Genomic DNA, 115,343 nt, shown 5'->3' with positions numbered 1-115,343 from the left:
ACTACTACCGGCTGCATCGTCGCCAGACCGAACCGGCCATCGCGGAACTGCTGGATTCCGGTGAGCTGGAAGAGGTTCGGGTCGACGGCTGGGATCGCCCGGCGTATCTGCGTGGCGGTGCGCGGGTGCCGCGGCAGATCACCGGGGCCGCGCTGCTGTGCCCGTTCGATCCGCTGATCTTCTTCCGTCCGCGCACCGAGCGGATCTTCGATTTCCACTACCGGATCGAGATCTACACCCCCGAACACAAACGCGTGCACGGGTACTACGTGTTCGCGTTCCTGCTGGACGGTGAGTTGGTGGCGCGGGTGGATCTGCGGGCCGAGCGAGCGTCCGGGCGGCTGCTGGTGCCCGGTGCGTTCGCCGAGCCGGATCGCGACACCCCGCGCGTCGCGGCCGAACTCGCGCGATCGCTGCGGGAGATGGCCGAGTGGCTCGAACTGGACACCATCGAAGTCGGCGAGCGCGGGGATCTGGCGGCGCTGTTGGCGGCGGTGCTGACACCGGTCGGGCGAACCCGATCATGACCGCGCCTGCCCGGTGCTACCGTCGATTGATGTCGTGGAATCGGGCGCGGCGCAATCGAATTCTGCGGGGCGGTGCGATTCTCGCCGTCGCGTTACTGGTCCTGAGCGGGTGTGGCGGATCGGCGAGCGGGCCCTCGGGCGGGGAGTCCGCATCCGGTGCCTGGCCGCCGTCGCAGGGGCGCGGGAAGTGCGCGGTGAGCAAACAGGAGAACGTGCCCGCGACCATGCGCGACGGCGTCGTCCTGAAGGCCGACGTGTATCGCCCGAAGACCGGCGATCGGGTCCCGGTGATCCTGATGCGCACCCAGTACGGCAAGGCCGAGGCGCAGGTGAAGCCGTATCGCTACCAGACGCCCGAGTGGTTCGCCTCGCACTGCTATCTCGTTGTGGTGCAGGATATTCGGGGGCAGGGCGCGTCCGGCGGCACGTTCACCGAATTCGGCAACGACCGCGACGACGGGTACGACTCGGTCGAATGGGCGGCGGGGCTGCCCGGCTCGAACGGCAAGGTCGGCATGTACGGCTCCTCGTATGTGGGTGCTACACAATGGCTTTCGGCGGTCACCGCGCCGCCGCACCTGGTCACCATCGTGCCCTCGAACACGTCGTCGGACTATTACGACGGCTGGACCTACGAGGGCGGGGAGTTCCGGCTCGCCTTCGTCGAACCCTGGGCGATGGGCACGATCGCCGAGACCGCCGCGCGGAATCGCGGCGATACCGCGACCGCGAAACAGTTGCTCGCCGACGAGGCGCAGTACACGCGGTGGCTGGGATACCGTCCGTACCAGCAGTTTCCGCCGATGCGTCCGGGTGATCCGAATGTCGCGCCGTGGTTCTTCGACTGGATCCGGCATGCCGCGCGCGACGACTACTGGAAGCAGTGGAGCATTCGCGAGCACTATCCGGACGTCAAGATTCCGGTGCTCGACTTCGAGGGCTGGTACGACGCGTTCCTGGCCGGTGGCACCGAGAACTTCAGCGGCATGGTGCGCGACGGTGGTACCGCGCAGGCTCGCGCGAATCAGCGGCTGGTCATCGGACCGTGGGATCACGTGGGGTGGGGACGTCCGGGGAGCGGTGTTTCCGCGCCGATGCTCGCCGCCGTCGGACCCGCCGGGGACAGTCCCGTCAACGATCTGATGCTGGGCTGGTTCGACCACTTCCTGAAAGGCCAGGACAACAAGGTCGCCGGGCAGCCCACTGTCGACTACTTCCTGATGGGTGCGAACAAATGGAAGTCCGCGACCGCGTGGCCGCTGCCGAACACCCGCTGGACCACGTACTACCTGTCCGGTAGTGGCGCGAACGGCCTGACCGGGCGGTTGGGTGCGTTGACGACCGCGCCGCCGAAGGACCCGCAGCAGCCCGACACCTACGATTACGATCCGCTGAATCCGGTGCCCAGTGCCGGTGGGCACTCCTGCTGCGGCGCGTCCTCGGGACCGCAGGGGCCCTACGACCAGTACGTCGTCGAGCAGCGTTCGGATGTGCTGACCTACACGACCGCGCCGATGTCCGCGGATACCGAGCTGACCGGGCCGACCACCGTGAAACTGTGGGCGGCGTCAACCGCGCCGGATACCGATTTCACCGCGAAACTGGTCGCCGTCGCGCCGGATGGGTCCACGGTGAATCTGAACAACGGGATCATCCGGACCCCGTTCCGCGATTCGCTGGAGCATCCGACTCCGACCGTTCCCGGACAGCCGTACCAGTACACGATCCAGATCTGGCCGACCAGCTATCTGGTGCGGGCCGGTTCGCGGATTCGTCTGGAGATCTCCAGCAGCGACTATCCGCAGTTCGCCCCGAATCCCAACACCGGTCAGCCGTTCGGGGCGAGTGCCGATACGCAGATCGCGACCCAGACCATCCTGCACGACGCGGCCCACCCGTCCTCGGTGGTGCTCCCGGTCATTCCGGCCGGTGGTGCCGCATCGAGCCGATTCCCCATGGCCGCAATGAAATAGCGGCGTTCAGGCGGCCTCGGTGGTGACCGCGTCCTGCTGGGCGGCATCCGCGGCGGCTGCCTCGGCCCGGCGTTCCCAGCGTCCGGCCAGCCACGCGCAGACGAAGAGCTGGATCTGGTGGAAGATCATCAGCGGCAGCACGATCAGGCCGATCGCGTGCCCGGCGAACAGGACCGTGGCCATCGGCAGCCCGCTGGCCAGGCTCTTCTTCGAACCGCAGAAGATCATCACGATGCGATCGCCGCGATCGAAGCCGAGCAGTTTGCTGGCCAGCGTGGTCAACGACAGCACCACCGTGAGCACCGCGATACACACCACGACCACGGCCAGCAGCGACAGCGGGGAGATACCGCCCCAGATGTGTTCGACCATGCTGTCGCTGAACGCGGCGTAGACGACCAGGTAGACCGATCCGCGATCGACCACCTTGGTGACGGTGGCGTGCCGCATCAGCACCTGCAATTGGTTCCGCAGCAGCTGTCCGGCCAGGAACGGCAGCAGCAGCTGCAACACGATCGCCACGATCGACCCCACCGACACCGTCGCCTGACCGGTGGTGTCCATCAGCAACATGACCAGCAGCGGCGTCGCGAACACGCCGATCAGATTGGACAGCGACGCGCTCACCACCGCGCCGGCCACATTGCCCTTGGCGATCGAGGTGAAGGCGATCGAGGACTGCACGGTCGAGGGCAGCAGACACAGGTAGAGCACGCCGGTGTACAGGTCGTCGGTGAGCACCGAGGGCACCAGCAGTCGCAGTGCCAGGCCGATCAGTGGGAAGACGATGAAGGTCACCGCGAGCACGCTCGAGTGCAGCCGCCAGTGCTTGAGCCCGTCCAGCGCCTCGCGCGGCTTCAGGCGCGCGCCGTAGAGCAGGAACAGGATCCCGATCGCGATCTTGGTGGCCCAGCTCAATACGTCGGCGGCCTCGCCGCGCGCGGGCAGGACCGCGCCGACCAGAACGGCGGCGAGTAGTCCGAGCATGAAGGCGTCGATGCGGAATTTGGCGAGAAGCTGCACAGATGAACGATACGTTCCGGGGGAATGATCGCGAAAGTCGTTCGATACGATATCTCTGAACGTATATCGTGATGAGTATGTTCGATCCGGAGCAGTTGCGCACCTTTCTCGCCGTCGAGCGGGCCGGTGGCTTCACCGCGGCGGGCCGCATTCTCGGACTGCGGCAGTCCACCGTCAGTGGTCATATCGCCAAACTCGAGCAGGCGGCCGGGCGGGCGCTGTTCCGCCGTGACACCCGCAATCTGGCGCTCACCGCCGACGGCGCGGCGATGGTCGGATTCGCGCGCAGCATCCTGGACGCCCAGGCGCACGCGGAACGCTATTTTTCCGAGTCGCGGCTGACCGGGTTGATCAGGCTCGGGGCCTCGGACGACCTGATGGCCCGGGAACTGCCCGATGTGCTGCTGGAATTCCAGCGCAGCCATCCGGGGGTGGATCTGGAGTTGACCGTCGGGCTCAGCGAGACGTTGCGGACCCGCCTCGAGGCCGGGGAGTTGGACCTCATGGTCGCCAAGCGACGTCCGGGGGAGCAGCACGGCGAGTTGCTGTGGCGCGACCGGCTGGTGTGGGCGGCGCGTTCGGGCGCAACGGGTTTCGACGATCCGGTGCCGCTGGTGACCTACCCGCCGCCGAGTATGACCCGGCAAGCCGCGCTGCAGGCGCTCGAGCGGGAGGGGCGCACCTGGCGGATCGCGTGTGTGAGCGACAGTCAGCTGGGGCTGCGCGCGGCGGTGCTGGCCGGGCTGGGCGTCATCGTACATGCGGAAAGTCTGCTTCCCGCAGGGCTTTTCGCCGTCGCGGACGATCGGCTGCCGACTCTCGGCGATCTGGAGTTCGTGCTACTGCGGCGGCGGAGTCGACTGTCCGAGCCCGAACGTGCGCTGTGCGATGCGATCGAGGCGGGGGCCAAGCGCGAGCACGCGTCCCTGCCGCGTCGGTCCGGATGAGTGGGCGCGATCGGTTGTCGGTGCTCGTCGCTAATCTGGTCGCGTGGCAGATCCAGCGACGTACCGGCCCGCGCCGGGCACCATCCCCGTAGATCCCGGCGTGTACAAGTTCCGGGATTCCTTCGGGCAGGTCATCTACGTCGGCAAGGCCAAGAGCCTGCGCAGTCGGTTGAATTCGTACTTCGCCGATATCGCCGCGCTGCATCCGCGCACCCGCCAGATGGTGACCACCGCCGCGAGCGTGGAGTGGACCGTGGTGTCCACGGAGGTGGAAGCCCTTCAGCTGGAATACAACTGGATCAAGGAGTTCGATCCGCGGTTCAACGTCCGCTACCGCGACGACAAGACCTACCCCATGCTCGCGGTGAGCATGAACGAGGAGTATCCGCGGGTCTTCGTCTATCGCGGCGCGCGCAAGAAGGGGGTGCGGTACTTCGGCCCGTACGCGCACGCCTGGGCGATCCGCGAGACGGTGGATCTGCTGCTGCGGGTGTTCCCGATGCGCACCTGCTCGGCGGGAGTCTTCAAGCGGCACAGTCAGATCGGCCGCCCCTGCCTGCTCGGCTACATCGACAAGTGCTCCGCCCCCTGCATCGACCGGGTCAGCGCCGAGGAGCATCGCCGCATCGCCGAGGGCTTCTGCGACTTCCTGGCCGGTAAGACCGACCGCATGGTGCGCGAGCTCGAACGCCGAATGCAAGCCGCCGCAGCGGAATTGGACTTCGAGACCGCCGCCCGCCTGCGCGACGACGTCCAGGCCCTGCGTCGCGCCTTGGAGAAGCAGGCCGTCGTCCTGGGCACCGGCACCGACGCCGATGTGGTCGCCTTCGCCACCGACGACCTCGAGGCCGCGGTCCAGATCTTCCATGTCCGCGACGGCCGCGTCCGCGGTCAGCGCGGCTGGGTGGTCGACAAGTCCGGCGACGCGGTCGACCTGGTCCAGCCGGGTTCCGCGCAACTCGGTGCGGGTCCCGGCGACGACGAGATCTCGACGGCCTCGAGCGCCGCACCTTCCGTGAGTTCCGGGCATCCGGCCGAGATCGAGCGCCCCGGTGGTGGCGGCGTTGTCGAAGCTGCCGCGAGCACAGGTGATGATCGGATTTCCACGGACCCCGGCGAGCGTGTGGAGTCCATTGACGGGGAGGCCGGTCGGGTTTCCGCGCGTTCCGGTGACGGTCGGGCCGGCGAGGGTTCCGACGACGATGTGGCGCTTACGGGCTCCGGTGCCGTCCGGCCTCCTGTGAGTGCCGCCGACCAGTTTTCAGTGCAGGCTTCGGCGAGTCATGATGACGATCGAGATTCCTTGGGGCGCAGTATTGTTGGAGATGCTGCCGGTAGTGGCGACGAGGCGGACGCCAGTGACGCGCGGGAGTCCGCGGAGTCCGGTGAAGACGCCGCGGACATCGAGCCGGGCGATACGGAATCGGCGGAGTCCAGTGGTGAGCTGGCGGCGCTGGTCGAGCAGTTCCTGATGCAGTTCTACGGGGAGCAGGCCGCGTTCGCGGAGCAGAGCGGTGGGGAATCCTCGGGGACGGTGGTGCCGCGCGAGGTGCTGGTGCCCGCGTTGCCCGGGGATGCCGAGCAGGTGCAGGGGTGGCTTTCGGGGTTGCGAGGGTCGGCGGTGCAGTTGCGGGTGCCGCGGCGGGGGGACAAGAAGGCGTTGATGGAGACCGTGCAGCGCAACGCGGCCGAGGCGCTGGCACAGCACAAGCTCAAACGGGCGGGCGATCTGACCGCGAGATCGGCTGCGCTGCAAGGTATTCAGGAGGCGCTGGACCTGGACTCCGCGCCGTTGCGGATCGAGTGCGTGGATATCAGCCACGTGCAGGGCACCGATGTGGTCGCCTCCCTCGTCGTCTTCGAGGACGGGCTCGCGCGCAAATCCGAATACCGCCACTACGCGATCAAGGAAGCTGCGGGAGAGGGACGCTCGGACGACGTGGCCAGTATCGCGGAGGTCACCCGCCGCCGGTTCCAGCGCCTGCGCCGCGATCAGGAGGTGCTCGAGGCCGAGGACAATCCGACGCCGGGGATCGACCCGAAGACCGGCAAGCCTCGCAAGTTCTCCTATCCGCCCAATCTGTACGTGGTCGACGGCGGCGCGCCGCAGGTCGCGGCCGCCGCGGAGGTGCTCGAGGATCTCGGTATCACCGACGTCGCGGTGATCGGGCTGGCCAAACGCCTCGAGGAGGTGTGGGTGCCGGGCGAGGTCGATCCGGTGATCATGCCGCGCAACAGCGAGTCGCTCTACCTGCTGCAACGGGTGCGCGACGAGGCGCACCGATTCGCCATCACCTTCCATCGCAGCAAACGTTCGCGGCGGATGACCGCCTCGGCGCTGGACGCGGTCCCGGGGCTCGGCCAGGCGCGGCGGACGGCGCTGGTCACGCATTTCGGGTCCGTCGCCCGGCTCGAGCAGGCTACGGTGGAGGAGATCACACAGGTTCCGGGCATCGGGGTGGCAACAGCGAAGGCGGTGCTCGCGGCTCTGCACGGCGAATAGTCGCCGCCTATCAATCGGATGGCACGGTTAAGTCTCGATGTCGCCCGGCGTGCGTATCGGGCGCTGGATACGGGAAAAAGGCAGGATGATCGCAATGAACGCCAGTAACGGATCCGGTAGGACATGACCAGCGTGGAATCGAACGGTAGTGCGGCGGGCCCGTCGGCGTCCGCGGCCGTGCCCGAGGCGGCGGTGGGCCGGGCGGTCGAGGTCGTCATCGTCACCGGACTGTCCGGTGCGGGCCGGGGTACTGCGGCGCGCGTGCTCGAGGACCTGGGCTGGTATGTCGCGGACAATCTGCCACCCGAGCTGATCGAGCGGATGATCGAGCTGGGCGTCTCGGCCGACCCGCCGATTCGGCGTCTCGCGCTGGTGATGGATGTGCGCAGCCGATTCTTCACCGGCAATCTCTCGGCGGTCACCGAACAGCTGCGCTCGGGCGGCGTGCGCACCCGGGTGCTGTTCCTCGAGGCATCCGACGACGTGCTCATCCGCCGATTCGGTTTCGCGCGGCGCCGGCACCCGTTGCAGAGCGAGAGCGCCGACGGCACGCTGTCCGAGGGCATCGCCGCCGAACGGGCCCGGCTGGCCTCCGCGAAAACCGCCGCCGACGTGGTGATCGATACGACCGCACTGTCGGTGCACCAGCTGCATCGCAAACTCGAGGAGGCGTACGGCGGCGGTGCGCCCAAGGCGTTGCAGGTTACCGTCCAGTCCTTCGGTTTCAAGTACGGTGTGCCGCTGGATGCGGATATGGTGTTCGACTTGCGTTTCCTGCCCAACCCACATTGGGTACCGGAATTACGTGAGCACACCGGACAGGACGCGGTGGTCAGCGAGTACGTGCTGTCCCGTCCGGGTGCGCAGGACTATCTGAACACCTGTCGTCACCTGATCGATCTGACGACCGACGGTTACCGCCAAGAGGGGAAGCGTTACATGACCGTGGCAGTGGGCTGCACGGGCGGCAAGCACCGCAGTGTGGCCGTAGCGGAGGCGCTGGGCGAGGCGCTCGGCGAGGCGAGCGCGGATATCGGCACGAGCGGTCAGGCGCGGAGGCGGCAGCGCAGCGTGACCACGCAGCGCCCCGATCGTGCCGACATGGATATTGTGCGCGTGGTGCATCGAGACCTGGGGCGCGAATGAGTGCCGAGGGGCCGGGCCCGACCCTGGTCGCCATGGGCGGCGGACACGGGCTGTACGCGACGTTGACCGCGGCGCGGCGGCTCACCTCGGATGTCACCGCCGTGGTGACGGTCGCCGACGACGGCGGCTCGTCCGGCCGGTTGCGCGCGGAACTGGGCATGCTGCCGCCGGGCGATCTGCGCATGGCCCTCGCGGCGCTGGCCGAGGAGACCGACGGCGTCTGGGCGCGCACCGTGCAGCACCGCTTCGGCGGAACCGGTGCGCTGGCCGGACATTCGGCCGGAAACCTGATCCTGGCCGCGCTGACCGAGGTACTCGGCGATCCGGTGGCCGCCCTGGACACCGTCGGTTCGCTGCTGCGCTGCACCGGCCGGGTGCTGCCGATGTCGCCCGCCGCGTTGACCATCGAGGCGGATGTGTCCGGACTCGAGGCCGACCCCCGGGTGAGCCGGTGCATCCGCGGACAGGTCGCGGTCGCCACCACACCCGGTAAGGTGCGGCGGGTGCGCCTGATCCCCTCGGACCCGCCGGCGAGTCCCGAGGCGACCTCGGCCATCGAACACGCCGATGTCGTGATCCTCGGTCCCGGATCCTGGTTCACCAGTGTGATTCCGCATGTGCTGGTCCCGGGCCTGCACGAGGCACTGGTGCACACGCGCGCCCGGAAAGTGCTGGTGCTCAACCTCGCTGCCGAGCCCGGGGAGACCGCCGGATTCTCCGCCGAGCGTCATTTGCATGTATTGTCCCAGCACGCACCGGATTTCGCGGTGGACCAGGTGGTGGTGGACTCCGGGTCCGTACCCGAGGGTAGGGAGCGCGAACATGTGGCAAGAGCTGCCGAACAGCTGCGTGCGCGAGTAACCTTCGCTGATGTCGCCGAGGCGGGGACGGACCGGCACCACCCTGGAAAGTTGGCCGCCGCACTGGATCAGGTGATCCGGGCGCCTCGGCCGGAATCAGCAGGGCTTCGAGTCGAAGGACGGCACATGGGCCAGGATGTGCGGTCCGCGTTGGGTGGAAAGGAGCGGGTCTCGTGGCGATGACAGCCGAGGTGAAAGACGAGTTGAGCCGTCTGTCCGTCTCGCAGGTCTCATCTCGCAAGGCCGAATTGTCGGCGCTACTACGGTTCGCCGGCGGGCTGCACATCGTCGGCGGGCGGGTGATCGTCGAGGCGGAGGTGGACATGGGCTCGATCGCCCGCCGCCTGCGTCGCGAGATCTTCGAGTTGTACGGCTACGGCTCGGATGTGCACGTACTGGGCGCCGGGGGGTTGCGCAAGACCTCCCGGTACGTGGTGCGGGTGTCCAAGGAGGGCGAGGCGCTCGCCCGCCAGACCGGTCTGCTGGATGTGCGCGGCCGGCCGGTGCGGGGTTTGCCCGCGCAGGTCGTGGGCGGCAGCATCGCCGATTCGGAGGCGGCGTGGCGGGGCGCGTTCCTCGCCCACGGCTCGCTCACCGAACCCGGCAGATCCTCGGCGCTCGAGGTGAGCTGCCCGGGTCCCGAGGCCGCGTTGGCCCTGGTCGGCGCGGCGCGCCGGATGGGGATCCAGGCCCGTAATCGCGAGATCCGCGGCACCGACCGGGTGGTGGTGCGCGACGGCGAGGCCATCGGCGCGCTGCTGACCCGGATGGGCGCGCAGGACACCCGGTTGACCTGGGAGGAGCGGCGGATGCGCCGCGAGGTCCGGGCGACCGCCAATCGCCTCGCCAACTTCGACGACGCGAATTTGCGTCGCTCGGCGCGGGCCGCGGTGGCCGCGGCCGCGCGGGTCGAACGCGCGCTGGAGATTCTCGGCGACGACGTGCCGGACCATCTGGCCGCGGCCGGGAAGCTGCGCGTGGAGCATAGGCAGGCCTCGCTCGAGGAGTTGGGCCAGCTGGCCGACCCGCCGATGACGAAAGACGCGGTGGCGGGCCGGATTCGGCGATTGCTGTCGATGGCCGACCGTCGCGCGAAGGAACTCGGCATTCCGGACACCGAGTCGGCGGTCACCGCCGAATTGCTCGAAGACGCCTGAGGCGTACGCTCGCCGATAGCCGTCGTGGTGCGAATCATCTTGCACCACGGCGGCTTTCGTCACTTCTGGGTGAATCACCCGAAAACCTGTCGGTGCGGATCGGTATCCTGCTGCGGACGAGCCTCGCAGCGTCGCGAGATCGGGTGATGCCCGGGTTTCTCACCGTGACCAGGGGCGTGTCTGTGACATCACGGCCGGGCATTAGGGTGGATCGACAACGGAGAAGAATCCGCAGAAAGCTGAGGAGCGATAACGTGACTGTCCGGGTAGGCATCAACGGCTTCGGCCGCATCGGGCGTAACTTCTTCCGGGCTGTGGAGGCCCAGAAGGCGCTCGGCACAACGGAGATCGAGGTCGTCGCGGTCAACGACCTCACCGACAACGCCACCCTGGCGACTCTGCTCAAGTACGACTCGATCCTGGGCCGCCTGCCGCAGGATGTCTCGCTCGACGGCGACGACACCATCGTGGTCGGCGATCAGCGCATCAAGGCGCTGGCCATCAAGGAGGGCCCGGCGGCCCTGCCGTGGGGTGAGCTGGGCGTCGACGTGGTCGTGGAGTCGACAGGCATCTTCACCGACGCGACCAAGGCCAAGGGCCACCTCGCGGCCGGCGCCAAGAAGGTCATCATCTCCGCGCCCGCCAAGGGCGAGGACCTGACCGTCGTGATGGGCGTCAACGACGACAAGTACGACGGCAGCCAGAACATCATCTCCAACGCCTCGTGCACCACCAACTGCCTGGGCCCGCTGGCCAAGGTGCTCAACGACAGCTTCGGCATCGAGCGTGGCCTGATGACCACGATCCACGCCTACACCCAGGACCAGAACCTGCAGGACGGCCCGCACAGCGACCTGCGTCGCGCCCGCGCCGCCGCGCTGAACATCGTGCCGACCGGCACCGGTGCGGCCAAGGCCATCGGCCTGGTGCTGCCCGACCTGCTGGGCAAGCTGGACGGTTACGCGCTGCGCGTGCCGGTGCCGACCGGTTCGGTCACCGACCTGACCGCGAACCTGCGCACCAAGGCGTCGCTGGAGGAGATCAACGCGGCGTTCAAGGCCGCCGCGGAGGGCCCGCTGAAGGGCATCCTGAAGTACAACACCGACCCGATCGTGTCCAGCGACATCGTCACCGACCCGCACTCGTCGATCTACGACGCGCCGCTGACCAAGGTCATCGACGATCAGGTGAAGGTCGTGTCCTGGTACGACAACGAGTGGGGCTACTCCAACCGCCTCGCCGACCTCATCGGTCTCGTCGGCAAGTCGCTCTGATCAGATGACGGTCAAGACACTTCAGGATCTCCTGGCCGAGGGTGTCGAGGGTCGGGGCGTGCTCGTGCGCTCCGACCTGAACGTTCCCTTGGACAACGGGGTCATCACCGATCCGGGCCGCATCATCGCCTCGGTTCCCACGATCAAGGCGCTGGTCGAGGCCGGTGCCAAGGTCGTGCTGACCGCGCACCTGGGCCGCCCGAAGGGCGAGCCCGATCCGGCGCTGTCGCTCGCGCCGGTTGCCGAGCGTCTGGCGCAGGAGCTGGGCCGCAACGTCCAACTCGCGGGTGACGTGGTCGGCCAGGACGCGCTCGCGCGTTCGGAGGGCCTGACCGACGGTGATGTGCTGCTGCTGGAGAACATCCGTTTCGATCCGCGCGAGACCAGCAAGGACGACGCCGCGCGCGGCAAGCTGGCCCGTGCGCTGGTCGAATTGGTCGGTGACGACGGCGCTTTCGTCTCCGACGGCTTCGGCGTCGTACACCGCAAGCAGGCGTCGGTCTACGACGTGGCCGAGTTGCTGCCACACTACGCGGGCACACTGGTCGCGGCCGAGGTCGAGGTCCTGCGCAAGCTGACGACCGACACCGAGCGACCGTACGCGGTCGTGCTGGGCGGGTCGAAGGTCTCGGACAAGCTGGCGGTCATCGAGGCGCTGGCCCCGAAGGTCGACACCCTGGTCATCGGCGGCGGTATGTGCTTCACATTCCTTGCCGCACAGGGGCTTCCGGTCGGTACCTCGCTGTTGCAGGAGGAGATGATCGAGACCTGCCGCGGCCTGCTGGACCGGTACGCCGACGTCATCCACCTGCCGCGCGACATCGTGGTGGCCGACGGGTTCGCCGCCGACGCGGAGTCGAAGGTGGTGTCCGCCAACGAGATTCCCGAGGGCTGGATGGGTCTGGACATCGGTCCGGATTCGGCGGACCGCTTCGGTGCGCTGCTGACCGAGGCACGCACGGTGTTCTGGAACGGCCCGATGGGTGTGTTCGAGTTCGAGAAGTTCGCCGACGGCACCCGCAAGGTGGCCGAGTCGATCGTGCGGGCCACCGAGAAGGGTGCTTTCACGGTCGTCGGCGGCGGCGATTCGGCCGCCGCGGTGCGCACTTTGGGCCTGGGCGGGCGGGATGGCAACACAGACGGTTTCTCGCACATCTCCACCGGTGGCGGTGCGTCGCTGGAATATCTGGAGGGCAAGGAACTGCCCGGTATCGCGGTATTGGAGGACTGACCGGTGGCACGGAAACCGCTCATCGCGGGCAACTGGAAGATGAACCTCAATCACCTCGAGGCCATCGCTCTGGTGCAGAAGATCGCATTCGCGTTGCCGGACAAGTACTTCGACAAGGTCGACGTGACGGTGATTCCGCCGTTCGTGGACATCCGGAGTGTGCAGACCCTGGTCGAGGGCGATCGGCTGCTGGTCACCTACGGTGCGCAGGATGTCTCGGTACACGAGTCGGGCGCGTACACCGGTGAGATCAGCGCGCCGATGCTGGCGAAGCTGGGCTGCTCGTTCGTCGTGGTCGGGCATTCCGAGCGGCGGCAGTACCACAACGAGGACGACGCGACGGTGCTGGCCAAGGCCAAGCAGGCGCTCAAGCACGGGATCACCCCGATCGTGTGCATCGGCGAGGGCCTGGGCGTGCGCGAGGTGAGCGAGCATGTCGCCTACAACCTCGAGCAGCTGCGCGGTTCGCTCAAGGGCCTGACGGCCGAGGAGATCGCCAAGGTCGTCATCGCGTACGAGCCGGTCTGGGCCATCGGCACGGGCCGGGTCGCCACCCCCGCGGATGCGCAGGAGGTGTGCGGCGCGATTCGCGGCGAGCTGGCCGAGTTGGCGAATCCGCAAGTGGCAGCGTCGGTTCGGGTGCTGTACGGCGGTTCGGTGAACGCCAAGAACGTCGGCGAACTGGTCTCGCAGACCGATGTCGACGGCGCGCTCGTCGGCGGCGCCTCGCTCAAGGGTGACGAGTTCGCCACCCTCTCGGCAATCGCCGCGGGCGGTCCACTCCCGTGACGGATCGGGTCCGGCCGCGCGCATCGCGGCCGGACCCGAACCAGTTGTGTTGTGTTTCAGGGGATTTCACCGACGCAGGCGAGTGAGCGGGTCTACCCGATCCGTGCGACCGCGCCGAGCATGGAGACGGCCTCGGGGCGGGGGTGGGCGCGCCAGGTTTCCGGACGCCACGTCATCACCGAGCTGACCCCGGGCGGCACGAGTTCCAGGCCGGTGAAGAAGCTTTCGAATTCGGCGGTGGAGCGGAGGCGGAAGGGGATGCCGCTGCGTTCGTTGGCTTCGCGGGTCTCGGTGAGATCCTCCTGGGTGAGGTGGTCGTCGGTGGCGTGTGTCATCACCAGATAACTGCCGGGGGCCAGCGCGTCACAGAGCTGTCGTATCAGCTCGCGGGGCTTCTCGTCGTCGGTGATGAAGTGCATGACCGCCAGCAGCATCAGCGCGACCGGCTGGCTCAGGTCCAGGGTGGACAGCAGGTCGGGCTGGGACAGGATGTTCGCCGGATCGCGCACATCCGCGTCGAGGTAGGCGGTGGCCCCCTCGGGGGCGCTGTCCAGCAGGGTGCGGGCGTGGATCAGCACGATCGGATCGTTGTCCACGTAGACGATGCGCGATTCGGGCGCGATGCCCTGGGCGATCTCGTGCACGTTGCCGACGGTGGGCAGCCCGGCCCCGATGTCGAGGAACTGCCGGATTCCGGCCTCCTCGGTGAGGTAGGTGACCGCGCGCCGCAGGAATTTGCGATTCTCCAGGCAGGCGAAGCGGATCGTGGGGAACGCCTCGGCGACCAGTTCGGCCGATTCCCGATCGGCCTCGAAATTGTTCTTGCCACCCAGCCAGTAGTCGTAGCGGCGGGCCGGATGTGGTGTAGTGACATCGATCCCGGCAGGTGCGAATTCAGACTGCACGACGTCCTCTTTCCTGTCGACTACTGTGAATCATGTCAGCTCGGATAGTGAACCGGTAGCGGCGGTGCCGCACCGTCCGGAAGGCAACCTCATGCAGTTGCAGTACAGCCCATATGATTTCGACGTCCACGAGGATCCGTATCCGTATTACGAACAACTGCGCGAGGATGCGCCGGTGTTCCGTAACGAGACGGATGATTTCTGGGCGTTGTCCCGGCACGCGGACGTCCTCGCGGCCCTGCGGGATTCGGATCGTTTCTCCAGTGCGAACGGTTTGCGGATGGAGCCCGCATTCTGGGGACCGCAGGCCGAGCAGTTCTTCTCCTTCGTGGCGATGGATCCGCCGAAGCACACGCGGATGCGCGGGCTGGTGGTGCGGGCGTTCACTCAGCACCGGGTGCAGTCGCTGGAGCCGCGGTTGCGGGAGATCGCGCGCGGTCTGCTGGAACCACTGCTCGAGCGGGGCAGTTTCGATCTGATGTCCGATTTCGCGGGGCCGTATCCGACCGAGGTGATCTCCGAGCTGGTCGGGGTGCCCGAGGCGGATCGGGCGATGGTCCGCAAGCTGGGCATGGAGATCATGTACACCGAGGAGGAGTCCACCGATCTGCGGCCCGAGGCCATGCAGGCGATCGGGGCGCTGGTCGGCTACTACACCGAGCTGACCATCGAACGGGCCGCGAATCGGGGTGACGACCTGCTCTCGGCCCTGCTCGATGCCGCCGACGGTGACGACCGACTCACCCCCGAGGAGATCGTGGGCGTGGTGATCCTGCTGGTCGGCGCGGGTATCGAAACCGCCATGCTGACGCTGGGCAATCTGTGGCACGCGGCCGCGCGCAATCCCGAGCAGCGCCGTGTCGCGTTGGGCGCGCAATCGGACGCACCGACCGCCCGCATCGCGGACTGGATCGATGAGGCGATGCGATACGACCCGTCGAATCAGGTCATTCTGCGAACCACCACCGAACCGGTGGAACTGCACGGGGTGAAAATTCCCGCCGACGCACGCATTCTGCTGCTCAGCGGTTCGGCCAATCGCGATCCCCGGGTTTTCGCGAATCCGGACAAATTCGACCTGGACCGAGACACCGGCGACGCCGTAGCCTTCGGCAGCGGTCGTCACCATTGTCTGGGTTCGAATCTGGGCCTGCTGGAATTGCGCACCGCATTGCAGGAGATCACCACCCGAATCGCCGACTTCGAGATCGACCCCGCCGGCCTGCGCCGCATCCACTCCTCCAACAATCGCGGCTTCACGGCCCTGCCCACCACCGTCACACCGCGTTGATTCGCCCGGGCCGGTCCGCGACCGATGGACCGGCCCGCGGGCACGCTGGTGCCATGCCGGATTTGCGATTCGTGCGCCGTGCGGACGGACTGACCTACGAATTCGTCCGTGACGGCAACGCACACGGAGCCCCGTCGTACAAGCGTGTCGACCTCGACCTGTGGTGCAGACGCCTGCCTGATTTCGGATGGGTGGTGTGCACGGAATCCGGCCACGTCCACAGCCGCCCGTTCGATGATCCCGGGTGCGGCGATCTCCCGCCCGAGGGCGCTTGGGTGAGCCGCAAGGCCGACCGCTCGTACGTGTACGACCTGATCCGTGTCGCGTGAGCGGGATCGGTAACAGCGCCGTCCGTGCGCCGATTTCGTCCGTGAAGGCTCGAGGCGGGAGTGCTGTGGGTTCCGGATATTCGTGTACCGCTTCGAGCGGTGGTCAGGCGGAAACCAGTGCGACTGCGGCTTTTTCGATGGTTGCCTCGTCGAGCAGTACGTGGGCGGTGGCGGGGCCGAGGGGGACGAAGCTGTCGGCGCTGGTGACCCGGGTGATCGGGCCGGTGAATCCGGCGTCGACGAGGGCCGTGCAGACCGATTCGGAGATGCCGCCGGTGCGGCGGGTTTCGTCGGCTACGAGGACGCGGCCGGTGGCTCGGGCGTGGTGGAGGATGTCGGCGGTGGGGAGTGGGGCCAGCCAGCTGAGGTCGAGGACTCGGGCATGAATTCCCTGCTGGGACAGGCGATGTGCGGCGCGCAGGCTCATGCGGAGGCCGTTGGCGAAGGTGATGATGGTGAGATCCGTTCCGTCGCCGTGGATTCGGGCGCGGCCGATGTCGATCGGGTCCGTGGTGGGGGTGGCGAGCCAGCCGTCGTCGCCGGGGGCGTGCAGGTCGCGGGTGTGGTAGAGGGCTATCGGTTCGAGGAAGAGGCAGACTCGGCCGTCCACGCGGGCCGCGGCTACGCAGGTGCGCAGCATGGCGGCGGCGTCGTCGGGGCGGGCGGGGGAGGCGATCACCAGGCCGGGGATATCGCGCAGGGCCGCAACGGAATTGTCGTTGTGGAAGTGGCCGCCGAAACCCTTCTGGTAGGCGTAGGAGGCGATGCGGACCACCATCGGATTGCGGAACTGTCCGGTGGAGAAGAACTGCTGGGTGGCGGCCTCACCGCGGATCTGGTCGAGTGCATTGTGCAGGTAGGCGAGGTATTGGATCTCCGGAATCGGGACGAAACCGGCGGGGCCCGCGCCGAGGGCGGTGCCCAGGATGCTCTGCTCGTCCAGCAGCGTGTCGAAGACTCGCCGTGCGCCGAATCGGCGTTGCAGACCCTTGGTCACGCCGTAGACGCCGCCCTTACGGCCGACGTCCTCGCCGAAGACGAGCAGGTCGCTGTCGCGTTCCAGCAACTGCGTCAGCGTGTGGTTGATCGATTGTGCGACGGTCATCGCGGGCGCTTGCTCGACTGAATTCCCTGCTGCCGCAGTGCTGTTCGAAGAAGGATCGGGGCTGTTCGGCAAAGAATCGGAGTTGTCGGGATCGGTTTCGGCCGGTGGGTGCGCACGGGTATCGACGACGCGAGCACCCGGCGGCGGCATGGTTTCGGGCAGCGGTCCGGTGCGCACGACATCCGCGCGGACCAGATCGGGATGATGCGGTGCGAGAGGAGCGATCACCGCGGCGGCCGAATCCAGCGTCGCCGCACCGGTGACCTGCTCGGCGACGGCCGCGACCTCGGCGGCGATGGCGTCGTACCGTGCGATGAGTTCCCGCGCGCCGATTCCGCCCGAACCGACCAGCAGACGCGCGGTGGCCGTGATGGGATCGCGCCGCAACTCCGCATCGATATCGCCCGCACGCCGATATGCCGCCTCGACGTCCGACCCCGCGTGCCCCAGCAGCCGGGTGGTACGCAATCGCAGGAAGGCCGGAAGCCGATTCTCCCGCACCCAGTCCACGGCCTCGGCCGAAATCGTCAGCGTCGCAAGCAGATCCGAGCCGTCGACCTCGAAATACCGCAGGCCGGGCCGGGTTCCGTAGGCGCTGCGAATCCAATCCGGCGGAGTGGGCACGCTCAGTCCGATCCCGTTGTCCTCGCACACGAACAGCACCGGCATCGGAATCTGCTGATGCGCGGTGTGCACGGCCGCGTTGATCGCACCGGTCGCGGTGGAATGATTCGCCGACGCGTCGCCGAACGTGCACAGCACCACCGCATCCGACGGCCAGGGCGTGAATCGGCCCAACCGCGTGGCCCGATCCAGCGCGAAGGCCAGCCCGACCGCGCGCGGCAGATGGGAGGCGATGGTCGAGGTCTGCGGCAGGATCGCGGCGGGTGCGCTGCCGAACACCTTGTGCCGCCCACCCGAGATCGGATCCGCGGCCGCGGCCACCACACCGAGCAGCACGTCGCGCACGGGATCGCCGCCACCGGCCCGGCGACAGCGATGCACGAAGAACGCGCCCGAACGATAGTGCAGCAGTGCGGGATCGGTCGGACGCAGCACCTCGGCGAGCGCGACATTGCCCTCGTGTCCCGAGGATCCGATGCTGTAGTACCCGTGCCCGGCGGCAGTGAGCGCGCGCGCCGCCAGATCCAGCTGTCGGCTCGCGGCCTGCGCGTCGAACAGCGCCAGCATCGCCGCGACGGTGTGCGTGATGCCCGGTAGCACGGATTCGGTTGCGGCGCGGGGAGATCCGGGCCGTACGGCCGTCACCGCCGCGCGGAACCGCCGATCGAGTTCAGCTTCCCGTTCGTTGATCACCGTCCCATGCTGCCTTCCGCCGGGGCGCCGGGTGGTGGTTTCACTCCGAGCGCAGGATCAGGCCCGCGCCGTTCGCGCGATTGCGGATGGTCAGGGCGTCGGAGTCGACGGTGGCTTCGGTCGTGCCGTCGAGGGCTTCGAGGACCTGCTGTTCGACCTGCATGACATCCTGCGCGCACATCATCCGAGTGGTGCCGAGGTGGAAGGTGACCTCCGAGCCGGCGATGTCGGCGGCGCCGGTCATCCGGTTGCATCCGGCGCTGCCGGTGACCTGGCCGCTGGGGGAGATGGTGAGGGTGGGGCGCGCGGCGTCCAGGGCCTGCGAGCGGACCTGGCCTTCCTTTCTGAGCAGGGTGGTGACGACCCATGCGGTCCCGGTCAGCGGCAGATCCGGTCGCACCACGCGTTTGTCCCGCAGCGTGACCGTGACATCGTGGCCGGTGAGCGTCAACGTGCTGCCCGACAGCGACCACTTCGGCGCGGATTGCAGCAGGGCGGTCTGCCAGCCGTCCGCCCCCGACTTGTCGCCGACGCAGGCCATCATGGTCGTGGCCAGCTGCGAAACCCGCAGCACCGAGCCGTCCAACGTCACCGCCCCGCTGCTGCTGTTGCACCCCGAGTCCGCCGAAACCCGCCCGTCCTCGAAGGTCAACGTCAACGGTCCGCCGCCCGGAATCGGCGTTCCCTGCACTCCGGTGGAGATGTAGGTGTGCCCCATCGGCGTCGGCGCGGGCCCCGATGACCCACTCGAACACGCCCCCAGCAATCCGCAGACGATCAGCGCCGAACCTCGGAAGATGTTGGCGCTGCGGCCCGTTCGACGGGAGGATTGCGTTCGCGTTGCGGCCGACATGCCGCGATGGTACCGGCGCGGATCGGTGTCGCCCGGCAACCGAACGGGCGTGGCCGGCCGGTGGTCGCTGGTTCTGCCGCTGCTCGAACGGGATCGGTGGGACTGGTCGCGGTCGGTCGAGTGCGGTCCGCGGCGGCGGCGGGCCGGGGCTGCCGGATCAGCGCGCTGATCGTGCGGCGAATCACCTGATGCGGGCGGATCGCGGGGTTGCGCATAAGCTGTCGGGCATGAAGATGTTCCTGGATATCCTCCTGATCATCACCAGTGTGTTGCTGGTGTTGCTGGTGTTGCTGCACCGCGCGAAGGGTGGGGGTCTGTCGAACCTGTTCGGCGGCGGCGTGCAGTCGAGCCTGTCGGGATCCACCGTGGTCGAGAAGAACCTCGACCGCATCACCGTCTTCACCGGTCTGATCTGGCTGATCGCCATTCTGGGCATCGGCCTGGAGATCAAGTTCGCCTGATCAGCAGTGCGGCGGCGGTCGCCACGGCGAGAATCACCGCGGCGATCGCGAAGGCCGTTCCATATCCGTCACCCAGGACCGGCGTCACCGCGAGCGGACCGAGTACCTGGCCCAGGCCGTAGCCCGCGGTGAGTGTGGCCGCGGCGCCGGGGCCGGTGAGTTCGCCGCCCACCTCGATCGCGAGCATGGTGATTCCGGTGAATGTCGCGCCGAACAGCGCCGCGGAGATCAGCGCGGAGACGACGCCGGTGGATATCGCGGGCAGGATCGCCGAGACGCATTGCAGTGCCAGGGCGAGTACGAGTGCGGTCTCGGGGGAGCGGCGGCGGGCGACCAGATCCCACAGCAGCGTCGCGGGTGCGGCGGCGATGCCGACGACGACCCAGGTCAGCGTGCCGAGTGAGTGATGTCCCGGGGATTGCAGCGCGGCCACCAGGAATGTGCCGATGACGATGTACCCCAGGCCCTCGAGGAAGTAGGTGCCCTGCAGCAGTCGCCACGCTCGCACCGATCGTGCGGCGGTCGCGGCGGCGCGGGTCGCGGGGCGGACCTCGAGTCGTAGCGCGGGGGCGAGCAGCAGTGCGGTGAGGGTCGCCGCGCCCAGCCACATCAGCTGCCAGGACACGGACGTTCCCGCGATCAGGGCGAGGATGCCGGTCAGCGCGATCCCGCCACCGATCCCACCGAACGCGATTCCCGCTGCGCGCCTGCGGTTTTCGTGTCCGGCCGCGACACTCGCGCAGCCGATGAACAGCACGGCGCTCGCGACGCCCGCGATCGATCGCAGCGCGGCGGCCACGGCGGCGGGCGCGGGCCAGGCCATGAGTGCCTCGCTGAGCGCCAATGCGGCGGCCGAGGCGTGAAAAGCGATGCGGCCGTTGAGGTCCGGGCGTCTCGCCAGCAGTAGCGCGCCGAGCAGATAGCCCGCGTAGTTGGCGGCCGCGACGGCCGCGCCCGCGCGTGCGTCGAGGCGGCCCGCGCCGATCATCACCGGTAGCAGCGGTGTGAAGGCGAAGCGGCCGACGCCCATGGCCGCCGCGAGTCCGGAGGCGGCGCGCAGTGGGCTCACGGACTGTCGGCTGATCGAAACAGTGGTCACAGCTGTCGACGGTATGGTCTGGCGGGGCCGTTGTGAAATGCTTCCTGTGCGCGATGTATACGCTGAACGTATGGATCTGGAGCTGCGTCATCTGCGGGCCTACCTGGCATTGTGCGAGGAACGGAACTTCACCCGCGCCGCCGCCCGCCTGCACCTCACCCAGCCCTCGCTCACCCGCACGATCCAGCAACTCGAACGCATCCTGGACGTCCGGCTGCTGGAACGCAGCTCCCGGCACTTCGAATTGACCTCGGAGGGAACGGAATTCGCCGATCACGCGCGACGTATCATCGGCGACGTGGATGCGGTGTGCGCCGATCTGCGCATGCGGACGACCGTCGCGGTCGGCTTCGCCTGGCTGCTGCCCGACAGCTGGTTCGCCGCGGCCCGGACCCGCTTCGAGGCGGTCGGCGGGCGATTGGCGATCCATCGCGTGGACGACCCGATCGCCGCCCTGGCCTCGGGAACCATCGATATCGCCCTGTACCGCAAGAACATTCGCCTGCCGTCGACCATGGCCGCGCAGTTGATCGCCACCGAGCGGAGGGTACTGGCGGTGGCGGCCGATTCACCGCTGGTCGACGCCGCGCCACGCTGGCAGGATCTGGCGGATCACCCGCTCGTGGTCAACATCATCTCGGGCACGACCGATGAAAACTCCTGGCCCGCAGGTGATTCCGGTCGCGAGATCGTCACCTGCACGAATTTCGACGAGTGGATCGAACTGATCGCCGCCGGACGCGGCATCGGCGCGGTTCCCGAACTCGCCCGCACCCGCGCACCACATCCGGGAGTGACGTACCTGGACGTCCCGGACGCCCCGCCGTCTCAGGTCTACCTGGTCTGGCGCGCCAAACCGGCCCCGTCACGTTCGGTGCGGCGCTTCATCGAAATCGCTTGATCGCATGCGGGATCGACCTGTCTCGCGTCGCCAATCCGCGGCTCCCGACAGAGGGCCGGCGGGCCGAGTGGCCACCGCGTCTACGCGAACAGTCCGCGCTCACACCGCGAACACCAGGCCACGAATCCGCGTATACGAAATACCGCACCAGCGACACCCGACTCGCAGCCGCCGACACTGCCGGGTCTACGCCGCGCGACCGGCGTAGACCTCGTGCAGTTCGGTCCCCCGCAGCATCGCGTCCTGCCGGGCATGCGGGACCAGTCCGTGCGCGGTCAGCAGTTCGCAGAATCGGGTCAGGCGATCGTCGATGTCGTGGACCTCGGCGACGACGGCGCGGATCCGTGGCCAGTCCGATTCGAGGATGCCGTGCAGGACATCCATTTCCGCGCGTTCGACGTCGACCTTGAGCAGGCCGATCTCGCCGGTGGACGCGTGGTCGGCCAGGATCGCCGATACCGTGTCGACCTGGACGTCGAACCGCTCGCCGGTGTGCAGTCCGGCGGTGATGGTGTCGATCGATGTGTCGTCCAGGCCGCTGTTGTGCAGAAATGTTCGCGTTGCGCGGTCGTCCGCGGCGCGGTCGGCGTACAGACCGGAATTCGCCGACGCCCGCGGATACCAGGTGAATGTCGCGATGCCGGGCGTCTCGCCGACCGCCGTGCGCAGCGCGGTCCCGTGCGGGACGTGCGCGGCCAGATTGAGTTGCAGGCAGTGGAATGTCGTCGGCGCGGGTTCGACGGCGATCACCCGGATCCCGGGACAGGTCCGGGCGAACATCATCGCGGTCAGGCCGATGTTCGCGCCGATGTCCAGGACGGTATCGCGAGGCCGCAACCGGGCCGCGGCGTACTGGTACATGCCGCTCGGCGCGGTGGCCTCGCCCCACAGCATATGTGCCTCGGCGGGACTGGTGCAGGTCACAACCGTGTCGTTCGTTATCTTCAACTGCTGGAATTCGGCAGGCATGGTGGGCCTTTCGCGATCAGCATTCGTGCATGAAGCGTTCCAGGATCGGTCCGACGATCGCCATGGCGGCCGGATGGCTGAGTTCGAGGTGGCGTGCGTCGAGAACCGTGTGGTGGATCTGTCCGGTGACGTAGGGACGCCATTCCCGGACGAGTGCGTCGTGGTCCGCGCGTTCCTTGCCCGCGGTGAAGAAGAGCAGATCGCCGTCGAAGACCTCGGGCAGATGGCGACCGGAGATGTCGGCCGCGGTCTCGAAGCTGGCCATGACCCGATCTATCTGTTCGGCGCTGAACAGCTCGGTCCGGATCAGCTGGTCGCGCACGACGGCCCACGCTTGTTCGGGGGTCCGGGCCTGCACGATGTCGTCGAGATCGAACAGTTCGCGCCAGCCGCCGAGCAGGTCGGTCACGATGTGAGCGGGGACCGCGTCGTCGGTCGTGATCGCCGGGCCGGGGGTCGATTCCGCCTGTCCCACACCGGAATCCAGCAGGGCCACGATGCCGACGGATGCGCCGCCGCGTCGGAGTTTCACGGCCATCGCGTGCGCGATCTGCCCACCCAGCGACCAGCCGAGCAGGTGATAGGGGCCGTGGTGCTGTACTCGGCGGATCTCCGCGACGTAGCGCTCGGCCAGTTCGTCCACGGACTTCGCCTGCGGTTCGCTCGCGACCACGTGCGGGTCCTGCAGGCCGTACACGGGCCGGTCCCGGTCGAGATGCTCCACCACGCCGCCGTAGAACCAGGCCAACCCGCCCGCCGGATGCACCCCGAACACCGCGGGCTCGGACCCGGTGCCGCGCAGCGGGAGCAGCACCTGCGAACCCGAGGTCGCCGCGGTGTCGTCCGCGCGCTGTGCCAGCGCTTTCGGAGTGGCTTCCTCGAACATCCAGGGCAGGGCGATGCGCACCCCGTGCTTTTCGAGTTCGGCCACCACCATCGTGGCGAGCAGCGAATTCCCGCCCAGATCGAAGAAGCCGTCGGTGATGCCCACCTGGTCGACCGCGAGGATCCGCGTGAACGCCTCGGCGATGGCTTTCTCGGAAGGTGTTCGCGGCGCGGCGAATTCGGTGACGGCGGAGAACACGGGCGCGGGCAGCGCGGAGCGATCCAGCTTGCCGTTGACCGTCATGGGCAACTCCGGCAGCACCATCACCGTCGAGGGCACCATGTAGTCGGTGAGGACCTGAGCGGCGGTGTCGCGCACCGCATCCGGATCGATCTGCTGGTCCCCGCTGCCCACCACATAGCCGATCAGCTGATCGACCCCCCGGGTGTGGTGATGGACCGCGGCGGCCGCGTGGCGCACCAGCGGGTGACGCAGCAGCGCGGATTCCACCTCACCCAGTTCGATGCGGTATCCCCGCAGTTGTACCTGTGCGTCCGCGCGGCCCGCGTAGGTCAGCTCGAGTCCGTGCGCGGCGGTGGTCCAGCGGGCGAGATCGCCGGTTCGGTACAGGCGGGTTCCGTTGGCGTCGAAGGGATTCGCCACGAACCGGGTTGCGCTCAGGCCGGGTGCGCGCAGGTACCCGCGGGTCAACTGTTCGCCGGACACGTAGAGCTCGCCGACGACACCGATCGGCGTCGGGCGCAGCCGGTCGTCGAGCACGTAGGTGCGCAGCCCCGGCAGTGGTGTCCCGATCGCGCTGGAGATCGGTTCCTCGATCTCGCGAATGGTCACGTGCACAGTCGTTTCGGTGATTCCGTACATGTTGACCAGCCGGGGTGTTCGTGGCGCGTGCGTCGCGAACCAGGCGGTCAACCGGGACGAATCCAGCGGCTCGCCACCGAAGATGACGTATCGCAGGGCGAGATCACCTGCACGGCAACCGGATTCGCGATACTCCTGCTCGGCATCGGCGAATCCGTAGAACGCCGAAGGAGTTTGGCTCAGGACGGTGACGCGTTCGCGCGCGAGCAGATCGACGAGCGCGGCGGGGGAGCGGGCTGTGTCCTTGTCCACGACGACGACACTTCCGCCGGACAGCAGCGCGCCCCACATCTCCCACACCGCGAAATCGAATGCGTACGAATGGCACATCGTCCACACGTCGTCCGGGCCGATGTCGAAACATTCGGCGGTGTGGGTGAGCAGCGTGACCACATCGCGGTGTGTGACCGCGACTCCCTTGGGGCGGCCGGTCGAGCCGGACGTGTAGATCACGTATGCGATGTCGTCCGGTCGAACGCTCGGCGCTACCGTGTCGGGATCTTCGGCGTCCTGCCCGGGGTCATCGATCAGCAGCAGCGGTGCCGGGTATTCCGGTAGCGCGCAAGCGATTCCGGCGGTGGCCAGCATTACCGCCGGACGTGCGTCATCGAGTACGAACCGCAGGCGCTCGGCCGGGTACGTGACATCCAGCGGCAGATACCCGCCCCCGGCCTTGACCACCGCGAGGATGCCCACGACCAGCTCGACCGAGCGTGGGAGTGCCACCGCGACAAGCGATTCCGGTCCGACCCCCGCCGCGGTCAATCGGGCCGCGAGCTGTGCGGAGCGGCGGTCCAACTCGGCGAAGGTCAGCCGGGCGAAGCCGTCGGCGACGGCAATCGCGTCGGGGCGGGCTTCGACGCGCTCGGCGAACAATCCGGCGAGCGTGGCCTGAGGTACCGGCGCGCCGTCATGCCCTGCGGCGCTGAGCAATTCGCGTCGCTGCGCCGCATCGATGAGATCGATGTCCCCGACCGGCGACCACGGATCCGCCGTGACGGTCTCGAGGATGCGCAGGTACGCCTGCGCGAAGCGGCCCATCGTCGCGTCGGTGAACAGGTCGGCGGCGAAGGTGAGTCGCCCCACCATCCCGTCGGCGCGGCCACCGTCCCCGAATCGCTCGGCGAGTTTCACGTTCAGGTCGGCCTGCGCGACCTCGAAACCGCTGTCCACCGGCTCGATGCTCAGCTCGGGGAGCCGCAGGACCGCCTCGCTCAAGTTCTGCACATCGAGGGTGACCTGGTACAGCGGCAGATGCGCGGTCGAGCGTGGCGGGTTGAGGGTGTCCACGACCTGTTCGAACGGCACGTCGGCATGGGCCAGGGCCGCCAGATCGGTCTCGCGGATCGAGGCGAGCAGTTCGGCGAACGGTTGCTGCGCCGACACCCGCGAGCGCAGGACGAGAGTGTTGACGAACATCCCGATCAGGTCGTCGAGGTCACGCTCGCCGCGTCCGGCCACCGGAGTGCCGATCGCGATGTCCTCGACTCTGGTGAGCCGGGACAGCAATACGGCCAGCGCGGCGTGCAGGACCATGAAAATCGTCGTATTCGTCTGCCGCGCAGTGGCGATGACGCGTGCGTGCAGTTCGTCGGCGACCTCGAATTCGACCACCCGACCGCGCAGGGACGCGACCGCCGGCCGGGGTCGATCGGTGGGTAGTTCGAGCAGTTCGGGCAGCCCGGTGAGAGACTGCTCCCAGAACCGAAGCTGTTGTGACAGCAGCGATTCCGGGTCATCCGCCGAGCCGAGCCGCTCGGCCTGCCACAGCGCGTAGTCGGCGTATTGGACCGGCAGTGGCGTGAACATGGGCGTGGCGCCCTGTCGGCTCGCCTCGTACGCGGTCGCCACGTCCCGGACGAGCGGCAGCATCGACTGCCCGTCGGCGCAGATGTGGTGCACACAGAGCACGAGAACGTGGTCGGTTTCGCCGAGTTCGAACAGTTCGGCCCGCAGCGGGGGCATTCGGGTCACGTCGAAGCCCCGCGAGACCACGGCCATCGCCCGGACCACGAGCTGCGTGTGGTCCACCCGGATCGGGTCGAGCCGCGGTGCGACCTGGTCGGTGGGCAGCACGACCTGCGTGGGCTGCCCGTCGATCATCGGGAACCGGGTCCGCAGCGCTTCGTGGCGCTCGATGACCAGCGCACACGCGGTGCGCAGCGCGTCGATGTCGAGCGTTCCGCGCAGCCGGATCGTCAGCGGGATGTTGTATCCGCCGACCGTGGTGTCGAACTGGTTGAGGAACCACATGCGCTGCTGTGCCGGTGAGAGCGGCAGGCGCTCGGGCCGCGCCCGCGCGGTCAACGGGATTCGCGAATCGTGGTCGAGCACGGCCAGATGCGCCGCCAGGTCCGCGACCACGGGTGCGTCGAAGAGGTCTCGGACGCTCGAGCGCACCTGGAGCGCCGAGTTCAGTTGCGCGGTGACGCGGGTGGCCGACAGCGAATCGCCGCCCAGCTCGAAGAAGCTGTCGGTCGCGCCGACATCGTCGATGCCCAGGACATTGCCGAATGCGGTCGCCACCTGGCGTTCGAGATCGGTACGCGGCGCGATCGATTCGCGTGCGGCGGCGAATTCCGGGGCGGGCAGGGCCGAGCGGTCGAGTTTTCCGTTCGTGTTGAGCGGGAGTTCGGCGAGCATCGAGAACGCCTCGGGCACCATGTGCGCGGGCAGCCGCGATTGTGCCATGGCCCGGATCTGGTCCGGGTCCACGGTCCGGCCGGTGACGAGATAGGCAACGAGTCGTTCGGCCCCCCGATGGTCCGCGCGGTGCAGGACGACGGCGTGGTCGATGCCGGGATGTTCGGCCAGCACGGATTCGATCTCGCCGAGTTCGATGCGCTGGCCGCGGATCTTGACCTGGAAATCGCGGCGGCCGAGGTATTCGAGCACGTGGTCCGGGGTCCAGCGGACCACGTCGCCGGTGCGGTACATGCGAGATCCCGCCGGGCCGAAGGGGTTCGGGACGAACATCGCGGCGGTGGTCGCGGGACGTTCGAGGTAGTCGCGTGCCAACTGGACTCCCGCGAGGTACAGCTCACCGACCACGCCGACCGGTACGGGCGCGAGCCACGGGTCCAGCACGACGGCCTGCACCCCGGACACGGGTCCGCCGATGGTCACCGCCCGGCCGGGTCGCAGGGGTGCGCTGATCGCGGCCAGAATCGTGGTCTCGGTCGGTCCGTATCCGTTCAACAGAGTCCGGCCCGGCGCCCACCGCTCGACCGTCTCCGGTGTGACCGCTTCGCCACCGGCAATGAGTACGCGGAGCGAATCCATGCCGTGCGGGGACATCGTCGCCAGCACGCCGGGTGTCAGGAAGGCGTGCGTGATTCGTTGTGCGCGAACGAGTTCCGTCAGTTCGGTGCCCGCGAACACGGTCTCGGGCGCGGACACCAGCGTGGCGCCGCAGGTGTGGGCGAGCAGGATCTCCAGCACCATCACATCGAAGCCCGGCGAGGCCACCTCCAGGACCCGGGAACTCGGGTCGACCGCGAAGCGATCTCGTTGCACGGCAGCGAAATTCGCCACCGCGCCGTGGGTGATCTCGACTCCCTTCGGCATTCCGGTGGATCCGGAGGTGTAGAGCACGTAGGAGATGTCGGCGACGTGGGGTGTGTGCGCGAGTTCGGTCTCGGTGAGGGGTGCCGTCGGTCGGGCGGCGATCGATGCGTGGGTGTCCGGGTCGTCCAGAACCACGGCGTGTACCGTCGCGGGCAGCAGATGGCGCGCTGCCCGAACCGTTATCGCACTGTGGATCTGGGCGTCGGCCATCATCAGCGCGACGCGCTCGACGGGCATCCTGGTATCGATGGGTACGAAGGCGGCGCCCGTTTTGGTCACCGCCCACAGGCCGACCACGAGTTCGGCGGACCGGGGCAGGACGAGCGCGATCCGGTCGCCGGGGCCCGCGCCCCGTGAGATCAGTTGTCGCGCAATCTGATTGGACCGGGCATCGAGTTGCGCGTAGGACATCGTGTGCGGGCCGTGGACGAGTGCCGTGGCCTGGGGATTCACCGCGACGCCGGTCCGCAGCAGCTGCGATGTCGGGCACGGTGCGGCGGTGCCGCCACCCGAGGCGGGGACGAGTTCGTGCCGCTCGCTCGGACTCAGCAGGTCGATGGCGCCCAGCCTGGTGTTCGGGTCGCGGGCGACGGCGCGCAGGACGGCCGCCAGCCGCGCCGCCAGGCCCGCGGCCATCCGGTCCTCGATCTGGTCCCGCTGGTAGCGCAGCCGCACGTGCAACCGGTCGGTGAGGTGTGCCTGCACGGTGATCGGGTAGTGCGCGGCGTCGCGTCCGGACGCGCCCACCACGCGCATGCCGTCGATGTCCGTATCGCCCACGCCGCTGCTGTCCACCGGATACGACTCGAACACCACGAGAGTGTCGAACAGCGGACCGCCGCCCACGGTCTTCGCGATCTGCGACAGTTCGAGGTAGTGGTGGTCGAGCAGATCGGTGTTGGCGGTTTGCAGCAGTCGCAGGGCCTCCTCGATGGTGTGGGCGCGGCGCACGTCGGCGACGACGGGGATCGTATTGATGAACAGGCCGATCATCGATTCGACGCCGGGTAGTTCGGCGGGGCGGCCGGACACCGTGCTGCCGAAGGCGACCCGTTCGGCGCCGAGCAGGTTGCCCAGCACCACCGACCAGGCGAACTGCACGATCGTCGCCATCGTCACGCCGTGGATGCGCCCGAAGGTCGCCAGTTCCACGGTCGTGATGCTGTCCGATTCGACGGTGAGATCGATCGGGATGTCCGCCGTCGTGGCCGGGTGCGCGGCGACGAGCGTCGGCAGGTCGGTATCGCGCAGCGCGTCGTGCCACGCCCGCAGGCTCGCGTCGCGATCACGGGTGTCCAGCCACGTCAGGTAATCGTGGTAGGCCGATGACGGCGGCAGCAGGTCCGGTTGTGCGCCAACGGAATACAGTCCGATCAGCTCGCGCCACAGCAGTGGCAGCGACCAGCCGTCGAGCAGCAGATGGTGGGCGGTGAGCACGAGCCGGTGCTCGCCCGCGCTGTCGGCGATGAGCAGGAATCGCAGCAGCGGCGGCTCGGCGGGGTCGAAGACGATCCCGCGCTCGGCATCGAGTAGCTCGTCCACTTCGCTTGTGCCGCCGGTGATTTCCACGCGCCGCCAGGGCAGCGTGACCGCTTCCGGGACAGCCTGGACGGCCACGCCCGCCTCGGTCCGGGTGAATCCGGCCCGCAGGTTGGGATTTCGTTCGAGCAGTGCGCGTGCGGCGCGTTCGAGCCGATCCTCGTCGACCAGACCGGCCAAGGTGAGGACCGATTGCGCGGTGTAGACATCGGTTGCGCCCGTTGCCATCTCGGCGTGGAACAGCAGGCCCTCCTGCAGCGGCGCCAGCGACCAGACCGCATCGAGCGGGCCGAACCGGTCGGCGAGGACGTCGAGATTCCGCTGGGTGAGTTCGACCAGCGGAACGTCCGCGCGCGAGAGCGGCCACGGGGTGCCGTCGGTCGCGAGGGCGGCGATCTCGGTGATCGCATCGACCCATCCGGCGACGAGTTCGGCGACGTCGTCGTGGTCGAGCAGGCGTGCGGCGTAACCGACGCGGGCCGAGATTTCCGGTCCGGTGTCGGTGTCCAGGATGTCGAGATCGATCGTGATCGCCGCTGCGGCAGGCATATTCGGGTCGAAGGCGCAGTGGTGGTCGAACGGCTCGCCGGCCGGTATCCACGCGAGGTCCGACAGTTCCGTGAGGTTCACACCGGCGCGGCCGAGGTTGTTGAACGTGATCTGCGGCGGCGCTGCGGTGGCGAGCGTGTCGGCGGTACCGGGGTTCAGATAGCGCAGCAGCCCGTAACCGATGCCCCGGTCAGGGATGTCGTGCAGTTGATCCTTGACCGCGATCACCACCGCGCGCGGATCCGACTCGTCGATTCCGGTCAGATCCACCGCGACCGGGTAGGCGCTGGTGAACCAGCCCACGGTGCGGGACAGATCCGACCCGGACAGCACCTGTTCTTCGCGGCCGTGTCCCTCCAGCAGGACCTTGATTCCCGCGTGGTCGCCACCGCGACGGCGGCGCCAACGGGTAAGTGCCACAGTCAAACCGGCGAGCAGGGCGATGTCGACGCCACCGCGGACCAGGTGCGGCACCGAGTCCAGCAGTGCCGAGGCGACCGTGCCCGAGATGGTCGCGGTGAGCTGGCGCACCGTGGCCTGGGTGTCGCGGACAGGATCGAACGCGACGCTGCCGAGCAGTGGATCGGGTGCGGAGCTCATTCGCTGCCACAACCGCATCTCGTCGTCGCGTTCGGGCGCGGCATCGGTGAGCGCGTGGGCCCACCGCCGCATCGAAGTGCCCGGTGCGGGGAGTTCGATCGTGTCGCCGCGGCCGAGCTGCGCCCACGCGGTGACGAAGTCGGGCATCAGGATTCGCCACGACACGCCGTCGACAGCCAGGTGGTGGATCACGATCAGCGCGCGGGCGTCGGATTCGACGCCGGATTCCGGAAGCAGGCACGCCACCTGCAACATCCGGCCCGCGCCGGGATCGAGACGGTTCGATGCCTCGGACAGGGCCGCCTCCACCACCGCGGTGAAACCGTCCGTGCCCGGAATCTCGTCGGCACCGAAATGCCGGACGAATACCGCCGCGGTCGCGTCGACGGCCTCGGCGGGCGGCACCCGCAGGCTGTGGTCGACCCACGCCGCGCGCAGCATGTCGTGCTGGTCGAGCACCGCCCGCACGGTCGCGGTGACCTCCTCGACGCGGGCGTGCCGGGGCAGCCGGACCAGTATCGATTGTGCGAAACGGTCGGAGGGGCCGGGCCTTTCGGCGAACCAGGACACGATCGGGGTGCGGGGCATCTCACCGACCCCGCCGCCGGGCAGTTCCGCCACGAGCGTCCGTTCCGTCGTGGCCACATGTGCCAGTGCGCGAACGGTCTTGTGCTCGAAGACATCCCGCGCCGTGACGACGACACCGGCGGCCTGCAACCGCGACGTCAGCTGGATCGACGAGATGGAATCGCCGCCGAGTGCGAAGAACGACGTCGTCGCCCCGATCGACGCGACGCCGAGCACGTCGGCGAAGGCGGCGGCGATGGTCCGCTCCAGATCGGTTGCGGCACCCACGTATTCGTCCGCATCAGTGCCGAAGATTGGTTCGGGCAATGCTTTTCGATCCACCTTGCCGGTCGGGGCCAGCGGCATGCTGGTCAGTACCGTGACCGTCGTGGGCACCATGTGAGCGGGCAGCCCGGTGGCGAGATGGTCGAGTATCGCGCGGGGTTCGACGGTCGCGCCGGAGGTCGGCACGAGGTAGGCGGCGAGTGCGGGTTGCCCGCCCGGACCGGGGCGGCTGACCGTGACGGCGGCAGCCACCTGCGGGTGTGCCAGCAGCGCGGCATCGATCTCGCCCAGCTCGATGCGCTGGCCGCGGACCTTGACCTGGAAGTCGATGCGGCCCACGTATTCCAGCGTGGCCCGTGCGGTCCAGCGGACGATATCGCCGGTGCGATACATCCGCGCTCCGGGCTCGCCGAACGGATTCGGGACGAACGCCGCCGCGCTCGCGCCGGGACGATTCAGATAGCCGCGCGCCAGCGCCGCACCCGACAAGTACAACTCGCCCGTCACCCCGACCGGTACCGGGCGCAGCCGGGCATCGAGGACCAGCGCTTCCACGCCGCCGATCGGTCCGCCGACGGTGATCACCTCGCCCGGGCACACGGGTTCGCTGATGGTGACCGCGATGGTCGTCTCGGTCGGGCCGTAGGTGTTGTGCAGGCAGCGTCCCGGTGCCCAGTCCGCGATCAGCTCGGCGGACACCATCTCGCCGCCGACCGCGAGCACCCGGACCGAGGTGAAATCGGCGGGCGACACCGTGGCCAGCACGCTGGGCGTCAGGAACGCGTGCGTGACGTGATGGTTACGGACCAGCGCCGCCAGGTCCGGCCCGGCATACACCTCCGGCGGCGCGACGACCAGGCTCGCGCCGCCCGGGTACGCCATCAGCGCCTCCAGCAGCACCGCGTCGAACGCGGGAGCGGCCACCTGCAGCACCCGGGAGGTGGACTCGACCCGATAGCGGACGCGCTGGTCCGCCGCGAAACCGGCCACACCCGTATGGGTGACGACCACGCCCTTCGGTGTTCCGGTCGAGCCCGAGGTGTACACCACGTACGCGGCATCGGACATCCGCAGTGGCCGTGGGCGATCGGCATCGGTCACGCCCCGTTCGGCGCGGTCGGCGACCTGGGCGGCGGTCTCGGGGTCGTCCAGCGACAGCCATCGGAGATCGTCCGGCAGTGTCGCGCGCGCGGACTCGATCGTGATCCCCAGGGCCGCACCGCAATCGCGTACGAGGTGGGTGATTCGTGCGGCGGGATAGCGCAGATCCACCGGGACGAAGGCGGCACCGGTCTTGGTGATCGCCCACATCGCGATGTGGTAGTCGACCGATCGCGGTACGGCCAGCGCGATGAACGTCCCCGGCCCGGCTCCGTGGGTCAGCAGGTGCGCGGCGAGCCGGTTGGAGCGGCGATCGAGTTCGGCGTAGGTGAGCTCGGTGTGGGTGAGCTCGGTGTGGGTGAGATCGGCGGACGTTCCGATCAGCGCGGTCGCCGTCGGGTGCGCGGTCGCGGTCGCGGCCAGCAGATCGGGGAATGTACACGGCGTCGCGCCGGGACCGCCGCGTACGGGGACGAGACGTCGTGCCTCGGCGGCACCCAGCAGGTCGATGCTGGCCACCGGCCGCGCGGGATCGCGGGTCACCGCCTCGAGCACGCGAATGAGCCTGTCCGCGAACCCTTCCGCCGTGGATTCGGTGAAAAGGTCTGTGGCATAGATGATCTCACCGTCGACCCCGGCGGGCCGATCACCGTCGGAGCGTTCGGTCAGCAGCACGGTGAGGTCGGTTTTCGCCTGGGCCAGACCAGGATCGAGCAGTTCGACGTCCACGCCGGGGAGCTCGAACCGGGCCGCGCGCATGTTCTGGAGGCCGAACATCACCTGGAACAGCGGCGTGTACGCGGCGCTGCGGCCGCGATCCAGGACGTCGACCAGTTTCTCGTAGGGCAGATCCGCGTGGGCGAGGGCGTCCACGTCCACCTCGCGCACCCGCGCCAGGAATTCCTCGAACGACAGGTCGTCCCGGACCCGGGTGCGCAGCACGATCGTGTTGACGAACATGCCGACCAGATCGTCGAGTGCCTGCCCGCCACGCCCGGCGACCGGGGAGCCGATCGAGATGTCGTCACTGTGTGCGGTGCGCGACAGCACGATCGCGAGCGCGGCGTGCAGCACGGTGAACGTGGTGACGCCCGCTTCGTGCGCCACCCGGACCACATCCTCGTGCAGTCGCTGGGACAGTCCGAATCGAACACTCGCACCCGATGTCGACAGGGTGGCCGGGCGCGGCCGGTCCGTCGGCAGCTCGAGCAGTTCGGGGGCGTCGTCGAGGATCGCGGTCCAGTGCGCGATCTGCCGCGCGATCGGCGACTCCGGATCAGTTTCCGCGCCGAGGGCCTCGCGCTGCCGGAGCGCGTGGTCGGCGTACTGGAATTCGATCGGTTTCCATTGCGGCGCTTCGCCTTTCGATCGTGCCGCATACGCACTGAAGATGTCCGCGGCCAGCGGGGCCATCGATGCCCCGTCGGCGGCGATGTGGTGCACGACCAGGACGATCACGTGCTCGTCGTCGCCGGTGCGGTAGAGCCGGGCGCGCAGCGGCGGTGCCTGCGTGACATCGAAACCGGCCTCGACCGTCCGCCGGATCCGGTCGGCGGGATCGCCGTCGACCGGTTCGGGCTCCAGCCTCGTGACCGTGGCCAGATCCGCCACCTCCAGCACGAGTTGGTGCGGCTCACCGTCGGCGTCGGCGGGATACCTCGTGCGGAGCGGCTCGTGCCTGGTCAGGACGTCGAGCAGCGCGGCGCGCAGGGCGGTGGTGTCCAACCGGCCGGTCAGCCGGGCGGCGAGGCAGATGTTGTACGCCGCCGAGGTGGTGTCGAACTGATTGAGGAACCACATCCGGCGTTGCGCGGCGGCCAGCGGGATCGTCGCGGGCCGCGGGCGCGGCTCGAACGGCAGCACGACGGCACTCTCGCCGTCTCGCGTGCCGAGCAGTTCGGACAGTCCGGCGATGGTCGGCTCGTCGAAGATGTCGCGGATGCCGACCTGGACACCGAGCGCCGTGGTGGCGCGGGCGGCGACGCGAGCGGCCGAGAGCGAATCGAGTCCGATCTCGAACAGGTTCGCCGTCACGCCGATCCGGTCGCCGCCGATGATCTCGGCGGCGATCGCCGTCAGCGTCCGTTCGCGGCCGGTTCGGGGTGCCACATGGTCGTCATCGTGGTCGAACACGGGTTCTGGCAGGGCGGCTCGATCGAGTTTGCCGTTCGGCGTCACCGGCAGCTCGTCCAGGACCTGGACGACCGCGGGAACCAGGTACGGCGGCAGCGTGCGGGCGAGCCGGGCGCGCAGGGCGCGGGCGTCGGTGAGCGCGTCCGGCAGGAGCGTCACGTAGCCGACGATGCGGTCGGGCGTCGCGACAACGGCCGCGCGCGCGACATCGGGCAACCTCGACAACGCCGCTTCGATCTCACCCGGCTCGACCCGCTGCCCGCGCACCTTCACCTGGAAATCGTTGCGCCCCAGGTATTCCAGCACGCCGCCCCGGGTCCAGCGGACGAGATCGCCGGTGCGGTACATCCGTTCACCGGGTGCGCCGAACGGATGCGCGACGAAGGCGCCACAGCTCAGCTCGGCGCGCCCGTGATAACCGCGCGCCACCTGCACACCGGAGACGTAGAGGTCGCCGACGACGCCGATCGGCACCGGCCGCAACCGCGAATCCAGCACATAGGCGCGCATACCCGCCACCGGTGCGCCGATGGGAACCATGGTGCGGTCCGCCGCGCCCGGCAGGCAGTGGGCGGCGGTGACGACCTCCGCCTCGGCCGGGCCGTACCAGTTGACGATGTCGGCGTCGGGGAACAGTGCCGCCGCCGCGTCGGCGGTGTGCTGTGCGAGGGCCTCACCGGCGAGGAACACCCGCCGCATCGACGGCAGTGTCGTCGCTCCGGCCGTCTCGAGCAGCACCTCGGCCATCGAGGGCACGAAATGCGCTGTGCCGACCCGGTATTCGGCGATGGTGTCGATGAGGTAGCGGGGGTCGCGATGGCCGCCGGGTGCGGCGATCACGATCCCCGCGCCGGTCTGCAACGGCCAGAACAACTCCCAGACGGCGATGTCGAACGTCACCGGAGTCTTGTGCAGGACGACGTCGGAGCTGCCGTGCGGCCATTGCCGCTGGGCCCACGCGAGCTGGCTCACGGTGGCCGCGTGGGTCAGCGCGACGCCCTTGGGGGTGCCGGTCGAGCCGGAGGTGAACAGGATGTAGGCCACATTGTCCGGGCGTAGCGGGCCGTGGCGTTGGTCGTCGGTGATCGGAGCGTCGGACAGCTCCGACAGATCGAGGCGATCCAGGCAAGTGATCCGGTACCCGTCGGGGAGCGCGTCGCGGTCGGATGTCGTGGTGAGGATCAGCAGCGGTCGGGCCGCGTGCAGGACGTCGGCCGTGCGCGCGCTGGGGTGCTCCGGATCGATCGGCAGGAAGGCGGCACCGGCACCGACCACCGCGTACAGTGCCGTGACGAGTTCGACGGATCGGCGAATGCCCACCGCCACAACGGTTTCCGGCCCTGCGCCCTGCGCGATGAGCCAGCGCGCCAGCCGGTTCACCCGTGCGTCGAACTCCCGGTAACCCACCACCCGGCCGCCCGGAACGATCAGCGCCGGGGCATCCGGTGTGCGAGCCACCTGTGCGGCGAACGCGTCCACCAGCGTGCGGCCCGAGGTCGGGGGAGCGACCGCGTCGTTCCAGCGTTCGAGCACCAGTTGCCGCTGGGTGGGATCCAGCAGTTCGATCGCACCTACCGTCGTCCCGGAATCAGCGGTGGCGGCATCGAGCACCCGCACGAACTGTTCGGCGAATCCGGCGATCGTCTCCCGATCGAACAGGTCGGTGGCATAGGTCAGGCGCAGCGTCATGCCGGTCGGCTCGTTGTGGGGGCCGTGTTCCTCGGCCATCATCAGCAGCAGGTCGTAGCTCGCGGAGCCGTCGTCGGGATCGAGACTCTCCACGGTCAGGCCCGGGAGTTCGACCCGCGCCCGCGCCATGTTCTGATAGGCGAGCATCACCTGGAACAGCGGTGTGTGCGCCGTCGAGCGAGTGGGGGCGAGGGCCTCGACCAGTTGTTCGAACGGCGCTGCCGCATGGTCGAACGCTTCGACCGCGGCGTGGCGCACCTGGTCCAGCAGGCTCTCGAACGTCAGATCCGGTTCGACCCGGCTGCGTATCACGAGAGTGTTGACGAACATCCCGACCAGGTTGTCCAGTGCTCGATGGCCGCGCCCGGCATGCGGGACACCGACGGTGATGTCGTCGCTGCCCGAGAGTCTCGACAGCAGTACCGCCAGCGCGGTGTGCGCCACCATGAACGGGGTCGCGCCGCAACGCCGCGCCAGTGCCGCCACGCGGCCGTGCAATTCGCCGGGAATCGTCGCGCGCACGACCGCGCCACGCATGGTCGGAGCCAGGGGGCGTGGTCGATCGGCGGGCAGGTCGAGCACATCGGGGATACCGGTGAGTCGGCCGCGCCAGTAGGCGATATCGCGGGCGACCGGCGAGGCCGGATCGTCGGCCGCGCCCAGCGTCTCCCGCTGCCACAGCGCGTAGTCGGCGAACTGGACTTCCAGGGGTGCCCAGTGCGGTGGCGTGCCGCTCGAGCGCGCGCGGTAGGCGGTGACGATATCGGCCGCCAGCGGCGCCACCGAGAATCCGTCGCAGCTGATGTGGTGGATCGCCACCGCCACCACCCAGCTCTCATCGCCGAGTCGATGCAGTGCGATCCGCAGCGGCACTTCGCGGGATACGTCGAATCCGGTGGCGAAGAATTCGGCCAGCCGGTCGGGGAGTTCATGTTCGTCGAGCGGTTCCGGTACGAGGACCCGGGCGACCTCGTGGGTATCGAGGACGATCTGAGCGGGTACGCCGTCGACGCCCGGGTACATCGTCCGCAGGATCTCGTGCCGATCGACGACGTCGCTCAGCGCCGCGGTGAGCGTATCGAGGTCGACCGCGCCGACGAGCCGCATCGCAAGGGGCACAATGTATTCGGCCGATCCGGGATCGAGCTGGTTGAGGAACCACATCCGAGTCTGGGCTGGGGACAGCGGGATTCGGTCCGGGCGGGTCCTGGGTGTCGGTGCGGGCACGCTCGGTACAGCCCGCAGTTGCGCGACGCGGACGGCGAGTTCACCGACCGTTGGCGCCTCGAAGATCGTCTGCACCGGCACCGTGACGTCGGCGACCTCGCCGATCCGGCTCAGCGCGCGGGTCGCGACGAGTGAATTGCCGCCGAGTTCGAAGAAGTCGTCGTCCGCGCCGAGGTCCGGACGGTCCAGCAGATCGGCGAACACCCCGGCGACGGCCTCCTCGAGCAGTCCCCGCGGCGCGCGGTGCCGCGAGTCGTGCCCGTTGGACTGCGGTGCGGGCAACGCCCGGTAGTCGATCTTGCCGTTGGCGGTGAGCGGTACGGTGTCGATCCGCACGACCGCCGACGGCACCATGTACGCGGGCAACCGTTGCAGCAGGAATCCGCGCATCTGCCGGACGTCGAATGCCTGGTCGGCGACCACGTGGGCGACCAGACGCGGTCCGTGCCCGTTGGTGTGCGCGTGGACGACCGCCGCGCAGACCTGCTCGTGCGCCAGCAGCGCCGCCTCGATGTCGCCCGGTTCGATCCGCAGGCCGTGCACTTTGAGTTGGGTGTCCGCGCGACCGACGTAGTGCAGGTTCCCGTCCGCGCCCCAGCGGGCCAGATCGCCGGTGCGGTACAGCCGGGCTCCGGGCACCTCACCGCAGGGGTCGGCGACGAAACTCGCCGCGGTCCGGCCGGGATGCCGGTGGTACCCGCGAGCCAGCTGTACGCCGCCCAGGTACAGTTCCCCGAGTACGCCGTCCGGTACCGGATTCAGCCGCGAATCCAGTACGCGCACAATCGTGTTCGCCTCCGGAATGCCGATCGGCACCATCATGTCCGTGTCGAGGTCGTCGATCCGATGAGCGGTGGCACTCACCGCGGCCTCGGTCGGACCGTACAGGTTGTCGATGCGGGCGGTGCCCGACTGCCGGAACCGTCGCACGGTGTCGACCGGCAGCGCCTCGCCGATACACAGCACCCGCCGCAGGGCCGGGAACCGGCCCGCATCGGCCGTGTCGAGGAATACCGACAACAGCGAGGGCACGAAATCCACTGTGGTGACCCGATATTCGGCCAGCAGCACGGCCACGGCGTCGGGATCGGTATGCGCGTGCGAATCCGCGACGACCAGCGACGCGCCGCACGTCAGCGCGGAGAACAACTCCCAGACCGACAGGTCGAAGGTGACGGGGGTGCGCCACAGCATGACGTCCTGTCCGTCGAGCTCGTAATGCTCACGCAGCCAACGTAATTGGTTCACCACGGCGCGGTGCGACACCGCGACTCCCTTGGGCAGGCCGGTCGAACCGGAGGTGTAGACGATGTAGGCCAGGTCGTCGGGGCGCAGCGGCCGGATGCGGTCGGCGTCGGTGAGGGGTGAGGGGTTCGCGTGCTCTGCGCCGAGTTGTTCCAATGGCCATACCGGCACGTCGGCGGGGAGATCCGGCGCGTCGCATCCCCGGGTGAGTACCGCGGCGGGCCGCGCGTCGGCGATGACCGTGCGGACACGTTCGGCCGGATGATCCGGGTCCAGCGGCAGATAGGCCGCGCCCGCCGCGTGAATCGCGTACAGCATGGTCAGCAGGTCGGCACTGCGGCGCATTGCGACGCCGACGACGGTTCCCGGGCCGATGCCGCGGGAGATCAGTACTCGGGCAAGGGGATTCACCCGTGCCGCGAATTCCCGGTAGCTGTATCGGGTGTCCGTTTCGACGTCGATCGTCGCGGTCGCGTCCGGGCTCGCGGCCGCCTGCGCGGTGAACATCGAAGTGAGCGTCGCGGAGGACGGGTCGGTCGGCTCCCCGGTCGAACGGAGTGTGAGCTCGTTTCGCTCCTGGGCGGTCAGCAGTTCGGTATCGCCCACCGCCGCGGTCGGATCGGCCACGATCGTCCGGAGCAGTCGCACGAACCGATCCAGGATGCCGGTCACCGTCGCTTCGTCGAAAAGATCTGTCGCATAGCTCAATTCGACGGCCATCTCCCCGAGGGGCGCGCCGCGCCGGGGTGTGTCGACGAGATTCAGATGCAGGTCGTACTTGGCCACGCCCGGATCGATCATCCGTGCCGCGACCGCGAGCCCCGCCAGCTCCACCGCCGGAATGTCGATGTTCTGGAACGAGAATCCGACCTGTGTCAACGGCGCGTGTGCGGTCGAACGCACCGGATTCAGCACCTCAACCAGCCGTTCGAACGGGATGTCGGCGTTCTCGAAGGCGCTCAGATCGGTGTCCCGGACCTGTGCGAGCAGGTCGGTGAAGGACGTGGCCGGGTCGATGTGCGTGCGCAGGACGAGTGTGTTGACGAACATGCCGATCAGGCCCTCGAGCCCGCGCTCGGCACGGCCCGCGATCGGTGTGCCGACGGCGATGTCATCGGTGCCGGACAGCCGTGCCAGCAGGGCCGCGTAGGCCGCGTGCAGCACCATGAAGATCGTCGCGTCGTGGCGGCGGGCCAGCTCGACCAGCTCGCGGTGCAGGGGCGCGGGCACCGAGCCCGCCACGGTTGCCCCCCGGAAGGTCTGCTTGGCGGGCCGCGGGTGGTCGGTCGGCAGGTCGAGCACCTCGGGCAACGCGGCGAGGGTGGTGCGCCAGTGCTCGATCTGGGTGGCGGCCGTGCTGCCGGGATCCTGATCCGCGCCGAGCAGTATCCGTTGCCACACAGCGTAATCCGCGTACCGGACCGGCAGTGGGGCCCAGTGTGGTGGCCGTTGCGCGAGCCGGGCCTCGTACGCCGTGGCCAGGTCCGCGGCCAGCGGGGTCAGCGACGACCCGTCGAAGCCGATGTGATGCACGACGATGACCAGGGTGTGATCGTCGGATGCGCTGCGCAGCAATACGAATCGGCACGGGACCTCGCGGGTGACGTCGAATCCGATGCCCGCCTGCGTCGCGACACATGTGTCGACCTCGTCCGCCGCGCACGGCACCAGCGGCAGGTCCGGCAACGCCGTGTCCGCGGGTACGACCACCTGATGCGGTCCGCTGTCGCTGTCGGGATAGACCGTGCGCAACGGCTCGTGCCGGTCGACCACGTCGATGATCGCGTCGCGCAGGGCGGCCGGATCGAGTTCGCCCGACATCCGCACGACCATCGGAATGTTGTAGATCGGCGAGCGGGCGTCGAGCCGGGCCAGGAACCACATGCGGGTCTGCGCGGGGGAGAGCGGGATCCGGTCCGGACGCCGCTGCGGGCGCAACGGTTCGTGGCCGGTCGTGCGGGCCGACCGGATGTGGTCGGCCAGCGCGATGACGGTCGGTGCCTCGAACAGTGCCCGCAGCGAGATCTCGGCGCCGAACGCATCGCTCAGCCGCGCCGCGGCCTTGGTCGCGGACAGCGAGTTGCCGCCCAGATCGAAGAAGTCGTCCGCACCGCCGACCCGCTCGACGCCCAGTACGGCGGCGTACACATCGGCGACCAACTGCTCGGCGAGGTCGCGCGGGGCGATGAATTCCGTTGTCGCGGTGGTGAAATCCGGTGTCGGCAACGCGGCACGATCGACCTTGCCGACCGGCGAGAGCGGCAGTGCGTCGAGCACCGTCACCGCGTCCGGAACCATGTGCGCGGGCAGCCGCCGCGCCGCGTGATCGAGTAGCGCGGCGTCGTCCACAGTGCCGCCGACCGGCACGACGTAGGCTGCCAGACGCGACTCGTCACCGCTCGGCACGGCGATCACCACTGCCGCGGCGATATCGGGATGCGCGGCGAGAACGGCCTCGATCTCGCCGAGTTCGATCCGCTGCCCCCGGATCTTGACCTGGAAGTCGGCGCGGCCGAGATATTCGAGCGTGTGCCCGGCCGTCCAGCGCACCATGTCGCCCGTGCGATACATGCGGGTTCCGTTGCCGCCGTAGGGATTCGCGACGAAAGTGCCCGCCGTCGCGGCAGTCCGGTTGTGGTACCCCCGAGCCAACTGGGGGCCGCAGATGTACAGTTCTCCCGGCACTCCGACCGGCACCGGCCGCAGGTCCCCATCCAGAACCATCGCCGCCATACCGCGAATCGGACCCCCGAGAGTGACCGGCTCCCCGGCATGCAACGGATCACTGATCGCGACCATGATCGTCGTCTCGGTCGGCCCGTAACCGTTGTGGAGCCGACGCCCCGGTGCCCATACCTCGACCGTCTCCGGCGACACCGCCTCCCCACCGGCGACCAGCACGCGCAGCGAGTCCAAGCCGTCCGGCCGCATCGTGGACAACACACTAGGCGTGATGAACGCATGCGAAACCTGCTGCGCAGCAATCCAATTCGCCAGCACATCACCCGCGATGACGTCAGGAGGCGTAACGATCAGCGCGGCCCCACACGCGTGCGCCATCAGCAATTCCAACACCACCGCATCGAACCCCGGTGCCGCCAACTGCAATACCCGCGCCGACCCCTCGACCCGATACCGATCACGCTGCTCAGCAGCGAAATTCGCCAACCCCTCGTGCGTAACCGCAACCCCCTTCGGCGTCCCGGTCGAGCCGGAGGTGTACAGCACATAGGCGACATCGGCGGTATGGAGGTGTCGTACCCGCTCGGCATCGGTCATCGCCTCCGCCGCCCGCCCCGCCGCTTCCGGATCGTCGAGTACGAGTCGAGGCAGCGAGGCAGGCAGTAGATCCTGCGACGCGTTGACCGTGATCGCCGCGCACACCTCGGCGTCGGCGAGCATGAGTGCGACTCGTTCGGCGGGGTTGCGCGGATCTACCGGTACGAATGCGGCTCCGGCCTTGGTTACTGCCCAGAGGCCGGCGACGAATTCCATCGATCGGCTCATCGGCAGCGCGACCTGGTCGCCCGGGCCTATGCCCCACGTGATCAGTTGTCGCGCAAGGTGATTCGACCAGCGATCCAATTCTCCGTAGGTCATCGCGCGCTCGGGTGTCACTACCGCTACCGCATCGGGGTCGGTGACGGTGAGCAGTTCCGGCAGTGTCTGTGGCGGTGTGGCGGGACCACTCGTCGCGGGGACCAATGCTGCCTGTTCGGATTCGGTCAGCACATTCAGATCGCCTATCCGCTGTTGCGGGTTCGATGCGACCGCGCTCAGGATCTGGTTCAGGCGCGCGGCCAGCTCGTCGATGGTCCTGCGGTCGAAAAGGTCTGTCGCGTAGTCGATTCGGAGCGTGACGTCACCACCTGCCGCGGCGTTCGCGGCGACGGTGACGATGATGTCCGTCTTCGTCGGCTGTGGGCCCGGGTCCAGCGGTTCGGCCGTGAGTCCGGGCAGTTCCAGGGTGGGCGCGGTCATGTTCTCGAAGGCGAGGTAGACCTGGCACAGGGGGGCGTACGCGGTCGAGCGGGCGGGGACGACCTCGTCGACGACCCGCTCGTACGGCACGTCGCTGTTGGCGAAGGCGTCGACATCGGTGTCCTGGACCCGCGCCAGGAATGCGAGGAACGATTCATCGGTCCGCACCACGGTGCGCAGTGGCACCGTGTTGACGAACATCCCGATCAGCGGTTCCAGCGCGGTCTCGCCGCGGCCCGCGATCGGCGTGCCGAGGGTGATGTCCGCCGACCCTGCCAGTCGGGCCAGTAGGGCCGCCAGCGCGGCATGCACGACCATGAAGGTCGTGACCCGGGCGCTGTGCGCGAGGCGTTCGATTCCGGCGAAGGTCTCGGCCGGGATCACGCTCCGGGCGACATCGCCGTCCAGTGATCGGCGGGCCGGGCGCGGGCGGTCGGTCGGCAGGTCCAGCAACTGCGGCATATCAGCCAGTTGTGTTGTCCAGAAACGTAATTGACGTGCGGCCGTCGACTCCGGATCGTTCTCGTCACCGAGCAGCGCGCGGTGCCAGATGCTGTAGTCGGCGTACTGCACGGTCAGTGGGAACCAGTCGGGGGACCGGCCGGTGCTCCTCGCGGCATAGGCTGCGGCGATATCGGCCGCGAGCGGCGGCAGCGAGGTCCCGTCGCAGCAGATGTGGTGCAGTGCCAGCGCCAGAACGTGCTGATCCCGGTTTCCGCACTCCCACAGGGCGATTCGGATCGGGACGGCCGCGCGGACGTCGAATCCGGGCGCGGCCATCGTGCGGATCCGCTCGGTGAGGTCGTCGGGAGCGATCGGTGTCGGCGACGGGTCGAGTTCGGCGAGGACCTGCGCGGTGGGCAGAACGACCTGCGTCCCTTCACCTTTCACATCGGGGTAGACCGTTCGCAGGGATTCGTGCCGCTCGAAGACATCCGCCAGGGCCGTGCGCAGTGCGGTGATGTCGAGCCGACCGGTCAGCCGCACCACCAACGGGATGTTGTACGCCCCGGAGTCCGGGTCGAGCCGATTGAGCAGCCAGATCCGTTGCTGTGCCGGTGACAGCGGAATCGGATCGACCCGGCGGTGCGCATGGAGCGCGAGGCGTGCGGGGTGGTCGCCGGTCTCGATGTCGGCGGCGAGTTCGGCAACGGTCGGCTTGCCGAACAGATCGCGGACCGACACGGGGGACCGGGTCAGCGCGGCGATGCGCGCGGCCGCACTGGTCGCGGTGAGCGAGTTGCCGCCGCGGTCGAAGAAGTTGTCCAGTACGCCGACCTGTTCCAGACCCAACACCTCGGCGAAGATCTCGGCGATGGCCTCCTCACGGGCCGTGCGCGGCGCGAGATGAGCCGCCGCGGACTCGAAGACCGGCGCGGGCAGGGCACGATGGTCGATTTTGCCGTTGACCGTGAGCGGAATGCCGGGCACCGTGCAGAACACGGCCGGAATCATGTAGTCCGGCAACACTTTCGCGGCGTGCGCGCGCAGGGTGTCGGTGATATCGGCGTCGTCGGATACGACATACGCGACGAGCCGGGCCGCGGCCGTACCCGGCAGATGGACCGTGACCACAGCGGCCGACACCGCGGGGTGACTCAGCAACACATTGCGGATCTCGCCGAGTTCGATCCGGAATCCGCGCAGTTGCACCTGTTGATCGGCGCGACCGCGGTATTCCAACTCTCCCCGGTGATTCCACCGTGCGACATCGCCACTGCGATAGAGCCGCTCGCCCGGCCCGCCGAACGGATCGGCGACGAATCGTCCGGCGGTCAGCGCGGCCCGCCCGAGATAGCCGCGCGCGAGTTGGCTTCCGGCAACATAGATTTCGCCCCAGGCACCGATCGGGGCGGGCCGCAACCGGTCGTCGAGGACATAACCGCGCAACCCCGGCAGCGCCGAACCGATCACGCTCGGCGCGCCCGGTGCCGCGCTGCTCGGCGTCAGGTAGTGGCGGGTGACGAAGACCGTGGTCTCGGTGATGCCGTAGCTGTTCACCACGACCGGCAGCGCCGGATTCTGCTCGTACCACTGCGCCAGCCCCGCCGGGTCGAGACGGTCACCGGACAGGACGACCACGCGCAGCGACAGTGGCCCGTCGGGGGCGCCGGCCTCGCGATATCGCTGCGTCGCCGCACCGAACTGCTGAAAGGCCGAGGGCGTCTGGCTCAGGACCGTGACCCGCTCGCGTGCCGCCAGGCGCACGACCTCGTCGGGCGATCGCGCGGTGTCCCGGTCCACGACGACGAGGCGGCCACCGGTGACCAGCGCGCCGAAGATCTCCCACACCGAATAGTCGAACGCGAACGAGTGGAACAGCGTCCACACATCGCCGGGCCGCACGCCGATCTCGTCGCGGGCGTTCGCCAGGAGGGTCGCCACCGCAGCATGGCTGATGGCCACGCCCTTGGGCCGCCCGGTCGAGCCGGAGGTGTAGATGACGTAGGCGATGTTCGTGAGCCGAAGTGGACGGATCCGGTGGGCGTCGGTGATCGTCGGGGCGACCGCGTCACCGACCAGGTCCGCCATCTCCTCGAACAACACCACTCGCCCCGGATCACCCGGAATACGTTCGCGCACAGCACGAGTGGTCAGCACGGCGATCGGATCGGCGTCACCGAGCACATACTCCAGCCGCTCGGCCGGGTGCGCGAGATCCAGGGGCAGGTACCCCGCACCCGACTTCAGGACGGCCAGCGCGGCCACGACGAGATCGGCGTCGCGCGGCATCGCAATCGCCACCAGGGTGTCCGGGCCTGCGCCCCGAGCGATCAGGTGGTGGGCGAGCCGAGTGGAACGCTCGTCGAGTTCCCGATAGGTGAGGGCGGTCGTGCCCGCGGTGACCGCCAGGGCATCGGGCGTGGCCGTGACCTGCCGCGCCATCAACTCGACCAGCGTCTCGGTGTCGGTTTTGCCGTCGCGACCGGCGAACTCGCCGATGATCCGCGCCTGTTCGGCGGGTGCGAGCAGCGGTACCGCGATCACGGGCGCGTCCAGCGGTGCCGCGGTCAGCCGTTGCAGGAAGTCGACGAACCGCTGGGCATGGGTGTCGATCTCGTCCTGGTCGTAGAGATTCGCGTTGCCGTGCAGTTCGATCAGCAGTGGCGCGTCGGGGCCCGAGCGGTACATGTTGAGCTGTAGATCGTCCAGGACACCCGAGGTCAGCGCGCGATAACGGCCGGTGGCGCGCCCGAGCCGGATCTCCGAATCGAAGAACAGGATATTGACGATCGGGCCGAAGGAGTTCGCGGAGGCGTCCAGCGCGTCGGAGTCCCGGCGCAGATCCTCGAATCGGTAGAGCTGATGGCGCATCGCCAGCACCAGTTCGGAGGTGGCCGCCCGCACCATCTGTTCGACGGTGGTCGTGGCATCCACGGTGAACCGGATCGGCACCATATTGGCCAGCATCGCGGCGGCATTGCGCAGGCGCTTGGTGACCCGGCCTGTCACCGGCAGTGACAGCACCACGTCGTCGCGGCCGGTCATTCGCGCCAGGAAGGCGGCGAAACCCGCGACGATCACCTGTGCCGGGGAGGCGTCCACACCGGCCGCGAACTGCTCGAGCGCCGCGGACACATGTGCCGGAAGCTCCAGTCCGGCAACACGATCGACCTGGCCCAGGCGCGCGGGACGGCCGGACAGGCTCGTCGGCGCTGGAATATCGGCCACCTTGCCGAGCCAGTACGCCTTGTCGTCCTCGAACCGGGAACTGTCCCGATACCTGTGTTCGGCATCGATGATGTCGCGCAGCTTCGCGCCAACCATGGGGGTGGGCGGCCTGCCCTCGAGCAACGCGTTGTAATGCTCGGCCACGCGGGTCAGCGCATTGAAAGCGCCGTAGCCGTCGATGATGAGGTGATGTGCGCGCGCGTACCACAGATGACGATCGTCGGCGATGCGAATCAAACGGGTCGCCGCCAGCCGCTCGCGGCTCGGATCGACGATTTTGGCGTTGTAATCCGCACGCATCCATTCCAATGCCGCGGCGAGCGGATCGGGCGAACCGCTGACGTCCAGCACATCCTCGTCATAGGAGATGCCGTGATCCACGAATTGATAAGGAATGCCGTCGATCTCGACCACTCGCACGATGAGGGATTCGGTTTCGTGACCGGCCCGGTTCACCGCCGTGGTGAAGGCGCCGACGTCTATCGGCCCCTCGACCTCGACGTAGTGCGCGATGTTCATCGCCTGCTCGCCGGGTAGATGATCGGCCAGCCACATGCCGTATTGTGCCCGCGACAGCGGAATCAAGCCTGCCCGATCGGTCGCGTATTCGTCTGAACGCAGATTCACTGAACACCTCGAGTTCGAACTCGAAACACCAGGGGCGCGGCAGCAACGCACGACGAAACCACTGCTGCGCTCGCGAAAATTCCGGGTGTGCCCCTGCCTATTGCGAGGCGCACCCCCCACGCACGATCACACGTGTCAGAAAAGCGTGTGAATCGTCTTTCCGGGCTCCCGGCTCCCGGCGCCATCCCCGACGCTACAGCTCAGTGCGGCCCAACTCACAGCTCTCATTCGGCGACGCCTCCCAGCATCTCGAATTCGGAACAATCGGACTTTCTACCATTCGCCGAAGTGGCGCGAACGGTGCGACAGCTATTTTGCAGAATACTCGTCGATCGTGAGGGCGAAAGACCTACTTTATGATCGTGTTACAACCGCTCCATGACGTGCGGCTTCGGTGCCGGATCGCTCGTGACCGGGCTGTGCGGGCGGGGTCGACACCGGGTGCGACGAGGTGGACTCCGGGGATCGATCCATGTCAGCGCCCTTGAAGGCTGAGATCGATGGCCCGGTCGCGCGTGCTTGCGGCTGCCGTGCTGTCGGTCGGGACGGCGTGGTTACCTGATCTTGTTCAGTGGATGCCAGTCTTCATTTATCGCTCGGCAGTGCTCATTTTTCGAGAGAAGTAGCAAATTCTGGGCAACTGAACGGTGAAAATGGTTCGCGGGACACATGATTCACCTCATCCAGCAGCACCCGGAAGCGCCGCGGGATGCGTTCGGAAGGCCGGGCCGCTCAGCCCAGACGCGGGACGCGGCCGTCGATATCGGTGAAACCGTAGGCGTCGGCGAGATCGCGTACCCGCCAAGGCTTTCCGGTGCGGGCGCGGCGATCGGGGTCGGCGGCCAGGGCGACGACGGCACGTCCCGGGAAACGTGGCGTCTCGGCGTCGTTCAGATCGAAGGTGCCCTCGCCGGGCAGTGTGACCATCCGGCGGCCCTGCTCGTCGGCCGGAACCATTTGCAGCAGTTCGGTATTCACGATGCCGGGCCACAGCGACACCGCCGTGACGCCGGTGTCGGCCAGATCGTGCGCCATATCGGCGGTGAGCCGGTCCACCGCGCACTTGGCGACGCCGTAGACGGTGTTGTGGGTGTAGTGCTCCGCGCCGGGGGAGGAGATGTTCACGATCAGGCCGCCCGATTCGATCAACGCGGGCGCGGCGAAAACGCTTGCCACGTAATGGGATCGGACGCCGATGTCGAAACTCTCGTCCCACGCCTTCGGGGGCACCTCCCAGAACGGGCGGCCCAGCCAGCGCGCGGAGGCGGGCGCGTTGTAGACGTTGTTGACCAGCACGTCCAGGCGGCCGTCAGTGCTGCGGATCCTGTCGAACAGCGCCTGCACCGCATCGTCGTCGGCGTGATCGCACACGTACGGCACGCCGACGCCGCCGAGTTCGTCGATTTCCGCGGCGGTCTGCGCCACGGTGCCCGGCAGGCGGCCCGGCGTGGCGGTGCGACCGGTGAGATAGACCGTCGCGCCCGCGGCGCCCAGTTCCAGCGCGATGCCCTTGCCGATGCCGCGGCTGGCGCCGGTGACGACCGCGACCTTTCCGGCGAGTATTCCGTTCACGACTTCAGGACACTACCTTGAGATGAGAACACGTTCTAGTTATGGAGGCGGAGTGGAGCCGACACATCGGCAGGTGCAGACCAACGGGATCCGATTGCACATCGCGGAGCAGGGGACCGGATACCCGGTGATCTTCTGTCACGGATTCCCGCACGGCTGGTCGGTGTGGCGGCGTCAGCTTCGCGCGCTGGCCGCGGCCGGATATCACGCCATCGCTCCCGACCTGCGCGGATACGGCCGCACCGAGGCGCCCGAGGGACTCGAGGCGACCACGAACGAGGCCGTCGCCGGTGATCTGCTCGGCCTGCTGGACGATATCGGGGCCGAGCACGCGGTGTTCGTCGGCCTGGACTTCGGCGCGCAACTGGTGTGGGAACTGTCCCTGCGCGCGCCCGAGCGTGTCGCGGCGGTATTCGTGCTGAACAATCCGTATGCCCCGCGCCCGCCCAAACCGCCGTCGGCCTTCTGGACCAGGGCCGCGGAACGGCACTTCCTGCACCTGTCCTACTTCCAGACCCCCGGCGTCGCCGACGCCGAATTGGCCGCGCGCCCACGCGAATTCCTCGCCCGCGTCTACTATTCGCTCAGTGGCGACTTCCACTACCTGGACACCTGGAAGAACCCGCCCGGCATCGGCTACCTCGACGCCCTGCCGCAGGCTCCCGCGCTCCCGTGGTCGTGGCTGTCCGAGGCCGAATTCGACGCTCAGGTAACGGAATTCGAGCGCACCGGATTCACCGGCGGCCTGAACTGGTACCGCGCCCTGGACCGCAACTGGGAACTGACCGCCGAGCTCCCCACCACCGTCCCGGTCCCCGCCTACTTCCTCTACGGCGAGAACGACCCGGACATGGAGGGTTTCAGCGGCCGCGACCCCCTGGCCACCCTGCGCGCCAACGTCCCGGACCTCCGCGCGGTCGAAAAGATCCCGGGCGCAGGACATCTCGTGCAATGGGAGCGCACCGAAGCGGTGAACGAATTCCTCACCCGCCACCTGAAAGCCCTAGACCCGGCGAACAGCTGAGCCCGGGCTGCTCGGCAAGCGATGAATATCGTTGTCGGCAAACGTAATCGGACGGTTGCCGTCGGGATGAACGGTATCTGCTTGGAGTGGGCTGATGATCAGTGCCGTGAGTGAGCGACTGGTGCGGCCTCGGCTCAGCTGATCGCGCTAGGGCCGGTTTCACCATCGGATGGTTGCTGTCGGGGTGAACGGTACCCGCTTGGAGTGGGCTGATGATCAGTGCCGCGAGTGAGCGGCCGGTGTTGCCCCGTCTCAGCTGATCGCTCCGGGGCCGGGTTCACCGCCGAGAACAGCGGCCTTGGCGCGTTGGAACTCGGCCTCGGTGAGGGTGCCGTCCTGGTGCAGGCGGGTCAGTCGGGTGAGTTCGTCGGCCAATCCCGGTGTGGGAGCGGTGAGTTCGAAGGTGAAGCGGTCGGGGGCGTTGCGGTCGTACTCGACCTCGACGCGATCGCCGCGGCGCGGGATGCTCAGGCGTGAGACCAGGAGCTTGCGTTCGACCTCGAACGGTTCGCCGCTCGGTGGAAAGACGCGCAGGCGCAGGCGAACTCGTGGATCGTCATTGATGGTCATGCCCGTTTCGCGGATCTCCACGACCTCGCCGGTGGCGCGGATCAATTCGGGCGGTGCGGGGGCCGGGGCATTGGATTTCAGCGCCGCCGGGCGGGTTATCGCGGCCCGCATCCGCCTGGCGGCGCTCATGAACGCCTGGGTGGTGTCGCGGTCGATCTCGTCGCGGTCGATCTCGCCGTGAGTGCGCGCCCGCACGCGCGGCAGCACGGCGTCACCCTCGTAGCAGAGGCGTTCGAGATCGGTCCGATCGACCGTGGCCGGGAGCGTGCCATCGGAGGCTTCCCGCAGTGCGATGAGATCTGCGGTGATCTGGCGGCCGATGGCATTCGCGGCCGCCCGACGACCGAATGGGATTTGTGCTCCGCACCCGCAGAAGCAATCACGCGCCATGCAGACAGCGTGGCATGCGCCGAGCGAACCGTGCAACGGGTGGGCGGAGCGAATGGTGTCGCGCTCAGGTGGGCAGAGTGAACGGCGTCGCGCTCAGGTGGGCAGAGTGAACGGTGTCGCGCTCGGGCGGGCAGAGCGAAAGGCGTCGCGCTCGGGCGGGCTGTGACCTCGCCCGGCCGAGCGCGAGCACGTGCGGTCTAGCGGGGGAGATCCGCCGCGGCCGGTTCGTCGAGCAGCCAGGTGGTCGTCTCGGAGCCGATGGCGCCGGCCGACGGGATGTCGACCGCTGCGGCACCGGACAGTGCCGCGGCGACCGCCTCGGCCTTGGCCGCCCCGCCGACGACCAGCACCACGTGCCGGGTCCGCCGGATCGCGGGCAGGGTGAGGGTGATCCGCACCGGCGGCGGCTTGGGCGAATCCGTCACCGCCACAACGAGTTCGTGCTCCTCGCGCACCGCGTCGGTGTGCGGGAACAGCGAATTGATGTGCCCCTCACCGCCCATCCCGAGCAGGTGCAGATCGAACGCGCCGTATTCGGCCAGATGCGCGTGCACGGCGGTGGAGTACTCGGCCGCCGCCTCCACCGGATCCGGATATTCGCCGTCCGAGGCCGCCATCGCATGCACTCGCGAGGGGTCCAGCGGCACATGGTCGAGCAGCGCGTGGCGGGCCTGGAGATCGTTGCGCTCGGCGTCACCGGCCGGGACGAACCGGTCATCACCCCAGAACACCTCGAGGCGCGACCAGTCGATCCCGCCCGGTGCCTTGCGCACCACCTCGAGCAGCCCGATCCCGGTGCCGCCACCGGTCAGCACGACCGAGGCGATACCGCGTTCGGCCTGCGCCGCGGTCACCACGGCCACGAAACGCGCCGCGGCGGCCGCCACCAGATCCTCGGTGCTGGAATGGACTTCGACGATCGGTTCGGACATCGATCACCTCTCGGGGCTCATCCCCACTCTCGCGGGGAGCGCTATCGGGTTGTCCACGCCCCGGGCCGTCGGCCGCATCTGCCGTGAAACAGTATGTGCCGCAACGACTCCGGGCGCGGAAACTACTCGTAGATGACCTTCTCGATACCCGCGAGCGCCTCGGCGTAGATCTCGTCGGAATCCAGCCGCCGCAACTCCTCGGCCAGGCAGTCGTTGGTCTCCCGCCGAGCCAGCGCGAACCGTTGACCGGGCTCACCGGCGCGGGTCAGCGTCGCGGTGCGACCGGTCTGCGGACGTGTGATCGCGATCGGACCACTCGCCCGATGCAACTCCACCCGCAGGTCACCGGTCTGCCGCCGCACCGGGCAACCCAGCCGGGCGGCCAGCCAACCGGCCAGAATGTCCAGCGCCGGTTCCTCGGACAGACCCGACACCGTCACCGATTCGACGGGTTCGAACGGCGGCTCGTCCAGCGCGGAGGCCAGCAGCGCCCGCCAGAACGTTACCCGGCTCCAGGCCAGATCGGAATCGCCGTCGGCGTACGACGCCAGGCGGCCCTTGATCGCGGCCTGCGGATCGGCGGCGAAGGTGGAGTCGGTGATGCGGCGAATCGCCAAGCGCCCCACCGAATCCTGCGACGGCACCTGCGGGGCCCCACGCGGCCACCACGCCACCACCGGCGTATCGGCCAGCAGGAACGGGATCACCATGCTCGATTCGTGATTGACCAGCTCGCCCTGCAACCGCAGCACTATCACCTCGGCCGCGCCCGCGTCCCCGCCGACGCGGATCTGCGCGTCCAGCTTGGTCTCGGCGAACCGGTCGCCGCGCGCGAGCACGATGACGCGGCAGGGGTGTTCGCGGCTGGCGTCGTTGGCCGCGGCGATGGCATCCTCGGCCTCGGAGCTGTCCAGCGTGCACACCACCAGCGTCAGGACGCGGCCCACGGTGACCACGCCACTGGTCTCACGCAACTTGACCAGGCGTTTGTTGATCGCCTGGGTGTCGGTGTCCGGCATGTCGACGATCACGGACGCCGCCATTCCCGCCCGCTGCGCGCGAGCATCTCGTCGGCCGAGGACGGGCCCCAGGTGCCGGACTCGTACGGTTCGGGTTTGCCCTCCGCGGCCCAGTGCTCGAGCACGGGATCGAGGATGCGCCAGGACAATTCGACCTCCTCGTTGACCGGGAACAGCGATGGGACGCCGAGCAGCATGTCCAGGATCAGCCGCTCGTAGGCTTCGGGCGAGGATTCGGTGAACGCCTCGCCGTAGCTGAAGTCCATGTTGACGTCGCGGACCTCCATGCTCGACCCGGGCACCTTGGACCCGAATCGCAGGGTGATGCCCTCGTCCGGCTGCACCCGCACCACCAGCGCGTTCTGCCCGAGTTCCTCGGTCATGGTCTGGTCGAATGGCAGATGCGGCGCGCGCTTGAACACCACCGCGATCTCGGTCACCCTGCGGCCCAAGCGTTTTCCGGTGCGCAGATAGAACGGCACACCCGCCCAGCGCCGGGTCTCCACGTTGAGGGTGATCGCCGCGTAGGTCTCGGTCCTGGACTGCGGGTCGAAACCCTCCTCGTCCAGCAGCCCGACGACGTGCTCGCTGCCCTGCCAGCCCTCGGCGTACTGACCGCGGGCGGTGGTCTCGTCCAGCGGCTCGACCAGCTTCGCGGCCTGCAACACCTTGATCTTCTCGATCTGGAGTTGACGCGGGTGGAAGCTGATCGGATCCTCCATCGCCGTCAGCGCCATGAGCTGGAGCAGATGGTTCTGGATGACGTCGCGCGCGGCGCCGATCCCGTCGTAATAGCCTGCGCGCCCGCCTAATCCGATGTCCTCGGCCATCGTGATCTGCACGTGGTCGACGTAACCGGAGTTCCAGATCGGCTCGAACATCTCGTTGGCGAAGCGCAGTGCCAACATGTTCTGCACCGTCTCCTTGCCGAGATAGTGGTCGATCCGGAAGACGGTCTCCTCGGGGAACACCTCGTTCACCAGGGCATTGAGTTCCTTGGCGCTCTCGAGATCGTGCCCGAACGGCTTCTCGATGACCACCCGCCGCCACGGCTTGGGCCTACCCGGGCCCGGATCGGCCGGTTTGGCCAGGCCGGTGCGCGAGAGCTGCTTGAGCACCTGCGGGAAGGCGTTGGGCGGAATCGACAGGTAGAAGGCGTGATTGCCGCCCGTGCCGCGCTCCTGGTCGAGCTGGGCGAGGGTCGTCGCGAGCTGTGAGAAGGCCGCGTCGTCCTCGAAGGTGCCCTGCACGAAGCGGACGCCCTCGGCCAGCTGATCCCACACCTCCTGCCGAAAAGGCGTGCGCGAGTGGGCTTTCACCGCGTCCAGGACGACCTCGGCGAAATCCTCGTCCTTGTAGTCGCGGCGGGCGAAGCCGACCAGCGCGAAACCCGGGGGCAGCAGCCCCCGGTTCGCGAGATCGTAGATGGCCGGCATGAGTTTCTTGCGTGAGAGGTCACCGGTGACACCGAAGATCACCATGCTGCACGGACCCGCGATCCGGGGCAGCCGCTTGTCGCGCTCGTCGCGCAGCGGATTCCCCGGAACGGCCGTCGTCTCCTGCCCGGCCACCGGCGCTACCGGTTTCCGTCGAGTTCGGCGGTGGTGGCGGTGAGCAACTCTTCCCAGGACTTCTCGAACTTGTCCACGCCCTCGCGCTCGAGCACGTCGAACACGTCGGCCAGATCGATGCCGGCGGCGGTGAGCTGGTCGAAGATCTCCTGCGCCTGCGCGCCCTTGCCCGAGACCGCGTCACCGTCGAGGGCGCCGTGGTCGGCGAACGCCTGAAGTGTCTTCTCCGGCAACGTGTTCACCGTGCTGGGGCCGACGAGTTCGGTGATGTACATGGTGTCGGGGTAGTCCGGGTTCTTCACGCCGGTCGAGGCCCACAGCGGACGCTGCACGTTCGCCCCGCCCGACGCGGCCAGATGCGCGAAGGTCGAGGTGTGCTTGCCGCCGTCGAAGACGTCCTGGTACGCCGCATATGCCAAGCGCGCGTTGGCGATTCCGGCCTTGCCGCGCAACGCCAGCGCCTCGGGGGTGCCGATGGTCTCCAGCCGCTTGTCGATCTCGGAGTCCACGCGGGAGACGAAGAACGAAGCGACGGAATGGATCTTGGCCAGATCGTGCCCGGCGATCTTCGCGTTGCGCAGACCGTCCAGGTACGCGCCCATCACGCTGATGTAGCGCTGCACCGAGAAGATCAGCGTCACGTTGACGCTGATGCCCTCGCCGATCACCTTGGTGATCGCGGGCAGGCCCGGCTCGGTCGCCGGGATCTTGATCAGCAGGTTCGGCCGGTCGACGATCTTCCACAGCTCGATCGCCTGCGCGACGGTCTGGTCGGTGTCGAAGGCCAGGCGCGGGTCGACCTCGATGGAGACGCGGCCGTCGACGCCGCCGGAGGCCTCGAAGGTCGGGGCGAACACGTCACAGGCGGCGCGGACGTCGTCGGTGGTGATGGTGCGGATCGCCGAATCGACGTCCGCGCCCCGCGCCGCGAGCTCCTTGACCTGCTCGTCGTAGGCGTCGCCCTTGCTCAGCGCGCCCTGGAAGATGGTCGGATTGGTGGTCACGCCGACGACGCTGCGGGTGGCGATGAGGTCGGCGAGGTTCCCGGACCGGATGCGGTCGCGGGACAGATCGTCGAGCCACACCGACACACCCGCCGCGGACAGCGCGGCGAGGTTCTCGTTCTGGGCCATTGCTTATCCCTTCACCTTGTCGAGCGAACGCTGAGCGGCCTCGACCACGGCGTCGGCGGTGATGCCGAACTCGCGGAACAGGGTCTTGTAGTCGGCCGAGGCACCGAAGTGCTCGATCGAGACGTTCTCACCGGCGTCACCCGAGAACCGGTGCCACGGCATCGCGATTCCGGCCTCGACGGTGACGCGAGCCTTGACCTGCGGCGGCAGCACCTCGTCGCGGTAGGTCTCGTCCTGCGCGTCGAACCACTCAACACACGGCATGGACACCACGCGGGTGCCGATACCCTGCGCCTCCAGCCTAGTCCGCGCCTCGACCGCGAGCTGAACTTCCGAACCGGTCGCGATCAGGATGGCCTGCGGTGTGTCAGTGGAGGATTCGGCCAGCACGTAACCGCCGCGCCGGACGCCGTCGTAGCTGGCGCCCTCGAGCACCGGAACATCCTGGCGGGTCAGCGCCAGCGCGGACGGGCCGTCGATGTGCGCGCCGTCGGCGGGGGTGAAGTGCGAATGCCGTTCGGCGCTGTCCAGTTCCAGGATGGTGCGCCAGGCGTGCGCGGTCTCGTTGGCGTCGCCGGGGCGGATGACGTTCAGGCCCGGGATGGCGCGCAGCGCGGCGAGGTGCTCGATCGGCTGGTGGGTCGGGCCGTCCTCGCCGAGGCCGATGGAGTCGTGCGTCCAGACGTAGATCGCCGGAACGCGCATCAGCGCGGCCAGGCGCACCGAGGGCCGCATGTAATCGGAGAACACCAGGAAGGTGCCGCCGTACGGGCGGGTCGGGCCGTGCAGGGCGATGCCGTTGAGGATCGCGCCCATCGCGTGCTCGCGCACACCGAAGTGCAGGGTGCGGCCGTACGGGTCGGCCTTCCACATCCCGGTCGAGATGGACTGCGGGCCGAAGCTGGGCACCTCGGGCATCGTGGTGTTGTTGGATTCGGCCAGGTCGGCCGAGCCGCCCCAGAGTTCGGGCAGCACCGGCGCGAGCGCGGCCAGCGACTTGCCCGACGCCTTGCGGGTGGAGGTGCCCTTCGGGTCGGCGTCCCAGGACGGCAGGCTCTCGGCCCAGCCCTCGGGCAGCTGCCGGGCCTGGAGGCGATCGAACAGCGTCTTGTTCTCCGGGTTGGCCTGCGCCCACGCGTCGAAGGCGTCCTGCCAGGTGGCGCGGGCGGCCTTGGCGCGGTCCGCGGCGTTGTTGCGGGTGTGGCCGATGACGGCGTCGTCCACGTCGAACGACTTCTCGGGATCGAAGCCCAGCGCGCGCTTGGTGCCCGCGACCTCTTCCGCGCCCAGCGCCGCGCCGTGCGCGGAACCGGTGTTCATCTTGGTGGGGGCCGGGTAGCCGATGATGGTGCGCAGCAGGATGAACGAGGGCTGATCGGTGACGGCCTTGGCGGCCTCGATCGCGGCCTCGATGCCCGCGACGTTCTCGCCGCCCTCGACGACCTGGACGTGCCAGCCGTAGGCGCGGTACCGCGCGGCGGTGTCCTCGGACAGCGCGATGGTGGTGTCGTCCTCGATGGAGATCTTGTTGTCGTCGTAGATCACGACCAGGTTGCCGAGCTGCTGGGTGCCCGCGAGCGAGGAGGCCTCGGAGGTGACGCCCTCCTCGATGTCACCGTCGGAGGCGATGACGTAGATGAAATGGTCGAAGGGGCTGGCCCCGGTCGCGGCCGACGGATCGAACAGGCCGCGCTCGCGACGGGCCGCCATCGCCATGCCGACCGCGGAGGCCAGACCCTGACCCAGCGGGCCGGTGGTGATCTCCACGCCCGCGGTGTGCCGGTACTCGGGGTGGCCGGGGGTCAGCGAACCCCACTTGCGCAGGTTCTCCAGATCGTGCAGCTCGAGGCCGAATCCGGCCAGATACAGCTGGATGTACTGGGTGAGGCTGGAATGCCCGCAGGACAGCACGAATCGGTCGCGGCCGACCCATTCGGGATCGCTCGGGTCCAGGCGCATGACGCGCTGGTACAGCGAGTACGCCAGCGGCGCGAGGCTCATCGCGGTGCCGGGGTGGCCATTTCCGGCCTGCTGCACAGCGTCCGCGGCGAGCACGCGGACCGTGTCGACGGCCTTGGTGTCCAGTTCGGTCCAGTCGTCCGGATGGTTCGGCTGGGTGAGGGAGCGGATGTCGTCTGTGACTGACACGACCGGAGTTCTCCTGACCTTCTCGTCAACTTCAGCGGCGGGTTCGGGCTGTTGTGCACACCACCCTAGAGGCCGCGTGTGCGAGCGCGGAAGGAACCCTGCTGATCGGGATTCGTGTCCGAATCGACGGCGGCGGAAGGCGGATCGCCGCGCTGACGCCGATGTCTCGCGGGCGCGTCGTGTTTGCGGCGGCGCATGATTCGCGGCGGGCGGTGCCGGAGCGTATCCCGGCTGGGTCTACCATCGTCTGTAGTAGTCGGCCGCGCCGCCGACGGTGTGCCCTGGTCCAGGGTAGTACCGGCGAGCCTGGCGCGCTGAGTTCCGTGACCGGATCGAGCACCACCTGCGAGGAGAAACAGTGCGGATTGGGCAACAGCCGGGTGATGCGCACGGTTCCTCCGGGACGGTGCTGGCTGATCGCGTCACCGGTACCGGGCCGTTGTCGGCGTTCACCCGCCGCGTGCTGGCGTACATCGCGCTGACCAAACCGCGCGTCATCGAACTGCTGCTGGTCGCGACGATCCCGACGATGCTGCTGGCGCATCGTGGCCACGTAGACATCGGGCTGATCCTGGCCACGCTGTTCGGCGGCTGGATGGGCGCGGCGAGCGCGAACACCCTGAACTGCGTCGCCGACGCCGATATCGACAAGGTGATGAAGCGGACCTCCAAGCGGCCGCTGGCGCGCGAGGCGGTGCCGACGCGCAACGCGTTCGTCTTCGGACTCGCGCTGGGCATCGGTTCGTTCGCGTGGCTGTGGTGGCAGGCGAATCTGCTGTCCGGCCTGCTGGTCGTCGCGACGATCCTGTTCTACGTCTTCGTCTACACCCTCGGGCTCAAGCGGCGCACCTCGCAGAACGTGGTGTGGGGCGGCGCCGCGGGATGTATGCCGGTGCTGGTGGGCTGGTCGGCGGAGACCGGCACCATCGGCTGGCCCGCGCTGGTGCTGTTCCTGGTGATCTTCTTCTGGACGCCGCCGCACACCTGGGCGCTGGCCATGCGCTACAAGGAGGACTACCGCGCGGCCGGGGTGCCGATGCTGCCGGTGGTGGCGACCGAGAAGGCCGTCACGAAGCAGATCGTCGTCTACACGTGGCTGACCGTATTGGCAACGCTGGCACTGATTCCCGCGACGGGCGTCATCTACGCGGCGGTCGCGCTGGTGGCCGGGGCCTGGTTCCTGCTGATGGCGCATCAGCTGTATTCCGGTGTGCGCCGGGGGGAGTCGGTGAAGCCGCTGCGGTTGTTCCTCCAGTCGAACAACTATCTCGCGGTCGTATTCTGCGGTCTGGCAGTGGATTCCGTGCTCGGGTGGCACAGCATCGGGCATACGCTGTTCTGAGGTCCGCGACCGGATCGCGTTGCGGCCGGATTCTCGTGTGGCCCTGCGGTATCCGGGGCCGCGCGACTGTCCGGTGATCACGTCGAACGTATCGGCTGCGAAGCCGCCTCCGGCCCCCGAAACCAGGTTTCGGGGGCCGGATCTTGTCTGTCAGGGGGTCGAGAACCCGTCGGAGCGAGGCGGGATTCTCACCTACCCGGGCACGGTTGCAGCGGATAGCACACGGGGCCGATCGTCTCGGACGGGATCGTCGGATCAGGCGTCGTGGTCCCGCTGGGCGTGGTGAACACATCTGATTCCGACGTGGTGGAAACCCCGGGCCCGGTACTGGGATGTTCGGTGTTGCCGCCGCCGGTGCAGGTCGCCGCGACCGCCAGCACGATCACCAGGAACGCCAGCAGCACCAGCGGAACGACGCTGCGGCCACGTCGGCGCGGTTCCTCGGGAGCCGGACGCGGGTCGAACGGCACCGAGTACGGACCCGACTGGCTCGGGTACTGCGGTGCGGCGGAGAAGGATTCGCCCGGCTGTTGCGGCGGGGGCTGCTGCGGGAAACCCGGCGGCGGCGCGAATTGGCCGGCGGGCTGTTGCGCGGGTCCGGGCTGCTGTGGCGGCGGCGGTTGCTGCGGCCGGGGCTTGGGCTGCGGTCGCGGCGCGCTGCCGGTGAGCGGCGCGGCCGGGATCGGTACGGCCGGACCGGCCGGTGCCGGGGCGACCGGCGCGGGCTGCGGTGGGGCGTCGACCGGAGCGGGATCGCGGGGGCGGCCGCGATCGGCGCGGGGTGCCGGGAAGCCCTCCGCGATCAGATCGGAATAGGTTGCGGCGGCGGCGAATCCGAGTGCGCCCAGCGCCTGGCCGACCTGCGCGGCATCCCAGCTGTCGGCGGGGATCGGATTGTTGCCGGACTCGTCACCGGCGATCCGGTTGAAGTAGGCGCGCAGCGAGGACGGGCCGTCGCCGACGACCACGTCGATCCCGCTGGGCAGCGGCCCCTTCTCCAACGCGATCCGCGTACCGAGCTGGGGGATCACCAGCACGATGCCGGTCACCGCCACCGATTCGCGGCCCGGCGCCGAACGCAACTCGTGCTCCAGCGCGCGGGTGCGGGCGTTGACCTCCTCCATCGGCTCGGTCCCGGTCTGCACACCCTCGAGCGGGGCGATCTCGCCCTCGATCGTCCACGGTTCGGCCGCCGCACAGACCAGGGTGCCGTTCACCCGCTCGGTGAAGCCCTTCAACACCACGACCACGCACGTCTTGGGCGTCCACACGATGACGTCCGCGCCCTCGGACTTGACGACCGCGATGCCGGGTAACGCGTGCGCGCCGGTCCACGACTTGAGCCAGTTCACCACCGTGCGTTCGGTGCTGGACAGCCGCGACGGGTCGTCACCACGAACCTTCACCAACATCTGATCAACCCCTGCCCGATGCCTCGTTGCCGACCGAGCGAGCAGCTGCCCGGCCACCGTAAAGGGTACGGGGATCCGGGCGAATCGGCTTGCGCGGCAGCACAGATGATGCATTATCGGCACTGCCGCGCCGCAGCCGGGTCACCTGTCGTCGCGGCGGGCGAGGTATCCGTCGGGGCGGATCAGCACCCGGGTTCCGGGAACCGCGGCGTAGTCGGTGAAGGCGTGTCCGCCGATCGCGACGAGTTGTCCGTCGTGGGGGGTGATATCGGGTCCGACCAGCGAATACGTGTGGGTGGCGGTAGTTGCGGAGGTGGTTTCGCCGCCGAAGTTCAGCAGGGTCGCGTGGGGTCCGCGGAACAGCTCGAACAGCCGCACGGTGCTGCCGTCGGCGCGGCGCAGCGGTGCGTCGGGTGCGCGGTCGCCCGCGACCAGTTGACCGGTGGCATCCGTTGCGCGGTAGGTGATGTCGAGCTGCTGGGTGTCCTCGCCGCGGTCCATCGCGTCCTGGTCGCCGGAGACGTATTTGTCCAACAGCGCCGTGCTCAGGCCCAGGACTCGCGCGGCGACCCCGCGACGCTCGGATTCGTAGGTGTCCAGCGGTGCGGGGTCGCCGTCGAGTGCGGCGGCCAGCTTCCAGCCCAGGTTGTAACCGTCCTGCACGCCGGTGTTCAGGCCCTGGCCGCCGGTCGGGGGATGGGCGTGCGCGGCGTCGCCGGCCAGGAACACCCGGCCGACCCGGAAACGCTGTGCCAGACGGATATTCGGCCGCCACACCGTCGACCACTCCGGTTCGCCGACGCTCAGGTCGGTGCGTCCGGAGAATCGGTCCAACGTCTCCTGGAGTACCGCGCGCGTGGGTTCGGCGTCCTGCGTCAGGGGCGCGGCGAACTGGAACAGTTCGCGACCGGCCAACGGCGTCAACGAGATTCCGGTCATCGGCGCACCGGCGGCGGCGAACCAGTAACCGTAGTCGAGATCCAGGGCATCGACCGGGACGTCGCCGAGCAGCATCCGGATCGACTCGTCGGTGCTGCCCTCGAAGGCGATGCCGAGCGTCCTGCGCACGGTGCTGCGGCCGCCGTCCGCGCCGATCAGATAGTCCGCGCGCACCGTCTCCGCGCCACCGGGGGTGGTCAGGGTCGCGGTGACGCCGTCCGCATCCTGGGTGAAAGTGGCCAGGGCAGTGGACAATTCGACCCGGATACCGAATTCGGCGAGGCGGGCGCGCAGGATCGCCTCGGTATCGGACTGGCCGAGCATCCACGGATTCGGATACGGCACCGCCGGGGTCGGCTTGCGCAGTTCGCTCATGCGGCGCTCGGTGACCTGACTGCCGTCCAGGAACACCCGGGTCAGCGGGACCGGGATGCCCGCGGCGTGGATCGCGCCCAGCACGCCGAGATCCTCGAACACCTCGAGCGTGCGCGGCTGGAGGCCGTCGCCGCGTGATCCGGCGAAGAATTCCGCGGCCTGCTCGATGATCCGCACTCCCACGCCCCGACGGGCCAGATCGATGGCGAGGGTGAGTCCGGTCGGGCCGGCTCCGGCGACGAGTACCTGCGGGGTCATGGTGTATCTCCAAATCTGAATCAATATTCAGTGAATGTGGATTCAGTATTGAGGTTGGTAGTGTCCGCTGTCAAGGAGGTGGTCGCGATGGCCGCGAAGAGCGGGCGCAAGGAGCGTTCGGCGGAAACCGAGCAGGCGCTCAAGGACGCGGCCCGGCGATTGTTCGCCGAGCGCGGCTACCTGAACACCAAGATCACCGACATCACCACGGCGGCCGGACGCGCGGCGGGCTCCTTCTACAACCACTTCGCGAGCAAGGAGGAGTTGCTCCAGGCGCTACTGGAAGACTTTGCCGCCGAAGGGGATTCGGCGGCCGAGGCGCGGGAGCACAATCCGGACTTCACCGATCCGGACGCGGTGCGCTTCCATGTCGCGGCGTACTGGGGGTTCACCCGCCGGAACTGGCCGGTCCTGCACGCGGTGGATCAGGCCGCCCTGGTCGACGCGGATTTCGCCCGGGTGGCAACACGTTTCGCCGCGGACCACATCAATGAGGTCGCCGATCATCTGGACGGCTTCGAGGCCGCCGACCTGCGGCTGCCCAGCACCCCCGAGGCCAGCCTGGCGATGATGTTCCTGGCGGTCCATGGATTGCTCGAGGCAGTCGAGGACGGCGTACTGGAACTGAGCGACGACGAGGCCGTCGAGGGGCTCACGCGGTTCGTCTACCGGGGTTTGACCGGGCGGGACTACTGATACGCGCGACGAGGGTGACGCTCGTGGCTGTCACCCTCGTCGCAAGGGGTGATCGTCAGGGAATCAGGACGATCGAGCCGGTGGTGTTGCGGCTCTCCAGATCCCGGTGTGCATGTTCGGCTTCGGCGAGGGGGTAGGTCGCGCCGACCCGGATGTGCAGCGTGCCCGCGGCGATGGCGTTCATGATATCGCCTGCGCGCCACAGCAATTCGGCGCGGTCGCGGGTGTAGTGGGCGAGGGTGGGGCGGGTGATGAACAGGGAGCCGGCGCTGTTGAGGCGTTGCAGGTCGAACGGCGGGACCTGGCCGCTGGCGCCGCCGAACAGGGCCAGCATGCCGCGGACGCGCAGCGAGGCGAGGCTGGCTTCGAAGGTGTCCTTGCCGACGCCGTCGTACACCGCGGCCACGCCGACGCCGTCGGTCAGCGCGCGCACCTGATCGGCGAGGCTGTCGCCGTAACGCAGCACCTCGGCGGCGCCGGCCTCGCGGGAGAGCGCCTCCTTCTCGTCGGTGGAGACGGTGGTGATGACGCGCACGCCGCGCGAGACGGCCAGCTGCGTCAGGATCAGGCCCACCCCGCCGGAACCCGCGTGCACCAGCACGGTTTCCCCGGGTTCGGGCCGGTAGACCGACTCGAGCAGATAGTGCGCGGTCATGCCCTGCAACAGCGCCGACGCGGCGACCGGCGGCTCCACACCCTCCGGCACCGGGACCGCCACCGCGGCCTCGACGGCGACCCGCTCCGCGTAACTGCCCGGCCCGGCCGCCCACGCGATCCGGTCACCGACGCGGATATCGGTCACCCCGGAGCCGACGGCGGTCACCACGCCGGACCCCTCCGCGCCCGGAATATACGGCGGCACAGTCTGATACACGCCGCTGCGGATGTACGTATCGATGAAGTTGATGCCGATCGCCTCGGTGTCGACGAGCACCTGGCCGGGGCCGATCACCGGATCGGACACCTCCGTGTAGTGCAGGACCTCGGGACCGCCCAGCTCGGAAACCTGAATCGCATGCATGTCACGGTTCTACACCCGTGCGGGTGTGATCATTCCCGGCAGTGTGTCGGAACGGACCTACCGGGCGGTAAACTCGCCGTCATGAGTGCATCCGCGGCCCCAACCAAGCCGTCCTCCGCCGTGATCGATTCGGTGCGGGATTTCGTCGCCGCCCACGGTGGTTCCGCGACCGCGGTGTTGCAGCCGATCGGCCGGATCGGTGTGCGCATCACCCTGGTCGGCGCGGACGGCGTGCTCGGCGATCGCGTCGCCGACGATCTGGCCACCGCGAAGGCCGTGGTCGAGGCCGTCTCCGGGCTGAGCGAGACCGAACACTGGGACCGCGAGCTGACCTCGGTGGCCACCCCGGCCACCGGGCATTGGGCCAAGATGGCCGGGTGGGTCGCGCATCAGACCCGGTTCCCCAAGGCGCGAAACGAGCGCTGAACCCGGTTCGCATCCGGTAACGTCCAGCAGCGCCCGGCGGGATCGCCGGGCGCTGCTCGTGTGCGGGTGGCCTCTAGGGTGAGGGCGGCAGCCATGCGATTCCGGCGTTCGATGATCGCGGCGGCGGTCGGTGTGCTGGCCCTGATCCCGGTGACCGTTCCGGCCGCGGCCCAGCAGCCCGGCGCGCTGCGGGTCTGCACGACCGGCGACTATCCGCCCTATTCGGTGCGCGACGAGCACGGTGGCTATCGCGGCATCGACATCGACCTGATTCGCGGATTGGGCGAGATCCTGCGCGTACCAGTGGAATTCGTCCCGACGACGTGGTCCACCATGGCTGCGGACTTCGGCCCGGAGAACTGCGATATCGCCGCGGGCGGCATCTCCGATACGGCCTCGCGCCGGGCCTACGCGGACTTCTCCATCGATTACGGCACCGACGGCAAGGCTCCCATCGTCCGGGCCGCGGACGCGGGTCGATTCGCCACGATCGAGCAGATCAACCGTCCCGGCGTGCGCGTCATCGTGAATCCGGGCGGCACCAACGAGATGTTCGCGCGCAAGCATTTTCCCGCCGCCCACCTGATCCTGTGGCCGGACAACATGACCATGGTCGATCAACTCGATCAGGGCCGCGCCGACGTCTTCGTCACCGATTCGGTCGAAGGCCGCTACCGCGTCCGCCAACACCCCGGCCTGCGCGTCCTGCACCCGGACCACCCCTTCGACTCCTCGGCCAAGATCTTCCTGCTCCGCCGCAACGCGCCCCTCCTCGCCGCCGAGGTGAACACCTGGCTGACAACCCAACTCGCGACCGGCGGCGTCAACCGCGCCTTCGACACCTGGATCGGTCCCCACGCCACCGCGTGAGCCCTGCGGTCGATTCCGGTCGGCTCGAATGCTGGAGACGCCGACTGCGCATCGTCTGAGACAGAGCCGAATCGGGGCACGGACCCGCATCACAGGGACTGCTGGGGACGGGTGTCCGCTACGGGAAGTGTCGAGTGCAGGTGTGAATGAGCTTGTGCAGATGGAACATTGGTGTGGATCTCAGGGCTCGGTATGGGCGTGGCTCGGGCAGGTGCGACGATATTCGATGGGCGAATCGCTGAGGTAGGCAATTCCCGCTCGAGCATGCGGAGGTGTGGTCGTGATCGATGAGCAGGCGAGCAGGACTGCGGTGTTGGTGTGCCAGGGGCGGGCCGTCGGGGATGGGCGGCTCGCGGTGGGGCGGTTCGCCGATCCTGTTGCGGTGCAATTGCTTCGGGACGACGAGCGGGCGGAAGTGGCGTCGGCGCGGGCGGGGGAGGTGCCGTCGGGGTGGCGGGCGCGGATGCGGTACGAAATGCTGAATGCGACTGCGGCGGTGTTGGTTACGCGGACGGTCGCGATCGACGACGCCGTGCGGGAGGCGGGGAATCCGCAGCTCGTGGTGCTCGGTGCGGGGTTGGACGCGCGGGCCTGGCGGATGGCCGAACTGGCCGGGACCGTGGTGTTCGAGGTGGATCATCCTGCGTCGCAGGGGGATAAGCGGGCGCGGGCCGAGGGGCTCGCGGCGGTGGCGAAGTCGGTGGGTTTCGTCCCGGTGGACTTCGGGCGGGACGCGCTCGGGCCCGCGCTGGCCGCGGCCGGACACGATCCGGCGGTGGCCACGACCTGGATCTGGGAGGGCGTGCTGCCCTACCTGACGAACGCGCAGGTCGAGTCGACCCTCGCCGTCGTCGCCGAGCGGTCGGCGGTCGGCAGCCGTCTGGTGGCGACCTACCCGGTGCACAATCGGGTGGCGGTGCTGGGCCGGCGGGCGTTGCGCGTGTTCAGCAGGTTGACCGGCGGTAAGGATCCGCTCGAGCACGAACGGCACATCTCGGCGTGGACTCCGGAGCAGATGGGTGCGCTGCTGTCCGGATACGGACTGACGATCACCGCAGACCGGGATCTGCACGATATCGTGCGGGAACTCGGGATCTCGGCGCGCGAGTCCCGCTTCTACGGATTGGGCCGGATCGCGGTCGCCGACCACACCGAGTGACCGCGAGCGCCTACCCGCACCCGCACCCACCGCCGCAGCAACCACCCGAGGGGGCCGAGACCGGCGCGGGGCTGTTCGCGGAGCCGGTGAGCGCGATGGTGGTCAGGAGTTTGACCGTGTCGGCATGACCGTCGGGACAGGTCGCGGGCGCGCTCGATTCGCTCATCGGACGCTGGAGTTCGAAGGTCCCGGTGCATTCGCGGCAGCGGTACGCATAGGTCGGCATCCTCGAATTATCGCCGATCGCCGGGGCCGGGCGCATCCGGCACCCCACTCGAGGGCGTCGATTGTGCTGCGGCACAGCGGATATCAGGCGGCCTGCGTGGCCGGTGCGGGTGCGTCGGCGGTGATCCGCTCGCGGGTGCGCATGGCGGCCCACAGCGCGGCGGTGGCGGCGGTGCACGCGGCCGCCCCGCCGACGTGCACGGCTACCAGCGCGGCGGGCACGTGGGTGAAGTACTGCACGATGCCGACCAGCCCCTGCGCGCAGACCAGCACGATCAGGACGAGGTAGCGGTTGCGCAGCGCGCGCGTCATCCCGACCGTGGCCAGGGCGAAGCCCAGACCGATCAGCAGCGCGAGGTAGGCGACCAGCATCTCGGCGTGCGCGTGCACCAGCGTCACGATCTCGATCTTCAGGCGCACAACGGGTTTGGTGACGCTCTGATCTCCCGCGTGCGGCCCCGCGCCCGTGACCAGGGTGCCTGCGATGAGGGTGGCGGTCAGGGCCAGCGCGCTGAGCCCGGTCAGCCAGCGCAGCGGTGCGGGCACGCGCGGCGCGGCCACGGCGTCGTCGGGCTCGCCGATCTTCGCGAACAGCAGCACCGCCAGCCACACCATCAGCATCGAGACCAGCAGATGGATCGATACCGTCCACCACAGCAGTCCGGTCCGCACCGTGATCCCGCCGATGACGGCCTGCAACACCGTGCCGCCGGGCATCATCCAGGCGTAGGCGACCACCTCGCGCCGTCGCCGCGCACGCAACACCGCCAGCACCACCAGCGCCGCGAACAACGTCACCCCGAAGGTGAACATGCGGTTGGTGAATTCGACCGTCTGATGCCAGACCGGCACCGCGGCGTGCGGCAGCGGGGTGAAACTCCCGGGGAAGCACTGCGGCCAGGTCGGGCAGCCCAGCCCGGAGGCGGTGACCCGCACGACCGCGCCGGTCACCGAGATCCCGGCCTGCGACAGGATCACCAGGAACGCGATGATCCGCTGCACGCGCAGCGATGGGAGCGGCAGCAGATCGACGAGTCGCATGAAGGCGCGTGACAGCACGCACCGATGGTAGCCCTGACCCCGTCCCACCCCGCATCCGGGCTACTACAGCCCGTCGTTGTCCTCGGTAGCCCTGACCCCGTCCCACCCCGCATCCGGGCTACTACAGCCCGTCGTTGTCCTCGACGCCTACATCGGAGGCACGAACCGCACCGGGTGGCGAGGGGCAGTCACCGGCACTGTGGATCAACGTGATTCGCGCACCGACTCCGGCAGGTCTTCGAGGGTGACCAGGTATTTGACCGGATGGAACCAGCGGCGATCGGTTCGGCTGGTCAGCACGTCGACAACATCCGACATGTCGGGGTGCCCGTCGTTGCCGCAGTTGAAGTACCTGAGCTCCGAGCCGACATCTCCGAATCCCGGATTCATCAGATGCGCGGTCAACGTGAATCCCAGTGCTTCGGCGTAGGCGGGAATCCGCACCTCGTCGTTGACGAACTCGATATCCTCCTCGTCACCGTAGGCGTCGAGGAAAGCCTTGGGCAGGCGCATCCCGGGTGCGATGCATACATATTTCTGCCGGGCGGTACCGAAACGCCGGTGCATGCGCTCCTCGAATCGATGGAAATTCGTACGTTCGCGCCCCGAGGTCCAGTGGCAGTAGTCGTAGATGTCGGGCGTCAATTCCCGCAGGGCTCCCACATGGACGGCACTCTCCGCTGCGGGAGCGAAGGCCGAGCGCATGGACGCGGCCACGAGGAGGTCGTATTCGTGGTAGTAGAGGTGGTCGAATTCGAGATACTTTCCGACCGCCCGATGCCACGCCTTCAGCACGAGATCGCCGTGGCGCCAGAGCCATTGGCGATCTCGGCGTTCGTCGTCGAAACACCAGAACCCGTCGGCGAGACCGGCGGTCGCGGCGTGCGCGGCATCCGCGTGCGCCCTGTCGCCACTGAACAGCACATAGCGGCGCAGGTCGGGATCGAAGTGTCGAATCAGTCGCAGTCGTTCGCGCGCGACCTCCGGATCCGTGTGAAAGCGGAACAGTAGGATCGGCTGTCGCGGCGCGTCCACCCGCATACGTGGTTCTCCGGTTCGTCGGGTGCGTATCGTTTCGCGCCAATTCTTGTGGTGTGGCCGCGGATCCGCAACTCGGGTTGTTTCCGGAAATGCGGGGACTTTGCTTGCGGGACTGAGCTATTCGGCCCTTGCCGCCGGATGACATTTGCCATCGCCGTAACCGCCGTCGCAGCTCGTGCTGCTCGAAGACACCGGGCAGGGCGGCGCATTCGACCATCTCGGAGTCGAGGTCGAAACCCGTGGATCGCGTTCTGCCGCTGTGGATCGCCGTGGCCATGGACCAGTGGCGGAAGAGGCCGCTCAGTCGAAGCGGAAGCAGCGGGTGGCGAGCCAGCCGGTCACGATGCCCCACACGACCAGGACGACCAGGCCGTACCAGTCGACGCCCGTGCGCAATGCCTGGTCCAGCGCTTGGGCGAGGGCTCCGGAGGGCAGCAGGCGCGCGATGATGCTCAGCGGGCGGGGGATGTCACCGGCGGCGAAGACGACGCTGGCGACCGCGAGCATCACGAACCAGAGGATATTGGCGAGGGCCAGCACGATTTCGGCCTTGAGGGTGCCGCCGAGCAGCAGGCCCATCGCGGCGAAGGTCGCGGTGCCCAGCGCGATGACGACCGCGCCGAACAGCAGCCCGGCCGCCCCGGGCCGCCAACCCAGTGCGAAACCGATCAATCCCAGCAGAATCGATTGCAGCACAACGACTATCAGCACGGCCGCGCACTTACCGCCGACGATGCCCCAGCGTGGCAGGGCGGTCGCCCCGAGTCGTTTGAGCGCCCCGTAGCGGCGATCGAAGCCGACCGCGATGGCCTGTCCGGTGAAGGCGGTCGACATGATCGCCGCCATCATCACTGCGGGCACGATGCGGTCCACCCGATGTTCGCCCAGGGTGCTCAGCGGCAGCAGGGTCAGTCCGATGAGCATGGCGATCGGGATGAACATGGTCAGCAGGAGCTGTTCTCCGTTGCGCAGCAACAGGATCAGCTCCATCCGCGTCTGCGCGGCCAGCATCGCGGCGCGGGCGGCCGGGCGTGGGGCGGGGGAGAAGGTGCCGGGCGCGAAACGGGCGGAGGTGTCGGTCATCGCGAGTGCCTTCCGCTCGGACGCTGGGTTGGTATGGGGGACAATGGAATCCGGCCGGAATCGGGCGCGCTCAACTGCGTAGCTCCCGGCCGGTCAGCTCCAGGAACACGTCCTCGAGACGACGCTGATCGATGCGAATATCGGTGGGCAGCACGTCGATTCGCGCACACCAGGCGGTCACGGTGGCCAGCACCTGCGGGGTGATGTCGCCACACAGCAGATACGAACCGGGCGAGGTCTCCTTCGGCGAGAACCCTTCCGGCAGTGCGGTGGTCAGCAGTCCCAGATCAAGTTTCGGCGGCGCGTTGAAGTGCAGCTGCCCCTCGGCCCCGGCGGAAGTGACCTCGGTGGGCGTGCCCTCGGCGACGACGCGCCCGTGATCGATGATGACCAGCCGGTCGGCGAGTTGTTCGGCCTCGTCCATCATGTGCGTGGTGAGCAGGACGCCGACGCCGTCGCGGCGCAGCGCGTCGATCAGCTCCCATACGAGATGTCTTGCCTGCGCGTCCATTCCGGCGGTGGGCTCGTCCAGGAACACCATCTCCGGCCGCCCGACCAGTGCGCAGGCGAGCGCGAGCCGCTGCTGCTGACCGCCGGACAGCCGCCGGTACGGTGTGCGGCGCGCATCGCGCAGTCCGAGCGTGTCCAGCAGCCATTCCGGATCGAGCGGATCGGCCGAGTACGCGGCCACCAGATCCAGCATCTCCCCGGCCTTGGACCCGGGATACGCACCGCCGCCCTGCAACATGACGCCGATCCGGGGACGCAGCGCATCGGTGTCGGCGATCGGATCCAAGCCCAGCACCCGCACCGATCCGGCGTCGGGCGCGGAGAATCCCTCACACATCTCGACCGTCGTGGTCTTACCGGCGCCGTTGGGACCCAGCAGCGCGACGACCTCCGCGCGCGCCACCTCGAAACTCAGGCCGTCCACGGCGGTGGTCTCGCCGAAGCGTTTCAGGACACCGTCGACGCTGACGGCCGGATCCGATGCGTTCACGAGGTCACACCGTATGCCGCGGGCGGTTGTGACGAGGCAGACACCCCCGTGCGCTCGCGCCACGGCAGCAGGTTGCGGGTGAGCAGGATGAATCCGACACCGATGATCACGGTCGCGCTGGCCGCCTCGATGATCTGGAAGACGCCGAAATCCGCGCCGCGCGGCATGAGGATGATCCCGACCACCGCCGACAGCACGATCGCCGGACCGCGGAAGGCCCGGGTGGTGGCCCAGGCGGCCAGCGGCACGATCGCCCACAGCAGATACCACGGCTGCACCACCGGGAACAGCAGCACGATCGCCGCAAGCGAAACACCCAGTGCGCCAACGGGATGCAAACGTCCGGTCCAGGTCGCCACCAGCATGCGCAGGCTCAGGAACGCGGCGACGGACCCGGCGATCGGCCGCGTGATGCTCAGTACCGCGGTCGTGTGATCGCCCAAGCCCAGCAGCACGCCGCCGAATCCGGTGATGACGCCGACCGCCGTGGGCAGCGACATCCAGCTGCGCACCGCCCCGGCGGTGTTGAGCGTGTAGATCCAGCCGAAGCCCAGACCGCTGGCGAAGCTGACGAACAGCGTCGTCGCCACCGCGATGATGCCCAGTACCGCAGCGGATTTCAGCAGCGGACCCAACCCCCGGCCCCAGCGCCGCGCCAGCGCCATCCCGACGAAGCCGAGCACCAGGATCGAGGTGAATTTGATCGATGACGACAGGGTGATGACCACCGCGCCGAATATCAGCAGCGCCCATTCCCTGCGCCCGAACGGATGCGTCGGCTCGGTACTCGGCGTTTCGCTACCGTGGATCGCGCGCAGGCAGAACTCCAGCCCCGCCAGCATCAACCCGAGCATCAGCGCGTCGTTGTGCACGCCGCCGACCAGGTGGAACAGCACCAGCGGATTGGCCGCCCCCAGCCACAGCGCGCTCACCGGCGCGACCCCGCACCGCCGCGACAGTCGCGGCAACGCCCACACGATCAGCGCGACCCCGCCGAGTTCGAGCAGTCTGTGCACCCACACGCCCGCGATGATGTTGTCGCCGGTCAGCTGCGCGATGCCGCGGCCCATCCACAGGAACAGCGGCCCGTACGGCGCGGGGGTGTCGCGCCAGATGTTGGGCACGTTGTTGGTCAGCACATTGGCCAGCCCCAGCCCCTCGGCCGGACCGACGACGTACGGGTCCATGCCGCGCTCGGCGATCTGACTCTGTGCCAGATAGGAGTACACGTCGTTGGAGAACATCGGCGGCGCGATGGACAGCGGCACGATCCACAGCAGCAGCGTGCGATCCAGCTGCGACCGGCTCAGCCGATGCCGCACCGTGCCGCCGAACCCGCCGACCGCGTAGCGGCCCAGCAGCAGCCAGGCCAGCACCACCGCGACCGTGCCGATCATGCACATGGCCAGTGTCGGGGTGGCGGCGCGGGCGAACAGCCCCACCACCCGCATCCCCGACACCGGATTCTGATGGACCGGCTGTGCGCCGACCCCGAGCGCGCTGATCGCCATCAGCACCGCGCCGGTCGCCCCGAGCAGTCGAATTCGCCTGAACTGCACCGTTTCCCGGGCATCGAGGCCCGGCGCCTCGGACTCGTTGGTGTGCAGTACGGCGATGGTGTGATCGGCGGGCGGCACGTCCAGGCCCAACGCCCGGCGACTCACTTCGATGGACCTGCGCCGCATGTCTTCCAGTACCGCCACGGGGTAGAGCGTAGCGGGGGACGGTCGTGCGTCGACGGGATGCTTCGTCGCCGAGCGTGAGAGCTCACCGCGGCCGCGCCGCCAGTCGGGGTTCGGATGTGACATCCGAGAACGCGGGATGCGGGGGAGCCTCGTCGATCGGTCTGTGCGGTGCTGCGATATCCGTGGCGGCGAGTGGTGGACGTTTCCGAATAAATCGGGTGAGCGGATGGGTGTGAGGAACCTGTCAGAGCCTCGATGAGGCATCTGAACTGGCGCTTTGCGGTCGTCCCGGTGCGAGGAAGGTGAACCTTACTAGAATGCGGGATGGAATTCCGTCACACTGATGTTGTGAAAACCGTGGGTTTGCGGAGTGCGGAAGCTGCTGCCGGGCGTCGGGACGGCGCTCGGAGTGCTGCCGTGTCCGCCACGCCGACGGGTGAGGGGCATACCCGCGAAGCCATCGTGCAGCTGCTGCTCGAGCAGGGACCGGTGACCGCCACGGCCATCGGTGAACGGCTGGGGCTGAGCCCGGCCGGTGTGCGGCGGCATCTGGACGCGCTGATCGATTCCGGTGAAGCGCGCGCGACGCGATCCGCGCCCTGGCAGCAGAAGGGTCGCGGGCGACCGGCCAAGCAGTATCAACTGACCGCGGCCGGGCGTGGACGGCTCGGGCACGCGTACGACGATCTCGCCGGTGCGGCCATGCGGCAGCTGCGCGAGATCGGCGGGCAGGCCGCGATCACCGAATTCGCGCGCAAACGGGTGTCCACGATCGTGGCAGGCATCGATCGTCTCGCCCAGCACACCCCCGAGACGACCTCGGCCAAGGCGCGCGAGATCGCCGAGGCGTTCAGCGATGCCGGATTCGCCGCCTCGACGCGCAAAGTCGGTGCGGGAGTTCAGATCTGCCAGCATCACTGCCCGGTGTCGCATGTCGCCGAGGAATTCCCGGAACTGTGCGCCGCCGAGTTGGAGGCGTTCCGCGAACTGCTCGGCACCCACGTGCAACGCCTCGCCACCATCGCCAACGGCGACTGCGCCTGCACCACCCACGTGCCGCTGGTCGTCCCGGCGACCACCGAAGACCCAACCCCCGATGAGATCGAATCCGACGCCGCCGCGCAGCCCGCGACGGCATCTCGCAACAACTCCGGAAGGAGTGCCGAATGACGACGACGACCGATCAGTCGCAGCCGCTGACCCAGGAGGAGACCATTGCCTCCCTGGGCACCTACGGCTACGGCTGGGCAGACAAGGACGTCGCAGGTGCCAGCGCCCGGCGAGGCCTGTCCGAGGAGGTCGTGCGCGACATCTCGGCGAAGAAGAACGAGCCCGAGTGGATGCTCGAGGCGCGCCTGAAGGCGTTGCGCATCTTCGACCGCAAGCCCATGCCGAACTGGGGTTCGAACCTCGAGGGCATCGACTTCGACAACATCAAGTACTTCGTGCGCTCGACCGAGAAGCAGGCCGAGAGCTGGGAAGACCTGCCCGAGGACATCAAGAACACCTACGACAAGCTGGGCATCCCGGAGGCGGAGAAGCAGCGCCTGGTCGCCGGTGTCGCCGCGCAGTACGAGTCCGAGGTCGTCTACCACCAGATCCGCGAGGACCTGGAGGCGCAGGGCGTCATCTTCCTGGACACCGACACCGGTCTCAAGGAACACCCGGAAATCTTCCAGAAGTACTTCGGCTCGGTCATCCCCGCCGGTGACAACAAGTTCTCCGCGCTGAACACCGCCGTGTGGTCGGGTGGCTCGTTCATCTACGTGCCGCCGGGCGTGCACGTGGACATCCCGCTGCAGGCCTACTTCCGGATCAACACCGAGAACATGGGCCAGTTCGAGCGCACCCTGATCATCGTCGACGAGGACGCCTACGTGCACTACGTCGAGGGTTGTACCGCGCCGATCTACAAGTCCGATTCGCTGCACTCCGCAGTGGTCGAGATCATCGTGAAGAAGGGCGGCCGCTGCCGCTACACCACCATCCAGAACTGGTCGAACAACGTCTACAACCTGGTCACCAAGCGGGCCAAGGCCGAGGCGGGCGCGACCATGGAGTGGGTCGACGGCAACATCGGTTCCAAGGTCACCATGAAGTACCCGGCGGTCTGGATGACCGGCGAGTACGCCCGGGGCGAGGTGCTCTCGGTGGCGTTCGCCGGTGCGGGCCAGCACCAGGACACCGGCGCGAAGATGCTGCACCTGGCGCCGCACACCTCCTCGAACATCGTGTCCAAGTCCGTCGCGCGCGGCGGCGGCCGGTCCTCCTACCGCGGCCTGGTCCAGGTCAACAAGGGCGCGCACGGTTCGCACTCGTCGGTGAAATGCGATGCGCTGCTGGTGGATACGATCAGCCGCTCGGACACCTACCCGTACGTCGACATCCGCGAGGACGACGTCACGATGGGGCACGAGGCCACCGTCTCGAAGGTGTCGGACGACCAGCTGTTCTACCTGATGAGCCGCGGTATGACCGAGGACGAGGCGATGGCGATGGTGGTGCGCGGCTTCGTCGAGCCCATCGCCAAGGAACTGCCCATGGAATACGCGCTCGAGCTGAACCGCCTGATCGAGCTGCAGATGGAAGGAGCCGTCGGCTGATGCCGGTCGAGAACATCGCTGAGGCCGCCGAGGCTCGGGTGCCCGCGCTGAACAAAGGTGAGGTGTTCGCCTCGTTCGACGTGAACGCGTTCGAGGTGCCCTCGGGTCACGACGAAGCCTGGCGTTTCACCCCGATCCGCCGCCTGCGCGGGCTGCACGACGGTAGCGCCGTGCGTGACGGCGCGGCCGCGATCGAGGTTGCGGCGGTTCGCTTTTCGTCGGACGCGGACTCGGAGACCTCGGAACGGATCGCGCTCGACCCGGGCGCTGTCGCCGGAGTCTCCGCGGAGACCGTCGATCGCGCGGACCCGCGTCTGGGTGCGGCCGGTGTCCCCACCGATCGTGTTGCGGCGCAGGCATATTCGGGCTTCGAACAGGCAACGATCGTTTCGGTCGCCAAAGAGACCGAGGTGGCCGAGCCGATCGTGGTCACGGTGACCGGTCCCGGCGCGGACAAGACCGCCTACGGGCACGTGCAGGTCCGCCTGGACACCTTCGCCAGCGCGACCGTCGTCATCGACTATCGCGGCAGCGGAACCTACGCGGAGAACGTGGAATTCGTCCTCGGCGACAGCGCGAAGCTGACCGTCGTGGCCGTGCAGGACTGGGCCGACGACGCGGTACACGTCACCGCGCAGCACGCCAAGCTGGGCCGCGACGCGGTCCTGCGGCACACCAACGTCACCCTCGGCGGCGACCTGGTGCGCCTGACCGAGACAGTGCGTTACGACGGCCCCGGCGGCGACGCCGAACTGCTCGGCCTCTACTTCGCCGACGACGGCCAGCACTTCGAACAGCGGCTGCTGGTGGATCACGCTGTGCCGCACTGCAAGTCGAACGTGCTGTACAAGGGCGCGCTGCAGGGCGACCCGTCCTCGCACAAGCCCGACGCCCACACCGTCTGGGTGGGTGACGTGCTGATCCGCGCCGCGGCCGAGGGCACCGACACCTACGAGGCCAACCGCAACCTGGTCCTCACCGACGGTGCGCGCGCCGACTCGGTGCCGAACCTGGAGATCGAGACCGGCGAGATCGTCGGGGCCGGACACGCCAGTGCCACCGGACGTTTCGACGACGAGCAGCTGTTCTACCTGCGTGCTCGCGGTATTCCGGAGGAGGCCGCCCGACGTCTGGTGGTGCGCGGATTCTTCCACGAGATCATCCAGAAGATCACCGTCCCGCAGATCCGGGAGCGGCTCGAGGCGGCCGTGGAGGCCGAACTCGCCGCAATCGGTGTCTGACCCGAACTACACACCCCCGCAAAGGAATTCGATTCGATGACCACCCTGGAAATCAAGGACCTGCACGCCGAGGTCGCCAATCCGGACGAGTCCGGTGAGCCGATCCGGATCCTCAAGGGCGTGAACCTCACCATCAAATCCGGTGAGACGCACGCGATCATGGGTCCGAACGGCTCGGGCAAGTCGACGCTGTCGTACGCGATCGCCGGGCATCCCAAGTACACCGTCACCCAGGGTTCGATCACCCTGGACGGCGAGGACGTGCTGGCCATGTCCGTGGACGAGCGCGCCCGCGCGGGTCTGTTCCTGGCCATGCAGTACCCGGTCGAGGTCCCCGGCGTCTCGATGTCGAACTTCCTGCGCACCGCCGCGACCGCGGTCCGCGGCGAGGCCCCCAAGCTGCGCACCTGGGTCAAGGAGGTGAAGGAGTCGATGAACGAACTCGAGATCGACTCCGCCTTCGCCGACCGCAGTGTCAACGAGGGGTTCTCCGGCGGTGAGAAGAAGCGGCACGAGATCCTGCAACTGAGCCTGCTGAAGCCGAGGATCGCGATCCTGGATGAGACCGACTCGGGCCTGGACGTGGACGCGCTGCGCATCGTGTCCGAGGGCGTGAACCGCTACGCCGAACGCGAGCACGGCGGCATCCTGCTGATCACGCACTACACCCGGATCCTGCGATACATTCAGCCGCAGTTCGTGCACGTCTTCGTCGGTGGGCGCATCGTGGCCGAGGGCGGCCCCGAACTGGCCGAGGAACTGGACGCGAACGGGTACGTGCGATTCACCTCCGCCGCCGTGGGGGCCTGAGATGACCGCTGTGTCGGACGTGACGGCCCTGGACGTCGCCCGCATCCGGGCCGACTTCCCGATCCTGAGCCGCACGGTGCGCGACGGAAAACCGTTGGTGTACCTGGATTCCGGCGCGACCTCGCAGCGACCGGTGCAGGTGCTCGACGCGGAACGGCAGTTCCTTACCGAACACAACGCGGCCGTGCACCGCAGCGCGCACGCCCTGGCCGAGGAGGCCAACGACGCCTACGAGGCGGCCCGCGCCACCATCGCGGCGTTCGTCGGGGTGGGTGCGGACGAGATCGTCTACACCAAGAACGCCACCGAATCGCTGAACCTGGTGGCGTACGCGTTCTCCGACGACCGCTTCCGGTATCGGCTGGGCGCGGGTGACGAGATCGTCATCACCGAGATCGAGCATCACGCGAATCTCGTTCCGTGGCAGGAACTCGCGCGTCGTACGGGCGCTACGCTGCGCTGGTACGACGCCACTGACGACGGCCGGATCGATCTGGATTCGCTGGATCTGTCGCCGCGCACCAAGGTCGTCGCCTTCACGCACCAGTCCAATGTGACCGGTGCGATCGCGCCCGTGGCCGAATTGGTCCGGCGCGCAAAGGAAGTCGGCGCGATCGTGGTGCTGGACGCGTGCCAGTCGGTGCCACACACGGCGGTGAACTTCCGGGAGCTGGGCGTCGATTTCGCGGCCTTCTCCGGGCACAAGATGCTCGGCCCGTCCGGCATCGGCATCCTGTACGGCCGCCGCGCGCTGCTCGAGGACACCCCGCCGTTCATCACCGGCGGTTCGATGATCGAGACCGTCTACATGGACCACAGCACCTTCGCGCCGCCCCCGCAGCGGTTCGAGGCGGGGTCGCAGATGATCTCGCAGGTCGTCGGGCTGGGCGCGGCCATCGATTATCTGAGCGATGTCGGCATGGCTTCGGTTGCGGCACATGAGCATTCGCTCGTCACCGCCGCCTTGAAGGGCCTCGGCGAGATCGAGGGCGTGCGGATCATCGGGCCGACCGAGAACGTGGATCGCGGCGGCGCGGTGTCGTTCGTGGTGGACGGTGTGCACGCGCACGACGTCGGGCAGATCCTGGACGACGAGGGTGTGGCGATCCGCGTCGGGCACCACTGCGCCTGGCCGCTGCACCGCCGGTTCGGCATCGCCGCGACCGCCCGTGCCTCGTTCGCGCTGTACAACACCCTCGACGAGGTGGACGCGCTGGTCGCCGCCGTGCGCAAGGCGCAGAGCTTCTTCGGCGCGAGCGCGGAGCAGTAGACAGGAGGGGAATTCCCCATGCGTATGGAGCAGATGTATCAGGAAGTGATCCTGGATCACTACAAGCATCCGCATCACCGCGGGCTGCGCGAGCCGTTCGGGGCCGAGGTGCACCACGTCAACCCGACGTGCGGTGACGAGGTCACGCTGCGGGTGCACATCGATGACAACGGTGACGTCGCGGACATCTCCTACGACGGCCAGGGTTGCTCGATCAGCCAGGCCGCCACCTCGGTGCTCACCGATCAGGTCATCGGCATGCCGGTGCAGCAGGCGTTGAAGGTCGTGGACGCGTTCAGCGAGATGATCTCCAGCCGCGGCACCATCGAAGGTGACGAGGAAGTACTCGGCGACGGCATCGCGTTCGCGGGCGTCGCCAAATATCCCGCCCGGGTCAAGTGCGCGCTGCTGGGCTGGATGGCGTTCAAGGACGCGGTCGTGCGGATCACCGCCGCGCAGGAGGCGCAGAATGTGATGGGTAACGGCATCTCCACGAAGGGGCAGCACGATGAGTGATACGTCCGCGAGCGAATCGGCCGAACTCGCGCCCGAGCGCGAACTCTCGGCCGAGGAGATCGGCCGCCTGGAGGATCTCGAGGAGGCCATGCGCGACGTCGTGGACCCCGAACTCGGGATCAACGTGGTCGATCTGGGCCTGGTCTACGACATGCGCCTGGACGGCGAGACCGCGCTGCTGGACATGACGTTGACCTCGGCGGCCTGCCCGCTGACCGACGTCATCGAGGACCAGTCCCGCAATGCCCTGGTGCGCAGCGGCCTGGTCGAGGATCTGAAGATCAACTGGGTGTGGATTCCGCCGTGGGGCCCGGACAAGATCACCGAGGACGGCCGCGAGCAGTTGCGCGCGCTCGGCTTCACCGTCTGATCGGTTCGCGGTAACTCGCTGGACAAATCACAGCAACTCGGCGATGATCCTCCCCGACATATTTCTCGAACGGGGAGGATTCACCAATGTCATTGCTGCGCAAGGCCATCCTGGGCCTGGCAGTCGTCTCGACCGCGGGCCTGAGCGTCATGGGCGCGGGCACCGCGAGTGCCGCACCCAATGCGTACGGGGCCTTCTCGCTCTCGCGGAGCACCGGCACCGTGGCCTACGCGCTGAACTACGCCAACTACAACGACGCCATCCACGCCGCGGACGCCAAGTGCGGACATGCGGACTGCCGCAACATCATTCAGATCGTGAATGCGTGTGGCGCGGTCGCGCAGGGCGCGGACGGGCGGTTCGGCTGGAGTTGGGCGCCGTCCAAGACCGAGGCCGAGCAGTCCGCGGTCAAGACGCTGGGTCTGAGCGCGCCGCCGTTCCCGGACCTGGGCAGTGCCTCGCCGCGCGCGGCGCACGTGGTGCTGTCGGCGTGCACGGCCAACGTGTGAACTGAGTTCGTGCGCTGAACGATTCGGCCGGTCCGGGACTCCCGGACCGGCCGAATCGCGTATATCGGGCGAAGTTCGCACGGGTTCGGTAGCTCGATCACAGTGTCTTCTCAGCTACCGTATGGACACTTGTGCGGTCCCGATCCGTCCTCAGGAGTGTCCCTGCATGTCGACCATCAACGGTCTCCCGGCACATGTGTTGCTGGTGCACATCATCGTCGTACTCGTTCCGCTGACCTCGCTGCTGGCCGTACTGTGCGCGGTATCGCGCCCGGTGCGGCAGCGGTTGGTGTGGTTGGTCGTGGCGTTGGCGGCGTTCACCGTCGTGATGACGCCGATCACCACCGATGCGGGGGAGTGGCTCGAACACAAGATCGGGCGCACCCCGGCCATCCACACGCATGCGCATCTCGGCGACACCATGATCTATTTCGCGATCGGCCTGCTGGTCGCGGCGTTGCTACTGCTGTTCGTCCACCTGCGTGAGCGCGGCGAACGGCAGGTCGGCCTGGTGCTGGTCTCGGTGGTCGCGGTACTCACCGTCGCCGCGAGTGTCGCGGCGACGGTGCAGGTGTACCGGATCGGTGATACGGGTGCGAAGGCGACCTGGGGTGATCAGGCGGGCGGTTAGCCCTGCACCACGATGGTGTGCATGATCTTGTCGGCGAAGGTCTGGCGTTTGTCGTCCCAGAGCGGCCAGAGGTAGCCGATGTAGCAGAAGCCGTCCAGGACGTGGCACAGGTTGCGCACGAACGCCATTCCGAAGCCGATGACCTGGCCGTCGGCCTCGCCGATCAGGCGGATGCCGACCACCCGCTTACCGGGCGTCTGGCCGGTGGTGCCGACCTGGTAGATCAGGTAGAGCCCGCCCGCGATGGCGACGATCGCCGCCAGGAAGATCAGGATGAGCCCGATGGCCGATATTCCGCCACCTGTGCAGACCGTGTAGCCGCTCGAATCGGGGACACAGGTGCCGGACTGGATGCCGACGCCGAATCCGATGCCGTACAGGATCGCGGGCAGCACGCCGACGAGCAGTCCGTCGATCAGCGCGCCGCCGACTCGCTGGATCCAGCTCGCGTAGGGCGGGCGCGGGCCCGGTGCGGCGGGCGGATAGCCGTATCCCGGTGCTTGCGGAGCGCCGTAGCCCGGGGGTGGTCCGGCGTAGCCGCCCGGTTGCGGTGTGCCGTATCCCGGCTGTGCCCCGTACGCGGGGGATCCTGGGTATCCGGGTGGTGTGCCGTAGACCGGGTTGCCGGGGGTGGACGGGCCGCCCGAACCGGGGGCTCCGTAGGCGGGCGTGCCGGTTCCGGGTGGGGTGCCGTAGCCGGGCGGGGGAGCGTTGTAGCCCGGCGGCGGGGTGCCGTATCCGGGTGGGCCCTGGGGTGGTTGCGGGGCCTGCGGTGGCGGATTCTGTTGTGGCTGTTGGGGATCGCTGGAGCGGTTGTACGGGTCCGACGGGTTGCTCATGCGATTCCTCCGATGCGGAAGGCGTGGCGGCGGGTCGTGAGCGCCGCGGGCTCGGTTCAGTATCGCTGATCGATCGGGAGTTTCGGGGTAATCCGGTCCCGCACGCGGGAAACGGACATACCGGGCGGTGTGCGTGGGTCGGTGCTGGTCCGGGCCCGAAACGACGAAGACCTCCGAGGGATCGCGCAATCCGCCCGGAGGTCTTCGTTCGCGTCGGCCCACGGCGTCGGGGGCGACACACCTGCTCGGTCCGCTAGGCGGCGCTGCCCGTCGGGAACGGCAAGGGGTTCGAATGCTGCGGCGCGGGCTGCTGCTGCGGGGCGGGCTGCTGCTGGCCCTGGTTGTTCGGCTGATGCGCCGACTGGTTGTTGCCCTGCGGCTGCTGCTGTTGCTGCTGCTGCGGGCCCGCGGCCATGGCGGGCGCGGCGACCATCACGATCGGGGTGGCGACGAGTGCGCCCATCATGGCGAGCTTCGCGATGCGGTGTGCCATTCGGCAACCTTTCTCTACAGTGACGATGACAGCACCGATCAGACCAGCCGAGGCTAGCTTTCACGTGGGTCGTCGCTGTGGTGGTGCTGTGGGTGCGCCTCACGCGCCCTTGCGGGTCGACTTCCGGGTGGTTTTCGCCGGGCTCTTGCGTGCAGGCTGCTTCTTCGCCGTCGTCTTCGCGGCCGGTGCGGGCGTGCGGCGTCCGGACGCCTCGAGGCTGCGTTGCAGGGCCGCGACCAGGTCGACGACCTCCGCGTCGGCCTGCTCGGGGGCGGCCTCCTCGCGCTTGGCCAGGGTGCCCGATCCGGCGGCGATCGCCTCGTCGAGGACCTTCTTCAATTCGATCTGATAGTCGTCGGTGAACTGCGACGGATCGAAATCGTCGGACATGCTGTCGACCAGCGTGCGGGCCATGGTGATCTCCTGCGGCCGCGGCTCGGCCACGCCGTCCAGGGCGGGGAAATCCACCGTGCGCACCTCGTCGGGCCACAGCAGCGTCTGCAACATCAGCACGTCGTCGTGCACCCGCAACGCCGCCAGCCGCGTCTTCTGCCGCAACGTGAAGTGCACGACCGCCACCTGATCCACCTGCTCGAGCGTCTTGGCAAGCAGCACATAGGCTTTCGGCGTCGCCGAATCGGGCTCGAGATAGTAACTCCGGTCGAACAGGATCGGATCGATCTGCTCCGCCGGAACGAACTGCAACACCGGAATCTCGTGCTTCTCCGCCACCGGCAGCTTCGCGAAATCCTCGTCGGTGAGCACCACCCGTTCACCCTCGGGCGATTCATAGGCCTTATCGATGTCGGCGAACTGCACAGACCGCCCGCACACACTGCACACCCGGTCGTACTTGATCCGCCCGCCGTCCTCGGCGTGCACCTGGTGAAACCTGATGTCATGGTCCTCGGTAGCGGTATAAACCTTCACCGGAACGTTGACCAGGCCGAACGCGATGGAACCCTTCCAGATCGACCGCATCCTTGGATGCTACTTGCGACCGCCCGGTTTCGTCCGCTGAACTGGTGGGACCTGGGGGCTCGTGGTTGTTGCGGGGTGTTGTCGGTTGCTGTTCGTGGACCTGCGACGTCCTGTGGACGTCCTGATGCCGACCCGATTCGCCCACGTCCCGTGCGTCGAGGAACTGCCGGAACCGCCGGTCGAACTCGCGCGGGTCGCCGCCCAGGGACGCTTTGACCATTTCGCTGAACTCGTCGACGCCGACCTCCACCGCGTCGGTCTCGACGCCGTCGAGAGTGATGCGGGCGACGTCGGCGGGGTTCATCTTCGGCACGTCGTAGCCCTTCATCATGTCGGTGTCTGCCGCCCCGAGGTGTACCGAGGTGACGAGCGTGTGCTGCCCGGCCAGTTCCTGACGCAACCCGTTGCTCACGCGCCCGGCGCACCCGACCCAGCGGAAGCACTGCGCCGCGAACTGCGCGAGATCGCCGCGCGGGCGCTGGTCACCTGGATCTTGTGGTTGGCCGACCAGGCCGAGGCCCCCGCCCCGGACGGAATCCATCGCGACCGGCTGCTCGAACCGATCCTGATCAGACCTCGGCCATCGAATCACGCAGAACCAGCGGGTTTGCCTACCACAACCAGCCTTCCGGCCGGGCTGTCGATCACGCGTGGTTCTCGGAATCCGGCCGCCTCCGCTTCGGTGATCAGATCTTCCGCGGACAGCCCGGACGCGATGTTCTGCCGACGGCGTACCAAGCGGTCGAGCCGGCCTCGGATAGTGGCGCCGTCCTGTTCGGCCATCGGCGGAAAAGTCTCCTGCATCAACAACAACCCGTCCGGGCGCAGGGCGCGGAAGACCGCTCTCAGCACGTCATCCCTGGTAGCGGCCGAGAAGAAGCCCTGCGCCCAATAGCAGACTGCGAATGCCGATTCGTCCTCGATGGCCCGCGCATCAGCAGTACGGACCTCGACCCTGCGAGCAACGCCCGCTTCTTCGGCCCGGACGCGGGTTTCGGCAGCCACCTCGGGGACGATCTCGACTCCGACAGCGCGAAGCTCGGGGAACAGCGCAAGCGTCGTGAGCAGTGCGCCACCGACACCGGTACCCACGTCCAGCAACGGGCCGCCTTCCTCGAGCCGGTCCCGGTAGTCCGGCAGGGCTTCGTATACCAGTTCGTAAAGGTGCTGGGCACCAGCACCGGCTCGCACCCCCCAGTCCCGCGCCAGCGTCAGAGCCCGTGCGCCGTCGAGTTCGCTGCGGTGGTCGGCCGACGAGGAGGTCGCCTCGGCGGCATAGCCGAGCGCGAGGTCGTGCGCATCGAGTGCTGTGGCGAGGTTAACGCCGGACACTCCAGTGACGAGCGCATCGAACGCTTCGCTCAGCCGGAATCCGGTCTCGTGGGTTTCGACTACGCCGGCTGAAGCCAGAACGTCGAGCGTGTCCGAGACACGTTCGATCGAAATGCCGGTTCCGGCGGCCAGCTCTTCCACGGTGGTCGTGTCGTGCAAGCGGTCCAGCCAGCCGGTCGTGTGAACGGCACGGATCAACTCGACGAGCTCCGCTCCCGTCGACCACTCCTTGAGCTTGGCCCGGGCAGCCAGGGCGGCTTGGAGCCGGTCGAGACCCTCTTCACGATCATCGATGTCGTTCATGTTCTCAATTTCCTGTTCTCACGTGGCTCGAAATGTGCAGATCGACTCGACAGACAAGCCAGGGCAGCGATCCTGCCCAGCTGCGCCAAGACTGAAATTCGCCCCTGGGCACGTCGGCCAAAGACGCATGGCTTCGCGGTCGCCGTGCTACTGGGTGCTGTTGTCAGGATCGGCGTTTGCCAGGCCGGTCTGCACCGGCGTGCCGGACATCGACTGGGCGATCTCGCACCGCAGCCGGAGCGATCGCGGTGTCCTGGCCGTAGGCAAGATCGTCGACGTGGTCGTTTTCGACCCGGAGCGGTACTTCGCGACACCGCGACCTACGGTGCCCCGCTCTCGTATGCGGATTCCCTTCGTGAGCAGTGCCGTCCTGGTGCTCATCGGTCTCGCCTGGGACAAGCCTGCCTACCGGACAGCCATGTCGTAGGCGGACCGGAGATGGTCACCGATCATCTCGACCGCCGCCCGAGCTGTCCCGGCAGGCTGAAAATGCGTGAACCCGTGGTCCACACCGGCGAACTCATGGTGATCGACCTTCACACCGTGCGCCCGCACCCTCCCAGCGAACGCCCGCATATCGTGCCGCAGAGTATCGAGGCCACTGGTGAGAACCAGCAACGGCGGGAAGTCGCCCGGACTCGGATACCTCGCCGGGGACACGAGCGGATCGGTCAGATCGGCACCGAGAAAATATGTCTCCCGGACCATCCGCAACATCCAGGGCCCGACGACCGGGAATCTCCGCGGCGACGTACGGCTCTCATCGGGCAGCGAGAAGTCCGACACACCATACTCCAGGCTCGCCGCGACCGGCGTGGACCTCCCGTCGCGCAACGCTTGGACGATCACACTGAGCGCCAGTTTCGCACCCGCGCTCGCCCCGCCGACCGAAACCCGAACCGGATCCCAGCCGTGTGTGCCGGCCCGCTCGATAAGCCACGAATAAACGTCGTAACACTCCTGCTCGGCGACCGGGAACCGGACCTGCGGACTCACGTCGTAATCGGGAACAACGACGAAACAGCCTACCTCGCTGGCCAAGAACCGCGCCACGTTGTCCTCCTGCTCCGGACGGCGCACCACGAACGCCCCACCGTGAAAAAGCAGATGCACCGGAGGACGCCGCCCCGCGGACGACTCCGCCTCGATATCCGCCCGAACCGGCGAATACAACAGCGCGGCGACGTCACCATGCCGCGTCGGAATCGTGATCCGCTCTGGAACGGCAACAGATTTCGTCGCGAACTGCAGCTTCGGTGATTCGAGCAAGAGCCGGCCCAAGATCGGGAAACCCACCTGGAACAACCGGGCAACCAGCGCGGGCCGCCAGGCGATGGCTGGATCTTTGAACGACATCGGACACTCCTGTGTGAGAACGGAGCCGCTCCGGGCATTTCCCGGCTTCGGCGATGACGCGTCGGACAGCCTCGACGATCTCAGGCTGATCCGCATTGATGTAGTGCCCGCTGCTGGCGGTGATCACGATCATGGATGATGAACTCCGATCAGCACTGAGCACTCAAGTAAACTATACTGTACCGTATACTTCGGGAGAATGTCATGGCCCGGCGCGGCGAAGCGCTCCGCGGGCACATCCTCGACACGGCGAAACTGGCGTTCCTGGAGACCGGCTTCGAGCGGACCGCCATGGACACGATCGCGGCGCGTGCGGAAACGTCGAAGCGCTCCCTGTGCGCGCACTTCCCGACCAAGGACACGCTGTTCCTCGCCGTCGTCGAGCGCATCCGCAACCTGTTCGACGAACGGATGGGCACCCCGGCCGACTACGCCAGCGAACCGTCATCGCGCGCGAGAGCCGCAGCGCGTCGGCCACGCCCTCGCCGACGGACCCGTACGCCTTGATCCGGCATCCCCCGATCGCCGGGCCACGTGCGGTGGAGTGCACCGCCACGACGATCGGGATGTCGCTGCGGGCCCCTCGGACCACGTGCAGCTCCTCGTGTTCGACCCTGCACGGTCGAGAGCGGATACGAGATCTGTTCGACTCATGCCGCCAGCTTCCACGATAGATCGGAACCACGCGCCTGATGCTGAGGTATATTCGGAAAATGATCGAAAATCCGAACCTCGATCGGATAGACCGACTGCTGGTGCGTGCCCTGCAGCAAGACGCGCGCATCCCCATGCGCGAACTTGCCGAGATGGTGGGCGTGGCGGCCTCCACCTGTTCCGAACGCATCCGCCGGTTGCGCTCACGCGGCCTGATCACCGGTTTCCACGCCGACGTCGACCTCGCGTCACTGGGCCGGCCGGTGCAGGCACTGGTCTTCGCCCAGATCCGCCCGCTGACCCGGGCCCTGATCAGCAAGTTCCACGACGAGGCGTTGGCCATGCCCGAGGTCATGGCCGTGTTCGTACTCGCGGGCGGCGACGACTTCCTGCTACACGTGAGCGTCGGTGACGTGACCCACCTGCACAGCTTCCTTGTCGACAAGCTCAGCAGCCGCAAGGAGGTCGTGCAGTTCCGCAGCTCGGTGATCTTCTCCCACGGCCAGAAGCGCGCCCTGGAAGACCTGACTCCTTACGCGCGGTAGGTCGGCTCCAGTGCGTCGCGTCGGCTTCCACCGCCACCTGGTGGCCGACCTGAGAGGCACCACCCCTGGCTGGGGAGGTCTCCGCAGCGTCGGCCTGTGATCGGTCCACTCATGGAGAGGTGAAGCCATGACACACCCGGACACGGCAACCCTGGAAACCAACTGACAAACTCTCCACCAAACCCGGGTGAGGGGCCGGAAAGTCTTCGGACAGTGAGTATTTGGTTTCTCAGGCTGCTCTATCCCGTGCGAGCCATTCGGACTCCATCTCGTTCGGTGTTCGGTAGCCAGGCGCCGAGTGAAGCCGGATCTGGTTGTATCGCAACTCGATATAGCGTGTGATGTTCTTCCGGGCGGATTCTCTGGTGGGTATTGTGTGCGATGTACTCGCTCGTTCTTCAGAGTGCCGTTGAACGACTCTGCCCACGCGTTGTCGCAGATTCCAGTTCGGCTGACGGATCGCAGTATCTGCAATTCCTTTGCGGCAGCGGCGAACTCCGCCGATAGGTTTGAGTGCCACGATCGGAATGAAAGACCGTGACCTCGGCGACGATGGTCACGTTGCCTGTCGCCATCCGTAACGCGCCGATGACGAGTTCGGTGCGCATATGATCAGCCATCGCGTACCCGGCGACCTTCTTGGAGAAACAGTCCAAAACAGTACAAGTCAACTATCTCGAAGTGCGGCTGGAGCAATATCAGGAGTTCGTAGTCGATCTCTCATGCTGGTGGTCGGTGCGGTGCTGCTGCCGGAAACGGCCGGCTGAGATTCCGTACTCGCGTTTGAAAGCGTTGGCGAAGGCATAGGCGGAGCCGTAGCCGCTGCGCTGCGCGACGGCGGACAGCGGGACGTCGGTCGTCTGGAGCAGGCGTGCGGCCACGGTGAGCCGCCACCACGTCAGATAGGTGAGCGGTGGCTGTCCCACCATGGCGGTGAACCTGCGGGCGAAGGCGGCACGGGACAGGCCCGCGTGCGCGCCCAGTGACTCCACGGTCCAGGGATCGGCGGGGCGTTCGTGCACGGCGCGGAGTGATCGCGCGATCACCTCGTCGTCGAGGGCGACGCACCAGCCGGTGGCCTGCAGTCCCGCACGTTCGATCAGGCAGGCACGGATCAGGTGCACGAGGAGCACTTCGAGCAGCGCCGGCAGCACCAAGTCCCTGCCGTGCATCTGTTCGCCCAGTTCGCTGAGCAACAGGTCTATCGACGCCTGGAGACCCGGGTAGCGATCGGGGCGCGCCGGAAGACTCACCAGATCGGCGAGGCCCTGGAACAGCGGGTGCGGGCGGGCCCGCTCGAGCCGGTAGGCGCCGGACAAGAACCGGGCAGTGCTGTCGGTGGTGTTCACGAGCGTGTGCGCAGTCCCGTGCGGGAGCAGCACGGCATCGCCCGGTTCCAAGGTGATGACCGCTTCGGCCGGTGCCGTTACCCGGATGCGTCCCGTGGTGCCCACGTAGAACCGGGCACCCTCGAAGGTCTGGACCTCCTTCTCCCACGACGGGTCCGCCGCCTCCAGCGACAGGAAGGGGCGCCCCACTCGCATGGTGCCGATCGCGTCGCTGAGCACGTCCACTGCCGAATCTTCCCTTACCGAGTCAGGCGGCCGAGAACGGGGCCCATCGCTTGATCGAGGCGGCCCCGTTCGACCGCACGACTTCGGCGGCACCCGCTCCGCCCAGGTGCGCCGGCACAACCAGGCTGTTCGTCGCGGCTGCCCGCTCCAGGATGCGACGCCGGGACTGGGTGGCCTGGGTTTGGTCCTCGCTCAGGCAGGTGTCGTGATCGGGTTCGATCATCTGCAGTGGAGTGTGGACCAGGTCGCCGACGAATGCTGCACGGTCGGTGCCGGACTCCAGCCACAGCACCGTCGAACCCGGCGTGTGACCGGGGGCCAGTTCCAGGACCAGGTCCTCGTCGATGCGGTGACTGTCGCCCTCCCACAGCACCGCCTGACCGGCCTGATGGACAGGCAGGACGCTGTCGTTGAACGTGACCCCGGTGTCCGCGGCGGACTGGAACGGAGACCTTGGGACGTGGCCGTTGGCGGGGTTCCAGAAGTCGAAGTCGGTCCGGCTGATCAGATATCGCGCGTTGGGGAACGTCGGTACCCACTCGCCGTCAACCAGCCGGGTGTTCCACCCCACGTGGTCGTTGTGTAGGTGGGTGTTGACGACGAGATCCACGTCCTCCGGCCGCACCCCGGCCGCTGCCAGCCGGTCGAGGAAATCACCGTCGCGCTTGTTGAACACCTCGACTTCGCGGTTCTTGTCATTGCCGAGACCGGTATCGACCAGAATGGTGCGGCCCGCACTTCGCAGCACCCAGGTCTGCACATTTGCCTGCCACGCGCCCGTCTCGGCGTCAAGGAAGTCGGGCGCCAGCCAGGATTCGTGCCGGCGCCACAGCTCGCCGGGCACGGACGGGAACAGGGCATCAGTAGTGGCGAAAGCACCCCTCCACTCCACCACCCGAAAGACCTCGACATCACCGAGAATGATTTTCTTCACCCCCTCACCCTAGGAAGGGATGGCGAGACGAGAAATGCTCCAACGTCTCTCTTTATTAAGCCTGAATCCGTGGACGTGGGTTTCGCGCTGACCAGCAGATTTCGGCTGTGGGGTAGCCGCCGGTCTGTCCACCTTTTCCACGTGAGCCCTCGGTTCGGGCCTGTCGGACCGGGTGGTCAGATGGTGGTGTGTAGCCGATTGTGGGCGATCACGGCGCACAGCACCCAAGCGGAATTGGCGCCGAGGCGCTGTCCCGTTATGTCCTCGAGCGGCTTTCCCAGGTCGACGGCATCCGGCACCTGCGAACCCGTGTGGTGATGTCCAGCTATCGAGAAGGGAGCCGGTGGCGGCTCGGTGTGCTGGACCCGGCCGCGGTGGCGGACCTCGGTTCGGCGTTGAGCCGCCGCCGGCGGGAGCCTGCCGCCGATCGGGCATCGCCAGGACCGCTCACCGCCCACATCAATACCGTGGCCGAGGTACTGGCTGTCGAGCCCCCCATCACCAGCCGCGAATTGGCTCGCCGTCTGGAAGTCAGTCCCGCCACCGCACAGCGGCGCATCGATGCAACCCTTGCCCGGCAGCCGATGCTGCGCTGTGAACTGGCACGATCACTGTCCGGCTATCCGGTCTCCGCCAACTTCCTGGTGCACTGTCCACCGGATGACCTGGACGCCGTCTGTGCCGCTCTCGGTCGGTTGCCGGAAGCTCGTGCGGTGCTCGGCATCTCCGGCTCGGAGAACCTTTACTTCGCTGCCTGGCTGCACACGCGCGCAGACGCACAGCGCCTGGAATCCTGGCTGTCCCGGAAATTCCCCGGCGTCCGGATTGCCGACCGCTCGATCGTGCTGCGCGTCATCAAGCTCTGCGGGGAACTCCTCGACGCGGACGGCTACTCGGTCGGCCGCGTCCCGCTGCACATCAACAGGCCCTTGGCCGCACCGGGGTCGGCCTGATCCTCGCGCCCGGAATAGCTTTCGCAGTACCAGTTCAGGGTCTGTCTTCGTCGGTTTACTCTCGCCCCGATCACGGAGAGTTCGTCATCGATTGGAGGGTTGCCGTCTCGCTGTAACTAGACTAACGTCTAGACGCATGTCTGGTGCAGAGTCGTTGACTTCTCTCGAAGGCGATTCGTGTCGGAGTGGCGATGGCGCGTCGGATGTCTCGGATCGTTTGTTCGACGCTGCGATTCGGATTCTGAACCGAGAAGGCTTGGCCGATCTGACTATTCGGCGTGTTGCGGCCGAGGCGAATCTCGGTGTCGCTACGGCGTATGTACACCTGGGGTCGAAGAACGAGCTGCTGGCGGAAATAGGACGCCGTGCGCTGTTCGAGAGATCGTCGGCGGTTCCTGCGGTTCTGTGGTCCACAACGGTCGGTGACGCCGCAGGATCGTTTTCGAATCACGCTGTGCCGGTTTATGCGACGCCGGAGAGCCCCTTCAACGTCGAGAAGGTCGAGGCCGACATCGCTCGTGATGCCCGACAGCGGGTCCAGCTTGCGATCGGTCCGGATGCCTCGCCCGGCCGCAGGAAGGCTCTGGAGGCTCTGTACGTCCATGTCGTGCTGAATGCGAGCGTCGGTTACTCACTCCAGACCGGTGCGGGCACGGTGGAACACGTAGCAGCCCGCATCATGCATCGATCCGACTCCGCCGCAGATGTTTCGGCGCTTGGCGTGTTGGACCGGGGCGCGTAGGCGGCCGAGCGGTGCGAAATTTGCGGGTTCTGCGTGCGTGGGCGGGGATGTGTCGGCTGGGGCGCCCCTCGCGGAAGCGCATCGGACGTTGCGAGATGGTTGTGAGGGAGAGTGAACGAATCAGTGTCGAGCGCGATTACTGTCGAGCATCTCGACGACGGCGCGATCGCAGTTCTGCGGATCGACCGGCCGCGCCACGCAAATGCCCTGGATTCGCAGACCTTGGCCGCCCTGCATCGAATACTCGACCGTATCAACGGTGACTCCACGGTCCGTGCCGTTGTCCTGACCGGCACCGGCGCGGTCTTCTGCGAGGGGCCGACATCAAAGCCGAAACTGCGGATCTCACCGATACCGAGGCCACCCCGTATGCGTCGCTGCAAGCCGGTCTTCCCCGATTGGTGGGGCGTCGCGGGCTGCCGAACTGATGCTGACCGGGAGAGTCTTCGACCCGGCCGAGGCTCTGTCCCTCGGACTGATTCTCGAGGTCGTGGATTCGAAGACTCTCGTCGAGCGCGCGGTGGCCAAGGCGCGCGAAATCGCTTGCCACGCAACGCTCGCGGTGTGGATGACCAATCGGCGAAGCAGCAGCCGTGAGCTGACAGAATTCTGCAATAGGAGTGAGTCCTTGAACGAATACGCAACAACACCGGGCCCGCTGGACGAGTATCCGATTCATCAGGTTCCGCTTCCGATGGCCAGGGCGGCCACGAGTGACCGCAACTTCTACGATCGTTGCTACCTCAACGCCCATGACCGGGACGGAGGTACTTTCCTGATCGCCGGACTCGGAACGTATCCGAATCTCGGCGTCGTGGACGGCTTCATCACGGTGCGCCGCGGTGATCGGCAGCGTGTGGTGCGCTTCTCCGACGCGCTGGTCGATCGCGGACTCGAACAACACGTCGGTGGTATACGCCTGGAGGTGAGCGAACCACTGAAACGGTTGCGTTTGGTGTGCGAGCACGAGGACCTGTCGGCCGATCTGACCTGGACCGGCGCTTTTCCCGCTGTGCTGGAACAACCGCATGTGATGCACTTGGGTGCGCGGCCGATCTTGGACGCCCGGCGTTTCGCCCAGGTCGGATCCTGGGAGGGAGAGTTCCGGGTCGACGGTGTGGACATCGCCGTCGACCCGGCGGTCTGGACCGGCACCCGTGACCGCTCCTGGGGAATCCGGCCCGTCGGAGAAGCCGAACCGCCCGGGCGGGCGGCAAGCGAGCCGGGAGAGGGCTTGTGGTGGTTGTACGTGCCGCTTCGGTTTCCGGATTTTGCGGTTGTGGTGATCCTGCAAGAACTTCCGGACGGCCGACGCACACTCAACGACGCGCAGCGCGTGTGGCCTGACGGCCGCGTCGAGCAACTCGGGTGGCCTCGAATCGACATCGAGTACCGCAGTGGCACCAGACACCCGGAACGCGCCCGCATCGATCTCACAACCCCGGACGGCAAACCACTGTCGATCGACATCGATACCGGCACCTTCATCGCTCTGCACGTCGGCTGCGGTTACGGGGGCGATCCGGACTGGCAGCACGGGCAGTGGAAGGGACGTCAGTGGTCGTCGTCGACCCGGTACGATCTCGCGGCTCCCGACATCGCCGCGCGGATACCTTTCGGCGCGATCGACCATGTCGCACATGCTCGTTGCGGAGACGACGATGGCTGGGGGCTGTTCGAACTCGCAAGCGTCGGACGGCACGATCCCAGTGGGTTCGCCGGCTTCGGCTCAGTGGCACCATGATGCGGCCCCAGGGCCGACTCGCGCGGTGAGCGAAGGTGTGGGCTCGCGCCTCGACATCTGGTCTACTATCTAGACGTGAGTCCAGTTTTGGGTCATTGTATCCGACACGACCTCGGGGCCGGTTGTGCGCCGGCTCTCGAGGCTCGCGCAATCATCGACAGGAACTTCGAGGACGCAAATGCGGATATTCTTCAGCGGCCCGGCTCGTAGGCGTTGGCGCCTGCGTTGCGGTCTGCTCGCGGTAATGCTGGTGGCTACTGTCGGCGGGTTCGGTTCTGCGGCACACGGATCGCCGCAATCACCACCGCGACCGTGTGACATATACGCCACCGGGAAGGCTCCCTGCGTCGCCGCCTACAGTGCGGCCCGAGCGTTGTACAGCGGCTACTCCGGGCCGTTGTATCAGGTCCAGCGCGCTACGGACCACGCTCTCACCGATATCGGTGTTACTTCGGTCGGTGGCTATGCGGACTCGGGCAAGCAGGATCGTTTCTGCGCCGCCACGGCCTGCACCGTCACCAAGATCTTCGATCAGTCGCCGAATCACAATGACCTCGTCCCGCAGGCTCCGACCACCGCGATCTATTCGAACCACGACTATTCGCACGACGGGGTCGACGCCGCCGCGTTGCCGATAACCGTCGCGGGTCATCGGGCTTACGGGTTCAAGTTCGTCGACAGTCCGCCTGGGAACGGGCCGAATCCCGGTGACAGCAAGCTCTGTGCAACGGGTCTCTTGTGCTCGACCCTCACCGGCTACCACGGACAGGCCTACAACAACGGCCACATCCGGGCCCGCGGCGTGGCGGTGAACGGCCAGCCCGAAAGTGTCTACGGCGTTTTCGGGGGCAAATACACCGGAAGCAATTGCTGCTTCGATTTCGGCAACTCCGAGATCTCGGGCACCGACACCGGTAACGGTCATATGGACGCGTTGAACTTCAGCCGTGCCTGCTGGGATGCCTGCGGACCCGATGGTGGTCCCTGGGTGCAGGCCGACCTCGAAAACGGCATGTTCATGAGTGGCTCCACTACCGAGCGTCCAGAGAGCGTGACCGCCATGTTCGGTGGTTCTTCGCAGTCCGGTCATGGGTTCTGTTGTGCCGCAAGTAAAGCCAACACCGCTATGCCCTATCCATTCGTCACCGCCATGCTGGAAAATCCTGGTGCGCGGACGTTCGCGATCAAGGGCGCCAACGCCAACGGCGGCCGATTGACCACCTTCTACGACGGCCCCACTCCGCCCGGACCCGGCTATTCACCCATGCAACAGGAGGGTGCGATCATCTTGGGCTCCGGCGGCGACCAGGGCACCACCGAAGGTGAATTCTTCGAAGGTGCCCTCACGGCCGGCATCCCGTCTGCCGGTGCGCAGGCTGCGGTCCAGGCCGACATCGCCGGCGTTCACTACGCCATGCGGTGACCATTGCACGGTTCGATCGGGAAAGGCTCCGTTGCGCCACGACCCCTCACCTGGCGTCAACGGAAACCGGCCTTCCGTGGACCTGCTTCCCAGCGCAGCGTCCACGGAAGGCCGTCCCGATAAGTGCCGCTGGATGTGACGGCCATGCTCGCCGGTGTCGCAGGCGGCAGTCTTTCATTTCATCCGCGAAGTGAAATCGAACCTCGAAAAGATGGACAAGAATCTAGACTCTAGTCTAGATTATGGTCCATCCCACTTGCTGTCGGACGCATACCTTCCGGTGTTCGGCAGTGCCATGAATCACTTCGATAAGGGAATCGGATGAGAGTCAACCGATCAACATTCGTCGCTGCGATCGTCGCCACTGGCGTCGTGGCCAGTACTGCTATCGCACAAGCGGAGCCGGCGCCGTCCACCCCGGCGGTCGCCTACCGAGCGGCTCTGGTCGACAAGTCGGTGGTCACCACGCTGGAGAACGGCACGTTCACCACCGGCGCCACGGCCGCGTCGGTGGTCGTTCGAAACAGCGCCGGCCACATTGTCCAAACCGTCCCGCTCACCTACTCCATCGACGGTCAGCACCTGCCTCTTCAGCAGCAGATCTCCGACAACGGGCGGAAGCTCACGATCACACCCGATGCCTCCGGCCTGAACCGCAGCGCTCTTCGGCCTGTGGCGTCCCCGCTCGAGAATCAGCTCGCGATGAACGATCTCATCAACGCTCTGAGTATCAGTACCTCGATCGGTACGCTCGTCGGGACCGCTGTCGGAGCGGTGGCCGGTATCGGCATCGGGCTCGTGCTCTCCGCTGCGTCATGTGTTGTTCTGAGCTTGGGCTGCGTCGTGGCGGTGCTCCCGATCATGAGCTTGGCCGCCGGCGTCGGCGGCATCGCAGGACTGATCATCGCGGGCGGCCCCACTGGTATAGCCGCCGGCTTCGACTATGTCTCCACTCTCAACGCACCTCCCGGGGGCAGCAAATACGCACCGCAGACCCAGGGCAAGCCCGGTGGCGCTCCCGTGCCCGGCGCGCCGCAGGGCAAGCCTGCCGCCCCCGCTCCGGGAACATCGCGATGAACCCCGGAATCCCTGCAGGGCTGCTGCGCACGGCGTTGGCGGGTGTTGCTGCGGCAGGGGCGATCGCTGCCGCGGCAGTGCCCGCGCACGCCGAGCCTGCGGCCGCGCCTCGGCTCCAGGCCGCGATTTCGGGTGATTCGGTGGTCACTCGCGTGGTCGGTGCGACCTTCGCTCTCGATAACGATCGCCACGAGGTACGCATCCTCGACGCGCAGAATAAGCAGCTGGCGTCCCTCCCACTCACTTTTCAGGTGAACGACCGTCCGTTCAAGATCGCCGAGCAGATCTCCGGCGACGCTCGGACGCTGACTCTCACGCCGGATGTTCAGGCTGTCCGGCGTGCCGGATTCCGGCCGGTGGCATCGGCGGTCCCGGTGGCTTCGCCCATGGAGGACCAGGTCGCCCTCAATCACCTGTCTGCTGATCTGAACCTCGGTATAGGCGTCGGCGGCTTCGGTGGCGCGCTGGTCGGGGCCGCGGTGGGCGCGGTGATCGGATTGGGTTCTTGCCTGGTCGTCGGTCCGGTGTGTCTCGCCACCGCGCCGGCCGCGATCGGTGCGTTCGCCGCCGCGGGCGGGGTCGCGGGCACACTGGTCGGTGGTGGCGCCGCGCTGGCCGAGGCGGGGTGGAAGTACATCCTGACTCTGCAAGCAGCACCCGGTAAGAGCCCGTACGCCGGCCAGGATGGTCTGCTCGATCCCAATGGCACCGGAGTTCCCGACGCCCAATTCCGTCTTCCCCCAGGCTTGGGGAAGAGTCTGATGAGCGGATCCGGTTAGTCCGGGACCGAGCAGCTTCCTGAATTGTGCTCGTGTGCAACCGGTCTGGAATCCCGTGCACACGAGCACCTTCAATTGCTATCGGCCCGCTGGGAACCGCAGATCTCGGTCGCTGCTCTGCTCATCCTTGCCCCGGCGGATCGGTGGGGTGGTCGATGAGTTCCTGCAGTGCGTCTGCGTAGAAGCGCAACGCTTCGGCGGTCAACGCAGGAGAGGCGGTCGATTCGAAAAGGGTGATGCTCATGAGTAAACCGCCTATCTGGGCGGCGACCAGTTGAGCTCGCAGCTCGGCATTGGGTCCGGGCAACCGCGCGGCCAGCGGTTCGATGATATTGCGAGTGGTCGATTCCTCGAGATATCGGCGAACGTCAGGCCGATCCAGAGCGCCCAGCAGGGTCGCATGCAGGCGGAGAGTCGAGCCGTCGGTCTCGATCAGCCGCTGCAGGATGGCGCGCCCGAGCGTCTCCAACGGGCCCTCGACGAGTCCGGGGAACTGCGGGGCGACGGTGACGACCTCGAGAAACAACTTTTCTTTCGACCCGAAGTGTCGGATCACCACCGCCGGGTCGCTGCCGGCCGCAGCCGCGATGTCACGCACGGACGTGCCACTGAAACCGTGTTCGGCGAACAGGTTCCGCGCGGCCCGCCGGATCGCCTCGGGCGTCTCGCGTGAACGCGGCCGCCCGCGGCGGCGCGCGGTCTGCGGATCATTGCTGCCTGGTGCGGTCACCGGCCAAGCTTCCCGCACCAACCAAGTTTAGTCAACGATATTGACATAAATCTGGCTGTGAGCGAGTGTTGTCAACGATGTTGGCGAAAAGAGGCCGCCGGCCGCCCTCGGCTCCCGCCCGCGGACACACCGCCGAAGCAGTCCATCTGCCCGTCGAAAACAAGAGGATCAATGAGAATTCGAAGAACAATGGGTACGGCCTTTGCTGTCCTCGCTCCCGTGCTGATCATGAATCTCGTTGGCATACCACATGCCGCCGCGGACGTGCCCGGCCTGGGCGCGGGATTCGAATTCGGCGTCGCGCAGGCCGGGTTCCAGTCCGAGGGATATAACCAGGACTCGAACTATCTGCGCTACAGCAATGAGGGCAAGCTACCCGAACGGGTCGGCAACAGCGTCGATTTCTATCACCAGCACTCCGGTGATATCCAGCGTGCCGAACAGCTCGGGGTGAAGATCTATCGTCTCTCGGTCGAATGGTCGCGTGTCGAACCGCGACCCGGTGTGTGGGATCCGGCCGGATGGGCCTTCTACGACACAGTGATCAAGGAGATCGTCGATGCGGGAATGACCCCGATGATCACGCTCAACCACTGGGTGCACCCGGGCTGGGAAGTGGATCGAGGCGGATGGAACCGCCCGGCGATGGCCGATGACATGATCACCTTCGGCGATCGGGTGGTGGACCGTTATCAGTGGGCGAAGCCGATCTGGATCACCTTCAACGAGCCCACCGAGTACGTGCGGCGCGAATTGATGTACGGCGGCCTGCAGCCGCAGAACGCGTTGCGGATGGTGGACGGAATCATCAAGGCGCACAAGGCGATATGGGCGCATGTGCACGCCGTGCAACCCGGTGGCCAAGTGTCGTCCAACATCGCGTTCATGCCGATTCCCGGTCTTCAGCCGAGTCTCGAGGCGCTGTTCCCGGACCGGATGGCGAACACTCTGGATTTCATCGGCGTCGACCAGTACTACTCGGTTTCGATCGGCGACACCAGCGTATTGGCGAACGGAGCCAGCGGTGAATACTGGAAAAGCTCCCAATCGCCGGAGAGCATGTATTACGTCTTGCGCTACCTGGCGGCGAAATACCCCGGTAAGCCGATTCGCATCGTCGAGAACGGCTTGGTGACCGACCCGAACGGACATCGCGACGACGGCTACGACCGCGCCGATCACTTGCGGGACACCATTTATTGGATCCAACGCGCGAAACAGGACGGCGTCGACGTGATGTCGTACAACTACTGGAGTCTGACCGACAACTACGAGTGGGGTGACTACGCGCCGCATTACGGCCTGTACCACGTCGATGCCCTGCACGACCCGACCCTCACCCGATATCCGACCGACGCGGTGGCCGCGTACCGCGATATCACCGCCCACCATGGCGTGCCGGTCAACTATCGCCCCACGCGCCAACCTGTACCGTGCTCGCTGGTCACCAACCTCGACAGCTGCACTCACCCCGCCATCGTCAAGTAGTCGATCTGCGCTGTGAAGCGAAAAGCCTTGTCCGCCGCCCGTCGGCGGCGGACAAGGCGACCTCGGCCGGTTTCTACTGGTAGCTCACCGGCCAATGTTTGATGCCGTTGATCCACCCGGATCGGAGTCGCTGCGGTTCAGAGTTCTCACGCAATTCCGGCATGACGTCGGCGATGGTTCTGCTGGCCGCCCAGTTCTGGCTCACAGCGCTGTCTGAGCGATGAAATCGCCTCGCTCGACCGGTTGGGGCCACACCGGAAACGGAAGATCGCCCTTGCGGTAATGGCCGGGCTGGCGTCCTTCGAGGGTGAGCCGCCCCAACAACCCTTCGGTAGCCTTTCCGGACTTGGCCACCGCGGTGAACGTATGCACCATGCTGTTGAAATCGAACCAGTCGCGCTGCCAGGCGAACTGCAGACTCGCTGAGCCTGCCTGCTGCTCACGTCGTTCGATGCCGAACCAACTGCCGCCGATACCCTCGATCGTGAGTTCGTCGCCGTTGTCGTCCGTGACGCCCGAGCCTTGCCGCCAGAAGCCGACGATCATGCCGTTCACTTCGTCCATGACGGTGGCCATGTAGTCGTAATGCCAGCCGTCCAAGCCCGCCATCTCGGTACCGAGCGCGATGGCGCGGATCTCCTCGCGGTCGGTCGCCATGAAGTGGTCGTCGGGGGTGACCATCCACCCGTAGTTGGCGTCCGGGGCGTACCAGTCGGCGAGGTGCTTCCAGTCCTTGTTCCGCTCCGCTTCGCGGTTGGCTTCGAGCCAACCCGCCCAGAACTCCTCGAGTTCGGCTCGGTCGAGATTCGCTGCGGGCATCGCGTGTCCTTTCGCGGGCGATGTGGTCGGCCGGCGGACGGGCGGCGATCGCTGTACCTCCGGGCCGAAAAATTCAACCGGACGGTTGTCTGGACTCATATCCGTTCGGCAGTGACCCAAGTTACAAGTTTTTTGGACATACGTCTAGACTCAGGTACAAATCGGGTGCATCGTACTCGTCATGACTACTGTTCCAACCGGCTCGAGAGCAGCGGACTCACCCGGTGAAAATCTCACCGGCCGGCTCGACGATGCGTCGCGTTTCCGAATCTTCTCCGTGCTTGCGGTGATCGTGCTGTTCACCGAGATCGCTCCCCTGCAGTACACGATGCTCGCCGCATCCCTGCAGAAGATCGCCCCGTCGTTCGCCGATATCGGCGCCAACATCAACTGGTCGGTGATCGTTTTCGGGCTGATCGCCGCGGCGGGTGCACCCCTCATCGGCAAGATCGCCGATGTCTGGGGTAAGAAGCGCACCTTCCTGGTGTGTGGCGTGCTGTTCCTCATCGGCTGCCTGATCGATGCGACAACGAGCAGCTGGGCTCTGTTCCTGGTCGGGCGGTGCCTGCAGTCGCTCGCGGCCGGCTCGGCCGTGTGTGCCTACGGTCTCGTCCGCGATCTCATGCCGCGCAAATATGTCCCGCTGAGTCTCGGCGTGACCGCTACCGGATTCGGATTCTCCGCACTGATCGCCCCGATCCTCGGCGGGTGGCTTGTGGACGCCTATCAGTGGCGCGCGATTTTCTGGTTCCTGGCGGTCTTCACCCTCGTGATGATTCCGCTGATGGCCTTTGTCGTACCCGAATCGAAGCTGCGTGTGCGGGAGCGGATCGATTTCGCGGGCGCGGTCCTGCTCGGCGCGGGCGTCGCGCTCGTTCTGATCTACATCGACAAGGGGCAGGACTGGGGTTGGGCACGCCCCACGACCCTGGCGTGGTTGTTCGTCGGGTTCGCTCTATTGCTGGCGTTCGCGGTCGTGGAAAGGCGGGTCCGCGTGCCGATCATGGATATGCGCCTGCTGGTGCACCCCAAGGTCAGCATGGTGTTGCTGCTGGCGTTGTTCGCCTCAGGGCTGGTTGGCATCGTGCCCTACGCCATGGGGTACATGACCCAGGTCCCCAGCGCGGACTCGTTGCGGGCGACGATCGTCCAGGGTGCGGTCGACAAGGCTCACAAGCTCACCGGACTCAATGTCCCAGCATCGGCCATCGGCGTGCACCTCGACCCGGAATTCGCCTACGGCAACGGTTTCAGCCTCTTCCAGTATGCGATCCACATCGCTTTGCTCTCATCGTTGACGGCCATGATCTTCGGCGCTGTCACCGGCATCCTCGCCCGCCGGATCGGGGCCCGGATTCCGCTGCTGGTCGGACTCGTCGTTGTTACCGCGAGCGGAATCACCCTTGCGTTGATGCCGTACAGCTGGCTCGCGTTCATGCTGGTCGGCGGAATCTTCGGAATCGGCTTCGGAATGTTCTCCGCCTCGAATCCGATCCTGATCACCGAAGCGGTCCCCGCCGAACAGCAAGGGGTGAGTACCGGGATGCTGGGCACCGCGCAGGGGATGGGCAACGCGATCGGCCTGGCCGTTATCACTGCCTTCCTCAATGCCTCTCCGGTGCACGCGAAGGTCAGTTTCAATGGCAACGTCATGGCGAACACCCTCATCCCGGACGTTTTCGGGGACCGCGGCTATACCCTCGGATTCGTCGCCGGGACTGTCGGCGCGGTCATAGCCCTGGTGATCGTCGTGTTCATGCGCCATGGGCGTACGCCCGCGACCGGAGGGGCGACCCACTAGCCGGCGATACCGTCGAATGCGGACACCGCGGGACCTGTCAAATATGGACGATTGTCTAGACGGATGGACAGGTCCTCGGTAATCTGTGTCACCATTTCGATTTTCACTATCGAGCAGCGGCCGTGTCGGTCCGACCGGTGTTGCGCGTCCGGCACCAAGTCGCCGCTTGCGATATCGCACTGCGAGGTCCGATCGTCCGATCGGGTCGGCGGTTCGCGCAGTAGTGGCCTGTACAGGAGAAAGTGATGTCCGACCAAGCATCGCAACAGATTTCGATCATCGACATGTTCCGCGACATCGAGCGCGAGCTCACTGCTGACGGCGCTCCGTTCGAGACGACGGACATTCGGATCGCGGGGCGCCCGGTGCGCACCTACCGTCGATCGGCCGCGAACTTCTACGGCGTGCTGGCGGAGTTCGAAACTCGGTTCGCCGACAACGTACTCACCGTTGTCGACGAAACCTGTACATACGCGGAGGTTTTCGCGCGCGCTCGTCGGTTCGCCGTGGCACTGTACCAGCGTCACGGCATCGCACCCGGTGACCGGGTCGGCATCATGATGGCCAACCAGACCGCCTATCTCGTCGCACTGATCGCCATCACCAGGCTCGGCGCCACCGCAGTGCTGTACAACAGCAGATCCAGCGCAGCTGAGATCGCCTCCGCCACAACAGATGTCCCCAGCGCGGTCATCGTCGCGGACCCCGCGCGCATCGAGATATTGCGTACCGTGAACCACGGCGCGGCGCTCATATCGACCCATGAGGCCGGCGATCCGCGTACGCCGGCGATCGATACCGTGATCGCCGAGACGATCGGCGAAGGGGCCCGGTGTCCGGTGCCCACTGATTCGGTGTGCGCGATCCTGTTCACTTCGGGGACATCCGGTCGCGCCAAAGGGGTCCAGCTGACCCATCGAAATCTCGGGAACCTCGTGCTCAACATGCAGTACGTGGCCGAATGCAATCTGCGAATCGCCGCTCGCCGGTACGGCCTGGGCGTCGAAGACGTGCGTGCTTTCATGCCGCCGGTGTCAGCGCTGCTGATCTTTCCCCTGTTCCATGTTTCCGGCCTGTCCGGACTGCTGTCCACGATGAGTTCCGGTGGCCGCATCGCGACCATGACTCGCTGGAATCCGGCGATCGCGGCCGACCTGGTCCACCGCCACCAGCTGACCCTGATGTCCGGCCCGCCGATGACGGTCGACGAACTGCTGCAACAGCCCGACGCGCACAGGCAGCTCGCGTCGCTGGTGAACATCACACCGGGTGGGCAGGCCACCCCGCCGAACCTTACCGGCAGAATCGCCGCGACCGTTCCCGGCGCCCAGCGCAGCTCCGGCTGGGGCATGACCGAAACCGCGGGCAGCGTATGTACGGCCGGTGGTGCTCTACTCGCTGCCTTTCCGGACACCGTGGGACCGATGAGTCCGACGATGGAAGTGCGTGTGACCGGTCCCGACGGACGTGAAATGGGATCGCGCACCGTCGGCGAACTGGAGTTGCGCGGCGGGCTGATCATGGCCGGCTATCTCGACGCCGACGGCTCGACCACCACCGATCACCAACCGTGGCTGCGCACCGGCGATCTCGGTTATCTCGACGAACACGGCCTGGTCTACGTCGTGGACCGCAACAAGGACATCGTCATCTCGGCCGGAGAGAATATCTCCTGCGCCGAGATCGAGGCCGCACTGATGGTGGGGGACGAATTCACCGAGGTTGCCGCCTTCGGCGTGCCGGACAAGCGCCTCGGTGAACGCCTCGTGGTCGCGGTTACCCCCGGGGACGGGCGTTCGCTCGATGCCGAGGGGGTCAAGGAACTGGCTCGACAGAGCCTTCCCGGGTACAAAGTGCCGACCGAGGTCTTGTTCGATATGAGTCCGCTTCCGCGCAACGCCACCGGCAAGCTGCTGAAACGTGATCTGCGTGCTCGCTACTCGGAGCGTGAGGAAGTCTCCCGTGGTGGGACCCCTGCATAGCTCTGGGAGTCGTACCGAAAACACGCCAATTACGTCAATGCCGTTGACATAATTCAAGTGCCGGAGGAAGGTTGTGTCAACGGCATTGACGAAATCAGACCGGCAGGGAGAACTCAGATGAACGACGGCGCGCAGCAGCCCACAGCGGATGGCGGGGACGGCCTCCGTGTGGGAATTGTCGGCCTGGGCATGATCGGCGGCGGAGTCGCGGTAAGCCTCGCTCGGAAGGGCAGGGTTCCGGCCGTATACGACGTGCGTCCGAACGTGTCCGACGACCTCGTGGGCGTGCCGGCGCAGGTCGCCACTCTTGCCGAACTCGCGCGCGACACCGACATCATCCTGGTCGCGGTGGTTACCGCGGACCAAGCTCGCGAGGTGATCGACAGGGAGGCGGGGATCCTGTCGGCCGCGCGGCCCGGCGCGACCGTCGTGCTGTTGTCCACCGTGGACATCCAGACCGTGCGCGAGCTCGCAGCGGCGTGTGCCCGCCGCTCGGTCGGATTCCTCGATGCCGGCGTCACCGGTGGAACCGAGGCGGCGAACAACGGACTTACCGTCATGGTTGGTGGCCCTGAGGAGACAATGCGGCGAACGCGTCCGGTTCTCGAGGACTTCGCCAAGCTGGTTGTGCACTGCGGTGATCTGGGTGCCGGAATGGTCACCAAGCTCGCCCGCAACGCGCTGACCTACTCGATGTGGGCGGCAGTGCGGGAAGCGGCTTCCCTCGCGAATGCCGGGGGCGTCACGCTGGACCACCTGCTCGAAGTGTTGCGGCAGACCGACGGTGGGACCTCACCGCTCACTCTGCTCCAGGTCCACGCCGCGGGCGTGGAAATTCCGGAGGAACGGATCGAATCGGCGGATGCGTTGGCGCAGAAGGATCTTGCCGCGGCACAGGAGTTCGCCGGCAGTGTCGGCCTCGAGGTCCCGATCGTCGACATCGTCCGGCCCAGGATGCGTGCGGTATACAGCGGCGAGCTGCCGGACGCGCTGCCGGACCAACCGCGCGATCGCGGGCTGGCGATGATGGATCGGGTATACGGCGGAGGCTTCAGCCAGCTCGTTCCCCAGGACACCACCATCCCGAGCATCGAGCACACTGTCGACCAGTTGTTCGCCCAGGTGTGGGCGCGGCCCTATCTGACCTTGCGCGACCGGCGCCTGCTCACTTTCGGTGTCACCGCTATGCGCGACCGCGGCGATATGTTGCGGGTCCAGCTGACCGGTGCCCTGGCCAACCACGAATTCACCGTCGACCAGCTCCGCGAGATCGTGGTGCACCTGCACTACTACACCGGCTGGCCCGCCGGCTCCACGGTGCAAGGGGTCTTCGAAGAACTCATCGCGAAAACGGCGTCGTAACAGCGGCGAGGTCCGTATGTCGGCACGTATGGAGGGATTTCAGTGGTGTCGAACCGACAGATCGGCAGGATCGGGAGATTTGCGGCTGCGATTGGAGTCGCCATCGCTGTTCAGGCGCATGGCGTCGCATCAGCCGACAATAACGTGCCATCGACGAATCCCGCCGCGACGAACGCCGACAATGCCGACGGCCCGGTAGACCCGTACACGGGCCACCCTTCGTTGCTGGCACAAGCGATGGCGATGGCCAGTCGCGCGGCGGCGACCGGAAGTACGGGCGCTGGTGGTGGCCTCGACGGGCCATTCCTGTCCGCCTCGCCGCCCGCGCCGATTACGGCGGGCCTCGAGGTCGAGAAACGCGACTTCCACGGGTGGGTGGTCTGGTCCATCAGGCCGCCCGCATCGACATCGACTACGCGGGTCGTCGCGATACACGGCGGCGGATTCGAGAAGAAGGCGTCGGTTTTCCATTGGGTGAACTACGCCGAGATCGCCCGAGCCTCCGAGGCCACCGTCATCGTGCCCATCTACCCACTGGTCGGCCACGGCGGCACGGCGGACACCGTCGTGCCGCGCGTCGCGGATCTGGTGGCCGGTCAGACGGCCGAGGTGGGCGCGGGCAACGTTGCGGTGTACGGGGATTCGGCGGGCGGCACCATCGCATTGGCCGCTACCGAAATGCTGGCAGCACGACACGTCGGGGTTCCTGGTCGTCTCGTCCTGGTCTCACCGTGGCTCGACACGACAGTCGGTGATCCGCGCAGCGCCCGCATCGACGACCCGATTCTGCAGACCGGCACCCTGCGAAAGGCCGGCAAACAATGGGCGGGCAAGCGAGCCGAAACCGATCCCATCGTCTCACCGCTTTTCGGTTCACTCGATGGCCTGCCGCCCACCACGGTTTATTCGGGCTCCGATGATCTGCTGTCACCCGATGTCCGGCGTCTTCGCGATCGAGTGATCGCCGAGGGACACAGTAACGTCAAGTTCGTTTTGCTCGCAGGTGGGCTTCATGGGTGGCCCGGGTTTTTCTTCCTTCCCGAGGCGATGGCAGTGAGCCCCGCCATCACCTACGAGCTGACCGGGGTCTGCAATACCACCGATATCCAGAACGCTCTTCGAAAATGGCATCTGAACCAAACGGTTCGACCCGGACATTGCGAACCGTAAGAGAGCGTCCCCGGGGACTCGGCGCCGGAGTGATGCGGAAGGCTCCGCCGAAGTCCGGCATCAATCCTCGTTGGTCCTCGAGTGCTGCCGCAGCCAACTCCGCCCACTGTTCGAGTGTGAACGGGGCCGGGCTCGCCTTACGCATCTGCTCGGGCGGCAGTTCCACATAACCGACGATGGCTGCTTCGCCACGCAATCCCATTTCCCGATCCCTTGTTCGTCCGTACCCCGTCAGTGCCCGTGCACACGGCCATCGCCGAACGTCGGCTGTGGCCAACCTGTATGCCTCGGGGGGCGAGGGCCGGCAGTGCGGAAGTCGTCGTTGACCTTTCGCGAAGCATACCGCCTGATGGTCAGATGTCTAGACAGATGTCCATGTCAATTCGGTCGGCCGGTCCTCACCCTTCGGGCGGCCGCATAGGAGGTCGAAAACTGGTTGGACGGCGGCCGCGCCCGTTGGCTGGCGTGGCGGCGCGGTCCGCCTGCGTCCGCAGGGGTACGAATGTGGACAGAAGTCTAGACGCGCGACTATTTGCTGCGGTAGTGTCCGTCCTGTCGAGGTCGACAGTAGCGAACACCAACGGTCCCGGGTGGAGTTCTGAGGATCAGGGATGCGGCACTTCGCGTCGTCCCCGCTGGGTCGCCGTCCGCAGTGCGCGGTATTGTGCCCGCCTGCCTTTGTCGGCAGGTCGAATCGTTGACTGATTAATTTGTCGCGGGTGGTGGTCGGCAGTCCTGTCATGTGTATTAACGGCCGTCCGGCGTCGGCGACATTCATTGCGTTCTGGAGGATCGGTTCTTGTCTTGGCTGACAATGCGGCCAGGGGTGCGAACGAAAATTCTGGCGATCGCGCTCGTGCCGAGTTTGACACTTTTCGGTCTAGGTGTGGCCGAGGCGGTCTATCTTGTGCGGGAGGGACAGCACGAGCGAAATTTCTCCTCTGTTCTGGAGAACGCAAACAAATATTCCCGGGAGATGATCGCATCTGTCGAGCAGGAGCGCCTGCTCTCGGTGTGGCGATTGGCGGGCGGGCAGAATGTCAGCGCTCAGCTGGGGGATGCCAGAACGCGATTGGATAACGCGATACAAGGTTTGGTACACGTGGCGTCCGACCTTGCTGACGTTGGCGCGGCAAACTTGCAGGACACTGTCGCGGGCTTTACGGCCCTTCGTGATCAGTTGCCGATTATTCGCGGCCGAGTCGACGCGCGGGTCTTGCCGATCGCCGACGCGTACGGCATCTATACGAAGTTGTTGTCGAGCGTGGTCGGTGGCACGCTGGCGGTCGAACGGACGGCCAACGACAGCGGTGTCACGTTTGCATTGTCGGGTGTGTTGCGCATCTCGCGAGCCATGGAGGGGATATCCCGCAGCAGTGCCCTCTCCGCGGCGATTACCAGCGGGGCTGCGCTGCCGCCCGAACTGCTGGCCGAGTACCGAAATATTGTCGGGTACTCGCGCACCGAGCTCGCGCAGTTGGCGGAAGATCTGGATGGCTCCGCCGCTGCTGCCGTGAAAGATATCTTGGCCACGCCTGCTTGGCGCGTCCTCGGCGCGATGGAAGACTTTCTGATCCGTTACATGACCTCATCAGGAAAGCCCGAGCTGGTGGCGGCGATGCCTGCAAGTATTTCGGATTGGAAGGATGCCGCAGATCAGATCAATCAGAAGATGCTGGGTTTGTGGCAATCTCAAAGTGATCGAGCAGATCACGCCGCGGTGTTGTCGGCGGACCGCAGTTCCCGAAACTCTCTCGAGGTCGGGATCGGTATGCTCGGTATCGCGATTCTCGCCTTCGCGCTTTCATTGTGGCTGGCGAACCGCCTGATCGGCCGGCTTCGCCGACTGCGGATCGAGACATTGGTACTCGCAGAGGAACGGCTACCCGAAACGATAGCGAAACTGAACCGCGGTGAGGGGCTCGAAAACGAGACCGCGACCGGCCTGCTCGATTTCGGCAGTGACGAGATCGGCTCTGTCGCCGCAGCATTCAATCACGCGCACACGGCCGCTGTCGCTGCCGCGGCAGCCGAGGCGCGCACCATGGACGGGGTCCGAGCGGTATTTCTCAATATCGCCCACAGAAGCCAGATCGTGGTGCACAAGCAGTTGGAACTACTGGACGAAGCCGAACAGCGGCAAGAAGATCCGGAGCTGCTGGACCTGTTTTTCAGACTCGATCACCTTGCGACACGCGGCCGCCGGAATGCCGAGAACTTGATCATCCTGGCAGGCGGTCGACCGGGACGGCAGTGGCGCTGGCCGGTTCCATTGGTCGACCTGATCCGCAGTGCGGTCGGAGAGACGGAAGACTATGCGCGTGTTCGTCCGTGCCGTGTCCCGCCGGTGTGTGCACTGGGGCCCGTTGTCGCTGACTTGATCCATCTGCTGGCAGAGCTGATCGACAACGCACTGTCGTTCTCTCCTCCCCAATCGCGGGTAGAGGTCTCTGCCACGGTGGTTGGAAAAGGAGTGGTGATCGAAGTCAGTGACCAGGGCATGGGGATCAAGCGGCACGACCTCGAGCGAATCAACGAAATGCTTCGCAAGCCACCAGATTTCGGTGTCCAAGGATTGTTCACAGACTCCCGGTTGGGCCTGTTCGTCGTCGCGCGACTGGGTGCCGGGCACGGTATTTCGGTCCAACTCGCGGAGTCCGACTACGGCGGCGTCCGAGCAATCGTACTGATGCCGAAAGCGGTGGTCACAGCGGAGGATCCGACCTCGGTCGAGTCCGAGCGCGGAGACCGGCCCAGGAGCCGGGAGCGGCAAGTCTCGGTCACCCGAACGCCGGTGCCTGCTGTCTCTCCGCCAGCTACCGCGCCCGCCATTCAGGCCTCGGACACCGAGCCCGGTACCTTGTCCGCCGTCCAGGACCGGCCCCGATTGCCGCGGCGTCGACGCCAGAAAAGCCTTGCTCCGGAACTGGCCGAACCATTAGCCCCTGAACAACTTTCGCCGCAATTGCGTTCTCCGGAAGAGGCCCGAGGCGTGATGTCGGCGATCGCGAACGGCACTCGCCAAGCACGCCGCAGTCTTCGGGAATCCGGCCCTCTCAATGAATCGACCGAATAGGACCCCATCGTGACCACTACCCACCCAGATGATCTGAATTGGCTGCTCGATGATTTGGTCGACCGTCTGACCGGGGTCCAGTACGCTGTGGTGCACTCAACCGACGGTTTGGTCCTGGGCCGGGCCAACAGCATGACCAGGGAGGACGCGGAACACTTCGGTGCCATGTCCGCCACACTGCACGGCCTGGCGCGCAGTGCCGGGTCCCGTTTCCGTGGCGGCGCGGTCCGGCAGGCCGCGATCGAACTCGAGCATGCTGTGCTGTTCGTGACCGCGGCCGGTGAGAACGCGTGCATCGCCTTGCAGGCCACGAACACTACCGACCTGGGAATGGTCGCGTACGAAATGAACGTGACGGTGGCGCGAGTCGGCGCATTCCTATCCACACAACCGCGCGGTTACCGACGCGATCCTCCCGCCCACTGAGTCGCGATGGTCGTTCGGCGAACTTCGATGTCCACCGGCGTCGATGACCTCTCGGGGGTGGAAAGCAAGAAAACCACAACGGTCGCACTGGATTTCGGTCGCATTACGATAGACGACGATCCGGTGCTGTACTTGCCTCACCGCCGACGCGAGCGGCCGTCGATGTCGCTCGTAGCCCCGGCTCGGTGCCCGAATTTCCTGGAGGGCTCGAAGTTTCACCTCGGTAATGCGCACGTCGGGGCCGGGCGCCGCGGCGTGGGTCGTCCGGCGCCATGGTGGCGGCAACATCGATGACATCGGCCGCTGTAGTAACGTCTAGACGTATGTCCGATGTTTCTCCTGCGGCACCGGCCCGCCGTGTTCTGACCGGCAAGCGCGCTGAAACAGTGCAGCGTCTGGCTGACGCCGCCGTCGAGACATTGCGCGCGGTGGGGTACGACGAACTCACGTTGCCGTCCGTCGCGATGCAGGCCGGTGTTGCTCGCGCAACCGCTTACACCTACTACTCTTCGCGAGAGCACCTGGTGGCGGAGGTGTACTGGCGGCGTTTGACCTCTGGTTCACCCGCCGACGCCGATTCCCCGCAGGTCGCCGTGCGCGTGGTCGGTGTGCTGCGATACCTGGCTCTCGTGGTTGCCGATGAGCCGGCCCTCGGTCATGCGATCGCGGTCGCGTTGAACAGTCCGGATCCGGACGTGAAGTTGCTGCGCGAAGAGACCAGCCGCTACATCCACAAATTGATCGCCGCCGCCGTCGGCTCCGATGGTGACGCGAAAACCGTGTTGCTGCTCGAGTTGCTGTTCACCGGCGCAATCGTGCGCGCCGGCTCCGGGGAAGTCGCGTACACCGATATCGCGGACCTCCTGGAAGAGCTCGTCCTCGACCAGCTGTCGTAAGTTGTTCCGGCCGACCCGTGCGTACAGGTCGGCCTGGATCTTGTACATCTGTGCTTATTGCGAGGGGCTTGGACAGCACGACGATCGGTAGCGCCGGATGCGGGAATCCGGCCGTCACCACTGCCGCGGCCAACGCGATGGTGGAGGTGAGCAGCGAAACACACTGTGTCACAACTTGTTCCAGCATCGACAAGCTGCGGTCGCAGGCGCGGGAGAGTTCGTCGTGGTAACCGGCGTCATCGAGCGCGGCCGAATCGGCATGCGGCGGCGGTGATCAACCGCGACTCGGCCGGCCGACGGACGCCGGGCTCGAGACGCGCACCACAGGCGGCGACCGCGGAGACCAGTCCAGTTCGTGCTGCGATGGTGACGGTCAGCGCCCTCATTTGCCCCAGCGCACCTACCACGCGGGCCGAGGTGGGCCGGTAGCGAACAGACAGTGAGTCAGCAGGCCGGTGAGTGGGTGCCTTGCAGGGTCAGGAGGGTGCAGAAGGTCGCAGCTGCGACCTTCCACTGGCCGCCTACTTGTACAGCTTGGCCGTTCTGGTTGGGCAAGACCGGGTTTCCGTGAATCAACAGTGTGTAGGTCACGTGGGCATGGCTCGCGTCGGCTCGAAGTACCGAGGAGACAGTCGCGGAGGTGCCTTGCGTCTGGGGATTGGCTGCCAGCGTGCTGAGTGCGGGTGTCAACGCAGTACCGTTTTCGACAGCGCTCGTGCGCTGAGCGATTGGGAGAGTGGCGTCGAAGAGAGTCTGGTAGGCGCTGGTCACGGCCTGAGTAAGAGCGGGGTCCGCGGACGCCGCCGCTGTCGCGCTAGTGGTCGTGGTCGCGGCGGTCGATGAACTGGAAGCGGTCGTGCTGGAGCTCTTGGTGCTCGAACAGCCTGTCACCATCGCCGCGGCGATGGTCACGAGGCTCGCGCAGGCTGTGAGCCGCTGAAAACGTCTGTTGCGCATGAGATTTCCCTCTTTGTCGAGATGGGTGACGGTCCAGGCGTCACCTCTGCGGTGGTCCGAGATCCCGTGCAGTGGTTCATGGGTGTGGCCCGACGGTGAACTCGTGCAGTGAACGATGACGCAAAAATGGACTGCTGTCTAGACTTTGGGCCAAATATGCGGGCGCCGTCTCGAATCCTGGCCGATGTCGTTGTTCACAATTGGGGTTCACCTGGTGCGATCGCGAAAGTGGATATGTGTCTAGACGTCGATCTGCATAGGCAGTAGCCTGGCTCGGGTATCGAACTCGGGAGCAGTATGAAGACACAGTGCGGTCAGCCCGCATGTCGGCTTGGGGAAGAGGTGCCGCAACCGCCCCCGGCTGAGGCGGCAGCGTCGATGCGACCTGTCCGCGCAATCGGTGACAGTGGTGTGCCTGGCGGTGAGTGTGCGTTCCGACCTCTCGCGTTGAACGTCGAGGACGCTCACGCGGTGTGTGACGGTTGACACACCCGAATAATAAAGATAAGTATTATCGAAATCTAAATGGTAACGCCTTCCGCTCTGCGAGGCAGGCCTGCATCGGGCCCGGCAAGACCTTGGACTGCACGTCTGAATACGTTGTGCCCCACTAAGAAACGAGTGACTTGTGACTCTCGAGCTCGCGCTTCCACATGGCCCCGCGGACATCACCGCATCATGGTTGTCCAACATCCTCGGTGTGCAGATCCAGGACGCTTTGGTCACGCCGATCGGGACCGGACAGACCGGTGCCACCTACCGGGCTCAGTTGAGTTTCGGCCGTGCCGCGCCCGCTTCGCCTCGCACGGTGGTGGTCAAGTTACCGTCACAGGACGACGCTGTGCGCGAGCGCGTCGCCCTGGGGTACCGCGCCGAACACGCCTTTTATCGCGACGTCGCGCATACCCTCGCCGTCCCGGTGCCTACCGTCTACCACTGTGCGATTGATCGCGACGGCGCCGACTTCGTGCTGGTCATGGATGATCTTGCGCCCGCCGAGCAGGGGGACCAGATCGCAGGCTGCGACCCGGAGTTGGCTCGGGTTGCCGTCGAAGCGCTTGCGGGCCTGCACGGACCCCGTTGGTGTGATCCGGCGTGGCTGGACTTCCCGGCGGCATCGATGCCCAGAGGTGGCAGCGACTTCGCCCGCGGCATGGGAGAATTTGCCCGGCTCGCCGCCGAAACCACAATCGAGAAACTCGGCGCGCAACTGAACGCGGAGGATCGCGACACTGTGCGTGAAGCGGCTGAACTCATCGAGACATGGCTACTCGCCGAGCCCGACCGCTTCTGCCTTCTGCACGGTGATTACCGACTGGACAATCTCCTCATCAATGCGGCCGACAAAGCCGTCACGGTCGTCGACTGGCAGACGCTGTCGATCGGCTTGCCGGCTCGCGATCTGTCGTACTTCCTCACTACCAGTCTGCAGCCCGATCAGCGTCGCGAACACGAGCGTCGACTCGTGACGCACTATCACACCGCGCTGCTGGGCCACGGTGTGCGCGACTACTCCGAAACCGAGTGCTGGACCGACTATCGGCTCGGCACGCTGCAAGTTCCGCTGATCACCACCCTGGGCCTCGCATTCACTGCCGGGACCGATCGCGGCGACGACATGATGCTGGCCATGCTTCGGCGCGGCTGCCGCGCCCTGCGCGAACACGACACCTTCTCGCTCGTCCGAGGACTGATCCATGACTGATCCGGTACACACTGCCGCGCAACTCGGCGATCGCGATGCCGTTGCGCCAGAGGCGCTTACCGAACTCGGCTGCTACTTACTCGCCGGAGCCGGCGGCGACGGGCCGGCCTCGCTGGTCGCGGAGGCCCGGCGCGGCGAGGAACTCGGACTGGGCACCGCATTCATTTCCGAACGCTGGAACGTCAAGGAAGCGGCGACGTTGACCGGCGCGGCGTGCGCGGTGACCTCTCGCATGCGGATCGCCACCGCGGCCACCAATCACAACACCCGCCACCCGCTGATAACCGGTTCGTGGGCGACTACCTTGCACCGGCTTTCCAACGGGCGTTTCACCCTCGGTATCGGACGAGGCATCGGGGCGCTGTACGCGGGGTTCGGCATCCCGGCGGTGACTACCGCGCAGATGGAGGACTTCGCCGCTGTGATGAGGCGATTGTGGCGCGGTGAGGTCGTTCTGAACCACGACGGGCCGATCGGCAACTATCCGGTCTTGTTCCTGGACAGCGACTTTCGCGAAGACATCCCGTTGGCCCTGGTCGCATTCGGCCCTCGCACACTGGAACTCGGTGGTCGCGCTTTCGATGATGTCATCCTGCACACCTACTTCCCGCCCGAGACGGTGCGACGGTGCGTCACGACCGTCAAACGCGCCGCCGAGAAGGCCGGACGCGATCCCGACAGCGTACGAGTTTGGTCCTGCCTGGCCACTGTCGGTGACCATTTGCCCGAAGAATTGCGACTGCAGAAGACAGTCGCTCGCCTTGCTACCTACCTGCAGGGCTACGGCGATCTGATGGTCACTACCAACGATTGGGACCCTGCTGTGCTGCAACGCTTCCGCGATGATCCGGTCGTGCAGTCGATCGGCGGTGGGATCGATAGCAAGGCCACCAGTGCCCAGATCGAACATATCGCCACCTTGATCCCCGACCAGTGGCTCGAACCCGCCGCGACAGGTACAGCTCAGCAATGTGCTGAACGCATCCGCGACGAATTCGGCTACGGCGCCGACCGCGTCATCCTGCACGGCGCGACGCCCGACGAGTTGGCTCCGATCCTGGACGTCTACCGGGGACAGTGACGAGGCAGCCACTGTGCCGGCGAGATAAGTTGCCAGCTATGGAACAGCGCCCGCCCATGCCCTCGCAGCGCGGCCGACCTCGGCGAATCGATCCCGACGCCATCGTTCAGGCAGTGCTCGAGATCGGACCCGAAAACGCCACCATGCGACGTGTCGCGCAGCACCTGGGCGTCAGCGTTCCGGGCCTCTACCACCACGTCAAGAACCAGGACGAACTCCTGAGACTCGTCGCGCGGCGGACTCTCACCGCAGCGCCGCCCCCACGCTACGAAGGTCAGCACTGGGCGAGCTGGTTGCGCGACTACGCCACATATATTCGCACTACGCTGACCGCTGAACCCGCCCTGCTGGAGAAATTCCTCAGCGGCGCCGCCGAATACGATGGCGAACTGGCATTCGTCGGCGACGCCCTCGATGCGCTGTGTGCTGGAGGACTCGGCCCCGACGATGCGCTCGATGTCTACTCCGCGATCACAGAGTTGGCGCTCGGCAGCGTCAGCGAAGCGCACCGAGAGTATGTCCATGCGCAACAAGGCCGTCCGTGGCTTGCCCGAATCTTGGCGATGACCTCGCGCGCTCCGATCGACGATTATCCTGGCCTGCGATCGATCGCGCGCTCCGGGCGCGACCCTTTCACTGTCGAGGCTTTTCAGCGCCGGATTACCCTGTTGCTCGAGGGCATTGCCGCACAGTACGGCCTACCGACCGAACCTTCGCAGGGGTGCGAGGCCACCCGCGGATCGTAGGGCGCCGCGCGGAGTTCGGCAGCGGAACGTTGTCCGGAGACGAGCCCGCGTTGGGCAGCGGGATCTCGTGGTGAGCTTCCAGTGGAAAGTGCATCTCGAAATAATTGGAGTACCGTCTAGATTTGTGTCCACTTTTTCCGGTACGGAGCAGACCCGTCGACGCCTGACTGCCAAGAAGGCTGACGTCGCGCAGGCCCTTGTCGACGCAGCGGTCGCGATTCTGCGTGACGTCGATTATGAGGCGTTGACGATCAAGGCCGCCGCAGCCCGGGCGGGGGTCGGTCGAGCCACGGCATACACATACTTCGCCTCCAAGAACCACCTCGTCGCCGAGGTGTATTGGCACCGGGTGGCCGGTATCGAACCGCCGAAGACCAAATCGGCGGATCCTTCTACGCGAGCTGTCACGGTTCTGTGTGAACTGGCACTTCTGATGGCCAGCGAACCTGCCCTCGCCCGCGCGGTCACGATTGCGATGTGCAGCTCGGACGCCAATGCCGTGCTGCTGCGTGACAAGATCGGTCTCAGGGTGCACCGCCTGATCGCCGAAGCGCTGGCCGACACCGGCGACTCGGTCATGATCGATCTACTCGAAGACGTCTACTTCGGAGTGCTTATCTACTCGGGAAATGCCGGAACCTACTCCGAGGCCGAGCTGTGCAGAACTATCGAAAACGCCGTGCTGCATTTATTCGGGATACCGTCGGCCTCCTGAGCAAAGTCCCGACGGGTGGCGCCGATCGGGGGCCGGCCGCGAGCGATGAACGCCGACTGGATGAGCCATACGCTATCCGCTGAAGTCGGGTTGCGACCGATGATCTGACCGATTCTTCTGAGACGGTAATCGACTGTGCCGGTGTGAATTCCGAACTGCCTTCCGGTCCGCCGCCTGTTCAGGTTGTTGTGCAGGTGTGCCTGTAGGAAAGTCATCAGCTCGGGATGATCCTCGAGCGGATCCAGGATGCTCGCCAAGCTTTCTCGACCAGGACCGGGAGCCGTCAACTGCGCGACCAACGCCATGTCCCTGAGCCGATAGAGGCCGGCTGGATAACCAAGGCCGGTAATCGATTCGAGTAAGTGGTGGACATGCTTGACCGTTTCCGGAACTGTCGCGAGGTCGGCGAAATCGACTGTGGCCGTGATCGGTGCGCGGGCCGCGTGCGACAGCCTCGCGGTCAGTCGCTCGAGGCTTCGATCGCACACGTCCTGCGCCGGAAGCAAGATCGTTCCGCCGATATGGCTCAACAACGCTAGGGCGTCGGCCCCCGTACTCGCCTTCAGCTCACTACGCACACGACGTGTTCTGCCGCGGTGTGCAGGATGCGGATCAATGCGTTCGGCGA

Annotated in this window: 86 protein-coding genes and 2 pseudogenes (2 of these 88 running past the window's edge); 52 read left to right on the top strand and 36 right to left on the bottom strand. The window is 67.1% G+C overall.

Annotated features, from left to right (window positions below):
• Nucleotides 1-527, top strand: the 3' end of a protein-coding gene (locus NRB20_RS20450) for a winged helix-turn-helix domain-containing protein (RefSeq protein WP_319945171.1). 712 nt of this gene lie to the left of the window's left edge; 527 of the gene's 1,239 nt are visible here — the last part of the coding sequence; its start codon lies beyond the left edge, outside the window; its stop codon occupies nt 525-527.
• A 77-nt stretch (nt 528-604) separates the two neighbouring features.
• On the top strand, nt 605-2,500 hold the full coding sequence (locus tag NRB20_RS20445; RefSeq protein ID WP_319945187.1) for a CocE/NonD family hydrolase: 1,896 nt from the start codon (nt 605-607) through the stop codon (nt 2,498-2,500).
• A 6-nt stretch (nt 2,501-2,506) separates the two neighbouring features.
• Here the strand turns inward: NRB20_RS20445 and NRB20_RS20440 are convergent, their stop codons facing one another.
• Complete coding sequence (locus tag NRB20_RS20440) at nt 2,507-3,523, bottom strand: bile acid:sodium symporter family protein (RefSeq protein WP_319945170.1); 1,017 nt, start codon at nt 3,521-3,523, stop codon at nt 2,507-2,509.
• A 71-nt stretch (nt 3,524-3,594) separates the two neighbouring features.
• Here NRB20_RS20440 and NRB20_RS20435 point away from each other — a divergent pair, with 71 nt between their 5' ends.
• From NRB20_RS20435 to tpiA, 8 genes are all read left to right on the top strand, one after another.
• On the top strand, nt 3,595-4,470 hold the full coding sequence (locus NRB20_RS20435; RefSeq protein WP_194289943.1) for a LysR family transcriptional regulator: 876 nt from the start codon (nt 3,595-3,597) through the stop codon (nt 4,468-4,470).
• A gap of 43 nt (nt 4,471-4,513) precedes the next feature.
• On the top strand, nt 4,514-6,973 hold the full coding sequence (gene uvrC, locus NRB20_RS38250; protein WP_319945169.1) for an excinuclease ABC subunit UvrC: 2,460 nt from the start codon (nt 4,514-4,516) through the stop codon (nt 6,971-6,973).
• 123 nt (nt 6,974-7,096) lie between these two features.
• The gene (gene rapZ, locus NRB20_RS20425; protein WP_153411732.1) at nt 7,097-8,119 is read left to right on the top strand and encodes an RNase adapter RapZ; all 1,023 of its coding nucleotides are present in this window, start codon (nt 7,097-7,099) and stop codon (nt 8,117-8,119) included.
• Complete coding sequence (locus tag NRB20_RS20420) at nt 8,116-9,162, top strand: gluconeogenesis factor YvcK family protein (protein WP_153411731.1); 1,047 nt, start codon at nt 8,116-8,118, stop codon at nt 9,160-9,162. The genes rapZ and NRB20_RS20420 overlap by 4 nt, the downstream gene beginning before the upstream one ends.
• On the top strand, nt 9,159-10,136 hold the full coding sequence (whiA, locus tag NRB20_RS20415) for a DNA-binding protein WhiA (RefSeq protein WP_153411812.1): 978 nt from the start codon (nt 9,159-9,161) through the stop codon (nt 10,134-10,136). Before NRB20_RS20420 ends, whiA begins: the two co-directional genes overlap by 4 nt.
• Before the next feature lie 254 nt (nt 10,137-10,390).
• Entirely contained in the window at nt 10,391-11,410 is a 1,020-nt protein-coding gene (gene gap, locus NRB20_RS20410) for a type I glyceraldehyde-3-phosphate dehydrogenase (RefSeq protein ID WP_222971733.1), read from the top strand.
• A 4-nt stretch (nt 11,411-11,414) separates the two neighbouring features.
• Nucleotides 11,415-12,641 (top strand): phosphoglycerate kinase, encoded by a 1,227-nt coding sequence (locus tag NRB20_RS20405; RefSeq protein ID WP_153411730.1) that lies wholly within the window; start codon nt 11,415-11,417, stop codon nt 12,639-12,641.
• A 3-nt stretch (nt 12,642-12,644) separates the two neighbouring features.
• Nucleotides 12,645-13,430: a triose-phosphate isomerase gene (tpiA, locus tag NRB20_RS20400; RefSeq protein WP_319945168.1), complete on the top strand. Its 786-nt coding sequence runs from the start codon at nt 12,645-12,647 to the stop codon at nt 13,428-13,430.
• A 92-nt stretch (nt 13,431-13,522) separates the two neighbouring features.
• On the opposite strand, the gene NRB20_RS20395 is transcribed toward tpiA, so the two are convergent.
• Nucleotides 13,523-14,335 (bottom strand): SAM-dependent methyltransferase, encoded by an 813-nt coding sequence (locus NRB20_RS20395; RefSeq protein ID WP_319945167.1) that lies wholly within the window; start codon nt 14,333-14,335, stop codon nt 13,523-13,525.
• Between the two features lie 91 nt (nt 14,336-14,426).
• Between NRB20_RS20395 and NRB20_RS20390 the strand changes: the two genes are divergently transcribed.
• Nucleotides 14,427-15,626, top strand: coding sequence for a cytochrome P450 (locus tag NRB20_RS20390; RefSeq protein ID WP_153411729.1), 1,200 nt, complete (start codon nt 14,427-14,429; stop codon nt 15,624-15,626).
• 53 nt (nt 15,627-15,679) lie between these two features.
• Nucleotides 15,680-15,955, top strand: a complete 276-nt coding sequence (locus NRB20_RS20385) for a hypothetical protein (RefSeq protein ID WP_153411728.1) — start codon at nt 15,680-15,682, stop codon at nt 15,953-15,955.
• Nucleotides 15,956-16,058: 103 nt separating this feature from the next.
• Here NRB20_RS20385 and NRB20_RS20380 read toward each other — a convergent pair whose 3' ends face one another.
• The gene (locus tag NRB20_RS20380; RefSeq protein WP_153411809.1) at nt 16,059-18,251 is read right to left on the bottom strand and encodes a thiamine pyrophosphate-dependent enzyme; all 2,193 of its coding nucleotides are present in this window, start codon (nt 18,249-18,251) and stop codon (nt 16,059-16,061) included.
• Nucleotides 18,252-18,417: 166 nt separating this feature from the next.
• Nucleotides 18,418-19,230 (bottom strand): META domain-containing protein, encoded by an 813-nt coding sequence (locus NRB20_RS20375; RefSeq protein ID WP_153411727.1) that lies wholly within the window; start codon nt 19,228-19,230, stop codon nt 18,418-18,420.
• Between the two features lie 227 nt (nt 19,231-19,457).
• Between NRB20_RS20375 and secG the strand changes: the two genes are divergently transcribed.
• Nucleotides 19,458-19,691, top strand: coding sequence for a preprotein translocase subunit SecG (gene secG, locus NRB20_RS20370; RefSeq protein ID WP_153411726.1), 234 nt, complete (start codon nt 19,458-19,460; stop codon nt 19,689-19,691).
• Here secG and NRB20_RS20365 read toward each other — a convergent pair.
• Nucleotides 19,678-20,790 (bottom strand): YbfB/YjiJ family MFS transporter, encoded by a 1,113-nt coding sequence (locus NRB20_RS20365; protein ID WP_319945166.1) that lies wholly within the window; start codon nt 20,788-20,790, stop codon nt 19,678-19,680. The two genes, secG and NRB20_RS20365, sit on opposite strands and share 14 nt — an antisense overlap.
• 70 nt (nt 20,791-20,860) lie before the next feature.
• On the opposite strand from NRB20_RS20365, the gene NRB20_RS20360 reads away from it, so the two are divergent.
• Complete coding sequence (locus NRB20_RS20360) at nt 20,861-21,691, top strand: LysR family transcriptional regulator (RefSeq protein ID WP_153411725.1); 831 nt, start codon at nt 20,861-20,863, stop codon at nt 21,689-21,691.
• 186 nt (nt 21,692-21,877) lie between these two features.
• Here NRB20_RS20360 and NRB20_RS20355 read toward each other — a convergent pair whose 3' ends face one another.
• The 3 genes from NRB20_RS20355 to NRB20_RS20345 all read right to left on the bottom strand — a co-directional run bounded on the left by NRB20_RS20355 (nt 21,878) and on the right by NRB20_RS20345 (nt 48,722).
• Nucleotides 21,878-22,660 (bottom strand): FkbM family methyltransferase, encoded by a 783-nt coding sequence (locus tag NRB20_RS20355; protein ID WP_153411724.1) that lies wholly within the window; start codon nt 22,658-22,660, stop codon nt 21,878-21,880.
• Nucleotides 22,661-22,676: 16 nt separating this feature from the next.
• Nucleotides 22,677-47,150, bottom strand: a complete 24,474-nt coding sequence (locus NRB20_RS20350; protein WP_153411723.1) for a non-ribosomal peptide synthetase — start codon at nt 47,148-47,150, stop codon at nt 22,677-22,679.
• 732 nt (nt 47,151-47,882) lie between these two features.
• Nucleotides 47,883-48,722 carry an SDR family NAD(P)-dependent oxidoreductase gene (locus NRB20_RS20345; RefSeq protein WP_319945165.1) on the bottom strand — a complete coding sequence of 280 codons (840 nt, stop codon included), beginning with the start codon at nt 48,720-48,722 and terminating at the stop codon, nt 47,883-47,885.
• Between the two features lie 22 nt (nt 48,723-48,744).
• Here NRB20_RS20345 and NRB20_RS20340 point away from each other — a divergent pair, with 22 nt between their 5' ends.
• A complete protein-coding gene (locus tag NRB20_RS20340; RefSeq protein ID WP_153411722.1) occupies nt 48,745-49,746 on the top strand; it encodes an alpha/beta fold hydrolase in 1,002 nt (333 codons plus the stop codon).
• 252 nt (nt 49,747-49,998) lie between these two features.
• Here NRB20_RS20340 and NRB20_RS20335 read toward each other — a convergent pair whose 3' ends face one another.
• From NRB20_RS20335 to tkt, 6 genes are all read right to left on the bottom strand, one after another.
• Nucleotides 49,999-50,706: a hypothetical protein gene (locus tag NRB20_RS20335; protein ID WP_153411721.1), complete on the bottom strand. Its 708-nt coding sequence runs from the start codon at nt 50,704-50,706 to the stop codon at nt 49,999-50,001.
• A gap of 197 nt (nt 50,707-50,903) precedes the next feature.
• Nucleotides 50,904-51,638 carry a 6-phosphogluconolactonase gene (pgl, locus tag NRB20_RS20330; protein ID WP_153411720.1) on the bottom strand — a complete coding sequence of 245 codons (735 nt, stop codon included), beginning with the start codon at nt 51,636-51,638 and terminating at the stop codon, nt 50,904-50,906.
• 122 nt (nt 51,639-51,760) lie between these two features.
• Nucleotides 51,761-52,669 (bottom strand): glucose-6-phosphate dehydrogenase assembly protein OpcA, encoded by a 909-nt coding sequence (opcA, locus tag NRB20_RS20325; protein WP_319945186.1) that lies wholly within the window; start codon nt 52,667-52,669, stop codon nt 51,761-51,763.
• A complete protein-coding gene (zwf, locus tag NRB20_RS20320) occupies nt 52,666-54,138 on the bottom strand; it encodes a glucose-6-phosphate dehydrogenase (protein WP_227833713.1) in 1,473 nt (490 codons plus the stop codon). Before zwf ends, opcA begins: the two co-directional genes overlap by 4 nt.
• A 95-nt stretch (nt 54,139-54,233) precedes the next feature.
• Entirely contained in the window at nt 54,234-55,361 is a 1,128-nt protein-coding gene (gene tal, locus NRB20_RS20315; RefSeq protein WP_153411717.1) for a transaldolase, read from the bottom strand.
• A gap of 3 nt (nt 55,362-55,364) precedes the next feature.
• A complete protein-coding gene (gene tkt, locus NRB20_RS20310) occupies nt 55,365-57,509 on the bottom strand; it encodes a transketolase (protein WP_319945163.1) in 2,145 nt (714 codons plus the stop codon).
• 358 nt (nt 57,510-57,867) lie between these two features.
• On the opposite strand from tkt, the gene NRB20_RS20305 reads away from it, so the two are divergent.
• Entirely contained in the window at nt 57,868-58,851 is a 984-nt protein-coding gene (locus NRB20_RS20305) for a heme o synthase (protein WP_406603859.1), read from the top strand.
• Nucleotides 58,852-59,039: 188 nt separating this feature from the next.
• Here the strand turns inward: NRB20_RS20305 and NRB20_RS20300 are convergent, their stop codons facing one another.
• Both NRB20_RS20300 and NRB20_RS20295 read right to left on the bottom strand, forming a co-directional pair.
• Nucleotides 59,040-60,263 (bottom strand): hypothetical protein, encoded by a 1,224-nt coding sequence (locus NRB20_RS20300; protein ID WP_153411716.1) that lies wholly within the window; start codon nt 60,261-60,263, stop codon nt 59,040-59,042.
• Nucleotides 60,264-60,404: 141 nt separating this feature from the next.
• Nucleotides 60,405-61,835: an FAD-dependent monooxygenase gene (locus tag NRB20_RS20295; protein ID WP_153411715.1), complete on the bottom strand. Its 1,431-nt coding sequence runs from the start codon at nt 61,833-61,835 to the stop codon at nt 60,405-60,407.
• Nucleotides 61,836-61,922: 87 nt separating this feature from the next.
• Here NRB20_RS20295 and NRB20_RS20290 point away from each other — a divergent pair, with 87 nt between their 5' ends.
• The gene (locus NRB20_RS20290; protein ID WP_153411805.1) at nt 61,923-62,531 is read left to right on the top strand and encodes a TetR/AcrR family transcriptional regulator; all 609 of its coding nucleotides are present in this window, start codon (nt 61,923-61,925) and stop codon (nt 62,529-62,531) included.
• A 55-nt stretch (nt 62,532-62,586) separates the two neighbouring features.
• Here the strand turns inward: NRB20_RS20290 and NRB20_RS20285 are convergent, their stop codons facing one another.
• Entirely contained in the window at nt 62,587-63,552 is a 966-nt protein-coding gene (locus NRB20_RS20285) for a quinone oxidoreductase family protein (protein ID WP_153411714.1), read from the bottom strand.
• Between the two features lie 81 nt (nt 63,553-63,633).
• Between NRB20_RS20285 and NRB20_RS20280 the strand changes: the two genes are divergently transcribed.
• The 3 genes from NRB20_RS20280 (at nt 63,634) to NRB20_RS20270 (ending at nt 66,007) form a co-directional block, all read left to right on the top strand.
• The gene (locus NRB20_RS20280) at nt 63,634-63,978 is read left to right on the top strand and encodes a hypothetical protein (protein WP_153411713.1); all 345 of its coding nucleotides are present in this window, start codon (nt 63,634-63,636) and stop codon (nt 63,976-63,978) included.
• Nucleotides 63,979-64,071: 93 nt separating this feature from the next.
• Nucleotides 64,072-64,848: a transporter substrate-binding domain-containing protein gene (locus NRB20_RS20275; protein ID WP_153411712.1), complete on the top strand. Its 777-nt coding sequence runs from the start codon at nt 64,072-64,074 to the stop codon at nt 64,846-64,848.
• Between the two features lie 280 nt (nt 64,849-65,128).
• On the top strand, nt 65,129-66,007 hold the full coding sequence (locus tag NRB20_RS20270) for a class I SAM-dependent methyltransferase (protein ID WP_319945161.1): 879 nt from the start codon (nt 65,129-65,131) through the stop codon (nt 66,005-66,007).
• A gap of 10 nt (nt 66,008-66,017) precedes the next feature.
• On the opposite strand, the gene NRB20_RS20265 is transcribed toward NRB20_RS20270, so the two are convergent.
• From NRB20_RS20265 to mptB, 6 genes are all read right to left on the bottom strand, one after another.
• On the bottom strand, nt 66,018-66,233 hold the full coding sequence (locus NRB20_RS20265; protein WP_153411711.1) for an FmdB family zinc ribbon protein: 216 nt from the start codon (nt 66,231-66,233) through the stop codon (nt 66,018-66,020).
• Between the two features lie 83 nt (nt 66,234-66,316).
• The gene (locus NRB20_RS20260) at nt 66,317-67,291 is read right to left on the bottom strand and encodes a COX15/CtaA family protein (RefSeq protein ID WP_319945160.1); all 975 of its coding nucleotides are present in this window, start codon (nt 67,289-67,291) and stop codon (nt 66,317-66,319) included.
• Between the two features lie 186 nt (nt 67,292-67,477).
• Nucleotides 67,478-68,314 (bottom strand): hypothetical protein, encoded by an 837-nt coding sequence (locus NRB20_RS20255; protein ID WP_153411710.1) that lies wholly within the window; start codon nt 68,312-68,314, stop codon nt 67,478-67,480.
• A 300-nt stretch (nt 68,315-68,614) separates the two neighbouring features.
• Complete coding sequence (locus NRB20_RS20250; RefSeq protein WP_153411709.1) at nt 68,615-69,397, bottom strand: ABC transporter permease; 783 nt, start codon at nt 69,395-69,397, stop codon at nt 68,615-68,617.
• Nucleotides 69,398-69,467: 70 nt separating this feature from the next.
• Entirely contained in the window at nt 69,468-70,397 is a 930-nt protein-coding gene (locus NRB20_RS20245; protein ID WP_319945159.1) for an ABC transporter ATP-binding protein, read from the bottom strand.
• Nucleotides 70,394-72,082 carry a polyprenol phosphomannose-dependent alpha 1,6 mannosyltransferase MptB gene (gene mptB / locus NRB20_RS20240; protein WP_153411802.1) on the bottom strand — a complete coding sequence of 563 codons (1,689 nt, stop codon included), beginning with the start codon at nt 72,080-72,082 and terminating at the stop codon, nt 70,394-70,396. Before mptB ends, NRB20_RS20245 begins: the two co-directional genes overlap by 4 nt.
• A 324-nt stretch (nt 72,083-72,406) precedes the next feature.
• On the opposite strand from mptB, the gene NRB20_RS20235 reads away from it, so the two are divergent.
• From NRB20_RS20235 to NRB20_RS20195, 9 genes are all read left to right on the top strand, one after another.
• Entirely contained in the window at nt 72,407-73,252 is an 846-nt protein-coding gene (locus tag NRB20_RS20235; protein WP_153411708.1) for a helix-turn-helix transcriptional regulator, read from the top strand.
• The gene (sufB, locus tag NRB20_RS20230; RefSeq protein WP_153411707.1) at nt 73,249-74,685 is read left to right on the top strand and encodes a Fe-S cluster assembly protein SufB; all 1,437 of its coding nucleotides are present in this window, start codon (nt 73,249-73,251) and stop codon (nt 74,683-74,685) included. The genes NRB20_RS20235 and sufB overlap by 4 nt, the downstream gene beginning before the upstream one ends.
• Nucleotides 74,685-75,926 carry a Fe-S cluster assembly protein SufD gene (gene sufD / locus NRB20_RS20225; RefSeq protein WP_153411706.1) on the top strand — a complete coding sequence of 414 codons (1,242 nt, stop codon included), beginning with the start codon at nt 74,685-74,687 and terminating at the stop codon, nt 75,924-75,926. The genes sufB and sufD overlap by 1 nt, the downstream gene beginning before the upstream one ends.
• A gap of 36 nt (nt 75,927-75,962) precedes the next feature.
• Nucleotides 75,963-76,736: a Fe-S cluster assembly ATPase SufC gene (gene sufC, locus NRB20_RS20220; protein WP_153411705.1), complete on the top strand. Its 774-nt coding sequence runs from the start codon at nt 75,963-75,965 to the stop codon at nt 76,734-76,736.
• Between the two features lies 1 nt (nt 76,737).
• Nucleotides 76,738-78,006, top strand: coding sequence for a cysteine desulfurase (locus tag NRB20_RS20215; RefSeq protein ID WP_153411704.1), 1,269 nt, complete (start codon nt 76,738-76,740; stop codon nt 78,004-78,006).
• Between the two features lie 18 nt (nt 78,007-78,024).
• Nucleotides 78,025-78,522: a Fe-S cluster assembly sulfur transfer protein SufU gene (sufU, locus tag NRB20_RS20210; protein ID WP_153411703.1), complete on the top strand. Its 498-nt coding sequence runs from the start codon at nt 78,025-78,027 to the stop codon at nt 78,520-78,522.
• A complete protein-coding gene (locus NRB20_RS20205) occupies nt 78,515-78,892 on the top strand; it encodes a metal-sulfur cluster assembly factor (RefSeq protein ID WP_153411702.1) in 378 nt (125 codons plus the stop codon). Before sufU ends, NRB20_RS20205 begins: the two co-directional genes overlap by 8 nt.
• Nucleotides 78,893-78,978: 86 nt before the next feature.
• Entirely contained in the window at nt 78,979-79,401 is a 423-nt protein-coding gene (locus NRB20_RS20200; protein WP_153411701.1) for a DUF4189 domain-containing protein, read from the top strand.
• A 166-nt stretch (nt 79,402-79,567) separates the two neighbouring features.
• The gene (locus NRB20_RS20195) at nt 79,568-80,032 is read left to right on the top strand and encodes a DUF2231 domain-containing protein (RefSeq protein WP_153411700.1); all 465 of its coding nucleotides are present in this window, start codon (nt 79,568-79,570) and stop codon (nt 80,030-80,032) included.
• On the opposite strand, the gene NRB20_RS20190 is transcribed toward NRB20_RS20195, so the two are convergent.
• From NRB20_RS20190 to NRB20_RS20170, 5 genes are all read right to left on the bottom strand, one after another.
• Nucleotides 80,029-80,871 (bottom strand): RDD family protein, encoded by an 843-nt coding sequence (locus tag NRB20_RS20190; protein ID WP_153411699.1) that lies wholly within the window; start codon nt 80,869-80,871, stop codon nt 80,029-80,031. The genes NRB20_RS20195 and NRB20_RS20190 overlap by 4 nt on opposite strands.
• A 253-nt stretch (nt 80,872-81,124) precedes the next feature.
• The gene (locus tag NRB20_RS20185; RefSeq protein ID WP_153411698.1) at nt 81,125-81,364 is read right to left on the bottom strand and encodes a hypothetical protein; all 240 of its coding nucleotides are present in this window, start codon (nt 81,362-81,364) and stop codon (nt 81,125-81,127) included.
• Nucleotides 81,365-81,463: 99 nt separating this feature from the next.
• On the bottom strand, nt 81,464-82,345 hold the full coding sequence (gene ku, locus NRB20_RS20180; protein ID WP_153411697.1) for a non-homologous end joining protein Ku: 882 nt from the start codon (nt 82,343-82,345) through the stop codon (nt 81,464-81,466).
• Nucleotides 82,263-82,886 carry a Rossmann-fold NAD(P)-binding domain-containing protein gene (locus NRB20_RS38245; RefSeq protein WP_227833694.1) on the bottom strand — a complete coding sequence of 208 codons (624 nt, stop codon included), beginning with the start codon at nt 82,884-82,886 and terminating at the stop codon, nt 82,263-82,265. Before NRB20_RS38245 ends, ku begins: the two co-directional genes overlap by 83 nt.
• A gap of 47 nt (nt 82,887-82,933) precedes the next feature.
• Nucleotides 82,934-83,980 (bottom strand): class I SAM-dependent methyltransferase, encoded by a 1,047-nt coding sequence (locus NRB20_RS20170; protein WP_153411696.1) that lies wholly within the window; start codon nt 83,978-83,980, stop codon nt 82,934-82,936.
• Nucleotides 83,981-84,107: 127 nt separating this feature from the next.
• Here NRB20_RS20170 and NRB20_RS20165 point away from each other — a divergent pair, with 127 nt between their 5' ends.
• Complete coding sequence (locus tag NRB20_RS20165; protein ID WP_153411695.1) at nt 84,108-84,407, top strand: hypothetical protein; 300 nt, start codon at nt 84,108-84,110, stop codon at nt 84,405-84,407.
• On the opposite strand, the gene NRB20_RS20160 is transcribed toward NRB20_RS20165, so the two are convergent.
• Nucleotides 84,386-85,336 carry an alpha/beta hydrolase gene (locus NRB20_RS20160; RefSeq protein ID WP_194289942.1) on the bottom strand — a complete coding sequence of 317 codons (951 nt, stop codon included), beginning with the start codon at nt 85,334-85,336 and terminating at the stop codon, nt 84,386-84,388. The genes NRB20_RS20165 and NRB20_RS20160 overlap by 22 nt on opposite strands.
• A 204-nt stretch (nt 85,337-85,540) precedes the next feature.
• Here NRB20_RS20160 and NRB20_RS20155 point away from each other — a divergent pair, with 204 nt between their 5' ends.
• Both NRB20_RS20155 and NRB20_RS20150 read left to right on the top strand, forming a co-directional pair.
• The gene (locus NRB20_RS20155) at nt 85,541-85,843 is read left to right on the top strand and encodes a TetR/AcrR family transcriptional regulator (RefSeq protein WP_227833693.1); all 303 of its coding nucleotides are present in this window, start codon (nt 85,541-85,543) and stop codon (nt 85,841-85,843) included.
• Between the two features lie 206 nt (nt 85,844-86,049).
• The gene (locus NRB20_RS20150) at nt 86,050-86,535 is read left to right on the top strand and encodes an Lrp/AsnC family transcriptional regulator (RefSeq protein ID WP_153411693.1); all 486 of its coding nucleotides are present in this window, start codon (nt 86,050-86,052) and stop codon (nt 86,533-86,535) included.
• Between the two features lie 398 nt (nt 86,536-86,933).
• On the opposite strand, the gene NRB20_RS39635 is transcribed toward NRB20_RS20150, so the two are convergent.
• Genes NRB20_RS39635 through NRB20_RS20135 form a run of 3 tightly spaced genes read right to left on the bottom strand, consistent with a single transcriptional unit; the run spans nt 86,934 to nt 89,043 of the window.
• Nucleotides 86,934-87,191 carry a hypothetical protein gene (locus tag NRB20_RS39635; RefSeq protein ID WP_406603858.1) on the bottom strand — a complete coding sequence of 86 codons (258 nt, stop codon included), beginning with the start codon at nt 87,189-87,191 and terminating at the stop codon, nt 86,934-86,936.
• Between the two features lie 42 nt (nt 87,192-87,233).
• The gene (locus NRB20_RS20140) at nt 87,234-88,109 is read right to left on the bottom strand and encodes an AraC family transcriptional regulator (RefSeq protein ID WP_319945158.1); all 876 of its coding nucleotides are present in this window, start codon (nt 88,107-88,109) and stop codon (nt 87,234-87,236) included.
• Between the two features lie 22 nt (nt 88,110-88,131).
• Nucleotides 88,132-89,043 (bottom strand): MBL fold metallo-hydrolase, encoded by a 912-nt coding sequence (locus NRB20_RS20135; protein ID WP_319945157.1) that lies wholly within the window; start codon nt 89,041-89,043, stop codon nt 88,132-88,134.
• Nucleotides 89,044-89,243: 200 nt separating this feature from the next.
• Between NRB20_RS20135 and NRB20_RS37650 the strand changes: the two genes are divergently transcribed.
• The 7 genes from NRB20_RS37650 to NRB20_RS20105 all read left to right on the top strand — a co-directional run bounded on the left by NRB20_RS37650 (nt 89,244) and on the right by NRB20_RS20105 (nt 95,761).
• Entirely contained in the window at nt 89,244-89,996 is a 753-nt protein-coding gene (locus tag NRB20_RS37650) for an Lrp/AsnC family transcriptional regulator (RefSeq protein WP_194289941.1), read from the top strand.
• Between the two features lie 136 nt (nt 89,997-90,132).
• Nucleotides 90,133-90,738, top strand: coding sequence for a TetR/AcrR family transcriptional regulator (locus NRB20_RS37645; protein ID WP_194289940.1), 606 nt, complete (start codon nt 90,133-90,135; stop codon nt 90,736-90,738).
• A 111-nt stretch (nt 90,739-90,849) separates the two neighbouring features.
• Nucleotides 90,850-91,335 carry an enoyl-CoA hydratase/isomerase family protein gene (locus NRB20_RS39630; RefSeq protein ID WP_153411690.1) on the top strand — a complete coding sequence of 162 codons (486 nt, stop codon included), beginning with the start codon at nt 90,850-90,852 and terminating at the stop codon, nt 91,333-91,335.
• Nucleotides 91,336-91,432: 97 nt separating this feature from the next.
• The gene (locus NRB20_RS20120; RefSeq protein WP_153411798.1) at nt 91,433-92,482 is read left to right on the top strand and encodes a hypothetical protein; all 1,050 of its coding nucleotides are present in this window, start codon (nt 91,433-91,435) and stop codon (nt 92,480-92,482) included.
• 178 nt (nt 92,483-92,660) lie between these two features.
• On the top strand, nt 92,661-93,905 hold the full coding sequence (locus tag NRB20_RS20115; protein ID WP_153411689.1) for an arabinofuranosidase catalytic domain-containing protein: 1,245 nt from the start codon (nt 92,661-92,663) through the stop codon (nt 93,903-93,905).
• 321 nt (nt 93,906-94,226) lie between these two features.
• Nucleotides 94,227-94,982 (top strand): hypothetical protein, encoded by a 756-nt coding sequence (locus tag NRB20_RS20110; protein WP_153411688.1) that lies wholly within the window; start codon nt 94,227-94,229, stop codon nt 94,980-94,982.
• Nucleotides 94,979-95,761, top strand: coding sequence for a hypothetical protein (locus tag NRB20_RS20105; RefSeq protein ID WP_153411687.1), 783 nt, complete (start codon nt 94,979-94,981; stop codon nt 95,759-95,761). Before NRB20_RS20110 ends, NRB20_RS20105 begins: the two co-directional genes overlap by 4 nt.
• A 121-nt stretch (nt 95,762-95,882) precedes the next feature.
• On the opposite strand, the gene NRB20_RS20100 is transcribed toward NRB20_RS20105, so the two are convergent.
• Nucleotides 95,883-96,491 carry a TetR/AcrR family transcriptional regulator gene (locus NRB20_RS20100; RefSeq protein WP_194289939.1) on the bottom strand — a complete coding sequence of 203 codons (609 nt, stop codon included), beginning with the start codon at nt 96,489-96,491 and terminating at the stop codon, nt 95,883-95,885.
• Nucleotides 96,492-96,719: 228 nt separating this feature from the next.
• On the opposite strand from NRB20_RS20100, the gene NRB20_RS20095 reads away from it, so the two are divergent.
• A complete protein-coding gene (locus NRB20_RS20095) occupies nt 96,720-97,979 on the top strand; it encodes a family 1 glycosylhydrolase (RefSeq protein WP_227833691.1) in 1,260 nt (419 codons plus the stop codon).
• A 201-nt stretch (nt 97,980-98,180) separates the two neighbouring features.
• On the opposite strand, the gene NRB20_RS20090 is transcribed toward NRB20_RS20095, so the two are convergent.
• Entirely contained in the window at nt 98,181-98,798 is a 618-nt protein-coding gene (locus NRB20_RS20090; protein WP_153411684.1) for a nuclear transport factor 2 family protein, read from the bottom strand.
• Nucleotides 98,799-98,979: 181 nt separating this feature from the next.
• Here NRB20_RS20090 and NRB20_RS20085 point away from each other — a divergent pair, with 181 nt between their 5' ends.
• The 4 genes from NRB20_RS20085 (at nt 98,980) to NRB20_RS20070 (ending at nt 105,113) form a co-directional block, all read left to right on the top strand.
• Nucleotides 98,980-100,599: an MFS transporter gene (locus tag NRB20_RS20085; protein WP_153411683.1), complete on the top strand. Its 1,620-nt coding sequence runs from the start codon at nt 98,980-98,982 to the stop codon at nt 100,597-100,599.
• A 245-nt stretch (nt 100,600-100,844) separates the two neighbouring features.
• Entirely contained in the window at nt 100,845-102,581 is a 1,737-nt protein-coding gene (locus tag NRB20_RS20080; protein WP_153411682.1) for a class I adenylate-forming enzyme family protein, read from the top strand.
• A 117-nt stretch (nt 102,582-102,698) separates the two neighbouring features.
• Nucleotides 102,699-103,943 (top strand): NAD(P)-binding domain-containing protein, encoded by a 1,245-nt coding sequence (locus tag NRB20_RS20075; RefSeq protein WP_153411681.1) that lies wholly within the window; start codon nt 102,699-102,701, stop codon nt 103,941-103,943.
• A gap of 45 nt (nt 103,944-103,988) precedes the next feature.
• Nucleotides 103,989-105,113 carry an alpha/beta hydrolase gene (locus tag NRB20_RS20070; protein ID WP_153411680.1) on the top strand — a complete coding sequence of 375 codons (1,125 nt, stop codon included), beginning with the start codon at nt 103,989-103,991 and terminating at the stop codon, nt 105,111-105,113.
• Between the two features lie 73 nt (nt 105,114-105,186).
• Here NRB20_RS20070 and NRB20_RS20065 read toward each other — a convergent pair.
• Nucleotides 105,187-105,315, bottom strand: a pseudogene (locus tag NRB20_RS20065) (thiolase family protein); the annotation flags it as partial.
• 684 nt (nt 105,316-105,999) lie between these two features.
• On the opposite strand from NRB20_RS20065, the gene NRB20_RS20060 reads away from it, so the two are divergent.
• From NRB20_RS20060 to NRB20_RS20025, 8 genes and pseudogenes are all read left to right on the top strand, one after another.
• Nucleotides 106,000-108,189, top strand: coding sequence for a sensor histidine kinase (locus NRB20_RS20060; protein ID WP_319945156.1), 2,190 nt, complete (start codon nt 106,000-106,002; stop codon nt 108,187-108,189).
• 9 nt (nt 108,190-108,198) lie between these two features.
• Nucleotides 108,199-108,615 carry a roadblock/LC7 domain-containing protein gene (locus NRB20_RS20055; RefSeq protein WP_319945155.1) on the top strand — a complete coding sequence of 139 codons (417 nt, stop codon included), beginning with the start codon at nt 108,199-108,201 and terminating at the stop codon, nt 108,613-108,615.
• Nucleotides 108,616-108,636: 21 nt separating this feature from the next.
• A pseudogene (locus NRB20_RS38240) lies at nt 108,637-108,750 on the top strand (ATP-binding protein); the annotation flags it as partial.
• 188 nt (nt 108,751-108,938) lie between these two features.
• On the top strand, nt 108,939-109,511 hold the full coding sequence (locus tag NRB20_RS20045; RefSeq protein ID WP_153411679.1) for a TetR/AcrR family transcriptional regulator: 573 nt from the start codon (nt 108,939-108,941) through the stop codon (nt 109,509-109,511).
• A gap of 1,585 nt (nt 109,512-111,096) precedes the next feature.
• Nucleotides 111,097-112,173 (top strand): phosphotransferase family protein, encoded by a 1,077-nt coding sequence (locus NRB20_RS20040; RefSeq protein ID WP_319945154.1) that lies wholly within the window; start codon nt 111,097-111,099, stop codon nt 112,171-112,173.
• Nucleotides 112,166-113,254 carry a TIGR03857 family LLM class F420-dependent oxidoreductase gene (locus NRB20_RS20035; protein WP_153411678.1) on the top strand — a complete coding sequence of 363 codons (1,089 nt, stop codon included), beginning with the start codon at nt 112,166-112,168 and terminating at the stop codon, nt 113,252-113,254. The genes NRB20_RS20040 and NRB20_RS20035 overlap by 8 nt, the downstream gene beginning before the upstream one ends.
• A gap of 38 nt (nt 113,255-113,292) precedes the next feature.
• Nucleotides 113,293-114,000 (top strand): TetR family transcriptional regulator, encoded by a 708-nt coding sequence (locus NRB20_RS20030; RefSeq protein ID WP_153411677.1) that lies wholly within the window; start codon nt 113,293-113,295, stop codon nt 113,998-114,000.
• Between the two features lie 124 nt (nt 114,001-114,124).
• Nucleotides 114,125-114,715 (top strand): TetR family transcriptional regulator, encoded by a 591-nt coding sequence (locus NRB20_RS20025; protein ID WP_194289938.1) that lies wholly within the window; start codon nt 114,125-114,127, stop codon nt 114,713-114,715.
• On the opposite strand, the gene NRB20_RS20020 is transcribed toward NRB20_RS20025, so the two are convergent.
• A protein-coding gene (locus tag NRB20_RS20020; protein WP_194289937.1) for a PucR family transcriptional regulator crosses the window boundary here: on the bottom strand, nt 114,640-115,343 show its 3' portion. 580 nt of this gene lie beyond the right edge of the window; only the last 704 of its 1,284 coding nucleotides appear in the window; the start codon falls outside the window, past its right edge; it ends in the stop codon at nt 114,640-114,642. The two genes, NRB20_RS20025 and NRB20_RS20020, sit on opposite strands and share 76 nt — an antisense overlap.

Source organism: Nocardia macrotermitis (assembly GCF_009604405.1).
Taxonomy (GTDB): domain Bacteria; phylum Actinomycetota; class Actinomycetes; order Mycobacteriales; family Mycobacteriaceae; genus Nocardia; species Nocardia macrotermitis.
Note: the sequence above shows the minus strand (reverse complement) of the source record. Positions and strands in the feature narration are given on the sequence as shown.

Bases quoted from the DNA above. Each gene is read 5' to 3' on its own strand.
- NRB20_RS20435 (WP_194289943.1), top strand. From the start codon at position 3,595: ATGAGTATGTTCGATCCGGAGCAGTTGCGCACCTTTCTCGCCGTCGAG.
- rapZ (WP_153411732.1), top strand. From the start codon at position 7,097: ATGACCAGCGTGGAATCGAACGGTAGTGCGGCGGGCCCGTCGGCGTCC.
- NRB20_RS20420 (WP_153411731.1), top strand. From the start codon at position 8,116: ATGAGTGCCGAGGGGCCGGGCCCGACCCTGGTCGCCATGGGCGGCGGA.
- whiA (WP_153411812.1), top strand. From the start codon at position 9,159: ATGACAGCCGAGGTGAAAGACGAGTTGAGCCGTCTGTCCGTCTCGCAG.
- NRB20_RS20405 (WP_153411730.1), top strand. From the start codon at position 11,415: ATGACGGTCAAGACACTTCAGGATCTCCTGGCCGAGGGTGTCGAGGGT.
- NRB20_RS20390 (WP_153411729.1), top strand. From the start codon at position 14,427: ATGCAGTTGCAGTACAGCCCATATGATTTCGACGTCCACGAGGATCCG.
- NRB20_RS20385 (WP_153411728.1), top strand. From the start codon at position 15,680: ATGCCGGATTTGCGATTCGTGCGCCGTGCGGACGGACTGACCTACGAA.
- NRB20_RS20380 (WP_153411809.1), bottom strand. From the start codon at position 18,251: ATGCTGGCGCTGTTCGACGCGCAGGCCGCGAGCCGACAGCTGGATCTG.
- NRB20_RS20375 (WP_153411727.1), bottom strand. From the start codon at position 19,230: ATGTCGGCCGCAACGCGAACGCAATCCTCCCGTCGAACGGGCCGCAGC.
- secG (WP_153411726.1), top strand. From the start codon at position 19,458: ATGAAGATGTTCCTGGATATCCTCCTGATCATCACCAGTGTGTTGCTG.
- NRB20_RS20360 (WP_153411725.1), top strand. From the start codon at position 20,861: ATGGATCTGGAGCTGCGTCATCTGCGGGCCTACCTGGCATTGTGCGAG.
- NRB20_RS20355 (WP_153411724.1), bottom strand. From the start codon at position 22,660: ATGCCTGCCGAATTCCAGCAGTTGAAGATAACGAACGACACGGTTGTG.
- NRB20_RS20340 (WP_153411722.1), top strand. From the start codon at position 48,745: ATGAGAACACGTTCTAGTTATGGAGGCGGAGTGGAGCCGACACATCGG.
- NRB20_RS20335 (WP_153411721.1), bottom strand. From the start codon at position 50,706: ATGGCGCGTGATTGCTTCTGCGGGTGCGGAGCACAAATCCCATTCGGT.
- pgl (WP_153411720.1), bottom strand. From the start codon at position 51,638: ATGTCCGAACCGATCGTCGAAGTCCATTCCAGCACCGAGGATCTGGTG.
- zwf (WP_227833713.1), bottom strand. From the start codon at position 54,138: ATGGTGATCTTCGGTGTCACCGGTGACCTCTCACGCAAGAAACTCATG.
- tal (WP_153411717.1), bottom strand. From the start codon at position 55,361: ATGGCCCAGAACGAGAACCTCGCCGCGCTGTCCGCGGCGGGTGTGTCG.
- NRB20_RS20300 (WP_153411716.1), bottom strand. From the start codon at position 60,263: ATGTTGGTGAAGGTTCGTGGTGACGACCCGTCGCGGCTGTCCAGCACC.
- NRB20_RS20295 (WP_153411715.1), bottom strand. From the start codon at position 61,835: ATGACCCCGCAGGTACTCGTCGCCGGAGCCGGCCCGACCGGACTCACC.
- NRB20_RS20290 (WP_153411805.1), top strand. From the start codon at position 61,923: ATGGCCGCGAAGAGCGGGCGCAAGGAGCGTTCGGCGGAAACCGAGCAG.
- NRB20_RS20285 (WP_153411714.1), bottom strand. From the start codon at position 63,552: ATGCATGCGATTCAGGTTTCCGAGCTGGGCGGTCCCGAGGTCCTGCAC.
- NRB20_RS20280 (WP_153411713.1), top strand. From the start codon at position 63,634: ATGAGTGCATCCGCGGCCCCAACCAAGCCGTCCTCCGCCGTGATCGAT.
- NRB20_RS20275 (WP_153411712.1), top strand. From the start codon at position 64,072: ATGCGATTCCGGCGTTCGATGATCGCGGCGGCGGTCGGTGTGCTGGCC.
- NRB20_RS20265 (WP_153411711.1), bottom strand. From the start codon at position 66,233: ATGCCGACCTATGCGTACCGCTGCCGCGAATGCACCGGGACCTTCGAA.
- NRB20_RS20255 (WP_153411710.1), bottom strand. From the start codon at position 68,314: ATGCGGGTGGACGCGCCGCGACAGCCGATCCTACTGTTCCGCTTTCAC.
- NRB20_RS20250 (WP_153411709.1), bottom strand. From the start codon at position 69,397: ATGACCGACACCTCCGCCCGTTTCGCGCCCGGCACCTTCTCCCCCGCC.
- mptB (WP_153411802.1), bottom strand. From the start codon at position 72,082: ATGCGGCGCAGGTCCATCGAAGTGAGTCGCCGGGCGTTGGGCCTGGAC.
- NRB20_RS20235 (WP_153411708.1), top strand. From the start codon at position 72,407: ATGGAATTCCGTCACACTGATGTTGTGAAAACCGTGGGTTTGCGGAGT.
- sufB (WP_153411707.1), top strand. From the start codon at position 73,249: ATGACGACGACGACCGATCAGTCGCAGCCGCTGACCCAGGAGGAGACC.
- sufD (WP_153411706.1), top strand. From the start codon at position 74,685: ATGCCGGTCGAGAACATCGCTGAGGCCGCCGAGGCTCGGGTGCCCGCG.
- sufC (WP_153411705.1), top strand. From the start codon at position 75,963: ATGACCACCCTGGAAATCAAGGACCTGCACGCCGAGGTCGCCAATCCG.
- NRB20_RS20215 (WP_153411704.1), top strand. From the start codon at position 76,738: ATGACCGCTGTGTCGGACGTGACGGCCCTGGACGTCGCCCGCATCCGG.
- sufU (WP_153411703.1), top strand. From the start codon at position 78,025: ATGCGTATGGAGCAGATGTATCAGGAAGTGATCCTGGATCACTACAAG.
- NRB20_RS20205 (WP_153411702.1), top strand. From the start codon at position 78,515: ATGAGTGATACGTCCGCGAGCGAATCGGCCGAACTCGCGCCCGAGCGC.
- NRB20_RS20200 (WP_153411701.1), top strand. From the start codon at position 78,979: ATGTCATTGCTGCGCAAGGCCATCCTGGGCCTGGCAGTCGTCTCGACC.
- NRB20_RS20195 (WP_153411700.1), top strand. From the start codon at position 79,568: ATGTCGACCATCAACGGTCTCCCGGCACATGTGTTGCTGGTGCACATC.
- NRB20_RS20190 (WP_153411699.1), bottom strand. From the start codon at position 80,871: ATGAGCAACCCGTCGGACCCGTACAACCGCTCCAGCGATCCCCAACAG.
- NRB20_RS20185 (WP_153411698.1), bottom strand. From the start codon at position 81,364: ATGGCACACCGCATCGCGAAGCTCGCCATGATGGGCGCACTCGTCGCC.
- ku (WP_153411697.1), bottom strand. From the start codon at position 82,345: ATGCGGTCGATCTGGAAGGGTTCCATCGCGTTCGGCCTGGTCAACGTT.
- NRB20_RS38245 (WP_227833694.1), bottom strand. From the start codon at position 82,886: ATGGATTCCGTCCGGGGCGGGGGCCTCGGCCTGGTCGGCCAACCACAA.
- NRB20_RS20170 (WP_153411696.1), bottom strand. From the start codon at position 83,980: ATGAACGACATCGATGATCGTGAAGAGGGTCTCGACCGGCTCCAAGCC.
- NRB20_RS20165 (WP_153411695.1), top strand. From the start codon at position 84,108: ATGGCTTCGCGGTCGCCGTGCTACTGGGTGCTGTTGTCAGGATCGGCG.
- NRB20_RS20160 (WP_194289942.1), bottom strand. From the start codon at position 85,336: ATGTCGTTCAAAGATCCAGCCATCGCCTGGCGGCCCGCGCTGGTTGCC.
- NRB20_RS20155 (WP_227833693.1), top strand. From the start codon at position 85,541: ATGGCCCGGCGCGGCGAAGCGCTCCGCGGGCACATCCTCGACACGGCG.
- NRB20_RS20150 (WP_153411693.1), top strand. From the start codon at position 86,050: ATGATCGAAAATCCGAACCTCGATCGGATAGACCGACTGCTGGTGCGT.
- NRB20_RS37645 (WP_194289940.1), top strand. From the start codon at position 90,133: ATGTCTGGTGCAGAGTCGTTGACTTCTCTCGAAGGCGATTCGTGTCGG.
- NRB20_RS20120 (WP_153411798.1), top strand. From the start codon at position 91,433: ATGGCCAGGGCGGCCACGAGTGACCGCAACTTCTACGATCGTTGCTAC.
- NRB20_RS20115 (WP_153411689.1), top strand. From the start codon at position 92,661: ATGCGGATATTCTTCAGCGGCCCGGCTCGTAGGCGTTGGCGCCTGCGT.
- NRB20_RS20110 (WP_153411688.1), top strand. From the start codon at position 94,227: ATGAGAGTCAACCGATCAACATTCGTCGCTGCGATCGTCGCCACTGGC.
- NRB20_RS20105 (WP_153411687.1), top strand. From the start codon at position 94,979: ATGAACCCCGGAATCCCTGCAGGGCTGCTGCGCACGGCGTTGGCGGGT.
- NRB20_RS20095 (WP_227833691.1), top strand. From the start codon at position 96,720: ATGAATCTCGTTGGCATACCACATGCCGCCGCGGACGTGCCCGGCCTG.
- NRB20_RS20090 (WP_153411684.1), bottom strand. From the start codon at position 98,798: ATGCCCGCAGCGAATCTCGACCGAGCCGAACTCGAGGAGTTCTGGGCG.
- NRB20_RS20085 (WP_153411683.1), top strand. From the start codon at position 98,980: ATGACTACTGTTCCAACCGGCTCGAGAGCAGCGGACTCACCCGGTGAA.
- NRB20_RS20080 (WP_153411682.1), top strand. From the start codon at position 100,845: ATGTCCGACCAAGCATCGCAACAGATTTCGATCATCGACATGTTCCGC.
- NRB20_RS20075 (WP_153411681.1), top strand. From the start codon at position 102,699: ATGAACGACGGCGCGCAGCAGCCCACAGCGGATGGCGGGGACGGCCTC.
- NRB20_RS20045 (WP_153411679.1), top strand. From the start codon at position 108,939: ATGTCCGATGTTTCTCCTGCGGCACCGGCCCGCCGTGTTCTGACCGGC.
- NRB20_RS20035 (WP_153411678.1), top strand. From the start codon at position 112,166: ATGACTGATCCGGTACACACTGCCGCGCAACTCGGCGATCGCGATGCC.
- NRB20_RS20030 (WP_153411677.1), top strand. From the start codon at position 113,293: ATGGAACAGCGCCCGCCCATGCCCTCGCAGCGCGGCCGACCTCGGCGA.